Source organism: Halomonas sp. A11-A (assembly GCF_003182195.1).
Taxonomy (GTDB): domain Bacteria; phylum Pseudomonadota; class Gammaproteobacteria; order Pseudomonadales; family Halomonadaceae; genus Halomonas; species Halomonas alkalicola.
This window is the reverse complement of the sequence record NZ_QGTM01000007.1, coordinates 1-112,561: the sequence shown is the minus strand read 5'-3', so window position 1 is coordinate 112,561 and position 112,561 is coordinate 1. Positions and strand designations below refer to the sequence as shown.

At 68.6% G+C, this 112,561-nt stretch carries 105 protein-coding genes, 1 tRNA gene and 2 pseudogenes (1 of these 108 cut by a window edge); 32 read left to right on the top strand and 76 right to left on the bottom strand.

Features of this window, described 5'->3' with window-relative positions:
* The 8 genes and pseudogenes from DER72_RS07555 to rpe form a co-directional block, all read right to left on the bottom strand.
* Positions 1–774, bottom strand: the start of a protein-coding gene (locus DER72_RS07555) for a class I SAM-dependent DNA methyltransferase (RefSeq protein WP_110069386.1). The gene continues 2,007 nt to the left of window position 1, outside the view; the window shows 774 of its 2,781 coding nt (coding positions 1–774); its start codon is at positions 772–774; its stop codon lies beyond the left edge, outside the window.
* Between the two features lie 178 nt (positions 775–952).
* On the bottom strand, positions 953–1,762 hold the full coding sequence (gene trpC / locus DER72_RS07550) for an indole-3-glycerol phosphate synthase TrpC (RefSeq protein WP_110069385.1): 810 nt from the start codon (positions 1,760–1,762) through the stop codon (positions 953–955).
* Between the two features lie 61 nt (positions 1,763–1,823).
* A complete protein-coding gene (trpD, locus tag DER72_RS07545) occupies positions 1,824–2,849 on the bottom strand; it encodes an anthranilate phosphoribosyltransferase (protein WP_110069411.1) in 1,026 nt (341 codons plus the stop codon).
* 16 nt (positions 2,850–2,865) lie between these two features.
* Positions 2,866–3,474, bottom strand: a complete 609-nt coding sequence (locus DER72_RS07540; protein ID WP_110069384.1) for an aminodeoxychorismate/anthranilate synthase component II — start codon at positions 3,472–3,474, stop codon at positions 2,866–2,868.
* Positions 3,475–3,490: 16 nt separating this feature from the next.
* The gene (gene trpE, locus DER72_RS07535) at positions 3,491–4,987 is read right to left on the bottom strand and encodes an anthranilate synthase component I (RefSeq protein WP_110069410.1); all 1,497 of its coding nucleotides are present in this window, start codon (positions 4,985–4,987) and stop codon (positions 3,491–3,493) included.
* Between the two features lie 272 nt (positions 4,988–5,259).
* A complete protein-coding gene (gene gph / locus DER72_RS07530) occupies positions 5,260–6,135 on the bottom strand; it encodes a phosphoglycolate phosphatase (protein WP_249322350.1) in 876 nt (291 codons plus the stop codon).
* 72 nt (positions 6,136–6,207) lie between these two features.
* Positions 6,208–6,447: pseudogene (locus DER72_RS16385) on the bottom strand (GIY-YIG nuclease family protein); the annotation flags it as partial.
* Between the two features lie 4 nt (positions 6,448–6,451).
* Entirely contained in the window at positions 6,452–7,153 is a 702-nt protein-coding gene (gene rpe / locus DER72_RS07525; RefSeq protein WP_110069382.1) for a ribulose-phosphate 3-epimerase, read from the bottom strand.
* Positions 7,154–7,336: 183 nt separating this feature from the next.
* Here rpe and cysP point away from each other — a divergent pair, with 183 nt between their 5' ends.
* The 5 genes from cysP (at position 7,337) to DER72_RS07500 (ending at position 12,041) form a co-directional block, all read left to right on the top strand.
* Positions 7,337–8,347 carry a thiosulfate ABC transporter substrate-binding protein CysP gene (cysP, locus tag DER72_RS07520; RefSeq protein WP_110069381.1) on the top strand — a complete coding sequence of 337 codons (1,011 nt, stop codon included), beginning with the start codon at positions 7,337–7,339 and terminating at the stop codon, positions 8,345–8,347.
* Positions 8,348–8,379: 32 nt separating this feature from the next.
* Positions 8,380–9,243 carry a sulfate ABC transporter permease subunit CysT gene (gene cysT, locus DER72_RS07515; protein ID WP_110069380.1) on the top strand — a complete coding sequence of 288 codons (864 nt, stop codon included), beginning with the start codon at positions 8,380–8,382 and terminating at the stop codon, positions 9,241–9,243.
* Positions 9,243–10,070, top strand: a complete 828-nt coding sequence (gene cysW / locus DER72_RS07510) for a sulfate ABC transporter permease subunit CysW (RefSeq protein ID WP_110069379.1) — start codon at positions 9,243–9,245, stop codon at positions 10,068–10,070. Before cysT ends, cysW begins: the two co-directional genes overlap by 1 nt.
* A complete protein-coding gene (locus tag DER72_RS07505) occupies positions 10,067–11,176 on the top strand; it encodes a sulfate/molybdate ABC transporter ATP-binding protein (RefSeq protein ID WP_110069378.1) in 1,110 nt (369 codons plus the stop codon). Before cysW ends, DER72_RS07505 begins: the two co-directional genes overlap by 4 nt.
* A gap of 259 nt (positions 11,177–11,435) precedes the next feature.
* A complete protein-coding gene (locus tag DER72_RS07500; RefSeq protein ID WP_110069377.1) occupies positions 11,436–12,041 on the top strand; it encodes a YajG family lipoprotein in 606 nt (201 codons plus the stop codon).
* A 66-nt stretch (positions 12,042–12,107) separates the two neighbouring features.
* On the opposite strand, the gene DER72_RS07495 is transcribed toward DER72_RS07500, so the two are convergent.
* The 3 genes from DER72_RS07495 to DER72_RS07485 form a co-directional block, all read right to left on the bottom strand.
* Positions 12,108–12,746, bottom strand: a complete 639-nt coding sequence (locus DER72_RS07495; protein ID WP_110069376.1) for a thiopurine S-methyltransferase — start codon at positions 12,744–12,746, stop codon at positions 12,108–12,110.
* Positions 12,747–12,756: 10 nt separating this feature from the next.
* Positions 12,757–13,383, bottom strand: a complete 627-nt coding sequence (locus DER72_RS07490; RefSeq protein WP_110069375.1) for a TIGR04211 family SH3 domain-containing protein — start codon at positions 13,381–13,383, stop codon at positions 12,757–12,759.
* Between the two features lie 230 nt (positions 13,384–13,613).
* Positions 13,614–13,943 (bottom strand): DUF1820 family protein, encoded by a 330-nt coding sequence (locus DER72_RS07485; RefSeq protein WP_110069374.1) that lies wholly within the window; start codon positions 13,941–13,943, stop codon positions 13,614–13,616.
* A gap of 223 nt (positions 13,944–14,166) precedes the next feature.
* Here DER72_RS07485 and miaB point away from each other — a divergent pair, with 223 nt between their 5' ends.
* The 5 genes from miaB (at position 14,167) to lnt (ending at position 19,575) form a co-directional block, all read left to right on the top strand.
* Positions 14,167–15,510 carry a tRNA (N6-isopentenyl adenosine(37)-C2)-methylthiotransferase MiaB gene (gene miaB, locus DER72_RS07480; protein ID WP_110069373.1) on the top strand — a complete coding sequence of 448 codons (1,344 nt, stop codon included), beginning with the start codon at positions 14,167–14,169 and terminating at the stop codon, positions 15,508–15,510.
* A 79-nt stretch (positions 15,511–15,589) separates the two neighbouring features.
* Positions 15,590–16,675 carry a PhoH family protein gene (locus DER72_RS07475; RefSeq protein ID WP_110069372.1) on the top strand — a complete coding sequence of 362 codons (1,086 nt, stop codon included), beginning with the start codon at positions 15,590–15,592 and terminating at the stop codon, positions 16,673–16,675.
* On the top strand, positions 16,672–17,184 hold the full coding sequence (gene ybeY, locus DER72_RS07470) for an rRNA maturation RNase YbeY (protein WP_110069371.1): 513 nt from the start codon (positions 16,672–16,674) through the stop codon (positions 17,182–17,184). The genes DER72_RS07475 and ybeY overlap by 4 nt, the downstream gene beginning before the upstream one ends.
* A complete protein-coding gene (locus DER72_RS07465; RefSeq protein WP_110069370.1) occupies positions 17,181–18,050 on the top strand; it encodes an HlyC/CorC family transporter in 870 nt (289 codons plus the stop codon). Before ybeY ends, DER72_RS07465 begins: the two co-directional genes overlap by 4 nt.
* 52 nt (positions 18,051–18,102) lie before the next feature.
* Entirely contained in the window at positions 18,103–19,575 is a 1,473-nt protein-coding gene (gene lnt / locus DER72_RS07460) for an apolipoprotein N-acyltransferase (protein ID WP_110069369.1), read from the top strand.
* A 109-nt stretch (positions 19,576–19,684) separates the two neighbouring features.
* On the opposite strand, the gene phaC is transcribed toward lnt, so the two are convergent.
* From phaC to prmB, 5 genes are all read right to left on the bottom strand, one after another.
* Positions 19,685–21,523, bottom strand: coding sequence for a class I poly(R)-hydroxyalkanoic acid synthase (gene phaC, locus DER72_RS07455; protein ID WP_110069368.1), 1,839 nt, complete (start codon positions 21,521–21,523; stop codon positions 19,685–19,687).
* Between the two features lie 137 nt (positions 21,524–21,660).
* Positions 21,661–22,089: a phasin family protein gene (locus tag DER72_RS07450; protein WP_110069367.1), complete on the bottom strand. Its 429-nt coding sequence runs from the start codon at positions 22,087–22,089 to the stop codon at positions 21,661–21,663.
* A 119-nt stretch (positions 22,090–22,208) separates the two neighbouring features.
* Positions 22,209–22,649, bottom strand: coding sequence for a hypothetical protein (locus tag DER72_RS07445; protein ID WP_110069366.1), 441 nt, complete (start codon positions 22,647–22,649; stop codon positions 22,209–22,211).
* 67 nt (positions 22,650–22,716) lie between these two features.
* On the bottom strand, positions 22,717–23,802 hold the full coding sequence (gene aroC, locus DER72_RS07440; RefSeq protein ID WP_110069365.1) for a chorismate synthase: 1,086 nt from the start codon (positions 23,800–23,802) through the stop codon (positions 22,717–22,719).
* A gap of 28 nt (positions 23,803–23,830) precedes the next feature.
* Positions 23,831–24,778: a 50S ribosomal protein L3 N(5)-glutamine methyltransferase gene (gene prmB / locus DER72_RS07435; RefSeq protein WP_110069364.1), complete on the bottom strand. Its 948-nt coding sequence runs from the start codon at positions 24,776–24,778 to the stop codon at positions 23,831–23,833.
* Between the two features lie 126 nt (positions 24,779–24,904).
* Between prmB and DER72_RS07430 the strand changes: the two genes are divergently transcribed.
* Positions 24,905–25,477 (top strand): Smr/MutS family protein, encoded by a 573-nt coding sequence (locus tag DER72_RS07430; RefSeq protein WP_110069363.1) that lies wholly within the window; start codon positions 24,905–24,907, stop codon positions 25,475–25,477.
* Between the two features lies 1 nt (position 25,478).
* Here the strand turns inward: DER72_RS07430 and DER72_RS07425 are convergent, their stop codons facing one another.
* From DER72_RS07425 to DER72_RS07415, 3 genes are read right to left on the bottom strand one after another with little or no spacing between them, the layout of a single operon-like run.
* Positions 25,479–26,573: a patatin-like phospholipase family protein gene (locus tag DER72_RS07425; protein WP_110069362.1), complete on the bottom strand. Its 1,095-nt coding sequence runs from the start codon at positions 26,571–26,573 to the stop codon at positions 25,479–25,481.
* 31 nt (positions 26,574–26,604) lie between these two features.
* Positions 26,605–27,459 carry an alpha/beta fold hydrolase gene (locus tag DER72_RS07420; protein WP_110069361.1) on the bottom strand — a complete coding sequence of 285 codons (855 nt, stop codon included), beginning with the start codon at positions 27,457–27,459 and terminating at the stop codon, positions 26,605–26,607.
* On the bottom strand, positions 27,456–28,262 hold the full coding sequence (locus DER72_RS07415; protein WP_110069360.1) for an alpha/beta fold hydrolase: 807 nt from the start codon (positions 28,260–28,262) through the stop codon (positions 27,456–27,458). The genes DER72_RS07420 and DER72_RS07415 overlap by 4 nt, the downstream gene beginning before the upstream one ends.
* A 227-nt stretch (positions 28,263–28,489) precedes the next feature.
* On the opposite strand from DER72_RS07415, the gene DER72_RS07410 reads away from it, so the two are divergent.
* Positions 28,490–29,437, top strand: a complete 948-nt coding sequence (locus DER72_RS07410) for an AEC family transporter (RefSeq protein ID WP_110069359.1) — start codon at positions 28,490–28,492, stop codon at positions 29,435–29,437.
* On the opposite strand, the gene DER72_RS07405 is transcribed toward DER72_RS07410, so the two are convergent.
* The 7 genes from DER72_RS07405 to DER72_RS07375 all read right to left on the bottom strand — a co-directional run bounded on the left by DER72_RS07405 (position 29,434) and on the right by DER72_RS07375 (position 37,364).
* The gene (locus tag DER72_RS07405; RefSeq protein WP_110069358.1) at positions 29,434–29,910 is read right to left on the bottom strand and encodes a histidine phosphatase family protein; all 477 of its coding nucleotides are present in this window, start codon (positions 29,908–29,910) and stop codon (positions 29,434–29,436) included. The two genes, DER72_RS07410 and DER72_RS07405, sit on opposite strands and share 4 nt — an antisense overlap.
* Positions 29,903–30,970 carry an NAD(P)H-dependent glycerol-3-phosphate dehydrogenase gene (locus DER72_RS07400; protein ID WP_110069357.1) on the bottom strand — a complete coding sequence of 356 codons (1,068 nt, stop codon included), beginning with the start codon at positions 30,968–30,970 and terminating at the stop codon, positions 29,903–29,905. The genes DER72_RS07405 and DER72_RS07400 overlap by 8 nt, the downstream gene beginning before the upstream one ends.
* A gap of 133 nt (positions 30,971–31,103) precedes the next feature.
* On the bottom strand, positions 31,104–32,549 hold the full coding sequence (locus DER72_RS07395) for an NAD(P)(+) transhydrogenase (Re/Si-specific) subunit beta (protein ID WP_110069356.1): 1,446 nt from the start codon (positions 32,547–32,549) through the stop codon (positions 31,104–31,106).
* 16 nt (positions 32,550–32,565) lie between these two features.
* Positions 32,566–34,137 carry a Re/Si-specific NAD(P)(+) transhydrogenase subunit alpha gene (locus DER72_RS07390; protein ID WP_110069355.1) on the bottom strand — a complete coding sequence of 524 codons (1,572 nt, stop codon included), beginning with the start codon at positions 34,135–34,137 and terminating at the stop codon, positions 32,566–32,568.
* A gap of 245 nt (positions 34,138–34,382) precedes the next feature.
* Entirely contained in the window at positions 34,383–36,287 is a 1,905-nt protein-coding gene (htpG, locus tag DER72_RS07385; protein WP_110069354.1) for a molecular chaperone HtpG, read from the bottom strand.
* Positions 36,288–36,391: 104 nt separating this feature from the next.
* Positions 36,392–36,862 carry a PaaI family thioesterase gene (locus tag DER72_RS07380; RefSeq protein WP_110069353.1) on the bottom strand — a complete coding sequence of 157 codons (471 nt, stop codon included), beginning with the start codon at positions 36,860–36,862 and terminating at the stop codon, positions 36,392–36,394.
* Complete coding sequence (locus tag DER72_RS07375) at positions 36,855–37,364, bottom strand: PaaI family thioesterase (RefSeq protein ID WP_258306235.1); 510 nt, start codon at positions 37,362–37,364, stop codon at positions 36,855–36,857. The genes DER72_RS07380 and DER72_RS07375 overlap by 8 nt, the downstream gene beginning before the upstream one ends.
* A 198-nt stretch (positions 37,365–37,562) precedes the next feature.
* On the opposite strand from DER72_RS07375, the gene DER72_RS07370 reads away from it, so the two are divergent.
* Positions 37,563–39,548, top strand: a complete 1,986-nt coding sequence (locus tag DER72_RS07370) for a transglycosylase SLT domain-containing protein (RefSeq protein ID WP_110069351.1) — start codon at positions 37,563–37,565, stop codon at positions 39,546–39,548.
* Between the two features lie 154 nt (positions 39,549–39,702).
* On the opposite strand, the gene DER72_RS07365 is transcribed toward DER72_RS07370, so the two are convergent.
* Positions 39,703–40,347, bottom strand: coding sequence for a LysE family translocator (locus DER72_RS07365; protein ID WP_110069350.1), 645 nt, complete (start codon positions 40,345–40,347; stop codon positions 39,703–39,705).
* A gap of 279 nt (positions 40,348–40,626) precedes the next feature.
* Here DER72_RS07365 and DER72_RS07360 point away from each other — a divergent pair, with 279 nt between their 5' ends.
* A complete protein-coding gene (locus DER72_RS07360; protein WP_110069349.1) occupies positions 40,627–40,833 on the top strand; it encodes a cold-shock protein in 207 nt (68 codons plus the stop codon).
* Between the two features lie 99 nt (positions 40,834–40,932).
* Here the strand turns inward: DER72_RS07360 and DER72_RS07355 are convergent, their stop codons facing one another.
* The 3 genes from DER72_RS07355 to DER72_RS07345 all read right to left on the bottom strand — a co-directional run bounded on the left by DER72_RS07355 (position 40,933) and on the right by DER72_RS07345 (position 44,257).
* Complete coding sequence (locus DER72_RS07355; protein ID WP_110069348.1) at positions 40,933–41,643, bottom strand: hypothetical protein; 711 nt, start codon at positions 41,641–41,643, stop codon at positions 40,933–40,935.
* Between the two features lie 77 nt (positions 41,644–41,720).
* Positions 41,721–43,634 carry a M48 family metallopeptidase gene (locus tag DER72_RS07350; protein ID WP_110069347.1) on the bottom strand — a complete coding sequence of 638 codons (1,914 nt, stop codon included), beginning with the start codon at positions 43,632–43,634 and terminating at the stop codon, positions 41,721–41,723.
* A 26-nt stretch (positions 43,635–43,660) separates the two neighbouring features.
* Positions 43,661–44,257 (bottom strand): LemA family protein, encoded by a 597-nt coding sequence (locus tag DER72_RS07345; RefSeq protein ID WP_110069346.1) that lies wholly within the window; start codon positions 44,255–44,257, stop codon positions 43,661–43,663.
* A gap of 203 nt (positions 44,258–44,460) precedes the next feature.
* Here DER72_RS07345 and DER72_RS16585 point away from each other — a divergent pair, with 203 nt between their 5' ends.
* The 3 genes from DER72_RS16585 to DER72_RS07330 are packed head-to-tail and all read left to right on the top strand — an operon-like array spanning position 44,461 to position 46,727.
* Positions 44,461–45,957 (top strand): DUF1538 domain-containing protein, encoded by a 1,497-nt coding sequence (locus tag DER72_RS16585; protein ID WP_309064161.1) that lies wholly within the window; start codon positions 44,461–44,463, stop codon positions 45,955–45,957.
* On the top strand, positions 45,954–46,304 hold the full coding sequence (locus DER72_RS07335; protein ID WP_110069345.1) for a P-II family nitrogen regulator: 351 nt from the start codon (positions 45,954–45,956) through the stop codon (positions 46,302–46,304). The genes DER72_RS16585 and DER72_RS07335 overlap by 4 nt, the downstream gene beginning before the upstream one ends.
* A 36-nt stretch (positions 46,305–46,340) precedes the next feature.
* Complete coding sequence (locus tag DER72_RS07330) at positions 46,341–46,727, top strand: CBS domain-containing protein (protein WP_110069344.1); 387 nt, start codon at positions 46,341–46,343, stop codon at positions 46,725–46,727.
* A gap of 77 nt (positions 46,728–46,804) precedes the next feature.
* Here DER72_RS07330 and pepN read toward each other — a convergent pair whose 3' ends face one another.
* From pepN to DER72_RS07310, 4 genes are all read right to left on the bottom strand, one after another.
* Positions 46,805–49,450, bottom strand: a complete 2,646-nt coding sequence (pepN, locus tag DER72_RS07325) for an aminopeptidase N (protein ID WP_110069343.1) — start codon at positions 49,448–49,450, stop codon at positions 46,805–46,807.
* 138 nt (positions 49,451–49,588) lie between these two features.
* A complete protein-coding gene (locus DER72_RS07320; protein ID WP_110069342.1) occupies positions 49,589–49,966 on the bottom strand; it encodes a YbaN family protein in 378 nt (125 codons plus the stop codon).
* Positions 49,967–50,044: 78 nt separating this feature from the next.
* A complete protein-coding gene (locus tag DER72_RS07315) occupies positions 50,045–50,530 on the bottom strand; it encodes a YajQ family cyclic di-GMP-binding protein (RefSeq protein WP_110069341.1) in 486 nt (161 codons plus the stop codon).
* Positions 50,531–50,570: 40 nt separating this feature from the next.
* Entirely contained in the window at positions 50,571–51,071 is a 501-nt protein-coding gene (locus DER72_RS07310) for an N-acetyltransferase (RefSeq protein WP_110069340.1), read from the bottom strand.
* A gap of 165 nt (positions 51,072–51,236) precedes the next feature.
* Between DER72_RS07310 and DER72_RS07305 the strand changes: the two genes are divergently transcribed.
* Together DER72_RS07305 and cobO are read left to right on the top strand one after the other, a co-directional pair.
* Positions 51,237–52,733: a RimK family protein gene (locus DER72_RS07305; RefSeq protein ID WP_110069339.1), complete on the top strand. Its 1,497-nt coding sequence runs from the start codon at positions 51,237–51,239 to the stop codon at positions 52,731–52,733.
* A 64-nt stretch (positions 52,734–52,797) separates the two neighbouring features.
* Entirely contained in the window at positions 52,798–53,397 is a 600-nt protein-coding gene (cobO, locus tag DER72_RS07300; RefSeq protein ID WP_110069338.1) for a cob(I)yrinic acid a,c-diamide adenosyltransferase, read from the top strand.
* A 98-nt stretch (positions 53,398–53,495) separates the two neighbouring features.
* Here the strand turns inward: cobO and DER72_RS07295 are convergent, their stop codons facing one another.
* The 11 genes from DER72_RS07295 to DER72_RS07245 form a co-directional block, all read right to left on the bottom strand.
* Positions 53,496–54,791, bottom strand: coding sequence for an adenylosuccinate synthase (locus DER72_RS07295; RefSeq protein WP_110069337.1), 1,296 nt, complete (start codon positions 54,789–54,791; stop codon positions 53,496–53,498).
* A gap of 61 nt (positions 54,792–54,852) precedes the next feature.
* On the bottom strand, positions 54,853–56,028 hold the full coding sequence (locus DER72_RS07290; RefSeq protein ID WP_110069336.1) for an ATP phosphoribosyltransferase regulatory subunit: 1,176 nt from the start codon (positions 56,026–56,028) through the stop codon (positions 54,853–54,855).
* A 218-nt stretch (positions 56,029–56,246) separates the two neighbouring features.
* Positions 56,247–57,131, bottom strand: a complete 885-nt coding sequence (gene hflC, locus DER72_RS07285) for a protease modulator HflC (RefSeq protein ID WP_110069335.1) — start codon at positions 57,129–57,131, stop codon at positions 56,247–56,249.
* Positions 57,132–58,379 (bottom strand): FtsH protease activity modulator HflK, encoded by a 1,248-nt coding sequence (gene hflK / locus DER72_RS07280; RefSeq protein ID WP_110069334.1) that lies wholly within the window; start codon positions 58,377–58,379, stop codon positions 57,132–57,134. It lies immediately after the preceding gene.
* 138 nt (positions 58,380–58,517) lie between these two features.
* A complete protein-coding gene (gene hflX / locus DER72_RS07275) occupies positions 58,518–59,846 on the bottom strand; it encodes a ribosome rescue GTPase HflX (RefSeq protein ID WP_110069333.1) in 1,329 nt (442 codons plus the stop codon).
* 8 nt (positions 59,847–59,854) lie between these two features.
* Positions 59,855–60,103 (bottom strand): RNA chaperone Hfq, encoded by a 249-nt coding sequence (hfq, locus tag DER72_RS07270; protein WP_110069332.1) that lies wholly within the window; start codon positions 60,101–60,103, stop codon positions 59,855–59,857.
* A gap of 123 nt (positions 60,104–60,226) precedes the next feature.
* Complete coding sequence (gene miaA, locus DER72_RS07265) at positions 60,227–61,165, bottom strand: tRNA (adenosine(37)-N6)-dimethylallyltransferase MiaA (protein WP_110069331.1); 939 nt, start codon at positions 61,163–61,165, stop codon at positions 60,227–60,229.
* Positions 61,166–61,325: 160 nt separating this feature from the next.
* A complete protein-coding gene (gene mutL, locus DER72_RS07260; protein WP_110069330.1) occupies positions 61,326–63,296 on the bottom strand; it encodes a DNA mismatch repair endonuclease MutL in 1,971 nt (656 codons plus the stop codon).
* Positions 63,297–63,316: 20 nt separating this feature from the next.
* On the bottom strand, positions 63,317–64,762 hold the full coding sequence (locus DER72_RS07255; protein WP_110069329.1) for an N-acetylmuramoyl-L-alanine amidase: 1,446 nt from the start codon (positions 64,760–64,762) through the stop codon (positions 63,317–63,319).
* Complete coding sequence (gene tsaE, locus DER72_RS07250; RefSeq protein ID WP_110069328.1) at positions 64,759–65,277, bottom strand: tRNA (adenosine(37)-N6)-threonylcarbamoyltransferase complex ATPase subunit type 1 TsaE; 519 nt, start codon at positions 65,275–65,277, stop codon at positions 64,759–64,761. Before tsaE ends, DER72_RS07255 begins: the two co-directional genes overlap by 4 nt.
* Positions 65,258–66,775 (bottom strand): NAD(P)H-hydrate dehydratase, encoded by a 1,518-nt coding sequence (locus tag DER72_RS07245; RefSeq protein WP_110069327.1) that lies wholly within the window; start codon positions 66,773–66,775, stop codon positions 65,258–65,260. Before DER72_RS07245 ends, tsaE begins: the two co-directional genes overlap by 20 nt.
* Before the next feature lie 98 nt (positions 66,776–66,873).
* On the opposite strand from DER72_RS07245, the gene queG reads away from it, so the two are divergent.
* Positions 66,874–67,968 (top strand): tRNA epoxyqueuosine(34) reductase QueG, encoded by a 1,095-nt coding sequence (queG, locus tag DER72_RS07240; protein WP_110069326.1) that lies wholly within the window; start codon positions 66,874–66,876, stop codon positions 67,966–67,968.
* A 1-nt stretch (position 67,969) separates the two neighbouring features.
* On the opposite strand, the gene orn is transcribed toward queG, so the two are convergent.
* Positions 67,970–68,563, bottom strand: a complete 594-nt coding sequence (orn, locus tag DER72_RS07235; protein ID WP_110069325.1) for an oligoribonuclease — start codon at positions 68,561–68,563, stop codon at positions 67,970–67,972.
* Between the two features lie 114 nt (positions 68,564–68,677).
* On the opposite strand from orn, the gene rsgA reads away from it, so the two are divergent.
* The 3 genes from rsgA to asd are packed head-to-tail and all read left to right on the top strand — an operon-like array spanning position 68,678 to position 71,470.
* On the top strand, positions 68,678–69,715 hold the full coding sequence (gene rsgA / locus DER72_RS07230; protein ID WP_110069324.1) for a small ribosomal subunit biogenesis GTPase RsgA: 1,038 nt from the start codon (positions 68,678–68,680) through the stop codon (positions 69,713–69,715).
* 51 nt (positions 69,716–69,766) lie between these two features.
* Positions 69,767–70,597, top strand: a complete 831-nt coding sequence (locus tag DER72_RS07225; protein ID WP_110069323.1) for a sulfurtransferase — start codon at positions 69,767–69,769, stop codon at positions 70,595–70,597.
* A 27-nt stretch (positions 70,598–70,624) separates the two neighbouring features.
* Complete coding sequence (gene asd / locus DER72_RS07220) at positions 70,625–71,470, top strand: archaetidylserine decarboxylase (protein WP_375153267.1); 846 nt, start codon at positions 70,625–70,627, stop codon at positions 71,468–71,470.
* A gap of 147 nt (positions 71,471–71,617) precedes the next feature.
* Here the strand turns inward: asd and epmA are convergent, their stop codons facing one another.
* Positions 71,618–72,619 (bottom strand): EF-P lysine aminoacylase EpmA, encoded by a 1,002-nt coding sequence (epmA, locus tag DER72_RS07215; protein WP_110069321.1) that lies wholly within the window; start codon positions 72,617–72,619, stop codon positions 71,618–71,620.
* 63 nt (positions 72,620–72,682) lie between these two features.
* The gene (gene efp / locus DER72_RS07210; protein WP_110069320.1) at positions 72,683–73,249 is read right to left on the bottom strand and encodes an elongation factor P; all 567 of its coding nucleotides are present in this window, start codon (positions 73,247–73,249) and stop codon (positions 72,683–72,685) included.
* A 115-nt stretch (positions 73,250–73,364) separates the two neighbouring features.
* Between efp and epmB the strand changes: the two genes are divergently transcribed.
* Positions 73,365–74,399: an EF-P beta-lysylation protein EpmB gene (epmB, locus tag DER72_RS07205; RefSeq protein WP_110069319.1), complete on the top strand. Its 1,035-nt coding sequence runs from the start codon at positions 73,365–73,367 to the stop codon at positions 74,397–74,399.
* A gap of 142 nt (positions 74,400–74,541) precedes the next feature.
* Here epmB and leuA read toward each other — a convergent pair whose 3' ends face one another.
* The 7 genes from leuA to pgi all read right to left on the bottom strand — a co-directional run bounded on the left by leuA (position 74,542) and on the right by pgi (position 85,538).
* Positions 74,542–76,257, bottom strand: coding sequence for a 2-isopropylmalate synthase (gene leuA, locus DER72_RS07200; protein ID WP_110069318.1), 1,716 nt, complete (start codon positions 76,255–76,257; stop codon positions 74,542–74,544).
* Positions 76,258–76,589: 332 nt separating this feature from the next.
* Positions 76,590–77,420, bottom strand: a complete 831-nt coding sequence (locus DER72_RS07195) for an ion transporter (protein ID WP_110069317.1) — start codon at positions 77,418–77,420, stop codon at positions 76,590–76,592.
* A 5-nt stretch (positions 77,421–77,425) separates the two neighbouring features.
* Positions 77,426–78,646 carry a phosphoserine phosphatase SerB gene (serB, locus tag DER72_RS07190; RefSeq protein ID WP_110069316.1) on the bottom strand — a complete coding sequence of 407 codons (1,221 nt, stop codon included), beginning with the start codon at positions 78,644–78,646 and terminating at the stop codon, positions 77,426–77,428.
* Positions 78,647–78,794: 148 nt separating this feature from the next.
* On the bottom strand, positions 78,795–81,056 hold the full coding sequence (gene parC / locus DER72_RS07185) for a DNA topoisomerase IV subunit A (protein ID WP_110069315.1): 2,262 nt from the start codon (positions 81,054–81,056) through the stop codon (positions 78,795–78,797).
* 246 nt (positions 81,057–81,302) lie between these two features.
* Positions 81,303–83,183, bottom strand: coding sequence for a DNA topoisomerase IV subunit B (gene parE / locus DER72_RS07180; RefSeq protein ID WP_110069314.1), 1,881 nt, complete (start codon positions 83,181–83,183; stop codon positions 81,303–81,305).
* Complete coding sequence (locus DER72_RS07175; protein ID WP_110069313.1) at positions 83,180–83,827, bottom strand: YqiA/YcfP family alpha/beta fold hydrolase; 648 nt, start codon at positions 83,825–83,827, stop codon at positions 83,180–83,182. The genes parE and DER72_RS07175 overlap by 4 nt, the downstream gene beginning before the upstream one ends.
* Positions 83,828–83,855: 28 nt before the next feature.
* Positions 83,856–85,538, bottom strand: coding sequence for a glucose-6-phosphate isomerase (gene pgi / locus DER72_RS07170; RefSeq protein ID WP_110069312.1), 1,683 nt, complete (start codon positions 85,536–85,538; stop codon positions 83,856–83,858).
* Positions 85,539–85,623: 85 nt separating this feature from the next.
* On the opposite strand from pgi, the gene cmoA reads away from it, so the two are divergent.
* On the top strand, positions 85,624–86,367 hold the full coding sequence (gene cmoA / locus DER72_RS07165; RefSeq protein ID WP_110069311.1) for a carboxy-S-adenosyl-L-methionine synthase CmoA: 744 nt from the start codon (positions 85,624–85,626) through the stop codon (positions 86,365–86,367).
* A 1-nt stretch (position 86,368) separates the two neighbouring features.
* Positions 86,369–87,361 carry a tRNA 5-methoxyuridine(34)/uridine 5-oxyacetic acid(34) synthase CmoB gene (gene cmoB, locus DER72_RS07160; RefSeq protein ID WP_110069310.1) on the top strand — a complete coding sequence of 331 codons (993 nt, stop codon included), beginning with the start codon at positions 86,369–86,371 and terminating at the stop codon, positions 87,359–87,361.
* 7 nt (positions 87,362–87,368) lie between these two features.
* Here the strand turns inward: cmoB and DER72_RS07155 are convergent, their stop codons facing one another.
* The 4 genes and pseudogenes from DER72_RS07155 to DER72_RS07140 form a co-directional block, all read right to left on the bottom strand.
* Positions 87,369–87,695 (bottom strand): type II toxin-antitoxin system PemK/MazF family toxin, encoded by a 327-nt coding sequence (locus DER72_RS07155; protein ID WP_200825229.1) that lies wholly within the window; start codon positions 87,693–87,695, stop codon positions 87,369–87,371.
* Positions 87,683–87,922 carry an AbrB/MazE/SpoVT family DNA-binding domain-containing protein gene (locus DER72_RS07150; RefSeq protein ID WP_103968360.1) on the bottom strand — a complete coding sequence of 80 codons (240 nt, stop codon included), beginning with the start codon at positions 87,920–87,922 and terminating at the stop codon, positions 87,683–87,685. Before DER72_RS07150 ends, DER72_RS07155 begins: the two co-directional genes overlap by 13 nt.
* A 63-nt stretch (positions 87,923–87,985) precedes the next feature.
* A pseudogene (locus DER72_RS07145) lies at positions 87,986–88,291 on the bottom strand (zinc metallopeptidase); the annotation flags it as partial.
* Positions 88,292–88,355: 64 nt separating this feature from the next.
* Entirely contained in the window at positions 88,356–89,387 is a 1,032-nt protein-coding gene (locus DER72_RS07140) for an aldo/keto reductase (RefSeq protein WP_110069309.1), read from the bottom strand.
* 170 nt (positions 89,388–89,557) lie between these two features.
* Between DER72_RS07140 and DER72_RS07135 the strand changes: the two genes are divergently transcribed.
* Genes DER72_RS07135 through DER72_RS07125 form a run of 3 tightly spaced genes read left to right on the top strand, consistent with a single transcriptional unit; the run spans position 89,558 to position 90,978 of the window.
* A complete protein-coding gene (locus tag DER72_RS07135; protein ID WP_110069308.1) occupies positions 89,558–89,974 on the top strand; it encodes an organic hydroperoxide resistance protein in 417 nt (138 codons plus the stop codon).
* Positions 89,975–89,993: 19 nt separating this feature from the next.
* Positions 89,994–90,479: a glutathione peroxidase gene (locus DER72_RS07130; RefSeq protein ID WP_103968357.1), complete on the top strand. Its 486-nt coding sequence runs from the start codon at positions 89,994–89,996 to the stop codon at positions 90,477–90,479.
* 1 nt (position 90,480) lies between these two features.
* Positions 90,481–90,978: a MarR family winged helix-turn-helix transcriptional regulator gene (locus DER72_RS07125; protein ID WP_110069307.1), complete on the top strand. Its 498-nt coding sequence runs from the start codon at positions 90,481–90,483 to the stop codon at positions 90,976–90,978.
* 50 nt (positions 90,979–91,028) lie between these two features.
* On the opposite strand, the gene DER72_RS07120 is transcribed toward DER72_RS07125, so the two are convergent.
* The 15 genes from DER72_RS07120 to DER72_RS07050 form a co-directional block, all read right to left on the bottom strand.
* Entirely contained in the window at positions 91,029–92,120 is a 1,092-nt protein-coding gene (locus tag DER72_RS07120; RefSeq protein ID WP_110069306.1) for an alkene reductase, read from the bottom strand.
* Between the two features lie 152 nt (positions 92,121–92,272).
* Entirely contained in the window at positions 92,273–93,214 is a 942-nt protein-coding gene (locus tag DER72_RS07115; RefSeq protein WP_103968354.1) for a VacJ family lipoprotein, read from the bottom strand.
* On the bottom strand, positions 93,211–94,587 hold the full coding sequence (locus DER72_RS07110; protein ID WP_146064582.1) for a hypothetical protein: 1,377 nt from the start codon (positions 94,585–94,587) through the stop codon (positions 93,211–93,213). The genes DER72_RS07115 and DER72_RS07110 overlap by 4 nt, the downstream gene beginning before the upstream one ends.
* Positions 94,588–94,677: 90 nt before the next feature.
* Positions 94,678–95,799, bottom strand: coding sequence for an ABC transporter permease (locus tag DER72_RS07105; RefSeq protein WP_103968352.1), 1,122 nt, complete (start codon positions 95,797–95,799; stop codon positions 94,678–94,680).
* Between the two features lie 3 nt (positions 95,800–95,802).
* A complete protein-coding gene (rbbA, locus tag DER72_RS07100; protein ID WP_181395622.1) occupies positions 95,803–98,574 on the bottom strand; it encodes a ribosome-associated ATPase/putative transporter RbbA in 2,772 nt (923 codons plus the stop codon).
* Between the two features lie 17 nt (positions 98,575–98,591).
* Positions 98,592–99,671, bottom strand: coding sequence for an HlyD family secretion protein (locus DER72_RS07095; RefSeq protein WP_235014199.1), 1,080 nt, complete (start codon positions 99,669–99,671; stop codon positions 98,592–98,594).
* Positions 99,672–100,322: 651 nt separating this feature from the next.
* Positions 100,323–100,997: a zinc metallopeptidase gene (locus tag DER72_RS07090; RefSeq protein ID WP_103968349.1), complete on the bottom strand. Its 675-nt coding sequence runs from the start codon at positions 100,995–100,997 to the stop codon at positions 100,323–100,325.
* Positions 100,998–101,131: 134 nt separating this feature from the next.
* On the bottom strand, positions 101,132–101,614 hold the full coding sequence (locus tag DER72_RS07085; RefSeq protein WP_103968348.1) for a 20S proteasome subunit A/B: 483 nt from the start codon (positions 101,612–101,614) through the stop codon (positions 101,132–101,134).
* A gap of 183 nt (positions 101,615–101,797) precedes the next feature.
* Positions 101,798–102,880 carry an App1 family protein gene (locus DER72_RS07080; RefSeq protein WP_103968347.1) on the bottom strand — a complete coding sequence of 361 codons (1,083 nt, stop codon included), beginning with the start codon at positions 102,878–102,880 and terminating at the stop codon, positions 101,798–101,800.
* 149 nt (positions 102,881–103,029) lie between these two features.
* Positions 103,030–104,469, bottom strand: coding sequence for a sulfate adenylyltransferase subunit CysN (gene cysN / locus DER72_RS07075; protein WP_110069305.1), 1,440 nt, complete (start codon positions 104,467–104,469; stop codon positions 103,030–103,032).
* Between the two features lie 164 nt (positions 104,470–104,633).
* Entirely contained in the window at positions 104,634–105,605 is a 972-nt protein-coding gene (cysD, locus tag DER72_RS07070; protein ID WP_258306234.1) for a sulfate adenylyltransferase subunit CysD, read from the bottom strand.
* Positions 105,606–105,712: 107 nt separating this feature from the next.
* Positions 105,713–106,447, bottom strand: coding sequence for a phosphodiesterase (locus DER72_RS07065; protein WP_110069407.1), 735 nt, complete (start codon positions 106,445–106,447; stop codon positions 105,713–105,715).
* Positions 106,448–106,503: 56 nt separating this feature from the next.
* Entirely contained in the window at positions 106,504–106,950 is a 447-nt protein-coding gene (locus DER72_RS07060; protein ID WP_110069304.1) for a DUF1249 domain-containing protein, read from the bottom strand.
* Positions 106,951–106,979: 29 nt separating this feature from the next.
* Positions 106,980–107,621: an NUDIX domain-containing protein gene (locus DER72_RS07055; RefSeq protein WP_110069303.1), complete on the bottom strand. Its 642-nt coding sequence runs from the start codon at positions 107,619–107,621 to the stop codon at positions 106,980–106,982.
* Between the two features lie 80 nt (positions 107,622–107,701).
* Positions 107,702–108,349 (bottom strand): hypothetical protein, encoded by a 648-nt coding sequence (locus tag DER72_RS07050; protein WP_110069302.1) that lies wholly within the window; start codon positions 108,347–108,349, stop codon positions 107,702–107,704.
* A gap of 173 nt (positions 108,350–108,522) precedes the next feature.
* On the opposite strand from DER72_RS07050, the gene greB reads away from it, so the two are divergent.
* Positions 108,523–109,062 (top strand): transcription elongation factor GreB, encoded by a 540-nt coding sequence (gene greB / locus DER72_RS07045; RefSeq protein WP_110069301.1) that lies wholly within the window; start codon positions 108,523–108,525, stop codon positions 109,060–109,062.
* A 24-nt stretch (positions 109,063–109,086) separates the two neighbouring features.
* On the opposite strand, the gene DER72_RS07040 is transcribed toward greB, so the two are convergent.
* Together DER72_RS07040 and DER72_RS07035 are read right to left on the bottom strand one after the other, a co-directional pair.
* A complete protein-coding gene (locus tag DER72_RS07040) occupies positions 109,087–110,151 on the bottom strand; it encodes a methyltransferase (RefSeq protein WP_110069300.1) in 1,065 nt (354 codons plus the stop codon).
* Complete coding sequence (locus DER72_RS07035; protein WP_110069299.1) at positions 110,148–110,993, bottom strand: methyltransferase domain-containing protein; 846 nt, start codon at positions 110,991–110,993, stop codon at positions 110,148–110,150. Before DER72_RS07035 ends, DER72_RS07040 begins: the two co-directional genes overlap by 4 nt.
* A 175-nt stretch (positions 110,994–111,168) precedes the next feature.
* Here DER72_RS07035 and DER72_RS07030 point away from each other — a divergent pair.
* Together DER72_RS07030 and DER72_RS07025 are read left to right on the top strand one after the other, a co-directional pair.
* Positions 111,169–111,245: transfer RNA gene (locus DER72_RS07030), tRNA-Arg, on the top strand.
* A gap of 294 nt (positions 111,246–111,539) precedes the next feature.
* On the top strand, positions 111,540–112,220 hold the full coding sequence (locus DER72_RS07025) for a hypothetical protein (protein ID WP_110069298.1): 681 nt from the start codon (positions 111,540–111,542) through the stop codon (positions 112,218–112,220).
* The last annotated feature ends 341 nt before the right edge of the window (positions 112,221–112,561 follow it).

The following is a 112,561-nucleotide window of genomic DNA, read 5'->3' as shown; positions in this document are numbered from 1 at the left end:
GCCCTGCTCCTTGAACTTGGGGTTGGCCAGGGTGTTGCCCTGCACCACGTTGGCGGTGGGGAAGTCATGCAGGATCATGTTCATGCGCGCCAGACCGGCGGTGGTGACGTCCTTCTCCTGCCCTTCCAGGGTGATGTGTGTGCCTGCCTCGGCGGCGACCTTGAGCAGCAGCGAGCCCGAGCCACAGGTGGGGTCATAGGCCGTGGTGGCCGCCACCGCCGACTCCGGCGAGATGCCGATGACCTGCGCCATGATCCGGCTGACCTCGGAGGGCGTGTAGAACTGTCCCTTGCTCTTGCCACTCTCCTGAGCGAAGTGACGCATCAGGTATTCGTAGGCGTCGCCGAGGATATCGTCGTGCTCGGCGCGGTTCTTGGCGAAGTCGAGCTCCGGTTTCTGGAAGATGCTGATCAGGTTAGTGAGGCGATCCACCATCGCCTTGCCTTCGCCGAGCTTGTTGGGGTCGTTGAAGTCCGGGAAGTCGCTTCGCGCCAGGCGCTGGTTGGCATCGATCAGGGGCTGGATGATCTGGGTGTTGATCCTGTCGCCGATGTCGCTCTTGCCCTTGAGCTTGACCATGTCTGGGAAGCTCGCGCCCTCGGGGATGATCACCGGCGGCGCGAAGTCGTCGGAATGGGCGTACTTGTCCGAGATGTACTTGATGAACAGCATGAACAGGACATAGTCCTTGTACTGCGATGCGTCCATGCCGCCGCGCAGCTCGTCACAGCTGGCCCAGAGGGAGGAGTAGAGTTCGGATTTCTTGATCGCCATGATGAGTCGCTCTGTTTCCCCTCGGCAGGCGTGTCAGGCGAAAGCCTAGGCACCGAAAAGCCACCTGCCAAATAACTTGAGGGAGGCCGGAGGCCTCCCTTCGTCGTATCGTCATACCCCGGTCGAGTACCGGCTTATCCCTGCCAGCGCCGCCGACCGCTCGCAGGCGGCGTCGCTCTCAGAAGAACAGCCGGCGCAGCGCCTCGCCGGGATCGGCCTCGCGCATAAAGGCCTCGCCCACCAGGAAGGCGTTGACGTCGTGCTCGCGCATGCGGGCCACGTCGTCGCGGGTGTGGATGCCGGACTCGGTCACCACGGTCACCCCCTTCGGAATGCGCGGCAACAGCTCCAGGGTGGTATCCAGGGTAGTGTCGAAGGTGTGCAGATCGCGGTTGTTGATGCCCACCAGGGAGAGATCCAGCCTGAGCGCGCGCTCGAGTTCACGGGCGTCGTGCACCTCCACCAGCACGTCCATGCCGAGCTCGATGGCCTGGCGATTGAGGTCCGCCATCTGGGCGTCCTCCAAGGCGGCGACGATCAGGAGGATGCAGTCGGCGCCGATGGCCCGCGCCTCGCTCACCTGGTAGCCGTGGGTGATGAAGTCCTTGCGGATCACCGGAAGCTCACAGGCGTCACGGGCCTCGACCAGGTAGTCCTCGTGGCCCTGGAAGAAGTCGGCATCGGTAAGCACCGAGAGGCAGGCGGCTCCCCCCTTGGCGTAGCTCGCGGCGATCTCGGCGGGGTGGAAGTCCCCGCGGATCACCCCCTTGGAGGGAGAGGCCTTCTTGACCTCGGCGATCACCGCCGGGTCGCCGGCGGCGATCATGCGCTGCATGGCCGCCACGAAGCCGCGCGGTGCGCTCTGCTCGGCGGCCAGGCGCAGCAGCTCGGCCTCGGGGACGGCGCGGGAGCGCTCGGCCACCTCCTCGTCCTTGCGCGCCAGGATGCGGGTCAGGATGGTGGGGGTCGCCCCCGGGGATGCGCTCATGATGTGACTCCTTGTAGGCGGTGCGCTGAGACAGGGGGTGCACCGAGAGAACGTGGCGCGCTCACTGCAGGAAGACGCGGGTGAAATTGGCCAGCTCCCGGAGCTTCTCCAGGGGCAGTTTGGAGGCCTGGGCGTCCTGGGCCAGGGCCACGCCCTCCTTGAGGCTGTCGGCGATGCCCGAGGCGTAGAGCGCCGCGCCGGCGTTGAGGGCGACGATATCGGCTGCCGGGCCATCCCCCACCAGCGCCTGCTCCACCAGCCGCAGGCTGTCCTCCGCGGACTGCACCCGCAGCGGGTCCAGGGACTGACGCGGGATGCCGAGCTCCTCGGGGGTGATCACGTACTCGGTGATCTCGCCTTCCTTCAGCTCGGCCACCCGGGTTGGCGCAGCCAGGGAGATCTCATCCAGACCGTCTTCTGCATGCACCACCAGCACGTGGCGGCTGCCCAGGCGGCGCAGCACCTCGGCCATCAGCGGCACCAGCTCCGGGGAGTAGACACCCAGCACCTGGTTGGGGGCGCCGGCGGGGTTGGTCAGGGGGCCGAGGATATTGAACAGGGTGCGCACGCCCATCTCCCGGCGCGGCCCCACCGCATGGCGCATGGCCGGGTGGTGGTTGGGGGCGAACATGAAGCCCACGCCCACCTCGGCGATGCAGCGCGCCACCTGCTCGGCGTCGATGTCCAGGTGGATGCCGGCCACGGCGAAGAGGTCGGCGCTCCCCGACGAGGAGGAGACGCCGCGGTTGCCGTGCTTGGCCACGTGGCCGCCGGCGGCGGCCACCACGAAGCTGGCCGCGGTGGAGACGTTGAAGAGGTTGGCGCCGTCGCCGCCGGTGCCGACGATGTCCACCACGTTCTCGAGCGCGGCCGGCAGCCGCACCGGCTTCATCAGCTCGCGCATCACCTGGGCGGCGGCGCTGATCTCCTCGGCGGTCTCGCCCTTCATGGCCATGCCCATCAGGAAGGCGGCGATCTGAGCGTCGCCGGCCTCACCGGTCATGATCTGGCGCATCACCTCATGGGTCTCGTCGAAGGTGAGGTTGTCGCGGCGCATCAGGGCGCCGAGGGCATCTCGCATCTGCATCATGGCTCTCCTCGACTCAGGCACGGCCCAGCGGCGCTTGAGGACGACGTTGTAGGAAGTTGGCCAGCAGCTCATGGCCCTGGCGGGTGAGGATCGACTCGGGGTGGAACTGCACCCCTTCGACGTCGAGCTCGCGGTGGCGAAGCCCCATGATCAGCCCCGGGGTGACGTCATCGTCAGCGGTCCAGGCGGTGATCTCCAGGCAGTCGGGCAGCGAGGCGCGCTCCACCACCAGCGAGTGGTAGCGGGTCACCTCCAGGGGGTCATCGAGGCCTGCGAAGACCCCCAGGCCCGAGTGGCGAATGGCCGAGGTCTTGCCGTGCATCACCTGGGGGGCGCGCACCACCTGGCCGCCGTAGACCTGCCCGATGGCCTGGTGGCCCAGGCAGATGCCGAGGATCGGCAGCCGGCCGGCGAAGTGGCGGATGGCCGCCAGGGAGATGCCCGCCTCGTTGGGCGTGCAGGGCCCCGGCGAGATCACCAGATGGGTGGGGGCCATGGCCTCGATCTGCTCGAGGGTGATGGCGTCGTTGCGGTGGGTCGCCACCTCGGCGCCCAGCTCCCCCAGGTACTGCACCACGTTAAAGGTGAAGCTGTCGTAATTGTCGATCATGCAGACTTTCATGGGTCTCTCCGGCGCCTTATTCGAGGTTGTCCAGGCCGCGCTCGGCCATGGCCACGGCGCGGAACAGGGCGCGCCCCTTGTTGAGGGTCTCTTGCCACTCCATCTCGGGCACGGAGTCGGCGACGATGCCGGCACCCGCCTGGACATGCAGCTGGCCATCCTTGATCACCGCGGTGCGGATGGCGATGGCGGTGTCCATGTTGCCATGCCAAGAGAGATAGCCCACCGCCCCGGAGTAGATGCCGCGCTTGACCGGCTCCAGCTCGTCGATGATCTCCAGCGCCCGGATCTTGGGGGCGCCGGAGACGGTGCCCGCCGGGAAGGTGGCGCGCAGGGCGTCCATGGCGGTCAGCCCCGGTTTCAGCTTGCCGGTGACGTTGGAGACGATATGCATGACGTGGGAGTAGCGCTCCACCACCATCTCCTCGGTGACCTTCACCGAGCCGGTCTCGCTGATGCGCCCCACATCGTTGCGGCCGAGATCGATCAGCATCAGGTGCTCGGCGCGCTCCTTGGGATCGGCCAGCAGCTCCGCCTCCAGCGCCTGGTCCTCCTCCTCGCTGCGGCCGCGCTTGCGGGTCCCGGCGATGGGGCGCACCGTCACCTCGCCCTCCTCCAGGCGGGTCAGAATTTCCGGCGAGGAGCCGGCCACCTGATGATCGCCGAGGTCGAGGAAGAACATGTAGGGCGAGGGGTTGAGGCTGCGCAGTGCCCGGTAAAGGTCGAGCGGCGCGGCGCGGTAGGGAATCGACATGCGCTGGGAGGGCACGCACTGCATGACGTCACCGGCCAGCACGTACTCCTTGATGGTCTCCACCGCGGCCTTGAAGCCCGCCTCGGTGAAGCCGGAGGTGAAGTCGCCCTCCTCCACCGCGGCGCCGCCGGTGCCAGGGCTGATGGTGTTGAGGGTGGCACTGCGCAGGCGGATCTCCAGCTCTTCCAGGCGCTGCACCGCCCGGGGGTAGGCCTTTGGCTCGGCGGGGTCGGCATGGGTCCAGAGCGCCAGGCGCCCGGAGAGGTTGTCGAAGACCACCAGCTCGTCGCACACCATCAGCAGGATATCGGGCACGCCCAGCGGGTCGGGCTTGGCGGCGGCGGCCTCACTGCGAAGCCGCGGCTCGATATAGCGGATGGTGTCGTAGCCGAAGTAGCCCACCAGGCCACCGTCGAAGCGCGGCTGGTCGTCCAGGCGCGGCACCCTGAAGCGGGCCTGGAACTGCTCGATCCACGCCAGCGGGTCCTCCACCTCGGCCACACCCTGCTGCTCGCCGTCGACGATATGGCTCACCGTGAAGCCGCGCACCTCGATGCGCTCTCGGCTGGGCAGGCCGATGATGGAGTAGCGCCCCCACTTCTCGCCGCCCTGCACGGACTCCAGCAGGAAGGACCAGGGGGCATTGGCCAGCTTGAGGTAGGTGGAGAGCGGGGTGTCGAGATCGGCCAGCACCTCGCGGGTGACCGGAATACGGTTGTAGCCGGCGTCGGCCAGCTCGCGGAAGCGTTCGGGAGTCATCATGCCCGGGAATCCTCGGTGTAACGGGTTGGCGATGGGGCGCAGGGCGGCGCGACCTGAAGGTAGCCAGCGCCGCGGCTCAACATGGAAGGAGCGTCACCATCGCCAGCCGCCGCGGAGCGGCGAGCGGCGCAGGCGGGGCTCGGCGGCCGGGGCGCCACCGAAGGCAGGGCAGGTGTCCGACAGGGTGCGGCTGTTCATCGAGAGGCTTCCGCTTCTTATAGCAATAACATATTGATTAGGCCGCGCTTATAGCATTAGCCGAATTCACGTTAAACGAGTTCCACCAGCGATTCAACCACGCCATCCGGGCCGCTCTCGCGCACCGGCTCGCCGTGGTTGTAGCCGTAGGGCACCGCCAGGGTACGAAAGCCGGCGGCCTGACCGGCGGCGATATCGTGACGGGAGTCCCCCACCATCAGGCAGGCCCGAGGGGCCAGGCCGAAGTGGCTGGCCACGTGCAGCAGCGGCGCCGGATGAGGCTTCTTCTCGGGCAGGCTGTCGCCACCCAGGCAGAGGGCGAAGTGCTCGGCAAGCGCCAGCCCCTCCAGCAGCGGGGCAATAAAGGCATAGGGCTTGTTGGTCACCAGCGCCAGCGGCAGGCCGCGCTCACGCAGGGCATCCAGGCACTCGCGCACGCCGGGGTAGAGCCGAGTATGGGCGCCGGGGTCACGACCGTAGTGCGTAAGGAATGCCGCATGGGCGCGCTCCAGAAGGGGCTTGTCGACCTCAGCAGCAGTGGCAAGCGAGGCTTTCCCGGCGACTGATCTACGAGGGGGCGCTGTGAACCCCTCCCTGGGCGCTACCGATGCCCTGCTTCGCTCTCGCGTCCCGCTTCGCTCGCAGGTCCGGTGCTGGCCATCCATGGCCAGCCCGTTCGGAGCAGTGCTCCTCACCCCTGGCATAGGACCCCCTCTACGATCAGTCCCCGGCGCCTCGCTGGCAGACGTTGCGAACCGCAGCGCGCGCTCCATCAACACTAGCGAGCCGTTGCCGACCCAGTCGCGCACCCTCGCCTCGCCGGCGGCGGGCAGGCCGAGGTCTGCCAGGGCCGCGTCCACGGCCAGCGCCAGATCGGGCACCGAGTCGATCAGGGTGCCGTCCAGGTCGAAGGCCACCAGCTCGATGCCGTCGAGAATGGGGTGCATGCTTGCTCCTCTGCGTTGCTGATCGTCCTGCACTGGCTGGCGTGCCGCCAGCCAGGCGCGCTTGCGGGTCGCCGAGAGCCGCTTGATCTCGGCCTCGAGGCGCAGCGCCTCGCCGTGGCTGCCCACCGGCTCGCGGTGACGCAGGGTCAGGGGGCCGCGGCCGCGCAGTGCCTTGGCGCCGCGGCCGGCGGCATGCTCCGCCAGGCGCCGGTCGACGTCGGTGGTGATGCCGGTATAGAGCGCCCCGCCCGCCGTCTCCAGCAGGTAGAGGTGCCAGACCGGCGCCTCGGCGGCGGGGGGCTGCTCGCTCACGGCCTCAGCGCGCGCCGGCCAGCTGCTCTCGGAAGTCACGCAGCACGGAGTCGTAGCGGTGCGGGTCGGCCTCGTTTCTGGCCTTGAACACCGCCGAGCCCGCCACGAAGGTGTCGGCGCCGGCCCGGGCGATCTCGGCGATGTTCTCCACCTTCACCCCACCGTCGATCTCGAGGCGAATATCGCGGCCGGAGGCGTCGATGCGGCTCCGCGCCTCGCGCAACTTGTCCAGGGTGCCGGGGATGAAGGCCTGGCCGCCGAAGCCGGGGTTGACGCTCATCAGCAGCACCATGTCCACCTTGTCCATCACGTAGTCGAGATAGGAGAGCGGCGTGGCCGGATTGAACACCAGGCCCGCCTGGCAGCCGCCGTCGCGGATCAGCTGCAGCGAGCGGTCGATGTGGTCCGAGGCCTCGGGGTGGAAGGTGATGATGCTGGCGCCGGCGTCGATGAAGTCGCCGATCAGCCGATCCACCGGGCGCACCATCAGATGCACGTCGATGGGCGCGGTGACACCGTGCTTGCGGAGCGCCTCGCAGACCATGGGCCCGATGGTCAGGTTGGGCACATAGTGGTTGTCCATCACGTCGAAGTGGACGATATCCGCGCCGGAGGCCAGCACGTCATCCACCTCCTCACCCAGGCGGGCGAAATTGGCGGAGAGGATCGAGGGGGCGATCAGGAAGTCGCGGGGCGCATCGGTCATGACGGTGTCCAGGGGTCGCTTGCGAGAGGGCATATTCTACCAGAGGCTCAGGCGGCCCGGCAGCGCAGGGGCGATACGCTCCCCGCAGGGATATATTCTTTAATCGAATAAAAAAAACCATTGTAATTACTATTGTCGAGATTTACCCTTCCGGCAATCTCACCCAGTTCCGGAGTGCCTTCCATGACCCTGCGCCCCCTCTTTCAGCGCTCGCTGCTTGCCATCGCCCTCGGCGTAGGCCTCGCCGGCCCGGCCGCGGCGGCAGAGCGCGAGCTGCTCAACTCCTCCTACGACATCGCCCGCGAGCTCTTCTCGGCCATCAACCCCGACTTCGTGGCCCACTGGCAGGAGACCCAGGGCGAGACGGTGGCGGTCAGCCAGTCCCACGGCGGCTCCTCCGCCCAGGCCCGCGCCATCCTGCAGGGGCTGCGCGCCGACGTGGTGACCTACAACCAGGTCACCGACGTCCAGGCCCTGGCCGACGGCGGCCTGGTGGACGAGGCGTGGCAGGAGGCCCTGCCCAACAACGCCTCGCCCTACTACTCCACCACCGCCTTCCTGGTGCGCAAGGACAACCCCAAGGGCATCGAGAGCTGGGATGACCTGGTACGCGACGATGTCCGCATGGTCTTCCCCAATCCCAAGACCTCCGGCAACGGCCGCTACACCTACCTGGCCGCCTGGGGCTTCGCCGACCAGCACTTCGACGGCGACGAGGAACAGATCCACGACTTCATGCGCACCTTCCTGCGCAACGTGGCGGTGTTCGACACCGGCGGCCGCGGCGCCACCACCAGCTTCATCGAGCGGGGCCTTGGCGACGTGCTGATCAGCTTCGAGTCCGAGGTCAACAACATCCGCGGCGAGTACGGCGAGGATGACTATGAAGTGATCGTGCCGCCGGTGAGCATCCTGGCGGAGTTCCCGGTAGCGGTGGTCGCCCCCAACGCCGAGCGCAACGGCACCACCGACCTGGCCCAGGCCTACGTGGAGTACCTCTACGGCGAGGAGGCCCAGCGCACCCTGGCCGGCTTCAACTACCGCGTGCATCACGAGGCGGTGGTCGAGGAGTTCGCCGACCAGTTCCCGGAGACCGAGCTTCTGCGCGTCGAGGAGATCTTCGGCAGCTGGGATCAGGCCATGGAAGAGCACTTCGCCGGCGGCGCCCTGCTCGACCAGCTGCAGCGCCGCTGAGCCACCCGCGCCTTCGGAGACGAGCCACGCCCATGAGCACCCGCGCCCTTCCCTTCGCCATCGGCCGCGCCCCCAAGCGGGTGCTGCCGGGGTTCGGCCTGTCGCTGGGCGTGAGCCTGCTGTTCGTGTCGCTGGTGCTGCTGCTGCCGATGACCGGCCTGTTCGGCCAGCTGGCCGGACTGAGCCTCGCCGAGTACTGGGCGATCATCAGCGACGGCCGGGTGGTGGCCAGCTACACGGTCACCATCGGCGCCGCCTTCGTGGCGGCGCTGGTGAACGCCGCCTTCGGCCTGCTGCTGGCCTGGGTGCTGGTGCGCTACGAGTTTCCCGGCAAGCGCCTGCTCGACGCCCTGATGGACCTCCCCTTCGCCCTGCCCACGGCGGTGGCCGGCATCACCCTGGCCACCCTCTACTCGAGCAACGGCTGGATGGGCCGACTGCTCGAGCCGCTGGGGCTGCAGGTGGCCTACACCTGGGTGGGCATCGCGCTCGCCATGGCCTTCACCAGCATCCCCTTCGTGGTGCGTACCGTGCAGCCGGTGCTGGAGGACCTGCCCCATGAAGTGGACGAGGCGGCGCTGACCCTGGGCGCCAGTGACGCCACGGCGTTTCGGCGGGTGATCCTGCCTCACCTGTGGCCGGCACTGGTCACCGGCACGGGGCTGGCCTTCGTGCGCTCGCTGGGCGAGTTCGGCGCCATCATCTTCATCGCCGGCAACATGCCCTACGAGACCGAGATCACCGCGCTGATGATCTTCGTGCGCCTTCAGGAGTACGACTACGCCGGCGCCTCGGCCATCGCCTCGGTGGTGCTCTTCGTGTCGCTGGCGCTGCTGCTGGCCATCAACATCTGGCAGGGGCGCTTCATCAAGCGCCTGCATGGAGGACGCGGCTGATGCAACGGATCGGTGATGCCCCGGCGGTGCGCCGCACCCTGGTTGCCGCAGCCCTGCTGCTGGCCGCGCTCTTCCTGCTGCTGCCGCTGGTGGCGATCTTCGCCCAGGCCTTCGCCCAGGGCGTGGGCGTGTTCTGGGCCAACGTCAGCAACCACTACACCCTGCGCGCCATCGGCCTGACGCTGTTCATCACACTGCTGACCATTCCGGTCTGCCTGGTGTTCGGCGTGGCCCTGGCCTGGCTGGTGACCCGCTTCAGCTTCCCGGGGCGGCGCCTGCTGCAGACCCTGATCGATATCCCCTTCGCGGTCTCGCCGGTGGTGGCGGGCCTGGTCTACCTGCTGCTCTACGGGCGCAACGGCTGGCTGGGCGGCTGGCTCGACGGCCACGACATCCAGCTGATGTTCGCCTGGCCGGGCATCCTGATGGTGACCATCTTCGTCACCTGCCCCTTCGTGGCCCGGGAGCTGATCCCACTGATGCAGGCCCAGGGCTCTCGCGAGGAGGAGGCCGCCGTGACCCTCGGCGCGCCGGGCTGGACGATCTTTCGCCGGGTGACCCTGCCCAATATCCGCTGGGCGCTGCTCTACGGGGTGATCCTCACCAACGCCCGGGCGGTGGGCGAGTTCGGTGCCGTCTCGGTGGTCTCCGGGGCCATCCGCGGCCAGACAATGACCCTGCCGCTCCACCTGGAGCAGCTCTATCAGGACTACAACACGGTCGGCGCCTTCGCCAGCGCTTCGCTGCTGGCGCTGATCGCCCTGCTCACCTTGGCCGCCAAGGCCACGCTGGAATGGCGCGCCGCGCGCCAGGAGGCCCATCCATGAGCATTCGTCTGCACAACATCGGCAAGCACTTCGGCAGCGGGCGCCAGCGCACCCAGGCGCTGGAACCGGTGAACCTCGACATCCATGACGGCGAGCTGATCGGCCTGCTCGGCCCCTCGGGCTCGGGCAAGACCACCCTGCTGCGCATCATCGCCGGCCTCGAACACGCCGATCGGGACAGCGGCGCGCGCATCCTCTTCGGCGACCGCGACGTCACCCAGGTGCACGTGCGCGACCGGCGCATCGGTTTCGTCTTCCAGCACTACGCGCTGTTTCGCCACATGACAGTGTTCGACAACGTCGCCTTCGGCCTCACGGTGATGCCGCGCAAGCACCGCCCCACCGCCGGCGAGATCCGCGCCCGGGTTCACCGCCTGCTGGAGATGGTGCAACTCGAGCAGCTGGCCCATCGCTATCCGGCCCAGCTCTCCGGCGGCCAACAGCAGCGGGTCTCCCTGGCCCGGGCGCTGGCCCTGCGCCCCGACGTGCTGCTGCTCGACGAACCCTTCGGGGCACTGGACGCCAAGGTGCGTCAGGACCTGCGCCGCTGGCTGCGCCACCTCCATGACGAGCTGGGCTTCACCAGCATCTTCGTGACCCACGACCAGGAGGAGGCCCTGGAGCTCTCCGACCGGGTCGCGGTGATGAGCAACGGGCGCATCGAGCAGATCGACACCCCGGACGCCGTCTACAAGGCACCGGCCAACCGCTTCGTCTTCGAGTTCCTGGGCGATGTGAACCACCTGGAGGGCGAGGTGCGCGACGGGGTGCTCACCTGCGGCGAAGCGCGCCTCTCGGTGTCACTGCCCGACGGCCCCGAGGAGCTGCTGCTGCGTCCCCACGAGGTGCGTCTGGCGCCGTCACCGACGCCCGAAGCCCGACTGCCGGTCACGGTCACCGCCATCTCGCCGGTGGGGGCCGAGGTGCGCGTGGAGCTGGCCGCGGACTGGCTGGGCGAACCGTGGCTTGCCACCGTGCGTCACGCCGACTACGAGCGACTCGACCTGACCCGCGGTAAGCGGCTCTACGCCATTCCGAGTCGCTGGCATCGATTTCCCGACGCCAGGCCATCCCGGGCGCTGAGCCCCCTGGCCAGCGCCGCCTGAGCCTTCCGCACAGAACCTCCAGCCACTGGGCCTCGGGGTCGATGACGAAGGCCTCGAGCACCAGCAGCTCCTCGGCGCCGGGCAGGTGGTCACTGGCCATGGCGTCGCGATGGGTAACGTGCCGGGTCGCCTGCCTTGAGCGCCCTGACCGAAGTGTACCGTTGAGGCCTGTCCCCTGCCCGAGGAATTCCGGGGCCCGGAGCGAGGCAATATACTGGCGGCCCCAACACCTTCCCCCGTCGCCCCAGGGAGTTACCCCATGCCGCAGCGTCACCGTCTTCGTACCCGTCTGTTTCGCCTGTCTGCCGGCCTGCTGGCGGCTGGCCTGCTCAGCGCCTGCGCCAGCCCCCACTACCTGCAGCTCAACCCCCAGCGCAGCGCCGAGGTGCCGGTCACCGGCAGCGGCCAGGCGGTGACGGTGATCGCCGTGGACGGCCGCGACAGCGAAGTGATCGGCACCCGCACCGGCAGCGCCATGTCCACCGCCACCATCACCGTCAACGCCCACGAGCTGATCCCCCACCTGCAGCGCGAGGCCGAGCGCGCGGTGCGCGACATGGGCTTCAGCCCCACCACCGAGAGCGCCCCGAACCGCCCCAGCCTGACCCTGACCCTGGACCACCTGGGCTACGAGCGCGGCCAGAGCCGGCCGATGATCGACGAGGCGCGCCTGGAGGCGGTGTTCATCGCCGAGGCGCGCAACGGCGGCAACACCTACACCGGCACCTACACGTCGCGCCGCACCCAGAGCTACGTCGTGCGCCCGGATCGCGACACCAACACCCGGATGGTCAACGACCTGCTCTCCGATGGCCTGAACCGGGTCTTCCGCGACCCGGAGCTGGGCCGGTTGCTGGCGCGATAAGCGATCGGACACCCGAACGCAGCGAGGGCGCCCGACGGGCGCCCTCGCTGCATGTACCGCCCACGGCTACTCCAGCGGCCCGCGGCGCACCAGCGCCCAGGCGCTCTCGCGGAAGCCGCTGCCGGCCTCCGGCTCGCCCTGTGCCAGCAGGGTGAGCCGGAAATTGGGCGCGAACAGCTTGCGCACCTCATCGGGCGGCACGCTGAACGGTGGCCCCCCTTCATCGCCCGGCTCGCGCTCGAGGCTGATCAGCAGCCCGCGGCTGCCCGGCGGTACCAGCTGGGCCAGGTGAAAGGCATAGCGCTGGCGGGTGGCCGGCGGCAGCGCGATCAGCGAGGCACGGTCGTAGAAGGCACCGATCTCCGCCGCCTGCTCGATGTGAAAGTGGAAGAAGTCGCCCTGCCACAGCTCCACGTTAGCCTGACGGTAGATCTGGAACCCCGCTTGATGATAGCGGGTGACCACCCCCTGCCCCTCGGCCACGAACTGCTCGATCGCCTCCGGCGCCAGCTCGATGCCCAGCACCGGATGGTCATGGCCGGCCAGCCAGCGCATGTCCAGGCTCTTGCCGCATAGCGGCACCAGTACCTTGGTTCCCGGCCTGACCTCGAGGCCGGGCCAGTGGGCCACCAGCATGGGGTGGGGACGCTCGAGGTGGAACCCGATGCGCCCTTCACGCCAGCGGTCGATCCATTCGTTGGCCATGGCACCCTCCTCAGAACCAGCGGTCGCGCTTGCGCTTGCGACGCGGCAGGTGGGGGACGACCAGGCCGACCAGCAGGCCGGCCCCGGCCACGCCGCCACCGTACATGAAGTAGCGCATCAGCAGATCCTCCTCCTGGGTGTCCAGGCGCGCCTGCAGCTGGCGGATGGTCTGGCGGGACTGCTCCGTCTCGGCGTCCAGCGCCTCATTGCGCGCCTCGAGGTCGGCGATCCGCGCCTCGCGAGCCTCCAGGGCCTCGCGCTGGGCGGCGGTGCGGCTCTCCCACTCCTCGTTGATGCCGTCGAGCTCGGCGGAGAGCTCGGCCACCTGCTGCTCCAGCGCCGGCACGCGGACCTGGGCGCTGGGGGTCGCCTGCAGCTCGCTGGTGAGAATCCAGACGCTGTTGCCGTCGGCATTCTGCACCCGGGTGTAGTTGCCGCTGGTCTCGAGCTGCGTCACCGGCTCGCCGGCGGTGAGGGTGCCAACGATGCGATAGCCGTCGGTGGGACCGCTGCGCACGTAGGTGGTCAGGGAATCGCTGACCCAGTGGGTCGCGTCGTTCTGCTGGGCCTGCAGGGGCAGGGCCAGAAGCCCCAGGGTAAGGCCCAGGCTGAGTCGTGTGATGTCGTGTCGTGTCATGCCATTGTCCTGGCTAAAGCTTGCGGATTTCCACTCTGGCGCGACCTGTGTCCGACGCCGGCTTCCTGCCGACGCCGCGGCGATGAGACGTCCGGCCACTCGGGCCGTTTTCCGCAGGAGCTTTTCCACAGCTCCTGTGGAAAAGGTTCGGGACAACCGCTGGAAAGGGGTCGCCCGGCGGCGTGGCGCCTGCCCTGCGCCCATTCTGATCACTTCGTGACCAGCCGCCCTCAGCGCTTCGGGGCCGAGGGCGGCGAGAAGGGCCGTGGGAACTCGGCGACCCGCCCGTCGCTCTTCACCGCCCGAGGCGTCCCCTCCCGCTCCACCTCATCGATGCGCACGATGGCATTGAGCGGGAGATAGCTGCGGATGACCCCCTCAAAGGTGAGCCGAAGCTTGTCCGCGGAGGGGTCCACCACCAGCCGGGAGGCATCCTCGAAGACGAACTCCTCGACCTCGATGAAGCCCCACAGGTCACTCTGGAAGATCTCGCGCGCGTAGAGCTCCCACACTTCTCCCTGCTGGTGAAAAACCACCCGATAGATAGGCTTCGCCGCCATGGTGCTGAGTGTTCCTCGAACCGTGTTTCGACAAGAGGCGCAAGCGTAGCACACTCCCGCGGCCGACGGCCCATGCTGGCCCCATTGCCGGGCCATGCGTATAATACCGGGTTACTTTTTCGACCCGAGCGGCCAGGCCCGCCGCGGCCACACGTTCACGACACACTCCCCCTTCATCCACTGGTGACAGACGTCGGGCGCCTGGCGCCACGACCCAATTCTTATGGCGAAGAAACTCTTCATCAAGACGCACGGCTGCCAGATGAACGAGTACGACTCCGCGCGCATGGCGGATCTGCTCGGCGAATCCCACCGGCTCGAGCTCACCGACGACGAGCGCGAGGCCGACGTCATCCTGCTCAATACCTGCTCGATCCGCGAGAAGGCCCAGGAGAAGGTGTTCCACCAGCTGGGGCGCTGGAAGAAGCTCAAGGAGGCCAACCCCGATCTCGTGATCGGCGTCGGCGGCTGCGTGGCCAGCCAGGAGGGCGAGGCGCTGCGCAAGCGCGCGCCCCACGTCGACATGGTGTTCGGCCCCCAGACCCTGCACCGGGTGCCCGCGATGCTCGACGCCCGTCAGCAGGACCAGATCTCGGTGGTGGACGTCACCTTCCCCGAGATCGAGAAGTTCGACCACCTGCCCAAGCCGAGCTCCGATGGCGCCACCGCCTTCGTCTCGGTGATGGAGGGGTGCTCGAAGTACTGCACCTTCTGCGTGGTGCCCTATACCCGCGGCGAGGAGGTCTCGCGCCCCTTCGAGGCGGTGATGGACGAGGTGATCCACCTGGCCGACCAGGGCGTGCGCGAGATCAACCTGCTGGGCCAGAACGTCAACGCCTACCGCGGACTCAACCAACTGGGCGACGAGATCGACCTGGCCGAGCTGATCAGCTGCGTGGCGGCCGTCGAGGGGATCGACCGCATCCGCTTCACCACCTCCCACCCGGTGGAGTTCTCCGACAGCCTGATCGAGGCCTTCGGCGAGATCCCGGAGCTGGTCAGCCACCTGCACCTGCCGGTGCAGTCCGGCTCCGACCGGATACTGGCCGCCATGAAGCGCGGCCATACCGCGGCGGAGTACATCGAGAAGATGGAGCGCATCCGCGCGCTGCGCCCGGACATCAGCTTCTCGTCGGACTTCATCGTCGGCTTCCCCGGCGAGAGCGACGAGGACTTCGCGGCCACCATGGACCTGATCCATCGCATCGGCTTCGACCACTCCTTCAGCTTCGTCTACTCGGCGCGCCCCGGCACCCCGGCGGCCGCCCTCGAGGACGACACCCCGGAGGCCACCAAGAAGCAGCGCCTGGCGATCCTCCAGGAGCGCATCAACCAGCAGGCGATGCAGATCAGCCGGCGCATGGTGGGCACCACCCAGCGCATCCTGGTCACCGGCTTCGCGCCCCGCGACCCGGGCCAGCTCTCCGGGCGCACCGAGAACAACCGGGTGGTCAACTTCCGTGCCGCCAACCCCATGGAGCTGATCGGCTTCTTCGTCGACGTGGAGATCACCGAGGCGCTGCCCAACTCGCTGCGTGGCGAACTCGCCTCGCCCGAGATCTACTGACGCCCCGCCCCTTTATTGCCCCGGCATGCGCCGGGGCAGTAAGCTGCCCTAAATCCAACTTCCACGGGATCCGCCAGTCTTGAGCCAGCCATCCTCCCCGGCCAATCGCATCATCACCCTCAATCTCGAGCCCAATGACCCCCGCCGCCTGGCCAACCTGTGCGGCCAGCGCGACGAGCACCTCAAGCTGGTGGAGGCGCGCCTCGGCATCACCCTGCGCAACCGCGGCAACATCTTCCAGCTGGCGGGCCCAATCCACCGGGTCAAGGCCGCCGCCAACCTGCTCGAACACCTCTACCGCGAGACCGAGGCCAGCGACCTGGAGCCCGACACCGTGCATCTCTTCCTGCAGGAGTCCGGCCTCGAGGCGCTGGAGGAGGAGGAAGGTGGCGCGGCCGACGGCGAGGTGCTGCTGCGCACCCCGCGCACCCTGATCAAGCCGCGAGGCCTCAACCAGCAGGCCTACGTGCAGAGCATTCGCGCCCACGACATCAACTTCGGCATCGGGCCGGCCGGCACCGGCAAGACCTACCTGGCCGTGGCCGCCGCGGTGGAGGCGCTCAACCAGCAGGAGGTACGTCGCATCCTGCTGGTGCGCCCGGCGGTGGAGGCCGGCGAGAAGCTCGGCTTCCTGCCCGGCGATCTGGCCCAGAAGATCGATCCCTACCTGCGCCCCCTCTACGACGCCCTCTACGAGATGATCGGCTTCGAGCAGGTGGCCAAGCTGATCGAGCGCCAGGTGATCGAGATCGCGCCGCTGGCCTACATGCGCGGGCGCACCCTCAACAACGCCTTCATCATCCTCGACGAGAGCCAGAACACCACCCGCGAGCAGATGAAGATGTTCCTGACCCGCATCGGCTTCGGCTCCACCGCGGTGATCACCGGCGACGTGACCCAGGTCGACCTGCCCCGCGGCCAGACCTCGGGGCTGATCCAGGTGCTGGAGGTGCTCAAGGGCACGCCGGGGATCGGCACCACCCACTTCGCCGCCAAGGACGTGGTGCGCCACCCCCTGGTGCAGCGCATCATCGAGGCCTACGACCACTACGAGGCCGAGCAGGAGGTCGCCGAGCGCGCCCGCAAGCAGGCCCGGGAGCAGGAGCGCGAGGCGCTGCGTCTCGAGCGACAGGAGCGCCTCGACCGCGAGCGTGGCGAGCCATGAGCCTGCGGGTCGACCGCCAGCAGGCCGTCGCGGCCGAGGGGCTCCCCGGCCAGGCCGAGCTCGAGGCCTGGGTGGCGGCGGTGCTCGCTCGCCATGAGGTCGACGCCGACAGCGAGCTGACGTTGCGCCTGGTGGACGCCGAGGAGAGCCGCGCGCTCAACCGCGACTACCGCGGGAAGGATCGCCCCACCAACGTGCTCTCCTTCCCCTTCGAGTGCCCGCCGGGCGTGGCGCTGCCGCTGCTGGGCGACCTGGTGATCTGCCACCCGGTGGTGGCCGCCGAGGCCAGCGAGCAGGACAAGGCCCTGCGCGATCACTACGCTCATATGGTGGTGCATGGCACCCTCCATCTGCTCGGCTATGACCACCTCGAGGATGACGAGGCCGAAGCGATGGAGCAGCTCGAGCGCGAGATCCTCGCCGAGCTGGGCATCGACGACCCCTACCGAGACGCGGGCGGTAGCGCCCGCGACGACGCAGCGACCGAGGACGAGAGACCCGACCCATGAGCGAAGACCGAACGAGCGGCCAGGGCAGCCGATCCTGGCTGGAAAAGCTCTTCAGCGCGCTTTCCAGCGACAGCGACGAGCCCAGTTCCCGTGACGAGTTGCTCGCCTTCCTGCGCCAGGCCGCCAGCCGCCTGAAGCTCGAGCAGGACGCCATGATGATCATCGAGGGCGCCCTGAAGATCAGCGACCAGCAGGTGCGCGAGGTGCTGATCCCCCGCTCCCAGGTAACCGCCATCGGCCTCGACCAGCCCCTGGAGGAGTACCTGCCGATCATCCTCGAGGCCGGCCACTCCCGCTACCCGGTGATCGGCGAGAACCTCGACGAGGTCAAGGGCATCCTGCTGGCCAAGGACCTGCTCCCGCTGCTCCAGGGCGGCCAGCAGAATGGCCGCCCCTTCCGGCTCGAGGAGGTGGTGCGCACGGCGCTCTTCGTGCCGGAGTCCAAGCGCCTCAACAGCCTGCTCAAGGAGTTCCAGGACACCCACAACCACATGGCCATCGTGGTGGACGAGTACGGCGGCACCGCGGGCATCGTCACCATCGAGGATATCCTCGAGGAGATCGTCGGCGAGATCGAGGACGAGCACGACGCCGACGAGGAGGAGGATATCCGCGCACTGGGAGAGGGGCGCTACGCCATCCGCGCCCTGACCCCCATCGAGGACTTCAACGAGCGCTTCGCCACCCGCTTCTCCGACGAGGAGTTCGACACCCTCGGGGGGCTCGTGATGCAGCGCTTCGGCCACCTGCCCGGGCGCGGCGAGCACACCGAGATCGGCGGCTGGCGCTTCACCGTGCTCAACGCCGACAACCGCCGCATCCGCCTGCTGGAGGCGGAGCCCTGCAGCGGGCAGGACGACGCCTGAGGCCCCGCTGCCCGTCACCCCCTTGATTCAGCCCCCAACACGGACGGTCACCATGTCTGAGCTTCGCCTCTCTCCGCTTCTCGGCTGCCTGCTGGCACTGGCCGCCGGGGTCCTCACCACCCTCACCGCCTCGCCCTTCGAGCTGTGGTGGCTCGGCCCGGTCGCGGTGGGCCTGGTCTACCTGGGCATCCAGGCGCTCACCCCCGGCCAAGCCGCCCTGCGCGGCTGGTGCTATGGCCTCGGCCTGTTCGGCTCCGGCGCCTCCTGGGTCTATGTCTCGATCCACGACTACGGCTACACCGGCGTGCCCCTGGCGGTGTTTCTCACCGCGCTGTTCGTGGCCAGCATGGCGCTGTTCCTGGCGGTGACCCTGTGGCTCTACCGGCGCCTCACCGGGCCGCGGCTGGCCTTCCTGGCGTTTGCCGGCGCCTGGGTGCTGGGCGAGTGGCTCAGGACATGGCTCTTCACCGGCTTTCCCTGGCTGCTGCTGGGCTCCGCCCACGTGGACTCGCCGCTGGCCCCCTGGGCGCCCGTCGGCGGCGTCTACCTGCTGTCGCTGATCACCGCCCTCACCGGCACCCTGCTGGTGGAGTTCCTGGCGCGGCGCTGGTGGGCCGCGGCCCCGGTGGCCGCCCTGTGGCTCATCCCCCTGGCGCTGCCGACCCAGTGGACCCAGCCCGCCGGCGAGCCGCTGCGGGTCGCCCTGCTGCAGGGCAACCTGGACCAGCTGATCAAGTGGACACCGGAGGGCCAGCGCGAGGCGGCCAACATCTACGCCGAGCTGACCCGCACCCAGCCCGACGACCTCGACCTGATCGTCTGGCCTGAGGCGGCGCTGCCGATGTTCGAGGACCAGGCGCGGCCGATTCTCGAGCGGGTACAGTCCAACCTCTCCCCCGACACCGCCCTGCTCACCGGCATCCTGCAGCGCGACGCCGAAGGGCGCTACTTCAACAGCGTGATCGGCCTCGGCAACGCCGAGGGAGAGTACCGCAAGGAGCATCTGGTGCCCTTCGGCGAGTACCTCCCCCTGGAGAGCCTGCTGCGTGGCACCATCGCCTTCTTCGACCTGCCGATGCCCGCCATGACCCCTGGACCCTCGGGCCAGGCGCCGATGGTCGCCGCCGGCACCACCATCGGCAACGCCATCTGCTACGAGATCATCTATGCCGACCTGGTGGCCGAGCGCGCCCGGGACAGCGCCCTGCTGATGACGGTCTCCAACGACACCTGGTTCGGCGAGTCCATCGGCCCCCTGCAGCACCTGCAGATGGCGCGCCTGCGCGCGCTCGAGAACGGCCGCTACCTGGTGCGCGCCACCAGCAACGGGGTGACCGTGATCGTCGACCCGATGGGCCGCATCACCGCCCGCGCGCCCCAGTTCGAGATGACCAGCATCACCGGCGAGGTGCGCCCCATGGCGGGCCTCACCCCCTTCACCCGCACCGGCAGCTGGCCCACCTGGCTGCTGGCCGCGCTGCTGGTGCTGCCCAGCCTGAGGCTGCGCCGCCGTCCCACCCCGTAGGAGCCCCAGTCACCGGGCGATGCCTCCAACGAGAAGCGCCCAGCCGATGACTCGGCTGGGCGCTTCTTCGTTACCACTTATTTACCACTTATCGGCTAGGGCGTGACGCTCAGGATGTCGTCGCCGCCGGGACTTCGCCGAGCACCTCGGGGATGGTCATCTTGACGTAGCGGCCGGGGGCCGGCTCGAGGATATCGAGCTCGCCATCGCCCGGCTGACGGGCCGGCACCATCTTCTCGGCATCGGCGTAGCCGTTCTCGGTCATCCACGCCTGCCAGTGGGGCCACCAGGAGCCTTCATGCTGCTCGGCGCCGGCCAGCCACTCCTCGTGGGTCTCGGGCAAAGCATCGTTGGTCCAGTAGCCATACTTGTTCTTGTGGGGCGGATTGACCACCCCCGCAATATGGCCGGAGCCCCCCAGCACGAACTTGACCGGCCCCTTGGGCAGCAGCGCGCCGTAGTAGGTGCTGTTCCACTTGGCGATATGATCCTCCCGGGTGGAGAGGAAGTAGCTGGGGGTGGAGATCTTGCGCAGGTCGATCTTGACGCCGTCCAGCTCGATGCCCCCCGGCTGCACCAGGCGATTTTCCAGGTAGAAGTGGCGCAGGTACCAGCCATGGGTACCGGCCGGCAGGTTGGTGCCGTCGGTGTTCCAGTAGAGCAGGTCGAAGGGCGCCGGCACCTCCCCCTTCAGGTAGTTGCTGATGTAGAACGACCAGAACAGATCGTTCTCGCGCAGCAGGCTGAAGCTGAAGGCCATGACGCGACCGTCCAGGTAGCCATCCCGCGCCATCTTGGCCTCGATGCCCTGGAGCACCGGCTCGGAGAGGAAGACGCCAATCTCGCCCGGGTCACGGAAGTCCAGCAGGGTGGTCATGTAGGTGACCGACTTCACCTTGCGGCCGCGACGGGTGCTGGTCAGGTAGGCCACTGTGGAGGCGGCAAGGGTGCCGCCCACGCAGTAGCTCAGCAGGTTGACTGACTTCTCCCCGGTGGCCTGCTCGATCGCCTCCATGGAGGCGATGGGGCCTAGCTGCATGTAGTCGGCCCAGGTCAGGTCGCGCTGCTCGGGGCCCGGGTTGCGCCAGGAGATCAGGAACACCGTGTGGCCCTGCCCCACCAGCCACTTGACCAGGGAGTTGTCCTCGCGCAGGTCGAGGATGTAGTACTTGTTGATCCACGGCGGCACGATCAGCAGCGGCGTCTTGAACACCTTCTCGGTGGTCGGCGCGTACTGGATCAGCTGGATCAGCTCGTTCTCGTAGACCACCGAGCCGGGGGTCACGGCGATGTTCCTGCCGACCTCGAAGGCGCTGCGGTCGGTCATGGTGACGTTGAGCCCCTCGACGGAGTTGGCCAGGTCCTGGCGCAGCCGCGCCAGGCCGTCCACCAGGTTCTGGCCGCGGCTCTCTATGGTGCGGCGCATCACTTCGGGATTGGTGGTGACGAAGTTGGTGGGCGCCATGGCGTTGACCAGCTGGCGCGCATAGAAGCCCAGGCGCTGCTTCTGGTCGGCCGGCAGCTCTAGGCCGTCGATCAGCTCCTCGACCATGCGCGAGAAGAGCAGGTACTGCTGCATGAGCGCCAGATAATAGGGGTTGCTGGTCCAGGCCTCGTCAGTGAAGCGACGATCGCCCTTGGCCGGCGTCACCAGCGGCTCCACCGGCTCGCCGGCCATGGCGCGCAGGCCGTTCTGCCAGAGCTGGAACTGGTCCTGCATCAGCCGGGCCTGGGTCTGCCACAGCAGGGGAGGGTTGCTCATCAGCGACTCGGCCGCCGCCTGGAAGCTCTCCCGCATATCGCTGTAGACGGAGTCGGCGGCATCGCTGGGCACCATGCGCTCCAGCAGGTCGCCCATCAGGGCGCGATACTCCTCGCCGATCTGCTGGAGCTGGGCGTTCCACGCCTCCAGCTCGGCCTGTGTCGGTGCTTCAACCCCTGGCTGCATTGACCCCTCCTGACGCGCCGGCCACCGTCGCGGTGCCGGCTGCAAATAGCTCAATCCGCCACCCGTGATGGACGGGGGGCGGGTTGTTCAGCGGCGTGTCTGGGCGCGCCGCGAGTTGCCTGCCGGGCAACGGTGTCTCAGCTCTTGCTGGCACCACGGGTGGAGGCGGCCTTGGCCGGCTCGGCCTTCGCCTTCTCGCCGTCCGTGGTCTTAGTGGCCACCTGCTCGGCCAGCTTGGCCTGCTCAGCGAAGAGCTTCTCGAGCTCGGCTTTGAACGCCAGGCTCATCTCGGAGAGCGCCTTGGCATCCTCGAGCATCTGCTGGGAGAGCTGTTTCATCATCTCGGCCTGGCGGGCGCTGAAGGCCTGCATGGAGTCGGCGTCGCTGACCTCGCTGGCGTCACGCAGGCGCTCGGTGCCGAGCTGGCTGTAGCGCTTCATGGACTCCATCTGGTACTGGGTCAGCTTCTCCATGTTGTTCAGCATCAGGGAGTTGAGCTTGCGCATCGGCTCGAAGAACTGACGGGTCTGCTCGTTGAAGGCGTCGATCATCTTGTTGTCCTGCATGAGGTGGTCTCCCGGATCGGTGACGGATGGCGGGCGAGGCGCCCGGCATGTTGCACTGCACAAAGCCTAGTCTGCCACGCCCCAGGTTGCAAGACGATGAAAGGCGAAGGCGAGTGAGATCAGCTCTCGCGCTTGGCCCGCGAGCGGGCGCTGGCGGGTGTTTTCTTCGCCGCGCTTCCGGTGCCATCGGCCTTGTCTGCCGCGCGGGACGCAGAGGAGGCAGCGCCATCTGGCGGAGCGTCGCTGGCCGCCTCGGACTTGCTCTGGGCGGCACTCTGGCCGGCCTGCTTGAGCATATCGAGCATCATCTGCTGGTAGCTGCCGAAGTTGGAGAGCCCCTGAGATAGGCCCTGGGAGAGCCCCTGGGTCAGCCCCTGCCCCAGCCCCGACTGCTGCAGGAAGGGCTGCATCAGGCTCATGGGATCGTAACCCTCCACCCCGGACTCCATCTGCTTTCGGATCTGCTCCATCAGCTGCTGCTGGAAGACCGCCACGTCGGGCAGGCCCAGCGACTGGCGAAACTCCTCGGGGGTCAGGTCGAACTCGACATTGATCTTCATGGCATTGCCCTTGCGGTGGTGATGCCTGGCAGTGTAGCAGTCCGCACCCGGCCAGGCGGAGCCCCCCTCAACGCAGCACCGGGGTCGCCACCCGCACCTCGGCGTTCTGGGCGCGATGGCGCAGCAGGTGGTCCATCAGGGTCAGCGCCATCATCGCCTCGGCGATGGGGGTGGCGCGAATGCCGACGCAGGGGTCATGACGCCCCTTGGTGACCACCTCCACGGGGTTGCCGTGGACATCGATGCTGCGGCCGGGCGTGGTGATGCTGGAGGTCGGCTTGAGCGCCAGGTGGGCGACGATGGCCTGGCCGCTGGAGATGCCGCCGAGCACCCCGCCGGCGTGGTTGGAGAGAAAGCCCTCCGGGGTCATCTCGTCGCGGTGCTCGCTGCCCCGCTGGCTCACCGAGGCGAAGCCGTCGCCGATCTCCACCCCCTTTACCGCGTTGATGCTCATCAGGCCGTGGGCGAGTTCGGCGTCGAGGCGATCGAACACCGGCTCGCCGAGGCCCGGCGGCACCCCCTCGGCGACCAGGGTGATCCTGGCCCCCACCGAATCCTGGTCGCGGCGCAGCTGGTCCATGTAGGCCTCGAGCTCCGGCACGCGGTCGGGGTCGGGACAGAAGAAGGGATTGGCGTCCACCGCCTCCCACTGCTTGAAGTCGATGGCGATGGGGCCGAGCTGGCTCATGTAGCCGCGAACGGCAATGCCTCGACTGGCAAGGTACTTCTTGGCGATGGCCCCGGCGGCGACCCGCATGGCAGTCTCCCGGGCGCTGGAGCGCCCGCCGCCGCGGTAGTCGCGCAAGCCGTACTTGTGATGGTAGCTGTAGTCGGCGTGGGCCGGCCGGAACTGGTCCTTGATGTTGCCGTAGTCCTTGGAGCGCTGGTCGGTGTTCTCGATCAGCAGGCCGATCGCGGTGCCGGTGGTGACCCCCTCGAAGACCCCGGAGAGGATCTTCACCCGGTCGGGCTCGCGACGCTGGGTGGTGTGGCGCGAGGTGCCGGGGCGGCGGCGGTCCAGGTCGCGCTGCAGGTCCTCCTCGGTGAGCGGCAGCCCCGGCGGGCAGCCATCGACGATGGCGCCGAGCGCGGGTCCATGGCTCTCGCCGAAGGTGGTGACGGTGAACAGCTTGCCGAAGGTGTTGCCGGACATGGGCGCTCCTCCTCGAAGGGATCGGGAATCAGGCGAAGGACGCCGCATGGGCGTCGAGTTCATCGGCGGTCAGGGCGAAGACCCCCTGGCCGCCGCGCTCGAAGTCGAGCCACAGGAAGGGCACCTCGGGGAAGGCGGCCTCCAGGTGGTGGTCGGAGTTGCCAACCTCGACGATCAGCACGCCGCGCTCGGTGAGGTGCTCGCGGGCCTCGCGCAGGATGCGCCGCACGATCTCCAGGCCGTCGGCCCCGGCCCCCAGGGCCAGGGCCGGCTCGTGGCGGAACTCGGCGGGCATGGTGGCCAGGTCGCGCGCATCCACGTAGGGCGGGTTGGAGATGATCAGGTCGTAGCGGCCCGGCAGCGCCGCGAAGAGATCGGAGTGCACCGCACGCACCCGCTCGCCCACGTCATGGCGAGTGATGTTCTGGCGGGCCACCGCCAGGGCCTCCTCGCTGATGTCGCCGAGGTCTACCTCGCAGGTGGGCAGGTGCAGGGCGACGGCGATACCGATGCAGCCGGAGCCGGTGCAGAGATCCAGCACCCGGGCCGGCGGCTCGTCGGGGAACCAGGCGGCGAAGCCTTCCTCGATCAGTTCGGCGATGGGCGAGCGAGGGATCAGCACCCGCTCGTCCACGTCGAAGGGGTAACCGGCGAAGAAGGCTTCGCCCAGCAGGTAGGGCAGCGGGCGGCGCGTGGTGATGCGGCTGCGCACCAGGGCCACGATGCGCGCGCGCTCCATGGGCAGCAGGCGAGCGTCGAGCACCGCCGGGTCGACGCTCCAGGGCAGGTGCAGGGCGCCCAGGGTCAGCGCCACCGCCTCGTCCCAGGGGGAGTCGGTGCCGTGGCCGTAGAAGAGCCCGGCCAGGTGGAACTCGCTGGCCGCCCAGCGCAGGCAGTCGCGCAGGGTAATCAGGCCGTCGCGCAGCTCGGTGTCGGGAAGCGTCAGGGTCGAGGTGGAGTCGTTGCGGGCGGCCACGGGGCATCCTGTCGTTGTCGGGCGAATCGGGCAAGGAGGCCGATTGTAACCGCCGGGGCGGTTCACAGCCACGCCACGCTGGTTATACTGGGTCCCCTTCACTTTCCCGACTGGCCCCCCACCGCCATGAGCCGAGACCGCCACCGCCCGGACGACGACGAGATCAGCGCCTTCCGCCAGGCGCTACACGAGGCCGGGGTACGCCGCCTGCGCACCAACCGTGCCGACCCCGGCCGGGCGCGGCGCGAGGATCCCGCGGCGGCCGAGCGCCGCGCCGCCGCCCAGGCCGCGAGCGAGGCCGGCGGCAGCGGACGCACCTCCGACGGACGGGTCGAGGCCGTGCGCCCCTCGGAGTATCTGGAGTTCGCCCTGCCCGACCTGCCCTGGCGCACCCGCCAGCGGCTCAAGCGCGGCCAGCTGGCCTGGGAAGCGGGGCTCGACCTGCACGGCTACACCCTGGAGGAGGCCCGTGCCGAGCTCGAGGCGTTCCTGCGCGAGGCCAGCGCCGAGCGACGCCGCTGCGTGCTGGTGGTGCACGGCAAGGCCTGGGGAACCACCAGCGACTACCCGGTGATCAAGAGCCACGTGAACGCCTGGCTGCGCGAATGGCCAGCCGTGCTGGCCTTCTGCTCCGCCGTCGAGGCCGATGGCGGCACCGGCGCCGTCTACGTGCTGCTGCGCCGCCGCGGCGAGGCCTGACTCATTCGCGCCCGTCCGGCTTGGGCGCGCCCAGGGACTCCGGGGAGATGAGACCGGGCTGGACCGGGTCCACCACGATGCCGCGTCCCCCGAAGCCCGGATGGCGGTACCCCTCGTAGCGATCCAGCGCCTCCACCGCCAGGTGGCGCCCCAGCATGATCAGCGCCTCGGCGCGGTGGAACTCGTAGGCGCCGCACACCGTCTTGGGCACCTCGATCAGCACGTCCGGTGGATAGCCGGCCACCTTGTACTTGGCCAGCGCCGCCTGGGTGATATCGAAGGAGGCCAGCACCATGTCCAGCCGGCCCCACTGGCGGCGGCGCAGCCCCGCCACGCTCTGGTCGCTCTCCTCTCCATCGGCACTGCCGCCGCCCGCCCCCAGGCCATCGAGCCAGCGGCCGGCGGCGCTGCGCACCTCGTCGACCCAGCCGCCGAAGTCGATGCCGCCGGCATCCCGGGCCTCTTCGCGGGCCCTCTCCCTGGCCGCCTGGTCCGGCGGCAGCAGCTCTTCGAGGGTCACCGGGCGCGGGCTGTGGGCGGTGACGTTGACCGCCATCACGAAGTCGGCGTGGGCCGAGACGATAGGGATGATCGGCAGCGGATTGAGCAGGCCACCATCCACCAGCACCCGGTCGCCGCGGTGCACCGGCGTGATCACCCCGGGCACAGCAATGGAGGCGCGGATCGCCTCCAGCAGCGGCCCGCTCTGGAACCACACCTCGCGCTGGCGCGTCAGGTCGGTGGCCACGGTGGTGACGGGAATCGGCAGCTCCTCGATCCGCACGTCGCCGACCAGGGACTCCAGCTTCTCCATCACCTTGCTGGCGCGCATGGCTCCCATGGGGCTCCAGGTGACGTCCACCAGCTTGAGCACGTCGAAGTAGGAGAGCCGGCACACCCAGTCGCGGTAGCCCTTGAGCTGCCCGGCCGCATAGATGCCCCCCACCAGCGCTCCCATGGAGCAGCCGGAGATGGCCACCACCCGGTAACCCCGGGCCTCGAGCTCCTCGATCACGCCGATATGGGCATAGCCCCGGGCCCCACCGCTGCCCAGTACCAGGGCTACCCGCTTACCCTTGCGCTGCGAATTATTCATCTCTGGTGCTCCTCTGCAGGGGGCATGGCCGTCATGCGAGCCACGCCGCGATTGACTCGGCCACCACCCCCACGGCGGCGGGCTCCAGATGGAGATGGTGGCCGCCGGGCAGCACCCGGCGCACAAGCCCCGGCAGGGCCGAGCGCGCCGCCCGGGCGCGCTCGCTCTCGCCGAGGATCCCCGCCTCCCCTTCGACCAGCAGCGTCGGGCAGCGGATGGCGCCCAGGCAGGCCATCACCTGTTCCGGGCAGAGGCGCACCGGCGACGGCCGGACCAGGCGGCTGTCGGTGCGCAGCCCGACCCGCCCTCCCGGGAGCGCCATCAAATTTCTTTCCACCAGGGGAGCGGCGGTCTCGGCATCGATGGGCGTGGCGCCTCCCGCGACCCGCGCCGCCAACGCGGCCTTTCCATCAGGATAGTGCGGCGCGGGCGAGGGTGCGCGCCGGTGGGCCAGCAGGCCTCGACGCAGCTGGTCGGGGGCACGCTCGGCCTCGGTGGTCACCGCCCCCAGGCCATCGATCAGCACCAGGCGCGCGAGGCGCTCCGGCAGGGCCGCCGCGGTCAGGCAGGCCACGCCGGCCCCCATGGAGTGGGCCAGCAAGCTGAATCGCGAAAGGCCCAGTTCGTCGGCGGCGTCGAGCACATCGTGGCAGTAGTCCCACAGGGCGTAGTCGCCCGGCGAGTGGGTCGAGTGGCCGTGACCGGTGAAGTCCAGCGCCACCACCCGGATGCCGAGGCGCGCCACCAGCTCAGGTGCCAGCCGCGAGAAGCTGGCCGCGTTGTCGAGCCAGCCGTGCAGGGCCAGCCAGGTCGGCGCGTGTTCCTCGCCCCAGGCCAGGGCCGCCAAGCGGCCCTCGGCCAGCCGCAGCTCACAGGGAGCGGTCATGGCCGTGCCTCCAGCAGCGCATCCAGGGTCTCGAGCAGGGTCCGGCGGGCCTCCTCGGGGTGCTCCATGGGGAACATGTGAGCCCCCGGCACCAGGGTCACCGGCACCCCATGGCGCGCGAGGCGGCGCCGGCGGCGCGGCGTCAGCAGGTTGGAGTCCTCGCCGGCGAGCAGGGCGAAGGGCACCCGCAGGCGCCTCGGCAGGTCGCCGAGATGGTCCGGCAGGTGGCGGAAGACCTCCACCTCCACCTGAGGGTCATAGACCAGCACCGCCCGGCCATCGTCGAGCAGGCGGGTACCGCCCTCCACGTAGTCGTCGAGGGCCTCCGGGGTGAAGCGACGAAACAGTTCGCGACGACGCAGCACATGGCGCATGGTTTCGCGGTCGGGCCACAGGGTGCGTCGCCCGCGGCTATAGCGCGCCGGGGTCACCCGCTCCACGAAGCCCAGGCGCTTGGCGATCTTCATCGCCCAGGCATCCAGCCCCAGCATCAGCGGCGGGTCGAGCATCACCACGCAGCGGAAGCGCTCGGGAGCGGCCTCGGCCGCCATGGCCATCAGCACCCCGCCCATGGAGTGGCCCACGCCAATCACCGGCTGCTCGTGATGGGCCAGTTGCTCGAGCAGCTCATCGCGCAGCGCCAGCCAGTTGTGGCCCACCGGGAAGTCGGGATGGTGGCCGAGGCGGTCGAGGGGGTGCACATCGAAGCGCTCGGCCAGAGGGCCGAGGAAGCTGCGATAGCTCGAGCCGGGAAAGCCGTTGGCGTGGGCGAAGAGCAGGGTGTCGTGGGCAGGAAGCGGCATAACGAGGATGTCCCAACGTGGCGATAGCAGACTAACGGGTTTACCATCGGGCGGATAGGCGAAGCGCCTTGATCAAACACTTGTTCTAACTCATTTGGCGCCAATCCGCCAGGGAGCCCCCCGTGACCCGACCCCGTGATACCCGCCTGCGCAACCGCCTGTTCTTCGCCACTGTGCTCGCCGCCATCGTCGTCGGCCTCTGGCTGGCCCGCTAGGGCGCCACCAGCATGGAGCTCTCCGCCCTCTTCCTCCAGACCCTCGAGGTCACCCTACCGGTGTTCGCCATGGTCTTCATCGGCCTGGGCCTCAAGCGCGCCGGCTGGATCGATGCCGCCTTCGTCTCCACCGCCTCCCAACTGGTGTTCCGCGGCACCATGCCCGCCCTGATCTTCCTGAGCATCATCAAGGCCGACCTGGACGCGACCCTCAACCCGGCACTGCTGGGGTTCTTCGCCCTGGCCACCCTGGGCAGCTTCCTGTTCTGCTGGGGCTGGGCCCGGCTGCGGGTGCCCTATGCGGAGCGCGGGGTCTACATCCAGGGCGCCTTCCGCGGCAACTGCGGCATCGTGGGGCTGGCGCTGGCCGGCGGCATGTACGGCGACTACGGCCTCTCCGCCGGTGGCCTGCTGCTCGGGGTGGTGATCCTCACCTACAACGCCTTCTCGGTGGTGGCCCTGGCCACCTACCAGGAGGGCCAGAGCGCGGACTGGCGCAGCATCCTGTCGCACATCGCGCACAACCCGCTGATCCTGGCCGTGGTGGTGGCCATCCCGGTGGCCGCCCTGGAGCTGCACCTGCCGGGCTGGCTGATGACCTCCGGGGAGTACTTCGCCTCCCTGACCCTGCCGCTGGCGCTGATCTGCATCGGCGCCACCCTGTCGCTGGGCGCCATCCGCGAGTCGGGCCGCCTGGCCACCAGCGCCAGCCTGCTCAAGATGGTGACGGTGCCGGTACTGGCCACCGGCGCGGCTTGGCTTGCCGGCTTCGAGGGGCGCGAGCTGGGGGTGATGTTCCTCTTCTTCGCCAGCCCCACCGCGGCCGCGGCCTTTGTGATGGCCAAGGCGATGGGGGGCAATGCCGTGCTGAGCGCCAACATCATCGCCCTGACCACCCTGATGGCCAGCCTGACGATCACCGTCGGGGCCTTCGCGCTCAAGGTGGCGGGGGTGATCTAGCTCAGGTCAGAGGGCGTGGTGAAGCCCACCAGGCGGGCGCAGCCCGCGGCCCACACGCCGGCCTCGAGCTCGGCGACGGCCGCGGTGGGAAAGGCGAGCCCGCGGTCGGCGCGACCCTCCACCAGCAGCCCGGTGAGCGCGCCCACCAGCGGCATATGGCTCACCAGCAGCCGCGGCCGCCCCTCGGGCTGCTCAAGTAGCCAGTCGGCCACCGCCGCGGGGTCGTCGTCGGGAGTGATGATCGGCAGCGTCTCCACCGCTGCGCCCAGCGCCTCGCCGATGATGGCGGCGGTCTGCCAGGCGCGGACGTAGGGGCTCGCCAGCAGGTGCAGCCCGGCGAGGTCGGAGCGTCCCGCCAGCCAGGCAGCCAGTCGCTCGACTTCGCCTCGCCCCCAGTCGGTCAGCGCACGCTCGGCGTCGGGGTAGCCGGGCCCCGCCTCGCCGTGGCGCAGGATCAGCAGGCGTTCAGCCATGCCGGCCTCCGGTCTCCCGGTGGGCCTGCTGCACGTCCTCCCGGGAGAGAATGAACTCCACGTCACTGCTCTGCTCGCCGAGCATCAGCATGCGCGCCATCTCCTTGGCCGGCACTCCCTTGAAGAGCACCTGATAGAGCCCCTCGGCGAGCGGCATGTAGACCCTGTCCTGGCGCGCCTTGTCACGCACCAGCCGCACGGTGTTGACCCCCTCGGCCACCTGGCCCAGGGCCTCCACCGCCTCGTCCAGGGTCTTGCCCTCGCCGAGCGCGTAGCCGACGCGGTAGTTGCGTGACAGGGCCGAGGAGCAGGTGACGATCAGATCGCCGACCCCGGCCAGCCCCAGGAAGGTCATGGGGTTGGCGCCCCGATAGACGGCGAAGCGGCTCATCTCGGCCAGCGCCCGGGTCATCAGCATGCTGCGGGTATTCTCGCCCATGCCGAGTGCGGCGGCCATGCCGGCGGAGATGGCGTAGATGTTCTTCAGCGCCCCGCCCAGTTCGGCGCCATGGCGATCGTTGCTGGCATAGACCCGGAAGTAGTCGCAGCCGAGTGCCGTCTGCACCCGGGTGCGGGTCTCCGGGTCGTCGCTGGCGATCACCGTGGCTGTGAGCTGCTTCTGGGCGATCTCCGAGGCCAGGTTAGGCCCCGAGATCACCCCGATATGCGGAAAGCCGGTCTCCTCCTCGAGGATCTGGCTCATCAGCTTGAAGCCCTCCTCCTGGATGCCCTTGGTGGTGCTGACCAGGATCTGCTCGGCATGCAGGTGGGGGCGCGCCTGGCGCACCACCTCGCGGAACGCCTTGGAGGGGATCGCCACCAGCACCAGGCCGGCCCCGTCGAGCACCTCGGCCATGTCGGTGGAGGCGACTACCGCGGGGTTGATGGCATAGTCCGGCAGGTAGCGGCCATTGCGATGCTCGCGGTTGATCTGCTCGGCCAGCTCGGGGTCACGCAGCCACTGGCGCACCCTGGCGCCGTTGTCGGCGGCGATGCTGGCGAGTGCGGTGCCGAAGCTGCCGCCCCCCAGCACCGCCACGTTCATCTGTTCCTCTGCCATGGTCGGCCCCGCCTGTTGGATTGAAATCGGGTTGGTGGATGAAACGGGGATTGTAGCGAAAAAGGGGCCCGAATCGGCAGCCGATTCGGGCCCTGCAGGCGATCCTTGCGGCCGGCGTGGCCACGCATCGTCCCTAGTCGATCAGCGACAGCAACGAATCGATGCTCTCCCGGGCATCGCCGTAGAACATCCGAGTGTTCTCCTTGTAGAAGAGCGGGTTCTCGATGCCCGAGTAGCCGGTGCCCTGGCCACGCTTGCAGACGAACACCACCTTGGCCTTCCACACCTCCAGCACCGGCATGCCGGCGATGGGGCTGTTGGGGTCCTCCTGAGCCGCCGGGTTGACGATGTCGTTGGAGCCGATAACGATCGCCACGTCAGTCTTGGGGAAGTCGTCGTTGATCTCGTCCATCTCCATCACGATGTCGTAGGGCACCCGCGCCTCGGCCAGCAGCACGTTCATGTGCCCCGGCAGCCGCCCGGCCACCGGGTGGATGGCGAAGCGCACCTCCTTGCCCGCCGCACGCAGCTTGCGCGTAAGCTCGCTCACCGCGTTCTGGGCCTGGGCCACCGCCATGCCGTAGCCCGGCACGATGATCACGCTGTCGGCGTTGTTGAGGGTCGCCGCCACGCCGGCGGCGTCGATGGCCACCTGCTCGCCCTCGATCTCGGCGGCGGCGCCCACCTGGCCACCCCCGAACCCCCCCAGGATCACGCTGACGAAGTTGCGGTTCATCGCCTTGCACATGATGTAGGAGAGGATGGCACCCGAGGAGCCGACCAGGGCCCCGGTGACGATCAGCAGATCGTTGGAGAGGGTAAAGCCGATGGCCGCCGCCGCCCAGCCCGAGTAGCTGTTGAGCATCGACACCACCACCGGCATGTCGGCGCCGCCGATGCCCATGATGAGGTGCCAGCCGATGAAGAACGCGAACGCCGCCAGCGCCAGCAGGGTCCAGAAGCCGGTACCGTTGAGGTAGGCGATGGCCAGCACCAGGCAGACGGTCGCCGCCCCGGCATTGAGCAGGTGCCCACCGGGCAGCTGGCGCGCCTTGCCGTCGACCTTGCCGGCCAGCTTGCCGAAGGCGATCACCGAGCCGGTGAAGGTCACCGCCCCGATGAAGATGGCGAAGATCACCTCCAACTGGAGGAAGGTCAGCTCGTCCGGGGCCTTGGTGGCCACCAGGGCGGCGAAGGCGGAGAACTCCTGGTGCGTGGCATCGAGTGCCTGGGCGGCCAGCACCCGACGCCGCTCCAGGTCGGCGTTCCAGGCCACGAAGACCGCGGCCAGGCCGACGAAGCTGTGCAGCGCCGCCACCAGCTGGGGCATCTCGGTCATGGCGACCCGCTTGGCCACCACCCAGCCGATCGCCGCGCCGATGGCGATCAGGGGCAGCATCAGCCAGTGGGCCCCGATGCCGGGGCCCAGTGCGGTAAAGAGCACCGCCACCGCCATCCCGACGATGCCGTACCAGACCGCGCGCTTGGCCTTCTCCTGGTTGCTCAGCCCCCCCAGGGAGAGGATGAAGAGCACACTTGCCGCGATCGCCGCGGCAGACACGAATCCTTGACTCAGCATGGGTTGTCTCCGCGGTTCACGATTTCTGGAACATGGCCAGCATCCGGCGCGTGACCATGAAGCCGCCGACGATATTAATGGTGGCGATCATCACCGAGATCGCCGCCAGCAGCATGACGATCCCGCTGCCCGACCCGATCTGCAGGATGGCGCCAAGGATGATAATCCCGGAGATGGCGTTGGTGACCGCCATCAACGGCGTATGCAGCGAGTGGCTGACGTTCCAGATCACCTGGAAGCCGACGAAGCAGGCCAGCACGAAGACGATGAAGTGCTGCATGAAGGAGGCCGGGGCGATCTGGCCCAGCAGCAGCATCAGCGCGCCCCCCACGCCCAGCAGGGTCACCTGGCGGCGGGTCTGCTCACGGAAGGTGGCCAGCTCCGCGGCCCGCTTCTCCTCCGGCGTGGGCGCCTTCTCCCTGGGCTTGGGCTTCGCCGCGGCGATCGCCTTCACCTTGGGCGGCGGAGGCGGGAAGGTGATCTCGCCGGCGTGGGTCACCGTGGCGCCGCGGATCACGTCGTCCTCCATGTCATGAACGATCTGCCCGTCCTTCTCCGGAGTCAGGTCGGTGAGCATGTGGCGGATATTGGTGGCGTAGAGCAGCGAGGCCTGGGTCGCCATCCGCGAGGGGAAGTCGGTGTAGCCGATGACGATCACGCCGTTGTCGGTGACCACGCGCTCGTCGGGCCGCGTCAGGTCGCAGTTACCGCCCTTCTCGGCGGCCAGATCGATAATCACCGAGCCTGGCTTCATGGCCGCGACCATCTCCTCGAGCCACAGCTTGGGGGCCGGGCGGCCCGGGATCAGCGCCGTGGTGATGACGATGTCGATGTCGGGCGCCTGCTCGCGGAACAACGCCAGCTGCTTCTCGCGAAACTCCGGGCTCGAGGGCGCCGCATAGCCGCCGGTGGCCGAGCCATCCTGGCTCTCCTCGAAGTCGAGGAACAGGAACTCGGCGCCCATGGATTCGATCTGCTCGGCCACCTCAGGCCGCACGTCGAAGGCGCGCACCACGGCTCCCAGGCTGACCGCGGTACCGATGGCGGCAAGCCCTGCCACTCCGGCGCCGATCACCAGCACCCTGGCCGGCGGCACCTTGCCGGCGGCGGTCACCTGGCCGGTGAAGAAGCGTCCGAAGTTGTTGCCCGCCTCGATCACCGCGCGATAGCCGGCGATGTTGGCCATGGAGGAGAGGGCATCCATCTTCTGGGCCCGCGAGATGCGCGGCACCATGTCCATGGCCACCACGGTGGCACCCTGGGCACGGCACTTCTCCAGCAGTTCCTCGTTCTGGGCCGGCCAGAAGAAGCTGATCAGGGTCTGCCCCTGGCGCAGGCGCTTGACCTCCGCCTCCTCGGGCTCGCGCACCTTGATCACCACCTCGGCCTCGGCCCACAGCGCCTCGGCGCCGTCAACCACGGTAACGCCGGCGTCGCGATAGGCCTGGTCGTCGAAGCCGGCGGCCACGCCGGCACCGCTCTCGATCAGGCAGTCATGTCCAAGCTTCTGGATGAACTGCGCGCTGTCAGGGGTCAGCGCCACGCGCGCCTCGCCCTTGGCGAGCTCCCTGGGTGCACCAATCTTCACGTTGGATCTCCCGGTTGGTTATTGAATTCTTGCATAGGTCAGACCGGACATTCATACCGGACAATGCCGCATTGCACAACCGTCGAAAATGCGTCGAAGACGATGAAAAGGCAAGCATCCGGGGCAGAACGACCGCGCTCATCGTCTCGTCCACGGTGCGCCGCGGGAGGCAGGAAGGCAAGGGACAAAGGCGCGCAGGCCGCCCGAAGGCGGCCTGCGCAGGAGGGGAAGGTGACGCGATGGGGTCAGGCGCTCAGCAGGGCGTTGAGGCGCTTGACGTAGACGGCCGGGTCATCGAGGTGGCCACCCTCGGCGATGATCGCCTGGTCGAGCAGCACATGGGCCAGGTCGGTGAAGCCCTCGCCCTCGGTCTGCTCAAGGCGTACCACCAGGGGGTGCTCGGGGTTGAGCTCGAGGATCGGCTTAACCTCCGGCACCTTCTGGCCGGCGGCCTCCATGATGCGGCGCATCTGGAAGCCCATCTCGTGCTCGGGCAGCACCACGCAGGCGGGCGAGTCGGTGAGGCGATGGGTTACCTTGACTGCCTGAACCTGGTCGCCCAGCGCCTCCTTGACCCGCTTGACCAGGTCCTCCTTAGCCTTGGCGGTCTCCTCCTGGGCCTTCTTCTCCTCCTCGCCCTCGATCTCGCCGAGGTCGAGCTCGCCCTTGGCGACATCGACGAAGGCCTTGCCGTCGTACTCGTGGAGGTGGCTCATCAGCCACTCGTCGATACGATCGTGCAGCAGCAGCACCTCGATGCCCTTCTTGCGGAAGATCTCCAGGTGGGGGCTGGACTTCGCCGCATTGAAGCTGTCGGCGACGATGTAGTAGATCTTCTGCTGCCCCTCCGGCATGCGCGACACGTAGTCGGCCAGGGACTGGTCCTGGGTGGCGCTGTCGGTGTGGGTGGTGGAGAAGCGCAGCAGGCCGGCGATCTTCTCGCGGTTGGCGAAGTCCTCCGCCGGCCCTTCCTTGAGCACGCTGCCGAAGGTGTTCCAGAAGGTCTGGTAGGCCTCCTTGTCCTTGGCCAGCTTCTTGAGCATGTCCAGCGCGCGCTTGGTCAGCGCACTCTTGATCTTCTCTACCTTGGGGTCCTGCTGCAGCAGCTCGCGGGAGACGTTGAGCGACAGGTCGCGGGTATCCAGCACGCCCTTGATGAAGCGCAGGTAGAGCGGCAGGAACTGCTCGGCGTCGTCCATGATGAAGACGCGCTGCACGTAGAGCTTCACGCCGCGGGCGCCGTCGCGCTCATAGAGGTCGAAGGGCGCGCGGCCCGGCACGTAGAGCAGGCTAGTGTATTCGAGCTTGCCCTCGACCTTGTTGTGGCTCCAGGCGAGCGGGTCCGAGAAGTCATGGGCCACGTGCTTGTAGAAGGCCTTGTACTCGTCGTCGGAGATCTCGCCCTTGGGGCGCGACCAGAGCGCGGTGGCCTCGTTGACGGTCTCCCAGGTAACCGTCTCGCTGCCCTCGATCTCCTTGCCCTCCTCGTCGCGAGCCTTCTCGACCCTGGGCATGCGCACCGGCACCTCGATGTGGTCGGAGTACTTGCGCACCAGGCTCTGCAGGCGGAAATCGTCGGCGAACTCCTTCGCATCGGCCTTGAGGTGCAGCACGATCTCGGTGCCATGAGCCTCGCGCTCGACGTCGGCCACGGTGAACTCGCCCTCGCCCTTCGAGCGCCACTCGACCCCCTCGGCCGTGTCGCTGCCCGCCTTGCGGGTGCGCACCGAGACCTCGTCGGCGACGATGAAGCCGGAGTAGAAGCCGACGCCGAACTGGCCGATCAGCCGCGCATCCTTCTGCTGCTCGCCGGAGAGCTGCTTGAGGAACTCGGCGGTGCCGGAGCGGGCGATGGTACCGAGGTTCGCGATGACCTCCTCGCGGCTCATGCCGATGCCGTTGTCGCGCACGGTCACCGTGCTCGCCTCGGCGTCGTGCTCGATCTCGATGCGCAGCTCGCTGTCGCCTTCATAGAGGGCGTCGTTGTCCAGCGCCGCGTAGCGCAGCTTGTCGCAGGCATCGGCGGCGTTGGAGATCAGCTCGCGCAGGAAGATCTCCCGGTTGGAGTAGAGGGAGTGGATCATCAGGTGAAGCAGCTGCTTCACCTCGGTCTGGAAGCCAAGAGTTTCTTCGTGCGTGGCAGTGGTCATGTGTCCTGGACCTCGTCGACAGGTTCTGCGGCGAGCGGTGCCGCGGGGTGAATCACTGTCGCCGATATGGGGCCCCAGGCGCGCTTTTCAAGCCTTGTCGCGACTCATGTCTCGCCGCTGGCCGGCTCCCCCAGCACGAAGTGCAGCCGCGCCGTGGCCACCGGCAGCGCTTCGTCCTCCTGCCAGGCGCTGACCCGGACGTTGGCCAGGCGGCGCCCCTCACGCAGCAGCGAGCAACGCGCGAAGGTGGGCGCCACCCGGGCGGTGCGCAGGTAGTCGATGGAGAGGTCGACGATGCGCGGCAGGCGGGGCTCCCGGGCGGCCAGCAGCAGGTCGAGGGTCGCGGCGGTCTCCATGAAGGCGGCCACCACCCCGCCATGCAGCGCCGGCAGCAGCACGTTGCCGACGTTGCCGGCGCCGGGCTCGAGCCGGAAGCGCAGCCCCTCGCCGCCGGGATCCGGCTCGGCGCTCACCCCGATGCGGCGCGCATAGGGAATCAGCGCCAGCCAGGACGTCACATCGCCCTCGGTGCGGGTGCGCTCGAGCCAGGCCACGTCATCGAACCCTTCAGGCATCGCGACTCTCCTCGTCATGCACGTCGGCAAACAGCGCCTCGGCGAAGCCGGGCGGCGTATTGCGCGGCCCCAGCCGCACGAAGTTGCCGATGCCCCGGGCCACCGGTTTGCCCTCCTCCTGCCACAGGGTTCCCTCGGTGAAGACCACCGAGGCGGTGACCCCGACCACCCGCGCCTCGGCCTGGATCGCCAGGCCCGCCACCGCCGGGCGGAAGTGGTCCACCCGCAGGTCCAGGGTCGGACACACCTCCGGCGCCGGCAGGCCGCGCAGCACGGCACTACCGCAGGCGGTGTCCAGCAGCATGGTCAGCACGCCGCCATGGACCAGCCCGCGGGAGGCATCGCCCAGCAGGTCGTCGCACCAGGGCAGGCGCATGCGGACGGCCTCGGCGTCGGCCGCCAGCACCTCGAGGCCCAGCTCACGGGTATGGGGAATCACCCGCACGAAGCGGGTCAGGGCCCGAAGCCAGGCCTCGGGGGATCGGTCGGCACAGGGCGTCACACCGGGGCTCCTCTTGGTGGCGCAAGACATTCCAACAAGCGTTTGAAACGATCAGGCAAGACTACCCGCGGGGCCGGTCGGGCACAAGCCGCCGCCCGTCAACGCAGCCCCGCGTCGGTTACCCTTTTCCCCTACCCAGGCGGCCCGTAATGCGCCACGATAGGGGCAATCGGACGTCAACTCCCGGAGATCCTCGCCATGCGCCAACGCCCCCCCGCCCCGCAACACGGCACCCGGCGCAGCGGCATCCGGCGCCTCGGCACCCTGCTGAGCGCCCTGGCCCTGTCGCTGCCCTTCACGCTGCCGCTGGCCCAGGCCGACGACCGCGCCCTGCGCAACGCCCTGGAGGCGGCGCGCAACCAGCAGTGGGAGCGCATCGACCAGCGCGCCATTGCCGACCATCCGCTGGCCGGCTACGTGGAGTACCACCGCCTGCGCACACGCCTGCCCCAGGCCGAGCCGGGACAGGTCCTCGACTTCATCGAGCGCCACGCCGACTCGCCCCTGGGCGAGTGGCTGCGCGGCCAGGCCATCGCCCAGTACGGCTACGCCGGCCGCTACGGCAGCCTGCTGGCCGTGGCCGACGGCGAACCGGCCGGCACCGCCCGCCAGTGCTACTACTACTCTGCTCTGCTCGGCAGTGACCCCCAGGCCGCCGCCGAAGGCGGGCTTTCCCTGTGGATGGTGGGCCACTCCCAGCCGGACGCCTGCGACAACCTCTTCAGGGCCCTGCGCGACCGCGGCGTGATCGGCGAGCAGCAGATCTGGGAGCGCAAGATGCTGGCCTGGCAGGCCGGCGAGACGGGGCTGGCCAGCTTCCTGGGCCGCCAGCTCGGCAGCCGCTGGGAAGAGGCGCGCCAGGCCAAGGCGCGCCTCTCGGGTGACTTCGCCGCCGTGACCCGGGTGCCGACCTGCCTGGGCCCCGAGTGCCGCGGCTCCGGCCCGCTGTTCGCCGCCGCCATGCACGGCTTCACCCGCGCCGACACCGAGGCGGCCCTGGAGGCGTGGCGCAAGATCGCCCCCCACCTGCCCATCGAGCGCCAGCACCATGAGGCCATCGAGCGCGACCTGATCTTCTACACCCTGGTGCGCGACATCCGCCACAATCGCGGCTGGGTCGACGGCGCCCTGGCAGGGCGCAGCGACGCCGACCTGCTGGAGCTGCGCGTGCGCGCCGCCCTCTCCGACCGGGACTGGCGCGGCGTGCTCGACTGGCTGGCGCGCATGACGCCCGAGACCCGCGACGACAGCCGCTGGCACTACTGGGCGGCCCGCGCCCACGAGCGGCTCGGCGACGACGCCCAGGCCCGGGAGGCCTATGCCCTGGCCGCCGAGGGACGCAACTTCTTCGGCTTCGCCGCCGCCGACCGCCTGGGCCAGCCCTATGCCCTCAACCTGGAGCGCAACGGCTTCGACGACAGCTACCGGCAGCAGGTCTCCCGCTGGCCGGCCGTGCAGCGCACCGAGGCGCTGCTGCGCATCGACGAACCCGGCCTGGCCGCCAGCGAATGGTATGCGGCCGTGGAGCGTGCCGGCGAGCGCGAGGCCCGCGCCCTGGCCGACTACGCCGCCCGCCGTGGCTGGCATGCCAAGCTGGTGCAGACCACCATCACCGGACGCATGTGGGACGCCCTAGACTGGCGCTTCCCGGAGGCCTACCGCGAGCACTTCCTGCACTGGGGCCGCATGACGGGGGTCGACCCCTACCTGCTGATGGGCATCGCTCGGCGCGAGAGCGCCTACAACCCCGAGGCGGTCTCGCCGGCCGGGGCCCGTGGGCTGATGCAGGTGATGCCCGGCACCGCCACCCAGTTGGCTCGCCAACTCGGCATCAGCGACCCCGGCGCTTACGGGGTGCTCGACCCGGAGCTCAACATCCGCCTGGGCAGCACCTACATCCGCGACATGCTCAACCGCTACAGCGGCAACCGCCTGGCCGCCGCGGCCGCCTACAACGCCGGCCCCGGCCGGGTCGACCGCTGGCTGGCCGACGCCCCGGAGGAGTTCGACCTCTTCGTGGAGAGCATCCCCTTCCGCGAGACGCGCCTCTACGTGCAGGCGGTGCTCAGCTACCGGGCGATCTTCGAGAGCCTCGCCAACGGCGGCTCGAGCCAGGGCGTCTCCATGCTCAGCCCCACCGAGAAGACGGTGCGCTACGACCGCTCGCTGCTGGCCAGGAACTGAAGGTCACTTTACGCAGTAGGCGCCGGCGGCAAGTCGAAGAGGAGGTCCTACGCCAGGGATGGCGTCGGTAGCGTACAGGGATGTATTCACAGCGCCTCCTCGACGGTCCGGCGCCCCGGGACTTGCCGCCGGGTAAGCCTCGCGCAGTTTGAGCCTATGCCGGGGGGCGCTCCAGGGCCAGCTTGATGCCGAAGCCCACCAGCACCGCCCCGGTCACCCCGTTGAGGGCCCGGGAGAAGAGCCGGCTGCCCAGCAGGCGCCCGGCGCTGCCCACCATCACCGCCACGCCGATCTGCCACAGGTTGGCGATCACGAAGTGCACCCCGGCCAGGAACAGCGACTTGGCAAGCGCCGGGTCGCCGGGGGCGATGAACTGGGGCAGGAAGGCCATGTAGAAGACCACCGTCTTGGGGTTGAGCACGTTGGAGAGCAGCCCCTCGCGCAGCGGCCGCCACATCGGTACGGGCCGGCGCTCGCCGCTGACCCCCGCCACCGGCAGCCCCTGGCCGCGCCGCGCCGCCAGCAGGCCCTGCACGCCCAGCCAGACCAGATAGGCGGCCCCGGCCAGCTTGAGCAGCTGGAAGGCCCAGGCCGACTGCAGCAGGATCAGCGAGATCCCCAGCGCCGAGACCGCGGCATGCACGAAGAGCCCGCAGCAGATCGCCAGGCTGGTCAGCACGCCGTCACGCACCCCGCCCCGGGCGGTGTTGCGTATCACCAGCAGGGTATCGACCCCGGGGCTGATGGAGAGCAGGGTAATGGCCACCAGGAAGGGCCAGAACTGGGCGTCGATGAACATGGGCGCGGGGCCTTCCTTGGGTCGAGTGGCGGGCTTGCTGCCCGAGGGGATTCGATCTACAGTGGATTTGCGGCTGACGGACGGCGTGATGAACACCGGCCCGTCAGGGGGCCTCGGCACCGCTCCGCAGCGTAGGTCAGCAAGAAACAAGTCGTCGGCTGTCGTTCGATCACCTCGATCCACCCAGTGCGCACTTCTTTGCTTGCCCCGTCCACGCACCTCGGGACTCCGCTCCGGCGGGCCCGGTACGACCATTAAAGTATGTTAAGGAAATCGACAATGGCAACTGGCACTGTCAAGTGGTTCAACGACACCAAGGGCTACGGCTTCATCTCCCCGGACGACGGCGGTGATGACCTGTTCGCTCACTTCTCCGAGATTCAGGCTGAGGGCTTCAAGACCCTGCAGGACGGCCAGAAGGTCACCTTCGAGGTCACCCAGGGCAAGAAGGGCCTTCAGGCCTCCAACATCCGCCTCGCCGACTGATTCGGCAACGCGGCCGGCGGCGCCAAGGCGCCGCCGCTGTCACGAGAAGGTCCACTGCACGGTGGGCCTTTTTTGTGGCCGGCGCTCGGAGACGGCGGCTCAGTGCTCTTCCGACTCCGACTCCATGGGCTCGAACTCGTACTCCTCGACCTCCATCGGCTCGAATTCGGGAAGCGCCTGCTCCACCGCATCGAACTGCTCCTCGAGGCGGCGCTGGGCCTCCTCGAAGCGCCGCTCCTGCTCCTCGATGATGGCGTCGATATCGGAGCGGGACGGCCCGCCGGTATCCAGCGCCTCGCTATCCAGGCTCGAGTCGAAGTCCATTTCCGCATCGAAGCTCTCGTCGCCCTCCATGGGCTCGGGCACGGCGGCCTCCTCCTCGGCCTCCTCGAACTGCTCCTCGATGCGCCGCTGCGCCTCCTCGAAGCGCCGCTCGGTCTCCTCGAGCATGGCGTCGATCTCGTCCCGGGTGGTCTCCCCGGGCAGCACCGCGCCCTCGTCCAGGATGCTGGCCGGGGACTCGCCCAAGGTCTCGGCCTCGGGAATCTCCTCCGGCACTTCGTCGGGCGCCTCCTCGGCGGGCACCGCCTCCTCGGCCGCGTCATCCACCAGGCCGGCCTGCTCCTCCGGGGGAAGCTCGTCCTCGAGGGCCTCCGGCTCCTCGGCAGGCGCCGCGCTCTCTTCCCGGGCGGCGGGTTCGGCCGCGGGCTCCTCGGCGGCCGGCGGCGTCTCGTCGCCGTTGCCGCAGCCGGCCAGCCCCAGCGCCATCAGCGCCGCCAGCAGGGCGGGTTTCCAGTACTTGTTATGCATGTGCATGCTCCCGCACGTCTGAATTCAGGGTGGGACATTCCATCAGAGCCGCCGGCCCCCCGCAAGGTTGCCGTGGGCTACTCCTCTCGCAGCGGCAGCGGGCAGCCCAGGCTCCAGGCTACCGCCCGCAGCAGCTCGGCCTCCTCCGGGGCGATATGGCCATCCTCCTCCACGCAGCAGACCATGGCGGCCAGCAGCACCGGCCGCTCGGCCTGGACCAGGCGCGCGAGCCGCCCCATGGCCCAGTCCAGCTCCGCCGCGGTGGAGGGCTCGCGCACCGGATCCAGCGCTACGCCCAGGGCGCGCCCGGCCCTGGCAAGGGACGCCACCAGGTGATCCGCATCGCCCCGGCCGGCGCGGGCCAGGGTGGAGAGCAGCAGCGACAGCGGCCCCGCCAGGTCGCCCAGGTGGCGGTCTCGCCTGCCCCGGCGCTCCCCCTCCACGCCGGCCAGCACCAGCCGGTGCAGGGCCCACTGCAGGGCGCCCGGCGCCGTCTCGGCGGCCAGCAGCCCCACCAGGCACTGCCGAAAGCGGGCGAACTGGGCGGTGGAGAGCTGGCGCAGCACCGGCAGCGCCACCTCGATCAGCGGCAGGCGATCCCCGGCCGAGAACTCGGCGAGGGGCGCCTCGAGGGCGTCAAGCTCGCGCAGCACCTCCGGCAGCGCCTGGTTCGCCAGCACCCGGCGCTGGGCCTCGCGGCTGGCCGGGTCGACGCCCATCAGGATGCCGTAGACGAGCGCACGGGCCGCGAAGGGATCATGGGCGGCCACGACCAGGCGCTCGTCGAGCCCCGTCAGGCGGCGCCGGGCCAGGGCCAGCGCCTCGGGGTCGGGCTGGCCGACGCTGGCCACCACCGCACCGGCGATGGCGGCACCGGCCGCGGCGCCTCCCAGGCCGCCGCCGAGGCGGGCATCCCGGAGAGAGGCCGCCGCCGGCTCCTGTGCCGGCGGGGCCTTGGGTGCCGGTGCGAAGGGCTCGGGCAGAGACCCGTCCCAGCGCGGCAGCACGCGGCGGATGCGCGCCTCCAGCGGGGGGTGGGTGGCGGTCCAGCGGCTCAGGGCTCGCACGCCGCTGCCGAAGTAGAGGTGGCTGAACTCCGCCGCCTGGGGCGCCATCAGCCGCGACCCGAGCCGGTAGGCGGCCAGGGTCTGGAGGGCGCCCCCGATGCCCTCGGGGTTGCGGGTGTACTGGACGGCGCTGGCGTCGGCCAGGAACTCGCGCTGGCGGCTGACCGCCGCCTTGATCAGGTTGCCGCAGAGGGTCCCCGCATAGCCCACCAGCATCAGGGCCGCGCCGCCGGCCAGCAGCGCCACCTGGGCACCGCCACCGCGACGGGAGGAGCGGCCTCGCCCGCCGACGGCGGCGCCGCGCAGCAGCAGCCGGCCGATCAGGCCGATCACCAGGATGCCGTGGAGCAGCGCCACCAGGCGCAGGTTAAGGCGCATGTCGCCGTGGAGGATATGGCTGAACTCGTGGGCGACGACGCCCTGGAGCTGGTCGCGGTCGAGGTGCTCGATGGCCCCCCGGGTCACCCCGATGGCGGCATCCCGAGGCTCGTGGCCCGCGGCGAAGGCGTTGATGGCGTCATCGTCGAGCAGGTAGACCGCGGGCACCGCCATCCCGGAGGCGATGGCCATCTCCTCCACCACGTTGAGCAGCACCCGCTCGTGCTCGTCGCGGGTGTCATGGTTGAGCAGCCTTCCCCCCAGCGCCTCCGCCACCGCGGAGCCGCCGGCGCGCAGCTGCAGGTGGCGAATCAACGCACCGCCCACCACCACGGCCACCACCCCCAGGGCGACCAGGCCGAACAGCTCCGGCTCCAGGGCCCGCGCCAGGGGGTCCGGGCCGCCCAGCTGGCCATCGAACAGCACCACGGCCAGGGCCACCAGCACGCTGGCCGCCACGATCAGGCCGGCCACGGCAAGCAGCAGCAGGAGCACCAGGCGGCCTGTCAGGCGCCGGGCGCGATCCTGGGCACTGAAGAAGTCCATTCGCGCCTCCGTTCAGAAGCCGACCATCAGAAACTCACCTTCGGTGCCGCCTGGATCTCGGCGCTGTCCTCGAACTCCAGCAGCGCGGCATCCTGCTTGTGGCCGAAGGAGGCGGCCATCACCACCGGCGGGAAGCTCTGCTTGTAGGTGTTGTACTGCATCACGGCGTCGTTGAAGGCCTGGCGGGCGAAGGCGACGCGGTTCTCGGTGCTGGTCAGGGTCTCGCTGAGCTGGCGCATGTTCTCCGAGGCCTTGAGGTCCGGGTAGGCCTCCATCACCACGTTGAGCCGCCCCAGGGCCGAGCCCAGGGCTCCCTCGGCCCCGGCAAGCGCCGCCATGGCCCCGGGATCGCCGGGGTGGGCCGCGGCGTTCTGCAGCCCTGCCAGGGCGCCGTTGCGCGCCTCGGTCACCGCCTGCAGGGTCTCGCGCTCGTGGCTCATATAGGCTCGGGCGGTCTCCACCAGGTTGGGAATCAGGTCGTAGCGCCGCTTGAGCTGCACCTCGATCTGGGCGAAGGCGTTCTCGAAGCGGTTCTTCAGCGCCACCAGGCGGTTGTAGACCGAGACCGCATAGACCAGCAGCAGGCCGATCACCACCAGCGGCAGGATAAACGAAAGTGACATGGTCGACTCCTTGTCGGTACGGCTGGGAAGCCGGAAGGACTTGACTCAAGTCAAGCAACTTGGCGCCGGAAACGCCATGCCCTGGCCGGGGCCTGATGCTATCATCGGTGCTTCCGGCCCGGCAGGGGCAGCTTGAAGGCTAGCAGGACGCCGCGCCGGGGTCGCCATCGGGATGATCGACGAGACGATTCAGGGAGCCGAACTTGGCCGAGCAACTCAGGGACTTCGCCCACGCCTTTCTCCACGCCCTGCGCAACCTGATGCCGATCATCCTGGTGGTGGTGGCCTTCCAGGCCCTGCTGTTCCGGGAGTGGCCCGACGGCGGCCTGAGCATCGCCATCGGCCTGCTGATCGTGGCCGTCGGGGTGGCACTCTTCCTGCAGGGCCTCGAACTCAGCATCTTCCCGGTGGGCAAGCGCCTCGCCAACCAGTTCGCGAGACGCGGCTCCATGCCGCTGCTGATGGCCTTCGGCTTCGCCATCGGCTTCTCGGCGGTGGTGGCCGAACCCGCCCTGATCGCCGTGGCCGAGCAGGCCTACGAGATCAGCGAGGGGCGCATCGACGCCCTCACCCTGCGCCTGATCGTGGCCACCTCCGTGGGCCTGGTGATGGCCCTGGGCGTGCTGCGGGTGATCCTGGGCCACCCCATCCACTGGTACATGATCGCGGGCTACGTCACCGTGGTGATGGTGACCTTCTTCGCCCCCGAGGAGATCGTCGGGCTCGCCTACGACTCCGGCGGGGTCACCACCAATATCGTCACGGTGCCGCTGATCGCCGCCCTGGGCATCGGCCTGGCCTCCTCCATTCGCGGACGCAACCCCCTGATCGACGGCTTCGGCCTGGTGGCACTGGCCGTGATGGTGCCGATGATCAGCGTGCAGCTCTACGGGATCCTGGTCTACGCCGACCCGGGCGATATCGCCAACGGCGCCGCCCTGGTGGCCGCCGGCAGCGACGTGGAGAAGCCCTCCGGCCCCCTGGTGATGATCCTCGATCTGTTCGGCATGCTGCGCGACGTGCTGCCCATCATCCTGGTGATTCTCTTCTTCCAGTACGCCGTGCTGCGCCGCCCCCTGGCCAGCCCCGTCAAGGTGGGCGTGGGCTTCGCCCTGGTGATCATCGGCCTCTACGCCTTCGTGGTGGGCCTGAAGCTCGGGCTCTTCCCCATCGGCCAGCGCATGGCCGAACAGCTGATCACCTTCGATACCTGGCTGTGGGTCTATCTCTTCGCCTTCGCCATCGGCTTCGCCACCACCATGGCGGAGCCGGCGCTGATCGCCGTGGGTCAGCAGGCCGAGGAGGCCGCCGCCGGCAAGATCCAGGGCAACGCCATCCGCCTGCTGGTCGCCGTGGGCGTCGCCATCGGCATCACCATCGGCGTGCACCGCATCATCAGCGGTGACTCCATCCACTACTACATCATCGGCGGCTACCTGCTGGTGATTGTGCTGACCGCCCTGGCACCCCGCTATATCGTGGCGCTGGCCTTCGACCTGGGCGGCGTGACCACCTCGGAGGTGACGGTGCCCCTGGTCACGGCGCTGGGCATCGGCCTGGCCAGCCAGATCGAGGGGCGCAACGTGCTGATCGACGGCTTCGGCCTGATCGCCTTCGCCTCCATCTTCCCTATCGTGACCGTGATGAGCTATGCCATCCTGATGGAACGGGTGGCCCAATGGAGAGAGAGGCAACCATGAAGTTTTCCCTGCTGGTGGCCATCGTGCCCGAGGAGCTTGAGCAGGAGTGCATCGATGCCGCCACCGAGGCCGGCGCCGTGGGCATGACCCTGATGTCCGGCCGCGGCATCGGCGGCGAGCGCAAGAAGACCTTCTTCGGGCTGACCTTCGAGGGCAGCCAGAGCGTCATGCTGCTGACCCTGGAGAAGGGGCTGTCGCTCAAGGTGCTCAAGGCGATCCGCCGGGTCGTCAACCCCACGGGAGAGGACTCCAAGGGGCTGGTGATGACCCTGCCCATCGAACACCTGGGCGGTATCGACATGGCGCAGGTCAAGCGCTTCGAAGAGCGCATCCGCCACGAGATCTGAGCGCGCCTCACATCCCTCACCCAATGGAGAGAGACAATGCTGGTCAAGGACATCATGATGCGCGACGTGGTGACGGTGTCACCCTTCGCCACCCTGCGCGACGCCCTGGCGCTGATGAAGAAGCACAACCTCAAGTGCCTGGTGGTGGAGCAGCAGGACCCCCATGACGCCTGGGGCCTGATCACCTACACCAATATCCTCAAGACCATCGTCGCCGAGAACGGCGATATCGATCTGATCAACGTCTACGACGTCTGCGCCAAGCCGGCCATCGGCGTCGGCGAGTCCCTGGACGTGCGCCACGTGGCGCGGCTGATGACCGACAGCATCGTCAAGCGCGTGCTGGTGCTGGAGGACAACCGCCTGCTCGGCCTGGTGACCATGGACGACATCGTGGGCACCGTCATGGACCTGATCGAGTAGCGCCGAACCGCAGGCCGTCACGCAAGCGCCGCCCCAAGGGGCGGCGCTTTGGTTGATACCTGCAAGTTACTTTCGGATCACGCGAGGGCCTTCTCGACGACCTCATAGACATTCGGCGAGAGCTTCTCGGCGCGGATGCGCTCGAGCTCGGCCTTCATCAGCGCCTGGCGCTGCTCGTCGAAGCGCGCCCAGCGGGTCAGCGGGGTGATCAGGCGCGCGGCGATCTCCGGGTTGAGGCGGTTGAGCTCGATCACCACGTCGGCCAGCAGCCGGTAGCCCGCGCCGTCGAGGCGGTGGAAGTTGACCCGGTTCTGGCCGGCGAAGGTGCCGACCAGCGCCCGCACCTTGTTGGGGTTCTTCAGCGAGAAGGCCGGGTGGGCCATCAGGAACTTGACGCGGTCGAGCACGTCGGGCTGCGGCCGGGTCACCTGGATGCTGAACCACTGGTCCATCACCAGGGTATCGTGGGCCCACTTCTCGCCGAAGGCCTTCAGGGCCGGCTCGCTGAACTCGTCGCGGCTGCTGTGGGTCAGCAGGGTCAGGGCGTGGCGCACATCGGTCATGTTGTGGTCCGCCGCGAACTGCGCCCGAGCGAGCTCGATCCCCTCCTCGTCCTCGATGGCCATCAGGTAGGAGAGCGCGACGTTCTTCAGGCTGCGCCGGGCGATCTGCTCAGGCGTCGGCGCATAGGGCTCGCCCCCCGAGTGCTCGAGGTGGTTCTCGCGGTAGACCCGCAGGAAGTCGTCGCGCAGCGCCAGGGCCAGCCCCTGCTTGACGAAGGTGCGCGCCGCGTGGATGGCATCCACGTCCACCAGCGGCTGCTGCTCGGCGATGTAGGCCTCAGAGGGCAGCGTCAGCATCTCGGCCAGCACGGCCTTGTCGTCGGTCTCGGCGGCGAGCAGGCTGCGGAAGGCATCCACCACCCGGGTGTCCATCACCTTCTCCACGCCGTTGCGATGGGCAGCGATCAGGTCGTCCAGCGCCAGCAGGGCGAGGCGCTGGCCGGCGTCCCAGCGGTTGAAGCCGTCGGAGTCGTTGGCCAGCAGGAAGGCGAGGTCCTCGCGGCCGTAGGGGAAGCGCAGCTTCACCGGGGCCGAGAAGCCGCGCAGAAGCGACGGCACCGGGGCCTCGGCCACGTCGGTGAAGAGGAACTCCTGCTCCGCCTCGCGCAGGTGGATCACCGCATCGGTGCCCAGCGTCTCGCCGTCGAGGGTCAGCGGCAGGTCGCGCCCGCTCTTGGTGCCGACGAGGCCCAGGCGCACGGGGATATGCAGGGGGAGCTTGTCCGGCTGCCCCGGGGTGGCGGGGGTGCGCTGGGCCAGGCGCAGGCGGTACTCGCCGCGGGCGTAGTCATACTCGCCGAAGGCGTCGATCTCCGGCGTGCCGGCCTGGTCATACCAGCGCATGAACTGGGTCAGGTCGAGCCCCGAGGCCTCGGCCATGCAGGCCACGAAGTCCTCGATGGTCACCGCCTGGCCGTCGAAGCGTTCGAAGTAGAGGTCGCTGCCGCGGCGGAAGGCCGCCTCCCCCACCAGGTTGGCCAGCATGCGTACCACCTCGGCCCCCTTCTCGTAGATGGTCAGGGTGTAGAAGTTGCCGATCTCGATGTAGTGGTCCGGGCGCACCGGGTGGGCGGTGGGGCCGGCATCCTCGGCGAACTGGGCGGTGCGGAAGAAGGAGACGTCCTCGATGCGCTTGACCGGGGCCGAGTTGATGTCGGCGGAGAAGCACTGGTCGCGGAAGACGGTGAAGCCCTCCTTGAGGGAGAGCTGGAACCAGTCGCGGCAGGTCACCCGGTTGCCCGACCAGTTGTGGAAGTACTCGTGGGCCACGATGCTCTCGACCCGCTGGAAGGCGGCGTCGGTGGCGGTGTGGGGGTGGGTCAGCACCGCCGCCGAGTTGAAGATGTTGAGCCCCTTGTTCTCCATGGCACCCATGTTGAAGTCGTTCACCGCCACGATCATGAAGAGGTCGAGGTCATACTCGCGGCCATAGGCCTCCTCGTCCCATGCCATGGCGCGCTTGAGCGAGGCCATGGCGTGGTCGGTCTTGCCGAGGTTCTCCTCCTCGACCCAGATCTGCAGGGTCACCTCGCGTCCGCTCAGGGTGGTGAAGGTGTCCTCGACCTTCTTCAGGTCGCCGGCCACCAGCGCGAAGAGATAGCTCGGCTTGGGGTGCGGGTCCTCCCAGGTGGCGAAGTGGCGGCCATTCGGCAGCTGGCCGCGCTCCACCGGGTTGCCGTTGGAGAGCAGCACCGGCTCGCGCTCGGCGTCGCCGATCAGCGTGGTGGTGAAGGTCGCCATGACGTCGGGGCGGTCGGGATAGAAGGTGATGCGCCGGAAGCCTTCGGCCTCGCACTGGGTGCAGTACATGCCGTTGGACTGGTAGAGCCCCTCCAGGGCGGTATTGGCCTCCGGGGCGATCTCCACCTCGGTGTCGAGGTGGAAGCGCTCCGGTACCCGATGGACGGTCAGTCCGCTCTCGCTCAGCGCATACTCATCCGCGTCGAGCGGCTCGCCATCCAGGGCGATGGCCTTGAGGGCCAGCCCCTCGCCGTGCAGCTGCAGCGGATCACCGGCCTCGCCCTCGGGATGGCGCTCCAGATGCAGGCGCGCCTTGACCCGGGTAGCGGCGGGGTCGAGGTCGAAGGTCAGCTCGGTGCGGGTCACGCGGTAGGCCGGGGGGCGGTAGTCGCTGAGATGGGTCGCCTGGGGATCGGACATTCGGGAAGCTCCTGTCGGAAATGGCTCCCATTGTACGGCGCCCGCCCCTTCTATCTCAAAGGCCTCTCAAAGACCCCTCAGAGACCCCTCAGAGACCCGCTCGAGGCGCCCCCGCCCGACAGGCCGAGGCGGCCCCCGCTAGCGGCCGAGTGCCGGCTCGGGGCGGGTGATGATCCACAGGCCGAGCAGGGAGAGCCCGCCGATCAGCGCCAGCTTGAGCCACAGCAGGCTGACGGTGAGTGCCAGCACCAGCATGGAGAAGGCGAGCATGCCGGCGGCCAGGCACTTGGCATGGCGGGGAATCGCCCGCTCCCCTTCCCAGGCCACCACGGTGGGGCCGAAGCGCGGGTGCGCGCGGATCCACAGGGCGAAGCGGGGCGAACCCCTCGAGGCGGCCCACACCGCCAGCAGCATGAAGCAGGTGGTGGGCATCAGCGGCACGAAGACGCCGATCACGCCCAGGCCGAAGCTGACCCAGGCGATGGCGATATAGACCAGACGTGCAAGCGTCGACATCCTGCGCTCCCTTGGCGACCTGACTTCATTGAAGACCAACCGGGAGCGTCTGGCCAATCGCCATGGGCTATGGGGCCCTTAGTCGCGGAAGTTGTCGAACTGCAGCGGCAGGTCGGGGCCACCCTCGCCGCGCAGCAGCGCCATCACCGCCTGCAGGTCGTCGCGCTTCTTGCCGGTGACGCGCACCTTCTCACCCTGGATCTGCGCCTGGACCTTGAGCTTGGACTCCTTGATGCGCTTGACGATCTCCTTGGCCTCCTTCTGGTCGAGGCCCTGCTTGAGGGTCACCTCCTGGCGGGCCCGCACCCCGGAGAGCACCGGCTCCTGGACGTCCATGCAGCGGGCGTCGATGCCGCGGCCGATCAGCTTTCCGCGCAGCACGTCGAGCATCTGCTTGAGCTGGAAATCCACCTCGGCCTCCAGCGAGACCGTCTCGCCGTTGAGTTCGAAGCTGGCGGTGACGCCCTTGAAGTCGAAACGGGTCTGGACCTCACGATTGGCCTGGTCCACGGCGTTGCTGGCCTCATGGCCGTCGAATTCGGAGACGATATCGAAGGAGGGCATGGCGGCTCCTGACTGTGGTTGGGAAGACGCCAGGATTCTATCAGCCCGCGCCGCTCTCCGCGCCTGCCGGCAGCGCCTCGAGTGCCTTGACCATCTGCCAGCCGGCACAGCCGTCCTCGTAGTACTCCGGCAGCCAGCGCTCCAGGCGAAAGCCCATGCGCCGATAGAGCCCCAGCGCTACCCGGTTGTCGGCACGCACCTCGAGCCCCAGCAGCGCACTGCCCCGTGCCCTGGCCTCGCCCTCCAGGCACTCGAGCAGCTGACGGCCGAGTCCAGTGCCGCGGGCCTCGGGATGCACGCAGAAGGAGTAGAGCCGCGCCCGGCGGCTGCCGTGGCGAAACAGCAGAATGCCGTAGCCCAGCAGGCGCGCCGGCGAGAGGTCCTCGGCCTCGCGCTCGACCACCCAGGTCGCGGCGTGGGCGCGGTTGAGCAGGTGCCAGAGCTGGCGGCGGCTGAAGCGGTCGCCGGTAAAGGCGCTCTGCTCCAGGCGATGGAGGGCGTCCAGATCCTGGGGCGTGGCCGGACGCAGTCGGGTGGTCATGGGGAGCTCCTGTGTCGATGGCGGTGATTCTGCGCAGCCCGGCCACGGCTGTCAGCGGCCAGCAACATGAAATCTTTTCACTGTGCCGGCCGATTGTCCGCCGCCGCCCCCTGCCGCATGCTGGGCGCGTTGTCTCCCCCTCTCCCTCTGTCCGGAAAGCGCCCCATGTGTCCCTTGCGAATCGTCGTCGACCGCCTCGACGACTGGCAGCCCTACTACCCCTCCGAGGACCTGATCACCGCCGCCGACTTCCTGGCCCAGGATCGCCGCCACCGGGCGAGCGAGGAGCAGGACCGCACCACCCACGTGCTCAACCTGTGCGGCGAGCTCGATTACCTCGACAGCGGCTACTATGTCTCGCTGCTGGCCCAGGCCCGCGGTCAGCGGGTGCTGCCCACGGTGGAGACCCTCAACGAGCTGTCGCGCAAGGCGCTGATCGACCTGCAGCTGGACACCCTGGCACCGCTGCTCGGCGAGCTGGCCCGTGATGGCGCCCTGCCCGGCGATGCCCTGACCCTGCGGGTGCTGTTCGGCGAGTGCCGCGAGCCGGCGCTGGCGCGGCTCGCCCGCAAGCTGTTCGAGCGCCTGCCCTGCCCGCTGCTCGAGGCCAAACTGGTGCGCCGCCACGACCTCTGGCGGCTGGCACGCCTGCGCCCGCTGCGCCTGCGCGACCTGGCTGCGGACGAGCAGGACCTCTTCGCCAGCGCCCTGAACCGCCACTCGCGCCAGGTCTGGCGCACCCCCAAGGCGCGCCGCCGCTACCGCTTCGACCTGGCCATCCTGGTCGACCCGAAGGAGGCACTGCCGCCCAGCAACCGCAGTGCCCTCAAGGCCTTCATCCGCGCCGGGCGCAAGCAGGGTATCGACGTGTCGCTGATCACCCGCCGCGACGCCGGGCGGCTGGCCGAGTTCGACGGCCTGTTCATCCGCGAGACCACGGCGCTGGACCACCACACCTATCGCATGGCGCGGCGCGCCGAGCACGAGGGGCTGGTGGTGATCGACTCGCCCCGGGACATCCTGCGCTGCACCAACAAGGTCTACCTGCACACCCTGCTGCGGGCCCGCGGCGTGCCGGCGCCGGAGGGGGTGCTGCTGCAGCGCGGCGATCGCCGCCCCCTGGCCGAGCGGCTCGGGCGTCTCGCCTTTCCGCTGGTGCTCAAGGTGCCGGACGGTGCCTTCTCCCGCGGCGTGGTCAAGGTGACCGACCAGGCCCAGCTCGAGCGCGAGGCCGCCCGCCTGTTCCGGGACTCCGCCCTGCTGCTGCTCCAGGAGTGGCTGCCCACCGAGTACGACTGGCGCATCGGCGTGCTGGACGGCCAGGTGCTGTTTGCCAGCCGCTACTACATGGCCCGCGGCCACTGGCAGATCTACGACCACTCCGGCGCCCGGGTGAAGAGCGGCGGCTTCACCACCCATGACCCCGCCGAGGCGCCGCCGGCGGTGATCAAGGCGGCGCTCAAGGCGTGCCGGCTGATCGGCAATGGCTTCTACGGCGTCGACCTCAAGCAGGCCGGCGAGCGGGTGGTGGTGATCGAGGTCAACGACAACCCCAACGTGGATGCCGGCATCGAGGATGCGGTACTCGGCCGCACTCTCTATGAGCGCATCATGGGGGTGTTCCTGGCCCGCATGGAGGCGCGGGTGCGCCAGGGTGGCTGACGCGACCGGGCGGTTGGCGTAAGCTAGCCACCTTGGACAAACCCTGTACAGATACGGAGCCCCGATGAACGATCGCGACACCCGCCACCAGCAGGCGATGCAGAAACTCAAGGCCCACGTCGACGGCAAGGTCGCCGCCGCCACCGAGCAGCGCGGCCTGCTGCTGGTCTTCACCGGCAACGGCAAGGGCAAGACCACCGCCGCCTGGGGCACCGTGACCCGGGCCCTCGGCTACGGCTACCGGGTGGGGGTGGTGCAGTTCATCAAGGGCATGTGGGAGTGCGGCGAGCGCGAGCGGCTGGCCGAGGACCCCAACCTGGAGGTGGCCATCATGGCCACCGGCTTCACCTGGGACACCCAGAACCGCGAGGCCGACACCGCCGCCTGCCGGAAGGTGTGGGTGGAGGCCGAGCGCATGCTGGCCGACCCCGGGGTCTATCTGGTGGTGCTCGACGAGCTCACCTACATGCTCAAGTTCGGCTACCTGGATATCGAGACGGTGAAGCGCGCCATCGAGAACCGCCCGCCGGAGCAGACGGTGATCATCACCGGGCGCAACGCCCACCGCGAGCTCACCGCCATGGCCGACACCGTGACCGAGATGCAGGAGGTACGCCACGCCTTCAACGCGGGGGTACAGGCACGCCGCGGCATCGACTACTGACGCTGAAACGCGCCTGAATGTCGGAAGGCCCCGCTGTAGCGGGGCCTTCCGTTGGCTGCCTGCCCTCCGGCCACAGGGTGGCCGGAGAGCGGCGACGCTCAGCCCTCGAAGGGGTTGCGCAGCACGATGGTCTCGTTGCGGTCGGGACCGGTGGAGATGATGTCGATGCTGACGCCGACCTTCTCCTCCAGGTAGCGGATATAGGCCTGGGCGTTGGCCGGCAGTTCCTCGACGCGCTGGGCGCCCAGGGTCGACTCGCTCCAGCCCGGCAGGTCCTCGTAGAGCGGCTCGATGGCCTCATAGCCCTCGGAGTCCACCGGGGTGTCGAGCACATCGCCATCCTTGCTGCGATAGCCCACGCAGACGCGGATGTTCTCGAGGCCGTCGAGCACGTCGAGCTTGGTCAGGCAGATGCCCGAGACCGAGTTGATCTGCACCGCATGGCGCAGGGCCACGGCGTCGAACCAGCCGCAGCGGCGCGGGCGGCCGGTGGTGGCGCCGAACTCGTGGCCACGCTCGGCCAGGTGACGGCCGTGGTCATCGAACAGCTCGGTGGGGAACGGGCCGGAGCCGACCCGGGTGGTGTAGGCCTTGGTGATGCCCAGCACGTAGTCCAGGTAGAGCGGGCCGACGCCGGAACCGGTGGCGGTACCGCCGGCGGTGGTGTTGGAGCTGGTCACGAAGGGGTAGGTGCCGTGGTCGATGTCCAGCAGCGAGCCCTGGGCGCCCTCGAAGAGGATGTTTTCGCCCGCCTTGCGGTAGTCGTGGACCAGGCCCACGGTGTCACACACCATGGGGCGCAGCTCCTCGGCCATCTCCATGGCGCTGTCCAGCACCTGCTGGAAGTCCACCGGCTGCTCGCCGTGGTAGTTGACCAGCACGAAGTTGTGGTAGTCGAGCACCTCGCCGAGCTTGGAGGCGAAGCGCTCGCGGTGCAGCATGTCGCCCAGGCGCAGGCCGCGGCGGGCCACCTTGTCCTCGTAGGCCGGGCCGATGCCGCGCCCGGTGGTGCCGATCTTGGCCACGCCGCGGGCCTTCTCACGGGCCTGGTCGAGGCGCACGTGGTAGGGCAGGATCAGCGGACAGGCCGGCGACAGACGCAGGCGCTCACGCACCGGCACGCCCTTGGCCTCCAGCTCGCGGATCTCCTTGATCAGCGCGTCAGGCGAGAGCACCACGCCGTTGCCGATCACGCAGGTCTTGTCCTTGCGCAGGATGCCGGAGGGAATCAGGTGCAGGACGGTCTTCTCGCCGTCGATCACCAGGGTGTGGCCGGCGTTGTGACCGCCCTGGAAGCGCACCACGGCGGCGGCGGATTCGGTGAGCAGGTCGACGACCTTGCCCTTGCCCTCGTCACCCCACTGGGTGCCCAGTACGACTACGTTCTTGCCCATTGCTCTCTCGTCTCTCGTTGCCGCGCGGCGGCAGGCCGTCGCGCCCAAGGTTTAACCCAGTCTACAGTGCCACGGCCTGCCAGTGGCCATCGATCAACACCAGCTCACGGTCGCAGCGATGCTCGGCCGGTCCGGTGCGCTGCCCCGGCAGGGCCTGGACCACCCGCTCGCCCTGCCCGCGCAGGGCCACCACGGTCTCGTGCAGGCCCTCGCCCTCGGCCGGCGCCCAGATGCCGTCGCACGGCGGCTCCGAGGGGCTGAGCCCCGCCAGCAGCTTGAGGTCCATGGAGAAGCCGGTGGCCGGCCGGGCGCGCCCGAAGGCGCGTCCGGTGTCGTCATAGCGGCCGCCCTTGGCCAGCGCCTGGCCGTAGCCGGGCACATAGGCGGCGAACATCATGCCGGTATGGTAGGCGTAGCCGCGCAGCTCGCCCAGGTCGAAGTAGGGCGCCACCTCCGGGTGGCTGGCCAGCACGCCCTGATGCAGGGCGCGCAGCTGCTCCAGCGCCGCGCCCACGGCGGCGGGCGCCTCGGCGAAGGCCTCGCGGGCCTCCTCGAGCACCTCGGCACCGCCGTGCAGGCGGCCCAGCGCCAGGAACATCTCGGCCAGGGCCGGATCCTCGACGCTCTCGGCGACCCGCTCGGCGATCTCGCCGGGGCTCTTCAGCTCCAGGGCCTCGAACAGGGCTCGCTCGGCGTCGCCCGCCAGGCCCGCCGCCTCCACCAGGCTGCGGTAGATGCCGATATGGCCCAGCGCCAGGTGAATCTCGCCGGCGCCGGCGGCGGTAAGGCTGGCCAGCGCCAGGTGGAGGATCTCCAGGTCCGCCTCGATGCCGGCGTGGCCGAACAGCTCCACCCCCACCTGCACCGGGCTGCGGCCGCCCTGGTGCTGGTCGGCGGTGGCCCGCAGCACGTTGGTGCAGTAGCAGAGGCGCACCGGCCCCTGGCGCTTCAGGGAGTGGGCGTCCATGCGCGCCACCTGGGGGGTGACGTCGGCACTGATGCCCATCATGCGTCCGGTGAGCTGGTCGGTGAGCTTGAAGGTCTGCAGGGCCAGGTCGGAGCCGGTGCCGGTGAGCAGGGAGTCGAGAAACTCCGCGGTGGGCGGCATCACCTGGTCGTAGCCCCAGCGGTGGTAGAGGTCGAGCAGCGCGCGGCGCAGCTCCTCCATCCGGCTTGCCTGAGGCGGCAGCACCTCGTCCATGCCGTCGGGCAGCAGCCAGCGGTCAGCGATGGTCATGTGAATCATCCTGCAAGGCAGTGAAAATGGCCGTGAAACCGTATGTCAGGCGCTCGAGCCGAGGCCTCGGCGAGCGTCTCACCTAAGACCTAAGACAGGGCCTACGCGGACAAGGCCTGCGCGGTCTTGCGACAGGCGGCCACAAAAAAACCGGGCCACGCCCGGTTACAGGAGTCTACCACGTTTGCGCCGGGGATGAACCCCGGCGCGTCTCGCTGTCACTCCACGCCGGAGGGCATGGCGCTCTTCAGGTAGCGGAAGAAGTCGCTGGAGGGATCCAGCACCAGCATATTGCCGTCACCCTGGAAGCTCTCGCGGTAGGCGTTCAGGCTGCGCCAGAAGACGAAGAACTCCTGGTCCTGGGAGTAGGACTCCGCGAAGATCGCCGCGGCCTCGGCATCACCCTCACCGCGCAGGGTCTCGGCCCGCTCGGTGGCCTGGGCCAGCAGCACCTGGCGACGACGGTCGGCGTTGGCGCGGATGCGCTCGGACTCTTCCTGACCCTGGGCGCGCCACTCGCGGGCCTCCCGCTCACGCTCGGAGCGCATGCGCTCGAAGACCGCGGCGGAGACATCGTCGGGCAGGTCGATGCGCTTGACGCGCACGTCGACGATAGCGACACCCAGCTCCTCGCGCAGCAGGGCATCGAGGTCCTGGGTCGGGCCGATCATCAGGTCGTCGCGGCGCTCGGCGATGATCTGCTGGAGGTCCAGGCGACCGAACTCGTTACGCAGGCTCTCGTCGACCCGCGGCTGGATCAGGCGCACGGCCATCATCTCGTCGCCGGCGGTGGCCTCGTAGTAGCGGGTCGGATTGACCACCTGCCACTTGACGTAGGAGTCGACGATCACCGCCTTCTGCTCCAGGGTCAGGTAGCGGCTGGTGTCGGTGTCCAGGGTCAGCACCCGGGTGTCGAACTTGCGCACCGTCTGGGTGATCGGCACCTTGAAGTGCAGGCCCGGCTGGATGTTCTCCTCGATGACCTCACCGAAGCGCAGCTTGACGGCACGTTCGGTCTCGTCGACCACGTAGAGGCTGTTGCTGGCCAGCCAGGCCACGGCGGCCAGGCCGCCGACGATGAGCAGGGAACGATTGTTGATCATTTAGCGGCCCTCCCTGCGGATTCCACTGTTGCTGCTGGAGCTCGTCCCGGTCTGGCCGGAGCGCAGGCGCTCAAGCACCCGCGGATCGAGCTCGCCTTCCTCGCCCAGGCGCTCACCGGAGGACGCACCTGCCGAACCACCGCCGTTGCCCATCTGGTCGAGGGGCAGGTACATCAGCGGGCTGTCGTCGGCGACATCCACCAGCACCTTGGACGTGCTGCCGAACACCTCGGCGATGGCGTCCAGGTAGAGACGCTCGCGCATGATCTCCGGCGACTGCTGGTACTGGGAGAGCAGCGCGTTGAAGCGGTTGGCCTGACCACGCGCCTCGGCCACCACCGATTCACGGTAACCCTGGCCCTGCTCGACCAGGCGCTGTGCCTGACCCTGGGCCTCGGGGATGATGGCGTTGGCGTAGGCCATGCCCTGGTTGATGGTCCGCTGGCGGTCCTCGCGAGCCCGGATGACATCATCGAAGGCGTCGATGACCGGGGCCGGGGCCGAGGTGGACTCGATGTTGATGGTCTGCAGGCGGATGCCGGTGCCGTAGCTGTCCAGGTAGGACTGCAGGCGGCTGGACACGGAGCTGCCGAGGATCTCACGACCCGAGGTCAGGATCTCGATCATGTCGGTGCCGCCGACCACGTGACGCAGAGCGGAATCCAGCGCATTCTCGATGGAGAGCTGGGGGTTGCGCACGTTGAGCACGAAGTCGCGGGGGTTGGCCACCTGATACTGGGCCGAGATCTCGACCTCGACGATGTTCTCGTCGCGGGTCAGCATCGACTGGGTCTGGGTCAGCGAGCGCACGCGGGTCACGTTGACCATGCGCACGTCGTCGATCAGCGGCGGGTTCCAGTGCAGGCCGGGGCTGACCACTTCCTGGAACTTGCCGAAGCGCAGCACCACACCCCGCTCGGACTGGTCCACCAGGTAGAAGCCGGTGGCCGCCCAGATCGCCAGCGCCACCACGATCAGCAGGCCCGGCAGCGCGAAGGTGTTGCGCGGCTTGCCGCCACCTCCCTTGCCGCCCTTGCTGCCGCCGCCCTTGCCGCCACGGCCGCCGAGCATGCCGTTGAGCTTGTCCTGAAACTTCTTCAGGGCCTCATCGAGGTCGGGTGGGCCCTGGTTGCCGCCGCGGTTGCCACCGCCGCCACCATTGCCACCGCCTCCGTTGCCGCCGCGTCGGCCACCACCACTCCAGGGGTCGTGCTGGTTGCCACCGCCACCAGGCTCATTCCAGGCCATAGGTCTTCTCCACTATGCGTTTCTGCCCCGACCGGCAAGCCGGCCGGGGCCTCGGTTGCGATCCTGTCGGCGCCCCGCCATCCGGGACGGTGGCGCCCGTCGTCCATGTCGTCGTTGTTATCAGCCAGCCGCCCGTTGCTAGCCCGCCCCCTGCTCTTCCCAGGCCTCGCGGTCGCGCAGGGCCTCGGGGAGATACTCATCGGCGTGCTCGCCGAGTCGCGACATCAGCTGCAGGAAGTCGCGCCGCGGCAGGCGCACCTGCAGCCGGGTATCGCCCTGCTCGTCGAAGGCCTCTTCACGCACTGCCCCCAGTTCGTGAAGGGCCGCACGCAGGCGGCCCTGGGCCGGCCCCAGGCTGAGGGAGAAGTCGAGGACGTCGTCCGCCAGCCGCTCGGCCAGGGCCTGGGCCAGCAGGTCCAGCCCCCTGCCCTCCTGCGCCGAGAGCCACACCACCTCGGGGCGCCCCTCGCCGTCGCGCTCGATGCGCGGCGCACTGTCGAGCAGGTCGATCTTGTTCATCACCTTGAGCACCGGCACCTCGAGGGCGCCGATCTCGTCGAGCACCAGCTCGACCTGCTGGACGTTGAGCTCGCGGTCCGGGTCGGCGGCGTCGATCACGTGCACCAGCAGGGTCGCCTCGGCGGCCTCCTGCAGGGTGGCACGAAACGCCTCCACCAGCTTGTGGGGCAGATGGCGGATGAAGCCGACGGTGTCGGCCAGCACCACCGGGCCCACGTCCTCGACCTCCAGGCGCCGCAGCGTCGGGTCGAGGGTAGCGAAGAGCTGGTCGGCCGCATAGACCTCGGAGGAGGTCAGGGCGTTGAAGAGCGTTGACTTGCCCGCGTTGGTGTAGCCCACCAGGGAGACGCTGGGAATCTCGGCCCGGGCCCGGGAGCGACGGTTCTGCTCGCGCTGGCCGCGCACCTTGTCGAGGCGCTTGTGGATCGACTTGATGCGGGCGCGCAGCAGGCGGCGGTCGGTCTCCAGCTGGGTCTCGCCGGGACCGCGCAGTCCGATACCGCCCTTCTGGCGCTCCAGGTGGGTCCAGCCGCGTACCAGGCGGGTCGACATGTATTCCAACTGGGCGAGCTCCACCTGCAGCTTGCCCTCGTGGGTACGCGCCCGCTGGGCGAATATATCGAGGATCAGGCCGGTGCGGTCGAGCACCCGGCACTTGAGCTCACGCTCGAGATTGCGCTCCTGGGAGGGGCTCAGGGCGTGGTTGAAGATCACCAGCTCGGCACCGTGCACCGTCTTGGCCTCGCGGAGCTCCTCCAGCTTGCCGGAGCCCACGAAGGTACGCGGATCCGGCCGCTGACGGCTGCCGGTCAGCAGGGTGGCCGGCACGGCGCCGGCGGAGCGGACGAGCTCGAGGAACTCGCCTGCATCCTCGCGCTTCTGTTCGTCCTGGAAGTCCACATGGACGAGGACGGCCGTTTCACCGGCGTCGGGGCGTTCAAAAAACAATCACTACCTCACTGACTGTCCTGCGGCGCGGCAGGGTCCTGGGCCGGCAGACGCACGTTGCGTGACGGCACCACGGTGGAGATGGCGTGCTTGTAGACCATCTGGCTCACGGTGTTGCGCAGCAGGATGACGAACTGGTCGAAAGATTCGATCTGGCCCTGCAGCTTGATGCCGTTGACCAGGAAAATCGATACCGGGATGCGCTCCTTGCGCAGGATGTTCAGGTACGGATCTTGAAGGGACTGCCCTTTGGACATGTTGCTCTCCCTGAAATTGTCTCTGGGGTTGATGTTATTTCGTGGCGTACTGCTGTTGCCTCACTGGCATCGCCGACGCCGCGAGGGGCCCGGCTACCCGGCTCGTGAAAGGCGTATCATACGCTAAGTGCCGAAATCGCGCACGAGTTTCAGCACTTCGCCCAGGGGGTCAGGCCCCAGGCTGTCGACCCAGGCAAGCCCCTCCCAGCTGCGCATCCAGGTCAGCTGGCGCTTGGCCAGCTGGCGGGTCGCGACGATACCGCGATGGCGCAGGGTCTCGCGATCATACTCGCCGTCGAGATAGGCCCAGACCTGGCGATAGCCGACGCTCTTCATCGATGGCAGCTCCGGGTGCAGATCGCCGCGCGCCTTGAGTGCCGCCACCTCCTCGATGAAGCCGCCCGACAGCATGGCCGCAAAACGGTGGGCGATGCGCTCGTGCAGCACGGCGCGATCCGCCGGGGCGAGCCCTATCGACAGCGTGCGCCAGGGAAAGGTTTCAGGCCGCTGCTCGGCCCACAGCTCGCTCAGCGGCCGGCCGCTGAGCCGATACACCTCCAGCGCCCGCATCAGCCGCTGGGGATCGTTGGGGTGGATGCGGGCCGCCGAGGCCGGATCGACCCGGGCGAGCGCCTGGTGCAGGGCGGCAAGGCCATGTGCCGCAGCCTCGGCCTCAAGCTCGGCGCGCACCGCCGGATCCGAGGAGGGCAGGTTGGCCACCCCGTGCAGCAGCTGCTTCAGGTACATCATGGTGCCGCCGACCAGCAGCGGCACCCGGCCTGACGCCGTGATCTCGGCCATCTCGCGCAGGGCATCCTCGCGGAAATCCGCCGCCGAGTAGGGTTCGGCGGGGTCGAGGATGTCGATCAGCCGATGGGGCGCCCGGGCGAGCTCCTCCGCGGAGGGCTTGGCGCTGCCGATATCCATACCGCGGTAGACCATGGCGGAGTCGACGCTGATCAGCTCGCAGCCGAGCCGCTCGTGGAGCGCGATGGCGAGGTCGGTCTTGCCGGCGGCGGTGGGCCCCACCAGCAGGATGGCGGGAGGACGGGTATCTGACATCGGGCCTCTCAAGCTGGGCGAAGAGAAGCTGATCCGGCGTCAGGCCGTCGAGGAGGCGCTGTGAACCCATCCCTGGGCGCTACCGATGCCATCCCTGGCATAGGACCTCCTCTTCGGCCTGCCCCCGGCGCTTCTCGCCACGCGGGTGGAAAACGTTTACCTACTGCCCCCTCATGAAGAGGCGGTCCAGGTCCTTCATGCTCATCTCGGTCCAGGTGGGGCGGCCGTGGTTGCACTGGCCGCTGCGCTCGGTGCGCTCCATGTCGCGCAGCAGGGCGTTCATCTCGGCCAGGCTCAACTGGCGATTGGCACGCACGCTGCCGTGGCAGGCCATGGTCGCCAGCAGCTCGTTGACGTGGGCCTCGATACGGTCCGAGCGGCCGTAGCGCTCGAGGTCCCCCAGCATCTCGCGGATCAGGGGCTCCACGTCGGCGTCGATCAGCAGCGCCGGCAGCTGGCGCACCAGCAGGGTCTCGGGGCCGGCCACGTCGAGCTCGACACCGAAGCGGGCAAAGGCCTCGCGCTCCGCCTCGGCGGTGGCCACCTCGGCCGGGCTGGCGGCCAGCGACACCGGCACCAGCAGCGGCTGGGCATCGAGACGCCCACCGTGCACCTGGGTCTTCATGCGCTCGTAGACGATGCGCTCGTGGGCGGCGTGCATGTCCACCAGGATCAGGCCGCGCTCGCTCTGGGCGAGGATATAGACGCCATGCAGCTGGGCGATGGCGTAGCCCAGCGGGGGCGCCCGGGTGTCGTCGGCCTCCGGCAGCACCGGGCGGTGGGCCTCCTGCAGGGTCCGGCGCTCGGCCAGGGCCACCTCGGCGGCCGCACCCCCGACCCCGGCGCCCGGAGCGGCGGGCTGCGGCGTCAGCAGCATCTCCTCGTGACCGGGATGCAGCGCCCGATAGCCCTCCATGAAGGCGCGGACGCGATCGGGCGTCACCCGCTCGCCCTCCTCCCGGCCCGGCAGCGCCATAGGCTGCTGCTGCCAGCGCCCGGCGCTCTCGCGCACCTGCCCTGCCTCAGCGGTGCGCGGCGTCTCATCCGCAGCGACAGGTTCCCGGGCCTCTTCCAGGTCATGGCCGGCCCCCGGCTGGCCGGCCCCCGGCTGGCCGGCCCGCGCCTCCCCCAGGGCGCGATGCAGGCTGGAGAAGAGGAAGTCGTGGACCAGGCGGCCGTCGCGGAAGCGCACCTCGTGCTTGGTGGGGTGGACGTTGACGTCCACCACCGACGGCTCCACCTCCAGATAGAGCACGAAGACCGGATGGCGCCCGCTGAACAGCACGTCGCGGTAGGCCTGGCGCACGGCATGGGCCACCAGGCGGTCGCGCACCACCCGGCCGTTGACGAAGAAGTACTGCTGGTCGGCCTGGGCCCGGGAGTGGGTCGGCAGGCCCACCCAGCCCCACAGGCGCAGCCCCGAGGCCGCAAGGTCCAGGTGCAGGGCGTTCTCCAGGAAGGCACGGCCGAGCAGCGAGGCGATGCGCCGCTCGCGGGAGGCCTGGTCCTCGCCGGGACGCAGCTGGTGGAGGGTCTTCTGGTTGTGGCGCAGCGTCCAGCCGATGTCGTAGCGGGAGAGCGCCTGGCGGCGGAAGGCCTCCTCGACGTGGCCGAACTCGGTCTTCTCGGTGCGCAGGAACTTGCGCCGCGCCGGGGTATTGAAGAAGAGGTCGCGCACGGTCACCGAGGTGCCGCGGGCGTGGGGGGCCGGGCTGACCCGCGGCTCCATGTTGCGCCCCTCGGCCACCACCCGCCAGCCGGCGGTGGGGTCCTCATCGGCGTTGGAGACCAGCTCCAGGCGCGATACCGAGCTGATCGAGGCCAGCGCCTCGCCGCGAAAGCCGAGGCTCGCCACGCCCTCGAGCTCCTCCAGGGAGACGATCTTGCTGGTGGCGTGGCGCGACAGCGCCAGCGGCAGGTCGGCCTCGCCGATGCCGCTGCCGTCGTCGCGCACGCGAATCAGGCGCGTGCCGCCGGCCTCGAGCTCGACCTCGATGCGGCGGCTGCCGGCATCGATGGCGTTCTCGACCAGCTCCTTGACCACCGAGGCGGGGCGTTCCACCACCTCGCCGGCGGCGATCTGGTTGGCCAGCCTCGGGTCGAGGACCCGGATGGGGCGCGGTTCGCTCATATCACTGCCTGCCCTTCGTTTCAGGAGCGCGGGATGCGCAGTACCTGTCCCACACGGATCACGTCGCCATTGAGCTCGTTGGCCTGCTTGAGCCGATCCGTGGAGACGTTGTGCCGGGCGGCGATCTGCGAGAGCGTATCGCCGGGTTGGATGCGGTACTCGTTGCCGCCGGTGGTGCGGTTGTTGTCGCGCTGCCAGGCCAGCAGGCTGGCCGGCGGCGGGTTGCGCCGGAAGTGATCCTGCAGGCCCGCGAAGATTGCCCGGGCCAGGCCCTGCTGATGGTTCGGATCGCGCAGCCGGCGCTCCTCGTCCGGGTTGGAGATGAAGCCGGTCTCGATCAGTAGCGACGGGATATCCGGCGACTTCAGCACCATGAAGCCGGCCTGCTCCACCCGGTTGCGATGCAGGCGGTTGACCCGGCCCAGCTGGTCGAGCACCTGGCCGCCGATGGAGAGCGAGTCGTTGAGGGTGGCGGTCATGGTCAGGTCGAGCAGCACGCCGCGCAGCACCTCGTCCTTGTCCTTGAGGGAGAGGTTGCCGTCGACGCCGCCGATCAGGTCGGCGCGGTTCTCGCTGGCCGCCAGCCACTGGGCGGTCTCCGAGGTGGCGCCACGCTGGGAGAGTGCATAGACCGAGCTGCCCTGGGGACGGGGGCTGGTGAAGGCGTCGGCGTGGATGGAGACGAAGAAGTCGGCCTTCTGGTCCCGGGCGATCTGGGTGCGCTGGCGCAGGCCGATGTAGTAGTCACCGTCGCGGATCATCACCGCCCGGAACCCCTCCGCCTCGTCCACCAGCCGCTGCAGGCGCCGCGAGATCTGCATCACCACGTCCTTCTCACGGGTGCCGCCGGGGCCGATGGCCCCGGGATCCTCGCCGCCGTGGCCGGGGTCGATGGCGATGATGATATCGCGCCGGGGATGGGGCTGGGCCTGCTGCAGGGCCACCGCCGGCTCCGGGCTCACCTGGGCCGGGGCACCGCTCGATTCGGCGCGGGCGCGGTTGGTGGCGATCTCCTGCTCGCGGATCATCGCCTCGATGGGGTCGATGGGGTCCTGCACGGCGCTCTCGCCGGGGTACTCGAGATCCACCACCAGGCGGTGGCCATACTGGTCATTGGGCGCCAGGGTGAAGTGGCGGGGCTCCACGTCGCGCTCGAGCTCCAGCACCACGCGCAGGCCGTTGCCGTCGCGCGTACCGCTGCGAATGCGGCTGATGGCGCTGCCGGCGAGGTCGATGCCGGCCAGGTCGGCGGCCATGCGGCTGTCGTCGAGGTCGATCACCAGGCGCCGCGGGTTGTCGAGCGCGAAGATATTGGCCTGGGTCGGCGAGGCGAGGTCGAACACCAGGCGGGCATGGTCCGGCGCCGCCCACAGGCGCACGTTCTCCACCTCGGCGGCCTTGAGGCCTGCCAGGGGAAGCCACAGCAGGGTAGCGGCCAGCAGGCCGCGAAGTAGCCACTTGCTCATGGTGCGGTGTCGCCTCCCCTGGCGTCATCGGGTTCCTTGCGGAGGCTGGCGGCCAGCTCCGGCATGGCCGCCAGCCTGGCCAGCAGCTGCTCGCCCCGCGCGGTGAAGGCCTCGAGCCGAGCCTCCCGGCCCACCTCGGCCAGCGACAGGGCGATGCGCAGATCGGGCTCGGGCAGCCAGCCCTCGCCGCGCCCGGGCCACTCCACGAGGCACAGGACATCCTCGCCCAAGAGGTCGCGCCCCCCAATGAACTCCAGCTCCTCGGGGTCACCCAGCCGATAGAGGTCGAAATGGTGGACCCGCACCCCGTCCAGCTCATAGGGCTCCACCAGGGTATAGGTGGGGCTCTTCACGGCGCCACGGTGGCCATAGGCCCGCAGCACGCCGCGGGCCAGGGTGGTCTTGCCGGCGCCCAGCTCCCCCTCGAGATAGACCAGGCCACGCCCCTCCAGGGCCCGCCCCAGGCACTCGCCCAGGCTCACCTGGCGCGCTTCATCATCGAGTCGCAGCAGCATCGTCACCGCCCATCGTCGGGTTGACCAGAATTCGCGCATAGGATGCCAGATCACCGGCCAGCAGACCACGCTCCCCGGCCTTCGCCGCGGCGAGATCCGCGGCCCGGGCATGCACCAGCACACCCAGGCGGGCCGCGGCCTCCAGCGGCACCCCCTGGGCCAGCAGCGCGCCGAGCATGCCGGAGAGCGCATCGCCCATCCCGCCGCTGGCCATGCCGGGGTTGCCGAAGGGGCAGACGGCAAGCCCCGCGGGCCCCGCCACCAGGGTACCGGCCCCCTTGAGCACCACCACGCCGCCGAAGCGCTCGCGCAGCGCCAGGGCCGCGGCGGGGCGGTCTGCCTCCACCTCGGCAGCCGTGCCGCCGAGCAGGCGGGCCGCCTCGCCGGGGTGAGGGGTGAGGATCCAATCGTCGCGGGTGTGCCCTGAAAAGCGCGCCGCCAGCAGGTTGAGGCCATCGGCATCCACCACCAGCGGCCGGCCGGACGCCAGCGCCGCCTGCAGCACGCCCTGGCCCCAGCTGCCCTGCCCCAGGCCCGGGCCCACCACCAGCGCGTCGGCCTGGCGAGGCAGCTCGCCGAGATCGCCGGCCCCGCGCACCCCGTGGGCCATCACCTCGGGGCTGCGAACCAGGCTTGCCGTAACGTGCTCGGGCGCGGTGGCCAGGCTCACCTTGCCGGCCCCCAGCCGGGCGCTCGCCTCGGCGGCGAGCAGCGCCGCCCCGCCGAAGCCCGGCGCGCCGCCCAGGATCAGCACATGGCCGCAGTCGCCCTTGTGGGCGGTCCGCCGCCGCGGCGGCAGCCAGGCCCGGATCAGCGCTTCCTCCAGCCGCCATGCCGCCGGCACCAGGTCCTCCTCGGCCCCGGCATCCACGCCCAGCGCGCGAAAATGGTGTTCGCCGACGTGATCCGCCGCCGCCCCGGTGTGGAGCCCCAGCTTGTCGCCGATGAAGGTGACCGTCGCGGTGGCACGCACCGCCTCCCCCAGCACCGCGCCGGTGTCGGCATGCAGCCCGGAAGGGATATCGACGGCGTACACCGGCCGGCCCGAGGCATTGATGGCGGCGATGGCTTCCCGGAAGGCGCCGCGCACCTCCCCGGTGAGCCCGGTGCCGAGCAGCGCATCCACCACCAGCTCCCCCTCCAGCGCCATGCCGGCGCGCCACGGCTCGGCGCCCACGCCGGCCGCCGTGGCCATGTCGGCGGCCAGCCGGGCGTCGCCTGTGAGCTCATCGACGCCCTTGAGCAGGATACGCTGCACGGCCAGGCCCTCGGCGGCGGCCAGGGCCGCGAGCACATGGCCATCGCCGCCGTTGTTGCCGGCACCGCACAGCACCGTGAGCCGACGCACGCCGGGCCAGCGCTCGCGCAGCAGCTGCCAGGCGGCGGCCGAGGCCCGCTGCATCAGGGCGAAGCCGGCGATACCGCCGGCGATGGTGCGCCGGTCGAGCTCGCGCACCTGTTCGGCGCGGTAGAGGGGGAGCAGGGTCTCGTCAGACATCCGGTGTCTCCTGGCGGGGGGTTGCTTTACCATCAGTGTGTCGTTTCCCGGCCCCGGCGCCAATCGCCAGGCCTCACTTGCCCGGTATTTTCGCGATCATGAGCCACTCCCCCCGCCCCGCCGACCTCACCGCCCTGGCCGAGCGCATCAAGGCCTGGGGCCGCGAGCTCGGCTTTCAGCAGCTCGGCATCACCGACGTGGACCTGGCCGAGGACGAGGAGCGCCTGGCGCGGTGGCTGGATGCCGGCTTCCACGGCGAGATGGGCTTCATGGCCAAGCACGGCACCAAGCGCACCCGTCCCGCGGAGCTGGAGCCGGGGACGGTCCGGGTGATCAGCGTGCGGCTGGACTACCTGCCCGCCGAGGTGGAAACGGCCAAGGTGCTGGGCCAGCCCGAGCGCGCCTATGTGTCGCGCTACGCCACCGGCCGCGACTACCACAAGCTGATGCGCAAGCGCCTGGCGACCCTGGCCCAGCGGATCGAGGCCGAGGTGGGCCCCATCGGCTACCGTGCCTTCGTGGACTCCGCCCCGGTGATGGAGCGGGCGCTGGCGCGCAAGGCGGGGCTCGGCTGGTTCGGCAAGAACGCCATGCTGCTCAACCCGAAGGCCGGCTCGCTCTTCTTCCTGGGGGAGCTCTACACCGACCTGCCGCTGCCGGTGGACCCGCCCTTCGAGGACGAGCACTGCGGCAGCTGCAGCGCCTGCCGCACCGCCTGCCCCACCGGTGCCATCGTCGCTGACCGGGTGGTGGACGCCCGGGCCTGCATCTCCTACCTCACCATCGAGCTCCACGGCGCTATCCCCGAGCACTACCGGAAAGCCATGGGCAACCGGGTGTTCGGCTGCGACGACTGCCAACTGGTCTGCCCCTTCACCCGCTTCACGCGAACGACTCGGGAGCCGGACTTCGCGCCCCGCCACGACCTGGACCGCGCCAGCCTGCTGGCACTCTTCGCCTGGGGGGAGGAGGAGTTCCTGGAGAAGACCGCCGGCAGCCCGCTGCGCCGCATCGGCTACGAGCGCTGGCTGCGCAACCTCGCCGTGGGGCTGGGCAACGCGCCCTGGAGCGAGGCGGTGGAGGCCGCCCTCGGGGCGCGGCTGCCCTACCCCTCCGACCTGGTGCGCGAGCACGTGCGCTGGGCGCTGGCCCGCCAGCGCGAGAAGCGCCGGGCGCTGATCGCCAGCGGCTGACCTACTCCTCCTCATCGCTCCACTGGCCCGGCAGGCGCAGGAAGGTCTCGCGGTAGTGGGCAAGCTCGGCGATGGACTCCTTGATGTCATCCATGGCCAGGTGAACGTTGCGCTTCTGGAAGCCCGCCATGGCGCCGGGGTTCCAGCGCCTGGCCAGTTCCTTGAGGGTCGAGACGTCCAGGTTGCGGTAGTGGAAGAAGGCCAGCAGCTCGGGCATCTCCCGCTCCATGAAGCGACGGTCCTGATGCACGCTGTTGCCGCACATGGGCGAGGTACCGGGCGCCACGTGCTCGCGCAGGAACTCGAGAGTACGGCGCTCGGCTTCGGCGGTGTCGACGGTGCTCGCCTTGACCCGCGCGGTCAGCCCCGACTCGCCGTGGGTCCTGGTGCACCACTCGTCCATGGCCTCTAGCAGGTCGCTGGGCTGGCTGACGGCGATCACCGGGCCCTCGGCCACGACGTTGAGCTCGGCATCGGTGACCAGGGTCGCCACCTCGATGATCCGCTCCTTCTCCGGGTCGAGCCCGGTCATCTCCAGGTCGATCCATACCAAGCGGTTCTGGCGCGGATCCTTGGGTTCGCTGCGCTGGCTCATCGCTATTCCTTGGGTGAGGTCCTTGGGTGAGTTCCTTGCATGGCACCGCGGCTCGCGACAGCGGGCGCCCAGGGTGAGTACAATGATCGACATTGTAACGAGCTTCGGCCCCCCATGAGCAAACGCAAGTTGAACCGCCAGCAGCGCTGGCGCATCGAGAAGATCCAGGCCGAACGGGCCGCCCGGGCCGCCCGGCTCGACGAGAAGGACAGCGAGAAGCTGGCCGCCGGCGAGTACGGTCCCGAGCAGCCCGGCCGGGTCGTGGCCCATTTCGGGCGCACCCTGGACGTGCGCCCAGAGGGGGGTAGCGAGCCGGTGCGCTGCCACCTGCGCGCCAACCTGGAGGGCCTGGTCACCGGTGACCGGGTGATCTGGCGCGGCCGTCAGGACACCGAGGGCGCCATCGTGGAGGGCGTAGTGGTGGCCCGCGGCGAGCGGGACAGCGTGCTGGAACGCCCCGACGCCCGCGGCCAGCTCAAGCCAGTGGCCGCCAACATCGACCAGATCCTGATCGTCTTCGCCGTGGAGCCCGAGCCCCACCCCAACCTGATCGACCGCTACCTGGTGGCCGCCGAGGCCACCGGCATCGCCCCGGTGCTGGTGCTCAACAAGATCGACCTGCTGCCCGAGGGCGGCGGCGAGCTGATGGCGCTGCTGCATCGCTACGAGGCGCTGGGCTACCCGGTGGTGGCCAGCACCACCGAGCGCGAGGACGGCCTCGACGCCCTGCACGACCGGCTGTCCGGGCGCACCTCGGTGTTCGTGGGCCAGAGCGGCGTGGGCAAGTCGTCTCTGATCGACCGCCTGCTGCCCGACGAGGAACTGCGCATCGGCGCGCTGTCCAAGGACAGTCGCAAGGGCACCCATACCACCACCACGGCGCGCCTCTACACGCTGCCGAGCGCCGTGGAGGCAGAGCTGATCGACTCGCCCGGGATCCGCGAGTTCGGCCTCGGCCACCTCGACGAGCAGCAGGTCGCCGAGGGCTTCATCGAGTTCCGCGACCTGCTGGGGCACTGCCGCTTCCGCGACTGCCGCCACCGCCAGGAGCCCGGATGCGCGCTGCTCGCGGCGCTGGAGCGGGGCGACATTCATCCCGAGCGCTTCGCCAGCTACCGACGCATCCTCGACACGCTCGAATCGGGTTTCTAGACCCCGGGTTTGTAGAACGGGTTTGTAGAACAAGGAAATAGGAGAGCCGCCATGAGTTCCGAAGCCAACCTGCTGCCGCTGATCATCGAGCCCGAGCGGCTCGCCGAGCACCTGGACGAGCCGTCGCTGCTGATCATCGACGTGCCGCTCAAGGCCGAGAGCTACGCCGAGGGCCATGTGCCCGGCGCCATCTTCCTCGACAAGGCGCGCCTGATGCGCGGCTCGGGCGAGGTCCCCTGCCTGGAACCCACCGTTGCGCAGCTCTCCGCACTGTTCAGCGAACTGGGCCTGACCCGCGACACCCACGTGGTGGCCTACGACGACGAGGGCGGCGGCTGGGCCGGCAGGCTGCTGTGGACCCTGGAGCTGATCGGCCACACCCGCTACTCCTACCTCAACGGCGGCATCCATGCCTGGCGCCAGGATAGCCTCCCGGTGGAGACCGCGCCCCATGCCCCCACCCCCAGCGCCTACGAGGCGGAGATCCTCCACCCCGAGGTGGTCATCGACCGCGTCGAACTCGTCGAGCGCCTCGGCGAGAAGGGCTTCGCCATCTGGGACGCCCGTTCGCCCGAGGAGTACCGCGGCGAGAAGGGCGATAACCGGCAGCTGGGCCATATCCCCGGCGCGGTGAACATGGAGTGGACCCGCGCCATGGACCCGGAACGCGGCCTGCGCATCCGCGACTACGCCGAGCTCGTCACCGAGCTGGAGGCGCTGGGCCTGACCCCGGACATGGAGGTCGCCACCCATTGCCAGAGCCACCACAGAAGCGGCTTCACCTGGCTGGTGGGCCGTGCGCTGGGCTTCGAGAAGATCCGCGGCTACGCCGGCTCCTGGAAGGAGTGGGGCAACCGCGACGACACCCCGATCGAGAAATAACCCTCAACGCTTGCCACAGGAATGCCCTTGTCACTCTCCCGGCTCTTTGCCCTGATCCAGTACCCGCTGCCCCACCACTTGCTCTCGCGACTGGTGGGGCGCCTCGCCGACTGCCGCACCCCCTGGCTGAAGAACGCCCTGGTGCGGCGCTTCATCCGCCAGTTCAAGGTCGACATGAGCGAGGCGGCCAACCCCGACCCGACGGCTTATGCCACCTTCAACGACTTCTTCACCCGGGAGCTGAAGGCCGACGCTCGCCCCCTCGGCGAGGGGGTACTGAGCCCCGCCGACGGCAGGCTCTCCCAGTTCGGCCCGCTCACGGCCGGCCAGCTGCTCCAGGCCAAGGGCCACCGCTTCTCGGCCATGGACCTGCTGGGCGGCGACGGCGAGGCCGCGCGCCGCTATCTGGGCGGCAGCTTCGCCACCGTCTACCTCTCCCCCAGCGACTACCACCGGGTGCACATGCCCGTGGCCGGCACCCTGACCGAGATGGTCTACGTGCCGGGGCGGCTCTTCTCGGTCAATGCCGCCACCACCGAGCACGTGCCCAACCTCTTCGCCCGCAACGAGCGGCTGGTGTGCCACTTCGACACCGAACACGGGCCCATGGCGCTGGTGCTGGTGGGAGCGATGATCGTCGCTGCCATCGAGACGGTATGGGCCGGGCAGATCACCCCACTGCCCCGCGGCGGCGTGCAGCGCATCCGCTTCGATACCCCGGTGCACCTGGAACGCGGCGCGGAGATGGGCCGCTTCAAGCTCGGCTCCACGGTAGTAATGGCGCTCAGTGAGCCGGTGGCCTTCGCCGACGGCCTCGAGCCCGGCGCCAAGGTGCAGATGGGGCAATCGCTGGGGGCGTTCCCCTCCTCATAGCGAGGGGCGCCGGGGACAGGCCGAAGAGGGGGTCCTACGCCAGGGAGGGCGTCGGTAGCGTACAGGGAGGTATTCACAGCGCCCCCTCGTAGGGCTGTCGACGGATCAGCCCCGAGCGGTGCAGATCCACGCCGCCTGGGAATCTTGCTAGCAGCGCGGCGTGGCGAAGGCCATTACCTCCGCCACGCTGTCACGGCCCAGCGCCAGCTGAATCAGCCGGTCGATACCCAGGGCCACCCCGCTCCCCTCAGGCATGCCATGGGCAAGCGCCGCCACCAGGCGCCGGTCGATGTCCACCTCCGGCAGCCCCGCCGCCCGCCGTGCGGCGTTGTCCTCATCGAAGCGCGCCGCCTGCTCGGCGGCGTCGGTCAGCTCGTCGTAGCCGTTGGCGAGCTCCAGCCCCTCGAGGTAGAGCTCGAAGCGCGAGGCCACCCACTCCCCGTCCTCCGGATCGCGGTGGCGTCGGGCCAGCGCCGCCTGGCTGGCCGGGTAGTCCACCACCACCTCGATGCCCTCGCGGCCCAGCCCCGGCTCGATCACGAGACTCATCAGCAGGTCGAGGCAGTCGTCGCGGGGGGCGTTGTCCATGGCCAGTCCGCCCTTGTCGGCGGCCAGCCGGCGCAGCTCGGCCAGGGGGGCGGTGAAGGGGTCGATGGCAAGCGCCTCGCGAAACAGTGTCCGGTAGCGGCGACGGCGCAGCGGCACTGCATCGCCCCCCGCCTCACTCGCCGGCCCCCGACCCAGCACTCGGCTCACAAGTGCGGCCGTCTCCTCGATCAGCTCGTCGAGGGTAAGGCCAGGGCGGTACCACTCCAGCATGGTGAACTCAAGGTTGTGGCGCCGCCCCACCTCACCGTCGCGAAAGCAGCGCGCCAGCTGGAAGATCGGCCCGGCGCCCGCTGCCAGCAGCCGCTTCATGGCGAACTCCGGCGAGGTCTGCAGCCACAGCCGCTCGCGCCCCGCCGGCGTGGTCGCCCGGGCCGAGAGCGAGGCCAGGTGCAGGTCGGTGCTGCCGCCGTGGCCCAGTACCGGCGTCTCCACCTCCAGCACGTCGCGCTCGGCGAAGAAGGCCCTCACCTCAGCCAGCAGCCGCGCCCGCTCGCGCAGGGTCGCCATGGTGGCAGTGGGCTGCCAATCGATCTCTTGCATGGTCGTCACCATCGAAAACGCCGAGCCCAACAGGACTCGGCGTTGAAACAGCTAGGCACCCGGTCAGGCGCGTGACACATATTCGCCGGAGCGCGTATCGACTTTAAGCACTTCGCCCTGGTTGATAAAGAGCGGCACGCGGACCACGGCACCGGAGGAGAGGGTCGCCGGCTTGGAGCCACCCTGGGCGGTGTCGCCCTTGAGGCCAGGATCGGTCTCGACCACCTCGAGCTCGATGAAGTTCGGCGGGGTCACGCTGATGGCGTTGTCGTTCCACAGGGTCACGGTGTAGACCACCTGCTCCTTAAGCCACTTGATGGTGTCGCCCAGGGCCTTCTTCTCCACCGCGTACTGCTCGAAGGAGCCGTCGGTCTTCATGAAGTGCCACATCTCACCGTCGGTGTAGAGGTACTCCATGTCGAGGTCCATGACGTCGGCGCCCTCGAGGGATTCGCCGGACTTGAAGGTGCGCTCCCAGACGCGACCGGTGATCAGGTTGCGCAGCTTGACGCGGTTGAACGCCTGCCCCTTGCCCGGCTTCACGAACTCGTTCTCGACGATCGCACAGGGATCGCCATCCAGCATCACCTTCAGACCGCCCTTGAATTCGTTGGTAGAATAGTTCGCCATCTTCTCTCACCCATGTTCGAGCGCGCCCCCGGAACCCGGCGGCGCGCTGGGAAACGACTTTTGACGAGGCGACGCTTCCAGGAGCCCGCCTCGCCCGCATTGACTGGTGTGCCGCATGATAACCCGAAGCCCCGCCCTTTTGCAGCGTCACGACGAGGCCGAGCCGCTGGCACCACCGCCCGCCTGGCAGGCGCAGTTGGCGGGCGCCATTCGCGACCCGCGTGAGCTATGCCGGCGCCTTGGCCTGGATGATTCGTGGCTGCCCGGCGCCGAGGCGGGCCATATCCTCTTCGAGGTGCGCGTGCCCGAGGCCTTCCTGTCGCGCATGCGCCCGGGCGACCCGCACGACCCCCTGCTGCGCCAGGTGCTGCCGCTGGGCGAGGAGACCCTGCCAGCACCCGGCTTCGTGGCCGACCCCCTCGAGGAGGCGGCCCACACCCCGGCCCGCGGGCTGATCCACAAGTACGCCGGCCGGGTGCTCCTGATCGCGAGCCCCGCCTGCGCGGTCAACTGCCGCTACTGCTTTCGCCGCCACTTCCCCTACGGCGACAACGCGCCCTCTCGCGCCCAGTGGGAGACCAGCCTCGACCATCTGAGACACAACCCCACGATCATCGAGGCGATCCTCTCCGGCGGTGACCCCCTGGCGGCCAGCGACCGCCAGCTCGCCTGGCTGGTCGAGCGCCTGGACGCCATTCCCCACCTCAGGCGACTACGCATTCACACCCGCCTGCCGGTGGTGATTCCCGACCGCGTCGACGCCGCCCTGCTCGACTGGCTCGGCAAGACCCGCATGCAGAAGGTGATCGTGCTGCATATCAACCACGCCCAGGAGATCGACGACGCCGTGATCGACGCCTGCGCCCGGCTCAAGACGGCAGGGGCCACCCTGCTCAACCAGAGCGTGCTGCTGCGCGGGGTCAACGACTCGGTGGACGCCCTGGCCGAGCTCTCCGAGCGGCTCTTCGAGGCCGGCGTGCTGCCCTACTACCTCCATGTGCTCGACCCGGTAGCCGGCGCGGCCCACTTCGATGTGCCAGACGACCAGGCCCGCGAACTGGTCGCGGGCCTGAGGGAGGTGCTGCCGGGGTTCCTGGTGCCAAGGCTGGTCAGGGAGATCCCCGGCGAAGGAAGCAAGACGCCGCTATAGTTACAAGGAGTAAGCACCAAGACCAGCGGTGCCGGGGACAGGCCGAAGCGGGGGTCCTATGCCAGGGATGGCATCGGTAGCGCCCAGGGACGGGTTCACAGCGCCCCCGCATAGGCCTGTCGCCGGATCAGCCGCGACGCTGCTACTTGGCCACCTCCAGCGACTCGGCGGTCACGTTGGCCGCCGGGGCCTGGGTGGAGACGTGGCGGTTGATGGCGCTCATCACCGCCTTCATGGAGGCGCTGGTGATGCTCTCGTCGGTGCCGACGCCGAACACCGCCTTGCCGTCGATGCGCACCTCCACGTAGGCGATCGCCTCGGCGTCGGCGCCCTGGCCGCGGGAGTGCTCGTGGTAGTCGATGATCTCCACGTCATGCCCGGCGGCGGCCAGCGCCTTGATGAATGCCGCCAACGGGCCGTTGCCCTCGCCCTTGATGTTGCGCCGCTCGCCGTGCTCCTCGATGGTCGCCTCCAGGACCACCTTCGGGCTGTCCGGCTCGGAGGAGAGGCGATGGCTGACCAGGCCGAAGGGCGTGGTCTGGGCCAGGTACTCGTCGGCAAACGCCTGGTAGATCATCTGGGAGGTGATCTCCTTGCCCGTGCGGTCGGCCACCTCCTGCACCACCTGACTGAACTCGATGGAGAGGCGACGCGGCAGCTCGATGCCGTGCTCCTGCTCGAGCAGGTAGGAGACCCCGCCCTTGCCGGACTGGCTGTTGACGCGAATCACCGCCTCGTAGCTGCGGCCCACGTCCAGCGGGTCGATGGGCAGGTAGGGCACCTCCCAGACGGCGTCGGGATTGGCGCGGCGCTCCGCCATGCCCTTCTTGATGGCGTCCTGGTGGGAGCCGGAGAAGGCGGTGAAGACCAGGTCGCCCACATAGGGGTGGCGCGGATGCACCGGCAGCTGGTTGCAGTACTCCACCTCGCGCATGATCGGCGTGATGTTGGAGAAGTCGAGGCCCGGGTGCACGCCCTGGGTGTACATGTTCATGGCAAGCGTCACGATATCGACGTTGCCGGTGCGCTCGCCGTTGCCGAACAGGGTGCCCTCGACGCGGTCGGCGCCCGCCATCAGGGTCAGCTCGGCGGCGGCCACGCCGGTGCCGCGGTCGTTGTGGGGGTGCACGCTGACGATCAGGGCATCGCGGTTCTTCACGTGGCGGCAGAACCACTCCACCTGGTCGGCGTAGTTGTTGGGCGACGCCGCCTCCACGGTGGCCGGCAGGTTGACGATCATCGGCTTCTCGGCGGTGGCGCCATAGGCCTCCATCACCGCCTCGACCACCTCCTTGGCGAAGTCCATCTCGCTGGTGGTGAAGAGCTCCGGCGAGTACTGGAAGGTCCAGTTCGTCTCCGGCGCCTCCGCCATGCGCTGGCGAATGCGGGTGGTGGCGTCCACGGCGATGCCGATGCACTCCTCTTTTGTCACGTTGAATACCACGCGGCGGAAGACCGGGTCGGTGGCGTTGTAGACGTGGACGATGGCGTTCTTCGCCCCCTTGAGGGACTCGAAGGTGCGGTCGATCAGATGGTCGCGGGCCTGGGTCAGCACCTGGATGGTGACGTCGTCGGGAATCCGGTTGCCCTCGATCAGCGAGCGCACGAAGTCGAAGTCGGTCTGGGAGGCCGAGGGGAAGCCCACCTCGATCTCCTTGAAGCCGATCTTGACCAACATGTCGAAGAAGCGCTGCTTGCGCTCCTGATCCATGGGGTCGATCAGCGACTGGTTACCGTCGCGCAGGTCGACGCTGGCCCAGATCGGCGGCTGCTCGATGCGCCGGCTGGGCCACTGGCGATCCGGCAAGTCCACGGCGACGAAGGGGCGATACTTGGTGGCGGGGTTGTCGAGCATCATGGTGGCGTTCTCCCTGGGCGACGGTGCGGCTGAATCAGTGGACGGTGCGGAAACGATAACGCCCCGACGGGCACAGGCCAGTCGGGGCGTCGGGGCTCGCTTCGTACATGATCGCACAGACGGCAGCCACTTGGCTGACGCAGGCGACACGATGGTTATGGATAGCAGGGTTCATGGGGGTGGCAGACATGGTACAACCTCGTTTTGACCGGACTCCAGACGATGCACGGGAGGCATCGCCGCTCGCTGTTCAGGCGCGGGCTAGTAGTCGTAGGTCGAGGTCGTACGCCGTCATGTTCATGCCCCTAGAGAATCAAGGTTGAGCCCCCTTGTCAACTCCGACGCTCCAGCAGCGCCTCCATCCGCGACAGCTGGTCGCGCAGTTCGCGCACGTCGTCGCGCAGGCCGTGAAACTCCGCGGCCTCCCCCTCCCCGGTCTCCAGCTCGATGGCCAGGCTCTCCTTCTGCATCACGTCGAGCACGATACCGATCATCATGTTGAGGAAGACGAAGGCGTTGAGAAAGATGAAGGTCAAAAAGTAGATCCAGGCGTAGGGGTAGTGCTCCATGGTCGGGTAGAGCACCGCCGTGGCCCAGCTCTCGAAGGTGGCCACCTGGAAGAGCGTCAGCATCGCCAGGGAAATATTCCCCCACAGCTGCTCGTCAACGCTGGCGAACAGGAAGCTGCCGATGGCGCCGTAGATGTAGAAGATGATGAACATCAGCAGCGCCACGTAGCCCATGCGCGGGATCGACTTGAACAGAGCGGCGATCAGCAGGCGCAGCTCGGGGATCATCGAGACCAGACGCAGCACCCGGAAGATGCGCAGCAGGCGCGCCAGCAGCACCATCTCCGAGTCGTCCATGGGAATCAGGCTGGCGGTGACGATGATGAAGTCGAAGATGTTCCAGCCCTTCCTGAAGAAGTCCCGCAGGCGCCGCTCCGCCGCCATGCGGATCAGGATCTCCACCAGGAAGAAGACCGTGACGGCGACATCGAGCCACAGCATCACCTCCTGGAAGCGGCTGACCTCCTCCTCGTAGGTCTTGGCGCCGATCAGAAGCGCCGAGACCACGATGATGGCGATCACCGTGAGCTCGAAGGCCTTGTTGGTGCGCAGCCGCTCTAAGCGGTCGCGCCAGGTATCGAAGGGGGCGCTCACGTCCGTTACTCCTCCAGATCCACCTGGCGATAGCCGATCAGGTAGAGCACCGCATCGAGGCCCAGGGTCGAGATCGAGTGGTTGGCCTGGGCGCGCACCAGGGGCTTGGCCCGGAAGGCGATGCCAAGACCTGCTGCCGCCAGCATCTTGAGGTCGTTGGCGCCATCGCCCACGGCGATGGTCTGCTCCAGGGCCAGCCCCTCGCGTTCGGCGATCTCGCGCAGCAGCGCCGCCTTGCGATCGGCGTCGAGGATCGGCTCGCGCACCTCGCCGGTGACCTTGCCGTTCTCGATCAGAAGCTCGTTGGCGTGGACCTCGTCGAAGCCGAGCTTCTGCTGCAGGTGGCGGGCGAAGTAGGTGAAGCCCCCGGAGAGGATCGCCGTGCGATAGCCCAGGCGCTTGAGCTGGGCCATCAGCCGCTCCACGCCGTCCATCAGCGGCAGCGTCTCGGCGATCTCGGCCAGCACCGACTCGTCGAGGCCCTTGAGCTTGGCCATGCGCTCGCGGAAGCTCTGCTGGAAGTCGAGCTCGCCGCGCATGGCGCGCTCGGTCACCTCGGCCACCTCGTCATAGACGCCGTGGCGGCGCGCCAGCTCGTCGATCACCTCGGCCTGGATCAGGGTGGAGTCCATGTCGAAGCAGACCAGGCGGCGATGCCGGCGCCAGATGGAGTCCTCCTGGATGGCGATGTCGACGCCGTGCATGGCGCCGAGCGCCAGCGCCTTCTCGCGCAGGGCGTCGAGGTCGACCTCCTCGCCGCGCAGCCAGCACTCCACGCAGGCCCCCTGGATGGCATCGCGCTCGCCGGGCACGCCGCCGTCCAGGGGCTCGCGGCCAGAGAGGCGGTGGATCAGCTCCACGGTGAGGCCGTGCTCGGCGGTGAGCGCCCCTACCTCCGCCAGGATGCCGGCGGGCAGGTGGGGCGCCAGCAGGGTCAGGATCAGCCGCGGCTGGCTGGCCTGCACGCTCCAGCGCTGGTACTCCTCGGCGCTGACCTGGATCGCCTGGACGTCGAGGCCCAGCTCGTCTCCCGCCGCCGCCAGCGCCCCTTCAAGATCGGCCTCATGCTCGAGGCCCACCAACGCCTCGAGGGAGAGCATGCCGAAGGTCACGCTCTGGTTGATGTCCAAAAGGCGCGCGCCGCTTGCGGCCAGCGCCTTGCCCAGCCCGGCCAGTTGGCCCGGCCGCGCCGCGCCGGTGGCGCGGATCAGTACTCGTCGTGTCATGGTTGCCTCAGGAGCTCTCTCATATCCGCGGCTGACCCGGTGACAGGCCTTGGAGGAGGCGCTGTGAACCCTTCCCTGGGCGCTACCGACGCCATCCCTGGCGTAGGACCTCCTCGACGGCCTGTCCCCGGCGCCGCGAACCATCTTGTCAGTTGTCGCCGTTCAACGCTTCCAGCCTGTCGACCTTCTGCAGGCCGCGGGGCAGCTTGCTGCCGCGCCGGCCGCGTTCGCCGCGATAATACGCGAGATCGTCGGGCTTTAGGGTGAGGTGACGCTTACCGGCATGCACCACCAGGCTGGCGCCGGCCGCCAGCACCACCAGATCGCGAACGAACTCCTCACGCCGCGCCGCCCGGGCCCCGGGGATGTCGATCATCTTGTTGCCCTTGCCCTTGGCCATCTCGGGCAGCTGCTCGAGGGGGAAGAGCAGCAGGCGCCCCTCGTTGGAGACCGCGGCAACCAGCGCCCCCTCCCCTTCCGGCACCGCCACCGGTGGCAGGACGTTGCACCCCTTGGGCACCGTCAGCACCGCCTTGCCCGACTTGTTCTTGCTGACCAGCGCCTCCAGGGGCGCCACGAAGCCGTAGCCGCCGTCGGAGGCGAGCAGGTAGCGGGTGGCCGGCGGCGCCAGCATCACGCCGGCCATATGGGCGCCGGCCACCACGTTGACGCGGCTGGTGACGGGCTCGCCCTGGCCGCGGGCGCTTGGCAGGTTGTGGGCGGCCAGGGTATAGGCACGGCCGGTGTCGTCGAGCAGCACCAGCGGCTGGTTGGTCTTGCCCCGGGCGGCCAGGGCAAAGCGGTCGCCGGCCTTGTAGGAGAGCCCCGCCGGGTCGATCTCGTGGCCGCGGGCCGCGCGGATCCAGCCCTTCTCGGAGAGCACCACGGTGATGGGATCGGCGCCCACCAGCTCCACCTCGGAGAGAGCGCGGGCCTCCTCGCGCTCGACGATGGGCGAGCGGCGCTCGTCGCCATGGGCCTTGGCGGCGGCGCGCAGTTCCGCCTCGATCAGGTCGGTGAGCGCCGCCTCGTTGCCAAGCAGCTCCTTGAGGCGGGCGCGCTCCGCCTCGAGCTCCTCCTGCTCGCCGCGGATCTTCATCTCCTCGAGCTTGGCGAGGTGGCGCAGGCGCAGCTCAAGGATCGCCTCGGCCTGGCGCTCGGAGAGCCCGAAGGCGGCTATCAGGGCCGGCTTGGGCTCATCCTCCTCACGGATGATGCGGATCACCTCGTCGATGTTGAGGTAGGCGATCAAGAGGCCTTCGAGCAGGTGCAGGCGATCCTCCACCTTGCCCAGGCGGTGCTCCAGGCGACGGCGCACGGTGGAGCGCCGGAAGCGCAGCCACTCGCCGAGCAGGTCGGGCAGCGGCATCACCCGCGGCCGGCCGTCCAGGCCGATCACGTTCATGTTGACGCGAATGTTCTTCTCGAGGTCGGTGGTGGCGAAGAGGTGCGCCATCAGCGCCTCGATGGCGACGCGGTTGGAACGCGGCTCGATCACCAGCCGGGTGGGCTCCTCGTGGGTCGACTCGTCGCGCAGGTCGGCCACCATGGGCAGCTTCTTGGCCTGCATCTGGGCGGCGATCTGCTCGAGCACCTTGGCCCCACTGACCTGGTAGGGCAGCGCGGTGATCACCACATTACCCTCCTCGCGCACGTAGCGGGCGCGCAGCTTCACCGAGCCACGCCCGCTCTCGTAGAGCTTCCTGAGGTCCGAGCGCGGGGTGATGATCTCCGCCGCGGTGGGGAAGTCGGGGGCCGGCAGGTGGGCGAGCAGGTCCGCCGTGGTGGCCTCGGGGTGGCGCAGCAGGTGGCAGGTCGCCTCGACCACCTCGTTCACGTTGTGGGGCGGGATGTCGGTCGCCATGCCCACGGCAATGCCGGTGCCGCCGTTGAGCAGCACGTGGGGCAGGCGCGCCGGCAGCACCACCGGTTCGTTCATGGTGCCGTCGAAGTTGGGGGTCCAGTCCACGGTGCCCTGGCCCAGCTCGGCCAGCAGCACCTCGGCGAACGTCGAGAGCCGCGCCTCGGTGTAGCGCATGGCGGCAAACGACTTGGGATCGTCGGGGCTGCCCCAGTTGCCCTGGCCATCCACCAGCGGGTAGCGGTAGCTGAAGGGCTGGGCCATCAGCACCATCGCCTCGTAGCAGGCGCTATCGCCGTGGGGGTGGAACTTGCCGAGCACGTCGCCGACGGTGCGCGCCGACTTCTTGTACTTGGCGTTGGCGGTGAGCGAAAGCTCGCGCATGGCGTAGACGATGCGCCGCTGCACCGGCTTCATGCCGTCGCCGATATGGGGCAGCGCCCGGTCGAGGATGACGTACATCGAGTAGTCGAGGTACGCCTTCTCGGTGTATTCGCGCAGCGAGAGGCGCTCGACGTCGCCCTCCGCCACCTGGATATCCATGGTCATAGCACGGTGGCCTTGTTCACACTTGTGGAATCGTCGAGGGATCATCCCTCTGCACACTCATCGGCACCAGTGGCTCCGAGTCGCGGCTGATCCGGCGACAGGCCTTCGGGGAGGCGCTGTGAACCCATCCCTGGGCGCTACCGATGCCATCCCTGGCATAGGACCTCCCCTCCGACCTGTCCCCGGCGCCGCTCGCCCTTGGCGCTTGGCGCTTGGCGCTTGGCGCTTGGCGCTTGGCGCTTGGCACTACACCTCGATATCCGCGAGGTTGCCATAATCTTCGAGCCAGCTCTTGCGGTCGGCGGCGCGTTTCTTGGCCAGCAGCATGTCCATCATCTCCATGGTGCCGTCGCCCACTTCCCGGGTGAGCTGCACCAGCCGGCGGGTCTCCACCGCCATGGTAGTCTCGCGCAGCTGCAGCGGGCTCATCTCGCCCAGTCCCTTGAAGCGCTGCACGTTCACGGTGCCGCGCTTGCCCTCGAGCTTGCGCAGGATCGCCGCCTTCTCGCTCTCGTCCAGGGCGTAGAAGACCTCCTTGCCGAGATCGATGCGGTAGAGGGGCGGCATCGCCACATAGACGTGGCCGGCATCCACCAGCGCCGGGAAGTGGCGCACGAAGAGCGCGCACAGCAGGGTGGCGATATGCAGGCCGTCGGAGTCGGCGTCGGCGAGGATGCAGATCTTGTGGTAGCGCAGCTGACTGAGGTCGTCGCTGCCCGGGTCCATGCCCACCGCCACGGCGATGTCGTGAACCTCCTGGGAGCCGTAGATGTCGTGGCTGTCGACCTCCCAGGTATTGAGTATCTTGCCGCGCAGCGGCAGGATCGCCTGGGTCTCGCGGTTGCGCGCCTGCTTGGCGCTGCCGCCGGCCGAGTCGCCCTCGACCAGGAAGAGCTCGCTCTGGGCCGGGTCCTGACCGGAGCAGTCGGCCAGCTTGCCGGGCAGCGCGGGGCCGGCGGTGACCTTCTTGCGCGCCACCTTCTTGGCGCTCTTCTGGCGCCGCTGGGCAGCGCTGATCACCAGCTCGGCCAGGGCCTCGGCCTGATCGACGTGGTGATTCAGCCACAGCGAGAAGGCGTCCTTCACCACGCTGGAGACGAATGCCGCCACCGTGCGCGAGGAGAGGCGCTCCTTGGTCTGGCCGGCGAACTGCGGGTCGAGCATCTTCACCGACAGCACGTAGGCGACGCGCTCCCACAGGTCCTCGGCGGTAAGCTTGACCCCCCGCGGCAACAGGTTGCGGTATTCGCAGAACTCGCGCAGCGCCTCGAGCAGGCCGGCGCGCAGGCCGTTGACGTGGGTGCCGCCCTGGGGCGTGGGGATCAGGTTGACGTAGCTCTCCAGCAGCGGCTCGCCCCCCTCGGGGAGCCACTGGATCGCCCAGTCCACCGCCTGCTCGTCGTCGGCGAAGTGGCCGACGAAGGGCGACTGGGGCAGCACCTCATAGCCATCGGTGGCCTGGGCCAGGTAGTCGCGCAGGCCATCCTCGTACTGCCACTCGCTCTGGGTGCCGTCCGCCTCCATCAGGGTGACCTTCAGCCCCGGGCAGAGCACCGCCTTGGCCCGCAGCAGGTGCTTGAGCCGCCCCACCGCCAGGCGCGGGCTGTCGAAGTAGCTCGCCTCGGGCCAGAAGCGCAGCACCGTGCCGGTGTTGCGCTTGCCGACGCTGCCGATCACCGAGAGGTGCGAGGCGGGCTCGCCGTGCTCGAAGGCGATGGCGTGGCGGCCGCCGTCGCGCAGCACCTCCACCTCGAGGCGCCGCGAGAGGGCATTGACCACCGAGACGCCGACGCCGTGCAGGCCGCCGGAGAACTTGTAGCTGGCGTTGGAGAACTTGCCGCCGGCGTGGAGCCGGGTGAGGATCAGCTCCACCCCGGAGACGCCATGCTCCGGGTGGATGTCGATGGGCATGCCGCGACCGTCGTCGGCCACCTCGATGCCGCCATCCTCGAAGAGCCGCACGGTGATCGTCGAGGCGTGGCCCGCCAGCGCCTCGTCGACGCTGTTGTCGACCACCTCCTGGACGAGGTGATTGGGGCGACTGGTGTCGGTGTACATGCCCGGGCGCTTGCGCACCGGCTCCAGGCCGGAAAGCACCTCGATCGAGCTGGCACTGTATTGCGTCATGGGTCGTCCGGTTCCTTGTGTGATCGTGGCTGCCAAGCGGGCGACAGGGCGTGGCCGCCGTGGGCCAGCAGCGCCGGCAGATGCCGGGCCAGCACCGCGAAGCCGTGGTCGGCCCCCGGGTGCAGCAGGGTTCGCGCATCGCGATAGAGGGCGAAGGCGTCCGCCGGGTCGAGCACCTCGTCGGCGGTGCCCAGCAGCAGCAGGTAGCGCTCCGGAGCCGTGATCCGCTCCGGCGTCAGCGCGGCCAGCTCCGCCAGGTGCACCTCCCCTACGGTGAAGCGCTCACCGCTGTAGTCGTTGACGAAGACCTCGTCGACCCAGTCGGCCACCAGCCGGGCCGGCGCCACCGCCGGATTGATCAGCGCGGCGCGCAGGCCGTGGCGCTCGGCCAGGCAGGTGGCCAGGAAGCCCCCCATGGAGCTGCCCGCCACCAGCGGCGCGGGGCCGAGCTCGGCGAGCCGGGCCTCGGCCAGCGCCAGTGCCTCGACGGGCCGATGCGGCAACTGTGGCGTCACGCAGGGCAGGCCCAGGTGGGCGCACGCCTCGCGCACCCACACCGCCTTGGGCGAACCAGTGCCGCTGTTGAAGCCGTGCAGGTAGAGCACCCCGCTGGCCGGCGCCGGCTGGCAGGGGTCGCTCAGCATAGCGCAACTGCTGTACGAACAGCCAGTATCACGTGGCGACCTTGCCGTTGCTGTCGGCCGCCCAGGCCGCCTCGATCAGCGCGCGCGTGGAGGCATCCATCGCCTCGGCCCCCTGGCGCTCCTCGAGGATGCGCTGGGTCTCGCCGGCGATCTGCTTGCCCAGCTCCACCCCCCACTGGTCGAAGGGGTTGATGCCCCAGATCGTCGCCTGGACGTAGACCTTGTGCTCGTAGAGGGCGATCAGGGCGCCCAGGGTGGCCGGGGTCAGCTCGTCGAGCAGCAGCGTCGTGGAGGGCTGGTTGCCGCGATAGCGCTTGTGCCCGGGGCGCTCTCCCGGCTCGTCGATGGCATCGTCGCCCAGCGCCAGCAGCCGCGACTGGGCGAAGCAGTTGGCCAGGGTCAGGCGGTGCTGGCCCTTGAGGTGCCGGCGGGTGGCGTCGTCGGTCACCTCGTCGTAGCGCCGCAGCGGCGCGATGAAGTCGCACTCCACCGCCTGGGTGCCCTGGTGCAGCAGCTGGTAGAAGGCGTGCTGGGCGTTGGGCCCGAGCTGGCCCCACAGCACCGGGCAGGTGGAGTAGTCCACCTCGCGCCCCTCGGCGGTCACCGACTTGCCGTTGGACTCCATCTCGAGCTGCTCGAGGTAGGCGGCGAAGTACTCCAGGCGTCCGTCGTAGGGCAGGATGGAGTGGGCGCGGATATCCAGGAAGTTGACGTTCCAGATCCCCGCCAGGGCCAGCAGCACCGGCAGGTTGTCGGAAGGTGCCGCGGTGCGGAAGTGCTCGTCCAGGGCGTGGGCCCCGGCCAGCAGCTCGCGGAAGCGCGGCATGCCCACCACCAGGGCGATGGGCAGGCCGATGCCGCCCCACAGCGAGTAGCGCCCGCCGACCCACTCCCAGAACTCGAGCTGGTGCGCGGGGGCGATGCCCCACTCGGCCATCTTCTCGGGACTCGCCGAGACGCCGATGAAGTGCTGGCGCATCACCAGCTCGGCGTCGACGCCCTCCTCCCCTTCCAGGCGGGACATCAGCCAGTCCCGGGCGGTGCGGGCATTGGAGAGGGTATCGATGGTGGTGAAGGACTTCGAGGAGAGCACGAAGAGGGTGGTCTCGGGGTCGAGGCGCGCCAGGCAGTCGGCGAGCTGGGAGCCGTCCATGGTGGAGGCGAAATGCACCCCCACCCGGTGCACGTCGCGCAGCCGGTAGTCGGAGAGCGCGTGGGTCACCATCAGCGGGCCCAGGTCCGAGCCACCGACGCCGAGGTTGACCACGTCGCGGATGGCCCTGCCGGTGGCGCCACGCCACTGGCCGGTATGGAAGCGCTCCACCATGGTCTCCATGCGGTCGAGGGTGCGGTGCACCCCGGGCACCAGGTCCTCGCCCTCCACCACCAGCGAGGCGTCCTGTGGCAGGCGCAGAGCGGTGTGCAGGGCCGGGCGGTCCTCGCTGAGGTTGACCCGCTCGCCCCCCAGCAGCCGCTGGATCGCCCCGGGGACATCCGCCTGCTCGGCCAGGGCCAGCAGGCGTGTCAGGGTCTCCGCGGACCAGCGCTGCTTGGAGAGGTCCAGGGTGAGGCCGGCGGCACTGCGGGTGAAGCGCAGGTGGCGGCTCGGCTCGGCCTCGAACAGGTCACGCAGGTGGCGCTCTCGCATCGTCCCGGCGTGGCTCGCCAGGTCGCGCCAGGCGCTGCGCTGATCGATCGGCTGGGTGGGCATGATTTCCTCCTTGACGTCCTGTCGTGCAGACGGGGCGGCCGAGGCGTAGAATGTCGGCCTTTCCCGCATGATTCCGGCTTGGCCCATGAGTGACGCATCTTACCGTGACGCGATCTTTTCGACACCCCTGGACCGGGTCGCGCGCTTCTCCTTCGATGAACGGGTGGTCGCCTGTTTTCCGGACATGATCCGCCGCTCGGTGCCGGGCTACGGACAGATCCTGGGGATGCTGGGGCTGATCGCCCGCCGCCACCTGCGCCATGGCGCCCGGGTCTATGACCTGGGCTGCTCGCTGGGCGCCGGCGGCCTGGCCCTGGCCGGTCAGCTCGCCCCGGAGGCCTTCCGCTACACGGGCGTGGACCTCTCCCCGGCCATGGTCGCCCGCGCCCGGGAGACCCTGGCCGCCGAGTGCCCCGACCACGCCATAGAGGTGATCGAGGGCGATATCCGTGCCCTCGACTATTGCCCCTCGGGTCTGGTGATCCTCAACTTCACCCTGCAGTTTCTGCCCCCCGAGGATCGCGAAGCCCTGCTCGCTCGACTCTATGCCGCGCTGGAACCGGGCGGAGTGCTAGTACTCTCGGAAAAGGTGGTCGATCCCGACGAACGCGACAACGCCTGGCGGGTGGAGCGCTACCACGACTTCAAGCGCGCCAACGGCTACAGCGAGCTGGAGATCAGCCAGAAGCGTACGGCGCTGGAGAACGTGCTGGTGCCGGACACTCTGGAAGCCCACCATGCGCGCCTGGCGCGGGCCGGCTTCCCGCGCTCGCTGACCTGGTTCCAGTACCTCAACTTCGCCTCGCTGATCGCGTTCAAGGAGGCCTGAGGTGGCGATCCCTGCCGAACACCGCCCGCTCTATCGCGCCTTCATCGATCAGGGGCTGGACTCCTGGCTCGCCCGCCTGCCGGAACAGCTGGCCCGCGGCCTCGACCGCAAGCGCTACGGCGATCTGCCGGCCTGGGAGAAGGCGGTGGCCAAGCTGCCCGACCTGCCCGAGGCTCGCGACGTCCGGTTGGACGTCGATACCGTAACGGTGGATTGCCCCCTCGACGACAGCCGGCGGCGCCAGTGCGAGAACCTGCTGCGCAAGCTCGCGCCGTGGCGCAAGGGCCCCTACCGGCTCGCCGACATTCACATCGACACCGAGTGGCGCTCCGACTGGAAGTGGCAGCGAGTCTCCCCCCACCTGGCTCCGCTGACCGGCAGGCGGGTGCTCGACGTGGGCGGCGGCAGCGGCTACCACGCCTGGCGCATGGCCGGCGCCGGTGCCGCCTTCGTGCTGGTGATCGACCCCTCGCCGCGCTTCTATTACCAGTTCCAGGCGCTGCGTCACTTCGTGGGCGACGCCGACGGCCATCGCACCCACTTCCTGCCGGTGGGCATCGAGGAGGTCCCCGAGGGGCTCGCCTTCTTCGATACGGTCTTCTCCATGGGGGTGCTCTACCACCGCCCCTCCCCGCTGGAGCACCTGCTGCAGCTCAAGGACGCTCTGCGCCCCGGCGGCGAGCTGGTGCTGGAGACCCTGGTGGTGGAAGGCGACGCCACCACGGTGCTGCTACCCGGCGAGCGCTACGCCGCCATGCCCAATGTCTACTTCCTGCCGTCGTCCCTGGCGCTGTGCCAGTGGCTCGAGCGCTGCGGCTTCGTCAACGTGCGGGTGGTGGACGAAGCATTCACCTCCCTGGAGGAGCAGCGCTCTACCGAGTGGATGACCTTCCAGTCGCTGGCCGACTTCCTCGATGCGCACAATCCGAACAAGACCCGCGAGGGCTACCCCGCCCCGCGCCGCGCGGTGGTGATGGCCAACCGGCCCAGATGAGGATTCACTATCGGAACATCTCCAGCAGGGTGGCATGCCAGATGGATGGCGGGATCTCTCCCATCTTACCCAGGACTCGACGCTTGTCGATGCAGCGCAGCTGATCGAGCAGTATCCGTGCCGGCTTGCCCTGAAAGCGCAGAGCGGGTCGGCAGCCAAGTGGCTGCCCCATGCTGGTGACCGGTGCCACGATGATTCTGGGCAGCGCGGCATTCATGTCGTCGGGCGAGATGACCAGCGCGGGGCGGGTCTTGCGGACCTCGGTGCCTATCGTCGGATCGAGGTTGACCCAGTAGACCTCGCCACGGCGGATATCGCGACCTACCACTGCCACTCATCCTCATCCACCTCGGCTTCGACCTGATCCTCCCAGGCCGCCTCGTCGCGACTGGCATCATAACCATTGAACCAGTGACGGCGCGGCTGCTTGACGGGCTCGACCACCAGCCGCTGCCCCTCCAGGTGAATCTCGACCTCATCACTGATCCCCAGCTCAGCCAGCATGGCCGCCGGAATCAGCACGCCTTTCGAATTGCCGATCTTCCTGAGATGTGTGCGCATTTCACGCCTCCAGCCTCGCCGCAGTAGTAATAACTTAGTTATTACTCCCAGCCTGCCAGGATGTCAACGCCGCAGGATCACCAGCCAGCGCCCCAGGTTGAGGATGCTGGCCAGCGACGCCGCCACATAGGTGAAGGCACAGGCGGTAAGCACGAACAGGAAGGGGGCGGCCATCATCAGTACCGCGCCGAGTTTCTCGGCCTGCCGGGCCACTGCCACCAGGCGGGTTCGGGCCAGCAAGGGCGCATACCCTTGATGATGCTGGATGGCGTGGCCCACCTCGTGGGCCGCCATCGTCACTGCGGTAAGCGAGCGTCCGCCGTAGGCCTCCGGCGAGAGCCGCACCCGGCGCGCCTCGGGGTCGTAGTGAACTACTCCCCTTGTAATGAACTACTCTCCTTGTGTAGCGCTCTGCCCGAGGATCCGGACATGATCAAAGCATCATGTTGGGATCGTCCCTATCGAGACGGGTGAAATCCAGCATCCACTTGGGATACATGCGCGGCGGCTCGCTGACCGCATCCAGCCCGGCCACTTCCTCGGGCGTTAGCGACCACGCCACGGTATTGAGGTTGTCCTTGAGCTGCTCCGGCCTGGTGGCGCCAATCAGCACCGAGCTCACCGCCGGCTTGCGCAGCAGGTAGTTGAGTGACACCTGGGCAGGGCTTACGTCGCGCTCAGTCGCGATTCGCTGCACTTCGTCCAAAATGGCGTAGGCGCGGTCCTCGTCGAGCTGGAGGAAGTTCTGTTCTTCCCGGCTACGGCGGCCTTCGTGGGCCTTCGGGTTGTCGCGCGGGTACTTGCCGGTCAGGAAGCCCCCGGCCAGCGGCGACCAAGGCGTCAGCCCCAGGCCCTGGTCCTCGCACAGCGGCACCAGTTCATATTCCACGTCGCGGGCAACGAGTGAGTAGTGGGCCTGCAGCGAGATGAACTTCTCCAGGTGCTTGCGCTCGGAGATCGACAGCGCCTTCATGAGCTGCCAGGCGAAGTAGTTGGAGCAGCCCAGATAGCGCACTTTGCCCTGTCGCACCAGGTCATCGAGCGCCGAGAGGGTTTCCTCCAGCGGCGTCATGAAATCGAAGCTGTGCACGATGTAGAGATCGATGTAGTCGGTGGCCAGACGCTTCAGACTGTTCTCGCAGCTCTGGATGATGTGGTGTCGGCTCAGACCCACGTCGTTGATGTTGGCACTCATGCGGCCACGCACCTTGGTGGCCAACACCACCTGATCACGCTTGCCCTTCAGGGTCTTGCCGAGAATCTCCTCCGAGAGGCCGTGGGAATAGACATCCGCCGTATCAAAGAAATTGATGCCGCCGTCGATGGCGATATCGACCAGGCGCTGCGCCGCCGCCTGATCCAGGCCACCGACCACTTCCCAGTAGCCCTTGGCACCAAACGACATCGTGCCGAAGCACAATTCCGATACCAACAGTCCAGATTGACCCAATTGACGATACTGCATGACCACTCTCCTTTTTATCAAAAGACTCGTGTTCAGCCCCGTTGCCAATCGACACCGACGGACAACGACTCAACCGCTTGAGCATCATGAAACGCCACAGGCGTCTTGTACGACTATATCGCGTGCGATATGATTGTGCAATACACCATATCAGGAGAGGAGCACACGCAATGAACATCCTCTATGAAGCCCATGCCTCGGCCACCGGCGGCCGCAGCGGCCACGTGACCACCGACGATGGCGCGCTGGACCTGCAACTGAGTCTGCCCAAGAGCCTTGGGGGCAGTGGCGGCACGGGCACCAACCCCGAGCAGCTGTTCGCCGCCGGCTATGCCGCCTGCTTCGAGAACGCGCTGATCCACGTCGCCCGGCAGCAGAAGATCACCCTGGAGGGAACCCGCGTCGACGCCACGGTGGGCATCGGGCCCAATGACCAGGGCGGTTTCGCGCTGGCGGTCAAGCTGGCGGTGACCGTGCCCGGACTGCCGCGGGAACAGGCCCAGGCGCTGGTGGACCAGGCGCATGCCGTCTGTCCGTATTCCAATGCCGTACGCGGTAACGTCGACGTCGCGCTGGAGCTGCGCTGAGCCTTCCCCGGAGAATGCCATGAGCGAATTTCATCATTTTCAGGCCCGCTCTCTGCGCGGCGAGCCGGTTCAGCTTTCCCGGTACGTCGGGCAGGTAGCGCTGGTCGTCAACACCGCCAGCAAATGCGGCTTTACGCCCCAGTACGCGGGCCTGGAGTCCCTGTATCGCAAATACGCCGATGAGGGCTTCGTGGTGCTGGGCTTTCCCTGCAACCAGTTCGGCAATCAGGAGCCCGGCGACACCGATACCATCGAAGGCAGTTGCCTTGTCAACTACGGCGTGAGCTTCCCGATGTTCGAGAAGGTCGAGGTCAAGGGGCCCAACGCGCATCCGCTGTTCAAGTGGTTGAGCATGCAGCTCCCTGGCCTCGTCGGTCGCCAGATCAAGTGGAATTTCACCAAGTTCCTGATCGGCCGGGACGGTCAGCCGCTGCGCCGCTTCGCCCCGACCACGCCTCCGGACAAGAACGATCAGCACCTTGCCAAGGCTCTCGGAGCGGCCTGAGATGGAGAGACGGTCACCATCAGCACCTCCCGGCGATGCCCTGCCCGAGGATCCGCTGCGCCTCGATCTTCAGTTGTGCTTTCGCCTGTACGCCGCCTCGCGTCTGATCACGCGGCTCTATCAGCCCATGCTGGAGCCGCACGGGCTGACCTACCCGCAGTACATCGTGCTGATGATCCTGTGGGAAGAGGCGCCCTGCCCGGTGTCGCATATCGGCGAGCGCGCCCTGCTCAATACCAACACCCTGACCCCGCTGCTCAAGCGGCTCGAACAGCAGGGCCTGGTGCAGCGTCAGCGCCGTCAAGATGATGAACGCATCGTCGAGATTCACCTGACCGAGGCCGGCCATGCGCTGCGCTCGCAGTGCGCCTGCGTGCCTACTGAACTGGCTGCCAAGGCGCATTTTCCCCCCAAAAAGATCGAGGCCCTTGCAGCACTGCTGGATGAGTTGCTGGCCGGGTTGCGTGATCCATCGCTGGCTGAGCTGACGGCCGAATGACTGATCACCCGGAGGTCGACCGAGGTGACCTCCGGGTGGATCGAGAGTGGCTATGCCGAATAGGCTGGATAGTCCGTATAGCCTTTGGCGCCGGGCGTATAAAAACTCTCCATGTCCGGTGCGTTGAGCGGCAGGTTCTCGCGCCAGCGCCGCGGCAGATCCGGATTGGCCAGAAAGGCGCGCCCCACCGCAATCAGCTCCGCCTTGCCGGCATCGAGATCCGCCTGGGCGCGCCGGGGGTCGTAGCCGCCGGAGAGGATGACCGGCCCCCCGAAAGCCTCGCGCATGGCGTCCTTGATACGCTCCGGCACCTCCGGCGCACCCATGGCCGAGTGATCCACGATGTGCAGGTAGGCGAGCCCGAGCGTGCCGAGTTGCCCGGCGAGATAGGTGTAGTCGGCGTCCATCTCGGGATAAGGCGGCATGTCGTTGAACACGCCGTGGGGCGAGAGGCGGATGCCGACCCTTGAGGCGCCGATGGCCTCGGCCGCGGCCCTGGCGACCTCCAGCACGAAGCGGGCGCGGTTCTCGATGGGTCCGCCATAGGCATCCGTGCGCCGGTTGGAGGTGGGGCGAATGAACTGCTCCAGCAGATAGCCATTGGCCGCGTGCAACTCGATCCCATCGAAACCTGCCGCCATCGCGTTCTTCGCTGCCTGAACGAACTCCTCGCGGGTATCGGCAATCTCATCGGGGCGCATCTCATGGGGCACAGGATGCGGTTGCGGGCCGGCGTTGTCGGTGTGGATTTCGCCGGCGGCGGCGATTGCCGAAGGCGCCATCAGCCGCGCACCCTCCGGCAGGTTGTTCGGATGGCCGATGCGTCCGGTATGCATGAGCTGGGCGAAGATTTTCCCGCCCTTTGCATGCACCGCGTCGGTGATGGCCTTCCAGCCCTGTACCTGTGCGTCGGAGAACAGTCCGGGGATGCGCGGATACCCCAGGCCGTTGGGTGAAGGGCTGGTGCCCTCGGTGACGATCAGGCCGGCCGAAGCGCGCTGGGCGTAGTAGTCCGCCATCAGGGCGTTGGGGAGGTTGCCGATGGCGCGGTTGCGCGTCATCGGCGCCATCACGATGCGGTTCTGCAACTGATGGCCCGCAACCGTTGCCGGTGAGAATAAATCCCGCTCGTTACGACTCATGTTTTTCTTCTCCTTTGACGATGATGTTGATTTTGGATCACCCGAATCGAAAGGGAATTAAGCTCGAGTCTTTTTGCACAGCTCGGAACACTAACGGCCATGGGCACCCAAACCGCGGGTCAGCCGTGTCTCCGATCCGGTGCCGGCTCTGATCAGCGCTGCGTGATGCCAGCCTCGCGAGCCGGGTCGTCGGACCCGTCATGCTTGCTGGCGGGCAGGTCAGTCTCGGTTCCGGCGCGGGGCTCGGCCTCCGTCGGTGCCGGCGCCCGCATCGCCCCGGTCTCGATCGCGCGCTTGCGCGTGTACAGGAACCGCACGAGCTCGTATTCGAACGGCGACCCGCTCTCGTAATAGCGGAACGAAATCCGCGAACGGGCGTCGATGGCTAATACCGTGCCCAGCACCAGCGCCGAGTCGCCGCTGTACAGATCGGCGACGTTCACCGAACGGTCGATGCCCAGATCGACGCCGGCGCCCAGGCCGTCGCGCAGTGTCGATGGCCCCAGTATCGGCAGCACCAGGTAGGGCCCCTGACCGACGCCCCACCGGCCCAGCGTGTCACCGAAGCTGGTCGGGTGCGGCGACAGCCCGAAGCGGTCGGCCACGTCGAACAGCCCGGCGATCCCGAGCGTGGAGTTGATCAGGAAGCGTCCAGCGGTACGCACGCTTTGGCCGGGGCGCGCCTGCAGCAGGTGGTTGGCGGTGTTGCCGATCTCGCCGAGGTTGCTGAAAAAGTTGCCGATGCCGGTGCGCACCTCGCGGGGGACGACGCGGCGATAACCGGCCGCGACGGGCAGGTGGATCGCCTCGTCGAAGCGGGCATTGAAGCGGTAGACGCCGCGGTTGAACCGGTGCCACGGGTCCCAGGTGTCGAGTGTCGCGCCGAGGTCGGCTGGTGGCGCTGCGGCGGCATCCTCGGGGTCGCCGGAGCCGTCCGGGGACGGAACCTCGCTCGCCCCGGCGGCCACGGGGCCGGGATCAGCTGGCGGCGGGGCGGGCGCGGTACTGCCGGGCATCGATGCCGGCGTCGCGCAACCGGCCAGCAGCCCGATCAGCACCAGGACCGCTGCTCGGTACCCCTGCGTCCCGCTCATGGCTGCCCCTCCTCAGGCGGCCATCGGCCCGCGAGCATCGCCAGCATGTCCTCGATCTGGCGGCGCTCGCCGAGGTTGCCGAGGTGGCCTCCGCTGTCGTAGACGACGATGCGTTCGCCAAGGGTTTCCTCGAGCCAGGCGAGCTCGTCGGCGCCGAGGATCAGGTCGTCGGCGTTGTGCTGCACGTAGTAGTCGGGCCCGTCGCGCAAGGCGTCAGCGATGAGTGTGAGGCTGTTGTCGCGGATCAGCCGTTCGCGCGTCCAGTGCGGGCGGGCATCGAGGTAGAAGGGCGCGAACACGCGCTCGAAGTACTCGCGAAAGGACATCGTGCGAAGCTCGCGCAGGTATCCGTCGAGGCTGTCGCGGACGCGCGGCGGGCGCGCGGGGTCGACGACCACGCCGCTGCGCGCGAACAGGTCGCCGGCAAAGAACAGGTCGATCAGCGCGAGCCGGAACGAGAGCGCGATAGCCGCCGCGAACTCGTCGTCACTGGTCAGCAGCCGTGAGGCGGCGGCGAACAGGAACGATTCGTCAATCGCGACCGTGTCGGACTGCCGGTAGAGCGCAGACAGGTCAGCATACAGTCGCTGGTAGAAGCGCTCGATCGCGTCATCGTTGGCGCCGATGGCACGCTCGAACAGCCGGTCGAGGCGCTCGACCGATGCGAACAGGCTGACCGGCGGGTTGATCATCACCACCCGGTGCACATCCAGCGGCGCCAGCCCGTCGTCCTGGGCCTTGATCACCGCCGCGTGACTACCGCCCAGGCTGTAACCCACCGCGTGCAGCCCCGTGATCTCGGTACCGCGCGGCAAGTGCTGCAGCGACTGGTGGATCGCGCGACGCAGATCGAGGGCATCCTGCGTAAGATCGCCGCCGACCCCGGTGTCCGACGCCGCGACGAGGAAACGCGGCGAGGTCGGAGACGGTACCGTCAGCACGTGGTAGCCGGCCGCGTACAGCGCCCGACGCAGCAGCCGCTGACTGGCGGTGTTCGCGCCGCCGCCGGTGCCGGCGATCACGACGACCAGCTCGGCCGGCTCGGGCTGCAGTGACGCCCACACGCGCAATTTGCGATTGAACCAGTAGAGATCTGGCGTGGGTCGAGCGCCATCGACGCGGAAAGCGATCTCGCGTGCCGGGACGCGCTCGGGCAGCTCGGCGAGCGCGTCGTCGTCGGGTCCGAACACCGTCGCGCGCAGCCCCGCGGAGGTGATCAGCCCCTCGGAGACGCCGCCGGCCGGATAGGAGTCGGGCACGACAGGTGTGTCGGCGGCGCCGGCGGTCGCCGTCGCGGTCGAGAGCAGCAGGCCGACGAGGAGCCCACGCCACGCAACTGTCTGGGTGGCCCGGGGTTTCTTGGTCGGCAACACGGCTGCTCCATCACTCATGCGACAAAATGGCCCTCAACCGTCACGGCAAAGTGATTCAAATGCCAGCATACACCGCTTCTCCTAGCATGTTCAGGCCATGGCGCCGATGGTACGGCGGAAACGCAGGAGCGCGAGGCCGAACAGCGCCGACCCGATGGCGGCGATGGCGAGGAACTGCGGCCAGACGACCGCCAAACCGGCACCCCGGTAGAGGATCGCCTGGGCCAGCATCACGAAGTGGGTGTTGGGCGCGGCCAGCATCACGAACTGGACGAACTCCGGCATGCTCTCGCGCGGCGTGGAGCCGCCCGATAGCATCTGCAGCGGCAGCAGCACCAGCATGAGCAGCAGGGCGAACTGGGGCATGGAGCGGGCGACGGTGCCGAGAAAGATGCCCATGGAGGTGGTGGCGAACAGATGCAGCGCCGCCCCGGCCAGGAACAGCGACAGTGAGCCTTCGATCGGCACCGCAAGCAAGCCCTGCACCACCACGGTCAGGGCGACCGCTGTGGCGGCCAGCACGACCAGCCCCATCGCCCAGACCTTGCTCGTCATGATCTCGAAGGGGGTGACCGGCATGACCAACAGGTGTTCCACGGTGCCGTGCTCGCGTTCGCGGATCAGTGCCGCGCCGGTGAGCACGATGGAGAGCATGGTCACGTTGCTGATGACCTCCATGATGGCCCCGAACCAGGATTGATCGAGTTCGGGATTGAAACGCGCGCGCAGCGCCAGTTCGACCGGCAACTCCGCCACGTCGCCATAGCGCTGTGCGAAGGCGCGCACCTCGTCGCCGACGATGGCCTGGACATAGCCGCTGCCGGTGAAGGCCTGGCTCATGCGCGTGGCGTCGACGTTGAGCTGGATGGTCGGGCGCCGCCCGGCCAGCAGGTCGCGCTGGAAATTGGGCGGGATGTCCAGGGCGAAGGTCGCCAGCCCGGCGTCCAGGCGCGCGTCCATCTCGGCCTGATCGATCAGCTCGGGGGGCATGAAATAGGGTGGATAAAAGGCGCTGACGATGCGCCACGACAGCGGCGACTGATCCTCGTTGACGATGGCGATCGGCGCCTTGTTGAGGGTTTCCGGCATGGCCGTGGCGGCGGTGTAGATGCCGACCGTGAAGGCATAGGTGATCAGCACCAGCATGATCGGGTCGCGGACGAGGCTGCGCAGTTCCTTGATGCCCAGGTGCAGGATATTGGTCAGGCGCATGTGTTAGCGCTCCTGCTTCTTCAACAGCATGGCGGCCAGCCCGAGCAGGATCGGCGCGGCCAGTGCCAGCGGCACGAAGGCAGCCCGGAGGTCGGCAAAGCCCAGCGCCTTCGAGAAGGTGCCGCGGGCGATGGTGACGAAATGCGTGGTCGGGTAGAGCTCGCCGATCACCCGCCCCGCGCCCTCCAGCGACGACACCGGGTCGATCAACCCGGAGTAGTTGACCGCCGGCAGGATGCTCAGCAGGGCGGTGCCGAAGAGCGCCGCGATCTGGCTGCGCGTGAAGGTCGATATCAACAGGCCGACAGCCGTGGCGGCGCCGACATAGAGCAGCGCACCCGCCGCGAGCGTCGCGAAGCTGCCTTTCAAAGGCACGCCGAAGACGGTGACCGCCAGCAGCGTAAGCAACAGGAAGCTCAGGAAGGACAGCACCAGATAGGGAAACTGCTTGCCGAGTAGGAACTCCAGCCGCGTGGTGGGCGTGACGTAGAAGTTGGTGATCGAGCCGAGCTCCTTCTCCCGCACCACGCTGAGCGCCGCGAGCATGGCCGGGATCATCATTAGCAGCAGCGGGATCACAGCCGGCACCATGGCCACCAGGCTTTTCACGTCCGGGTTGTAGCGGAACCGGGTTTCGATGTCGACGAGGCCTGCCAACGCATCGCCGTAGCCGGCCTCGCGCGCCCTAGTGGCCAGCCAGTGGGCATGCATCCCTTGTACATAGCCCTGCACGGTCTCGGCGCGGGCGGGCATCGCGCCGTCGATCCAGGCACCGATCTCGACGGGCCGGCCGCGGGCGAGGTCACGGGCGAACCCGGACGGAATCTCGATGGCCAGGCTCAGCTCGCCGGAGCGCATGCGACGGTCGAGGTCGACGTAGTCGGCGATCGGATCCCGCTCGATGAAATACCGGGATCCGGCCAGATTGAGCGTGTAATCGCGGCTGACCGTGGTCTGGTCACGATCCAGTACCGCGAAGGTCAGATCTTCCACATCCAGGCTGATGCCGTAGCCCATCACGAACATCAAAATGGCGCTGCCAACCAGCGCCAGGGTCAGGCGGATCGGATCGCGGCGCAGCTCAAGGCCTTCATGCAGGGCGTAGCTCGCCATACGCCGCGGGTCGAACCAGCGCCGCCAGCCCTGCGGCTCGGCGTGGCGGGTCGGCGCCGTGCCCGACAGCGATGCGTCAGCCTCCGCTTCCGCCTCCGGCGGCGCATCGCGGCGCGCTTGCGCCGCGGCCTGTTCCAGGTAATGGATAAAAACTTCTTCGAGATTCTCCGCGCCCCGCTGTTCAACCAGTGATGACGGTGCCTCGGTGACCAGCACCCGGCCGGCATGCATCAGCGAGATGCGGTCGCAACGCTCGGCCTCGTTCATGAAGTGGGTGGAGATGAAGATGGTCACCCCGTCCTGGCGCGACAGCTCGACCAGCAGGCGCCAGAAGGCGTCGCGCGCCACCGGATCTACCCCCGATGTGGGCTCATCGAGGATCAGCATCTCGGGCTTGTGGATCATGGCCACCGCCAGCGACAGGCGCTGGCGCAGCCCCATGGGCAGTTGGTCCGGCAGGCTACCCTGCACCGCGCCCAGATCGAAGCGGGTTGCCATCTCCTCGACGCGCCGCGGGATCTCCGCGGCGGGTACCTGGAACAGCCGTGCGTGCAGTTCGAGGTTCTGCCGCACCGTCAGCTCGGTGTAGAGCGAGAAAAACTGCGACATGTAGCCGACCCGGCGGCGGGTGGCCAGATCGTGCGGGTCCACTTCCTGCCCGAACAGCCAGGCTCGGCCTTCGGTCGGCGGCAGCAGGCCGGTGAGCATCTTCATGGTGGTGGTCTTGCCGCAACCGTTGGAGCCCAGAAAGCCGAAGATCTCGCCGCGAGGAATACGCAGATTCACGCGGTCCACCGCGGTAAAATCGCCGAAACGCATGGTCAGATCTTCGGCCTCGATGGCGATGTCGCCGTCGCCCCCGGGGCGAGGCGGGATCTCCACCGCCCGGTAATCGCGGCGCTTTTCCTCCGGCAACAGGCGGATGAAGGCGGCTTCCAGCGAGGTTTCGCCGGTGTGCTCGAGCAGGCGCTGCGGGCTGCCGGTGGCCAGCACCCGCCCACCGTCCATCGCCGCCAGCCAGTCGAAGCGCGCCGCCTCTTCCATGTAGGCAGTCGCCACCACCACGCTCATGCCGGGCTGATTTGCCCGGATCGCGTCGATCAGTTCCCAGAACTGCCGCCGCGAGAGCGGATCCACGCCGGTGGTGGGCTCATCCAGGATCAGCAGCTCGGGATCGTGGATCAGCGCGCAACACAGGCCGAGCTTCTGCTTCATGCCGCCCGAGAGCTTGCCGGCAGGACGCTGCAGAAACGGGAACAGACCAGTGGCACGGGTCAGCGCCTCGACGCGCCGTTGACGCTCGGCCCTGTCATGGCCGAACAGTCGTGCGAAAAAATCGAGATTTTCCCGCACCGACAGGGTGGGGTAGAGATTGCGACCCAGCCCTTGCGGCATGTAGGCGATGCGCGGGCAGGTTCGGCGGCGATGGCCGGCATCGGCCATGTCGCCGCCGAGCACCTCGACCCGGCCGGTCTGAATGGCGCGCGCGCCGGCAATGAGCGCCAGCAGGCTGGACTTGCCCACCCCGTCCGGGCCGATCAGCCCGGCCATGCAACCGGCCGGGACATCGAGGCTAACCGCATCGAGCGCCTGGACTTTGCCATAGCGCACGCCTACCTCGCTCAATCGCGCCACCGGCGGGGCTGCCGGCCCGTTTTCCATCACACGCCAATCCATGTTCATTGCGGCAGCCGGGCCTGCAATTCAGGGGGCCAGTCGATCTGCGGATCGAGTCGCACATAGGCCATGCCCGGCAGGCCGGTCTTGACCTGATGCAAATGCTGTTTAAGCAACTCAGGGTCGATGCGCACCTTGATACGGAACATCAGTTTCTGGCGCTCCTCCGCCGTTTCCACGGTTCTGGGTGTGAACTGGGCGACATCGGCAACGAAGGAGACCTGGGCCGGGATCACGTATTGCGGGACGGCGTCGAGCACGAGCCGCGCTTCTGCGCCGAGCGCGACGCGACCGGCCTGTTCCGTCGGCAGGAAAAAGGTCATGTAGACATCGCTCAGATCGACCATGTTCAGCACCACGCCGCCCGCCGGCAGCACCTCGCCGGGCTGAGCAACCAGGTACTGCACGCGCCCGTCACGGGGCGCCTTGAGCTCACTATCGGCGATATCGGCGGCGATGCGCTCGATGGTGGCGCTGACCGCGGCGACCTCGGTCTCGGCGGAGATCACCTGGGCGCGCGCGGTACCCAGTGCGGCTTCCGCCCCCGCCCGCTGCGCCCGAGCGGCGGCCACTGCGGCGCGGGCGCCTTCCAGGCGGGCGCGGTCATCATCGAGCGTTTGCTGGGAAATGGCATCACGGGCAGCCAGGTTTTCAGTACGCACGAAGCGCGCCTGGGCGCCGCGACGCTCTGCCTCGCGCTGAGCGATGAAGGCTGTCGCCGCTTCCAGCTCCGCTTCGCGCTGGGCGACCAGACTATGCGCGGTCTGCACCCCGATGCGGGCGCGCGCCAACCCGGCCTCGGCCTCGCGCAACTGCGCCTGAAGGATCTCGATGTCCATGCGCGCCAGCACCTGACCGGTGCTCACGAAGTCGCCCTCCTGGATCAGGATGTCCGCCACTCGCCCCGGCGCCTTGGTGGCGATGTCAATCTCGGTGGCCTCGATACGGCCATTGCCGCTGGTGATTCGCCCCTCAAGTGCCTCATCATTGAAATACCGCCAAAGGAACAGAACGAATACCGCTCCCAGGCCAAGTATCAATGCGCCCGTGCCCCATTTTTTCAACGTTGCGTTCAATGACATCATCCTCCATGCCATATCTCAGTGATCAGCAAGCACCTTTTTGAATTGCATTGCGATGCCCACTACCTGGCTGGTCGCCATTCAGCTCATTGTCGCCAGGAGCCTGTCGGATTGGGGAGCATGAATCGTAGCACCAATGCCATCACGCTGGTTTTCGCGCCGGGTAATCGGCCAAGCGACTGGAAGGACGCTGTCGACTCTCCCTGCGTCGATTCTACCTTCGTCATGCGGGGCCAGGCGAGGTATCTTCTCTCCACCCGCACCTCGATCCTGCGGCTATCTCCACCAGGCGAGCTTCACGGCGGGCAATCTCGGCGGGGATATCCATGCCGTCGCTCGCCTCGTCCCTGTCCGCTGACTCGGCCCGCTCGGTCAGCGCTTTCACTTACGCCCTAAACTGCGCCTCCCGCTTCTTGGCGTGTTGGCGTGTTGGCGTGTTGGCGTGTTGGCGTGGCCATACGGCAGAGCCTCATGCCTGCTGGCGTTGGCCATGAACCTGGTGCCGTCCAGGACGATGGTACCGAGCTTGAGCAGCTTCATCACGCGGAGTCGGTCTGGTCATCTACGGGGATGAAGAGACTCACGGCGACGTTCCCGTTGTGGCGGCATGTCGGGAGCATCTCACGTCGTTACCGACAACACGGCGGACTGCTAGCGCCTGAGGATGACCAGCCAGCGCCCCAGGTTCAACACACTCGCCAAAGAGGCGGCCACGTAGGTGAAGGCGCAGGCGGTGAGCACGTGGCGGGCGCCGGGCATGTCGTAGGGCGGTACGTACTCGCGCAACAGCGGCAGAGCGCGATTGAAGCTGGCGTCGAACTCCACCGGCAGGGTCACCAGGTGCACCAGCGCCGCGGCGCCGAAGCTGATCACCGCCGCCGCAATGACGATGGCGAGCCCGCCGGGCAGGCGGGTCAGGATGAACAGGAAGGGTGCGGCCATCATCAGCAGCGCACCGAGCTTCTCGGCCCGCTGCGCCACGCCCACCATGCGCGCCCGAGCGATCAGCGGCGCATAGCCCTCATGATGCTGAATGGCATGCCCCACCTCATGGGCGGCCACGGTCACCGCGGTGAGCGAGCGGCCTTCAAAGTGCTCTCGGGAGAGCCGTACCCGGCGCGCCTCCGGGTCGTAGTGGTCGCCCTGCTCGGTCATCTCCACCTCGACCCCCTCGATGCCCAGGCGCCGCAGCAGATGGTCGGCCAGCTCGGCCCCGGTGCCGGGATAGTCGTCGCGGCCGCGGGCGTGGCGCGCCAGCACCCACTTGGCCCAGACGTTGGGCAGCACGAAGATGGCCAGCAGGAAGGCGATCAGCAGCACGATCATGGCGTATCGGGTCTCGCTTCAGCGTCTTGAATTTGGACCAAGCCTACCCGTTTCGGGTTCATGCGTCGCCTGTCCCGGCCCCCAAACGCCGCCGCCCCGGCCAAGGGCCGGGGCGGCGTATGCGACACGGCGCTTCAGACCGAGGCGGAGGCCGCCTCGACGTCGCGCAGCAGGGCGTCGAAGGGCACCGAGGCCTTGACCCTGGGTGTGACCGACTGCACCTCGCCGCCGCTGTCGTGATCGCGACCGATAGCGTACTGCACCGCCTCGACGGCGCTCTTGCCGTGGTCGATGGCGGCCAGCGCCCACTTCCAGCCGGTACCGTAGGCGACGGGGCCGTTGACGGGAATGCGCACCAGCTTGTTGAACATCTCGAAGACACCGTCGGGGCCGGCGATGATCATCTCGACCCGGCTGACGTTCGGCTTGTCGTTACGCGGTGCCCCGGCCTGCAGCCACTCCAGCACTTCCCACCACTCCTGCTGCTCGCCAGCGAAGGCAACCCACTCGCCGTTGTCGAGCTGGAACAGCTTCTGCGCATGGTTGTAAGTCGAGCCGTTGACACTGATCAGCGAATCCGTCGCAAGCGTCGTTCCATCCCATACGATTGTGGTCATGCTGGATACCTCGGGGTGATGAAGGGCGCGGACCTCAACGAAAATTTAAACGAGGCCCCTGCGTCAGGCGCAGGGTAGGAGCGAAATACGCAAGAAATCGACACACAGAATAACGAATTTGTAACCCACCAAAGCGATGGAGTAGCGCCCGGGGGCAGCGCCAGATCAGCCCATGAGTGCGACCTAAAGCTGCGACGTCCGGCGCACCCGCTCCAGGCCTTCCTCTCCGATCAACCCCTGAGCGCAGGCATGCTCGGCCATTGCGACGCTATCCTCGGCCAGCACCAGCTCGCAGCCGGTATGGCTGATCTCTTCGCGCAGCGCCTGGATGGCCCTCTCTCGGTCAGGCTTACGCTCGACCCGGCGAATGTACACCGCCCGGATTCGCTCAGGGAATTCATGCACGATGCGCGCATAGACCTCCGGGTCGTGCTGCCCGCTGTCGCCGATCAGCACGCAGGGCAGCTCATCGCGCATCTCCAGCATGTGCTGGATAAGATCGTACTTGTGGTCTTCCGCGCGACGCGGCCAGGGCTTGCGCCATGAAATGCCCCACTCGCGCAGGAACAGGATCGGCCCCACGGGAATACGGTTGAGCTGGAAGAACTCCTCGAGCATCTCGTAAATGCTCCAGGGGCCGCGAGAGACATAGAGAATCGGCCTTTTGGCCTTGCCGCTACGGCCCACGTGCAGCGCCTGATAGAACGCCGCCACGCCGGGAAACGCCATGCGCTGATGGGCCTGCTTGACGAATAGGCGATGCAGCATGCGCAGCTTGTTGGCCACGCCGGTGTACATCACCGTGTCGTCGATGTCGCTGATCACCAGCAGGTCGGCTTCGGCCGGCGGAATGTATACCTCGGTGAAGGAGTGCACCGGCTCCACGCCGGGCAATACCACGTGCAGCTCCGCATGGTGCCAGGCGCTGTCCGGCGGCAGGGGATGCTCGATCGGCAGGAGTACGTCGAAGTAGCCGTCACGGTCGGTGGTCACCGTGGTGACGTTCTCACCCAAAGTGACCTCGACGGTGACCTGCGGCAGCCCGCGGCGAAAGACCCGCCGAATCACATCGGCCAGATCGCGCAGCACGCCGTAGCGAGGTATCACCTCGCCCAATGCGGCCTGACGAAACACGCGGCCCATCAGCAGCACCTCGTGCCGGGAGCCGTAGCCGCGATAGGGGTGCACCACGTAACCGCCCTGTCCGTGATCGCGCCGCATGGGGCGGGCGGCAATGCGCAGCAGACGCCGGAGAAGGCCGCTCATGGGCTCCCCCCAAGCAACGACAGCCGATCCTGGCAATACGCCATCGTTTCCTCCCTGAAACTCGACAGGGTCCGGCTTACGCCGGACCCTGTCTATAGTGTGGAGGATCTTATCGCAGAATCAACCGCCTAGGCTTCGCTTGTACTGACCTACTTTAGCAGGTCGCGTACGTCCTTCGCCTCCCAGTGCGGGAAATGGCGGCGCACCAGCGCATTGAGCTCGAGCTCGAAGGCGGCCCAATCCACCTGATGACCGCTGCCCCCCGCCGCCTCGGCAGTATTTCGCACCATGCCGGCGCCGACGGTAATGTTGGAGAGGCGGTCGATGACGATGAAGCTGCCGGTACCCGGGCTCTGGTCGTAGGTATCGAGCGGCACCTCGGCGGTCAGCTCGACCCGGCAGCGAGCGATGGCATTGAGCTCGAGCCGGTCGGCCGGATGTCGCTCCAGAGTGTTGACATCCCTCTGGTGGTGAATCGTCTCCACACGCCCTGCCACTGAGCGACCGGCCAGACGAATGTCGTACTGCCGGCCCGGCGTCAGCGGCTGCTCGTGCATCCAGACGATGTCGGCATCGAAGGCGTTGGTCAGCGTGACCTCGGCGTCCTCGGCCACGATCCAGTCGCCGCGGGAGATGTCGATCTCGTCCTCCAGGGTGACGGTCACCGCCTGACCCGGCCACGCCGCTTCCAGATCGCCATCGAAGGTCACCACACGCTCGACCCGACTGGTCTTGCCCGAAGGCAGCGCCTTGATCGCTTGGCCCGGGCGCAGCACACCGGCTTCCAGAGTACCGGCATAGCCGCGGAAGTCGAGGTTGGGGCGGTTGACGTACTGTACCGGGAAACGCAGATCGGTGAGGTTGCGGTCGCGACTGACCTCGACGCTTTCCAGCAGCTCCAGCAGCGCCGGGCCCTGTTCGCCTGCGACTTGGTACCAGGGCGTACGGTCGCTGCGGTTGACCACGTTGTCGCCCTCCAGCGCCGACATCGGCACGAAGCGCAGATCCTTGACCGAGAGCTGCTCGGCGAAGCGCCGGTAGTCGGCAACGATCTCGTCGAAGCGCGCCTGGGAGAAGCCCACCAGATCCATCTTGTTCACCGCGATGACCAGGTGCTTGATGCCCAGCAGGTCGGCGATGAAGCTGTGGCGCCGGGTCTGGGTCTGCACCCCGTAGCGAGCGTCGATCAGAATGATCGCCAGGTTGGCGGTGGAGGCGCCGGTGGCCATGTTGCGGGTGTACTGCTCGTGCCCCGGGGTGTCGGCGATGATGAACTTGCGCTTGTCGGTGGAGAAGAAGCGGTAGGCCACGTCGATGGTGATGCCCTGCTCCCGCTCGGACTGCAGGCCATCCACCAGCAGGGCGAGGTCGACCTCCTCGCCGGTGGTACCCACCGTCTTCGAGTCACGGGTGATCGCGGCGAGCTGATCGTCGAAGATCATCTTGGAGTCGTGCAGCAGCCGGCCGATCAGGGTCGACTTGCCGTCGTCGACGCTGCCGCAGGTGATGAAGCGCAGCAGGTCCTTGTTCTCGTGCTCGTGCAGGTACTGCTCGATATTGTCCGCTATAAGCGTTGACTGATGGGCCATGTCGATACCCCGGAAAACGGTAAACAGGCGCTGAGAGAAACGTCAGCGAGCGATGGCCAGACAAGGCGAACAGCGGCGAAAGAGCGGAGTTTACGGTAGTAAATGAGCATCTTGAGCCGTTGTTCAACGCCGTATGGCCGAGCGCAGCGAGGTTTCGCCAGCGGCTAGAAGTAGCCCTCGCGCTTTTTCTTCTCCATGGAGCCGGCCTGGTCATGGTCGATGGCCCGGCCGCTGCGCTCACTGGTGCGGGTCAGCAGCATCTCCTGGATGATCTCGGGCAGGGTGGCGGCGGAGGACTCCACCGCGCCGGTCAGCGGGTAGCAGCCCAGGGTGCGGAAGCGCACCGAACGCTCCTCGGGCACCTCGCCCTCGGCCAGCGGCAGGCGCTCGTCGTCGACCATGATGAGCATGCCGTCTCGCTCCACCACCGGGCGCGGGGCGCTGAAGTAGAGGGGCACAATGGGAATGGATTCCAGGTAGATGTACTGCCAGATATCCAGTTCGGTCCAGTTGGAGAGCGGGAAGGCGCGGATCGACTCGCCCTTGTTGACCCGGGCGTTGTAGAGGTTCCAGAGCTCCGGGCGCTGGTTCTTGGGGTCCCAGCGGTGGAAGCGGTCGCGGAAGGAGAAAACGCGCTCCTTGGCGCGGCTCGCCTCCTCATCCCGGCGCGCCCCGCCGAAGGCGGCATCGAAGCCGTACTTGTCCAGGGCCTGCTTGAGGGCCTGGGTCTTCATCACGTCGGTGTAGCCGCTGGAGCCGTGGTCGAAGGGGTTGATGCCGGCGGCACGCCCCTCCTCGTTGGTGTGCACCAGCAGCTCCATGCCCGCCTCGGCGGCCATGCGGTCGCGGAAGGCGATCATCTCGCGGAACTTCCAGGTGGTGTCCACGTGAAGCAGCGGGAAGGGCGGCGGGCCGGGATAGAAGGCCTTGCGCGCCAGGTGCAGCATCACCGAGGAGTCCTTGCCGATGGAGTAGAGCATCACCGGGTTGCGGAATTCGGCCGCCACCTCGCGCAGGATGTGGATCGACTCGGCCTCAAGCTGCTGCAGGTGGGTCAGCCGCTGGGGCGACAGCGCCGGGGGGGCGCTGCTCGCCTGGGCAGGCGACGCTTGGGTCGCGGCGTGAAGAGTGGTCATGGCCCGGCTACCTCGCATGACGGTGGGCATGGAAATCATGCCCTCGAGGGTAACGCCGGACCGTTATTACTCAAAAGAATTAATAGCGATCTTTTTATAGCCAATAATCAAAGATCGACCCGTTCTACCCAGGTCACGAACTCCTCCTCGCCCAGGTCCACCACCCGATAGCCGGGGCGCGAGGCCTCGTCGATGGCGAAGGTCTCGGCACCGGCCAGAAACTGGTCGGTGGTGGAGGGGCAGCCGAAGACCGCCACCTCGCCATCTTCCAGGCGCTGGTGGCTGGCGAAGGCCTGATGGATATGGCCACAGAGGATGGCGCGCACCTGGCGGTAGGCGGAGAGGGTCTGCCAGAAGGCCTCGCGATCCTTGAGGCCCAGGGCATCGATCCATGCCGACCCCACCGGCAGCGGCGGATGGTGCATGGCCAGCAGGGTCGGCCGGTCGTCCTCCTCCAGTCGCGCGGCCAGCTCGGCCAGGCGCTCCGGGCCCAGCTCACCATGAGCCTGGCCGCTGACCCGGGTGTCCAGCATCAGGATGCGCCAGGCACCGATATCGAGCTCGTCGAGCAGCTCGCGGGTCTCGGCCATCAGCGCCGGGTCATCATGGTTGCCGGCCAGCCAGAACCAGGGGGCGGCGAGCCGGCCCAGGATACGCGCGGCCAGCTGGTAGGAGGCGGCGGTCTCATCGTTGCTGATATCGCCGGTCACCAGCACCACATCGGGGCGCTCGCGGTTGACCGCAGCCACCACGGCCTCCAGCTGGCGCAGCGGGAAGCCCGCCCGGGCGCGGGCGGCGGGGTCGGCGTGCAGGTGGCAGTCGCTGATCTGGACCAGTCGCATCATCGAAGGGGCTCTCGTTGGGCGCCGGTGAGCGCAGCGGGTTCAGGGAAGTGGCGTCAGGAGAATTCGGGCAGGTCGCGCGAGTGGCCATGGGCCAGCCCATGCTCCAGCCACTCGCCGAGAAAGCGGTTGAGCTGCAGCTTCTCGTCGGGCTGATGCATGCGCGAGTTGGGGTAGCGGTAGCGGCCATCGAAGTGGCGCTGGCGCTGGAAGTCGGTGACCTCCGCCATGCGCACGTCGTGGTAGAGGTGAACGCGCATGCGCGGGGCCTCGATCAGCGAATCGAGCACGCCGCGCTGGGTGACCCTCACGATGCTGGTGTAGGGGGCACGCTCCAGCAGCGTGAGGCTGAGCACGCCCAGCCAGCGGCCGTCGCTGGCCAGCTCGATCTCGCGGGTCTCGCCGACCTCGAGATCCCCCAGCAGGCGCACCAGGCGCAGGAAGTTGATGCTGCACTCCCCCTGCAGGCTCCTGAGATCGGTCACATAGGCACTTCGCCGCACAGCATCTCTCCGCACACTCGCTCCCTAGTCTATCGTCTCGCTCGCAGTGAGGCCCGCTCGACGGCCAGCCACTGCAGGGCGATCAGGCACATGGCATTGTCGAGTCGCCCGGCCTGCAGGAGTTCCCAGGCCCTGGCAAACGGTAGCACATGCACGCGGATATCCTCGTGCTCCTCGTCGAGGCCATGCACGCCGCCCAGCCCCTCGCTGTCGACCAGGCCGCAGAAGAGGGTGACCCGCTCGTCGCAGGCGCCGGGGCTCGGGTAGTAGGTATGCAATGGAATCAGCTCGCCCACCCGGGCGCCCGCCTCCTCCACGGCCTCGCGCCGGGCCACCTCGGCGGGCGACTCGCCCTCCTCCACCAGACCCGCCACCACCTCGAGCTTCCAGGGCGAGACGGGATCCTCCAGGGCGCCGGCGCGGAACTGCTCCACCAGCACCACGGCGTCGCGCTCCACGTCGTAGAGCAGCACACCCACGGCGTCGTGGCGGCGATGCACCTCGCGGGTCATGGTCCCGCTCCAGCCCCCCTCGAAGAGCCGATGGCGCAGCTGCAGTGCCTCCAGGCGAAAGAAGCCCTGATGCAGGCAGCGGCGCTCCAGCAGCTCCACGTCGGCGCGGGTGAAGGGCGCCGCCGCGGCCAGGTCCGGGGCCCGTTGGACGTCACTCATGGCGCTCTCCGCATGCACAAAGTGGCCATTATCGTGACCGGGGGCACCGATGCCAAGCCGCCCCCGCCCCTCGCGACGACTCAGAGCCGCTCCAGCAGCGCCCGGGCCTCCTCGCGCAGCGCCTCGTCGGAGGCAGCGCGATCGGGGCGGGCTTCGCCTGCCAGGGCGCGGCGGGCATGCTCCCGGGCCTCCTCGGTGCGCCCCTCGTCCTCCAGGAAGGCGGCGTAGTAGAAGTTGACGTCGATGCCGTCGGGGCGAATGGAGAGCGCGCGCTGGAACATCCGCTCGGCGGTCTCGCTGTTGCCGAAGCCCACCGGGCGGCCCGGGGCGCGGTCGTAGAGCGCCCCCAGGGTGACGTAGGCCGAGCCCGCGGCACCGTCGGGGTCGAGCTCGACGGCGCGCTCCAGGGCATCCCGGGCGCTACGCGCGCTGGAGAGCGCTCCCAGGCCGCTGCGCTCACGTGCCCAGGAGGCCTCGATGATGCCCTGCCACACCAGCGGCATGGCCTCGTCCGGGTGGTCGGCCACCAGGCGCTCGGCCTGGCCGGCCAGCGACCTCAGGCCGCTGCCGCGCTGGCCCTGGGCCTGTTCGGTGATCAGCCGCTCCCAGTGGCTCTTCATGCCCTCCACCCGGGCCTCCCAGGCGTGGGCTGCGGCCAGCGGCAGGGCGGCGAGGCCCAGGCTCAGACTCAGGCCCATGGCGGTATTCAGCAGGCGACGTCGAAACATGGCGAAACTCCTTTGCGGGGTGTTGTGGTTGTTGGGGTCGCCCCGGCAATGTAACGAACGTTTGAATGATTCGCCAGCCGGCGTGGCTCCGTTTCCCCCCTTGCCCTCCCCCCCTTGGCCACCCCGGGCGCATGGCGTATGGTCGCGCCAGACGCAAGCGTGCGAGGAAGAGCATGAAAGGCCGCAACATGACCCGCTGGCGCGACCCCGCCAAGGACCCGCGCCAGGAACCCAAGAGCCACCTGATCACCGCCGAGGGCGCCGAGCGGCTGCGCGGCATCCTCGACCACCTCTCCCGGGTCAAGCGCCCGGCGCTCTCCGCCAAGGTGGGCGAGGCCGCTGCCCTTGGCGACCGCTCGGAGAACGCCGACTACACCTACAACAAGAAGGAGCTCAACCGGGTGATCGCCCGGATCCGCTACCTGACCAAGCGGCTCGACGAGCTGCAGGTGGTGGATCGCCTGCCGGCGGATACCGGCAAGGTCTATTTCGGCGCCTTCGTGACCCTGGAGGACGAGGAAGGCGAGGAGATGGCGATCCGCATCGTCGGCCACGACGAGATCGACCCGGCCAAGCGCTGGATCAGCGTCGACTCGCCCTTGGCCAAGGCCCTGCTCGGCAAGCCCCTAGACGAGGAGGTGACAGTGGCCGCCCCCGGCGGGGAGACCACCTACGTGATCACCGAGATCGCCTATCGCGATCCGGAGAAGTGAGCGCGCGCCTGATCAGCGCCTGGCTCAGGTCGACAGGATCGCCCGGTAGACCCGGAAGCGGCGGTCGTCGGCGAGGAGCTCGAAGCCGCCGAAGGCGCGTTCGAGCAGGTCCGGGTAGGGCAGGAAGGCGTTGGCCACGAGAAGCAGCTGGCCGCCCGGTTTCAGGTGCGCCGGCGCCTCCTCGATCAGCCTCGCCGCAGGGCCGTAGTCGATGGCGCGCTCCTGGTGGAAGGGCGGGTTGCTGACGATGGCATCGAAGGTGCGCCCCCCCAGCGCCGAGTAGACATCGCTTTCCAGCGTCTCGCCAACCAGACCATTGGTTGCCAGGCTGCGCCGGGTCGCCTCCACCGCGAAGGCGTTGACGTCCACCGCCGTGACCGCCGCCCCGCGGCGGGCCAGCCAGGCTGCCAGGATGCCGTCGCCGCAGCCCATGTCCAAAACATCGCCCGGCCCATCGCCCACCGGCAGCACGGCAGGCAGCGTCGCCAGCAGCAGGCGGGTACCGTCGTCCAGCTTGCCGTGGCCGAAGACCCCGGGGTGGCTGGCCAGGAGCAGGCGCTCGGCGTCCGGCTCGACCTCGAAGGCGCTCCAGGCGGCATCCGGGTCGATCACCACCCGGCCGAGGCGAGTCTCGAACAGCGAGCAGCGTCGGGCGCTGTCGCGCTTGCGGCAGCCGAGCCCCAGCGCGGCCAGCACCTTGAGCACCCGCTTGATACCGCCCTGATTCTCACCCACCAGCTGCAGCGGTGTACCCTCGGGCAGAGTGGCGCAGAGCCACAGCAGCCACCACTCCCCCAGGGCATGGCTCTTGGGCCAGAACAGCACCGCGCCCTGCACCTCCCTCTGCCCCTCCCCCTGCGGCGCTTCCTCGGCGCTGCCCGGCAGAGAATCAAAGGGAGAGTACGCAGGACGCCCGGCGGCCTGCCACGCCTGGCGCACCGCAAGATCGGCGCTGATCGCCAGGCCCTGTCCTCCTTCCAGCCAGGGGTCCCGAGGCGGGGCCACCCACCACCAGCCGCGGTAGTCCGCTTCCTGGCGGGCCAGCAGCTGGCAGGTGGGGGTCAGGGCTTTGGGGGTATCGGCATTCATGTCCCGGGCTCCTCAGCGGGCGGGGTGGGGGAAACGGGGCGCACCAGGGTGTAGAGCAGATAGCGCCCCAGGCGCCAGTGGGGATCGACCCGGCAATAGCGACGCTCCAGCGCCAGCAGCGCCTCACGGTCGGCGTCGTTCTGCGGCGGATGGCGGAGGTAGTCGTTGAAGATGCGGATGCCGGCCACGCCGCGGATCTCAAGCCCGCACTCAGCGCTCCAGGCCTCGACCTGGGCGTGGGTGAGCGGCGAGATCGGCGTCAGGCGCAGGCGCTCGCCCTTGCCCTCCAGGCGGTCGGCCAGGGCCTTCTCCAGGTTGCCCTTCACCACGTTGGAGAAGCGCAGGGCGTCGCGGTTGAAGACCATCAGCGAGAGCTGCCCACCCGGTGCCAGCAGGCCCGCCAGGGTCGCCAGGGCGGCGCGCGGGTCGGCCAGCCACTCCAGCACCGCGTGGCAGGCGATCAGCGACCAGGGGCCAGGGGCCACCTCGGGCAGCACCTGCAGCGGCGCCTGAATGAGCGTCACCGGCTGGCCAGACAGGGATTCCCGGGCCCGGGCCAGCATCTCGGCGGCAGGCTCGGCCAGGGTCACGGCGTGGCCGCGCTCGGCGAACCAGCCGGCCAACTGCCCCAGGCCACCGCCCACGTCGAGCACCGGCTGGTCGTGAAGCGCCAGCATCTCCGGTAGCAGCTGGTCGAGCAGCGCCAGGCGTAGCTCGCCCCGCACGCCGCCGTAGAGGCTCGCGGCGAACTTCTCGGCCAGGCCATCGAAGTGGCGGTCGCCCTGGGCGGAGAGCGGCGAGACGGCGAGGCCAGGTGGCCTGGTGTGAGGACGCTGGGACATGCAGAGGGCTCCGGCGGTGTCGCCGGGCATTCTACCCGAACTTAGCCGCCTGGCGGTCGCGGCAGGGGGCGGGCAACGAACGACCGAGGCCAACGCTGCGGCAAGGTAACACAGCACGATTGCCCCCGGCGCGGTTTCACTCGCCGCCGACTTTCCCTATAATGCGCAGCGCTCGGCCCCCTTAGCTCAGCTGGATAGAGCGTCCCCCTCCTAAGGGGAAGGTCTCAGGTTCGAATCCTGAAGGGGGCGCCAGCCTGATCAACGGCTCGCGCTGATAGCGCCAGTACCGGCTCAGTCAAGAGCTTCCCCGCCCCAATACGTCCCAGCCAATAGACATGCTAAGCAAGCGAGCACCTGCGCTGCCTGCTCTGGTGGTCCCATGCATGACCCTGGCTTGACGCCTTGGTCGCGAATCGCCGCGACACCCCCTTGCCGTCGATATCCGGCTGCAGGATTAAAGTTGCGATTGAAGACGCCGATAACTGCTAATCAAGCATTGATGGTCGTTCGACTCCCCTCCCTGCACCAGACGTTGGAACCCAGCGGATGCCCTATACCGAAGCCAAGGAACATGCGCCAGGCCAGCTGCACGGGATCTTCATCGATCCCTACGGCGCCTTCGACAACACCACCACGGAGCGCCTGCTGCACCTGAGGGTCGCCATGGAGGTGCTGATCGGCCGCCCGCTTACCGAAGGAACGCTGATCCTTCGCGTGATTCACGGCTGGGAGAACGGCGGCTGTGACGCGGCGGAGCTGCGCCACAGCGACTACCCCATCGCTTCCCTGGAGGAGCTGCACGACATCGAAACGCGCTACCGGCTCGCCCTGGAGCAGCTGACCCCCTGGCCCGGCACGGCGGGAGAGCTGCTGGCCGCCCCCCTTGCCGAGGCCATTCGGGGGGCCGAAGCGGAGGGGCTATCGCTCGATCAGGAGACTCGCCAGACGCCGTCGCGCTGGCCGGCCTTCCGCCATGGTCTGTGGCTCTACACGCTGTTCAAGGTGTACCACCGCCTGGCCTACGGCGAGGATGACCCCTACCGCACAAGCCGTGTCCGCCTGCCGGAAGGCGAGCGGGAGGTGCACGAGTTTCACCTCGAAGAGGGCGAGTTCGCGGTGATGGCCCCGGTGGATGGCGCTCCCGGCGAGCACCTGCTGGTGCTCCACCCCAGCCAGCTGGCGCCGGTGCTCACCCTCCTCAAGGACACCCTGGCGGCGGTAAAGTAGCCAGGCAGGCCAACCTTCATGGCGGCGGCCCCTGCTCAGGCAGCTCGAGATCGCAGGCCGCAGTGTCCCGCCACGCGTGCACAATGATTCATGTTTCCCCCTGCTCGGCCCTCAGTGCCGTGTGTCTTTCGTTATAGTGATATTTTGACGTCCTCCCCTCCCTCAGCTGCTTAGGCAGCTGCCGCCAACGGCGAAAAGGAAGGGGATTCCTACGGCGCTCAGGCACGGCATTGAGCCATCCCTGAATCGCTTCGGTGGGTTCCTGCTGCTGGCGGCCTTACTGCACCACTCACTTCACAGGCTAGCCGGGCGTGCCCCGCCCTTAATACATTGATGGCGCC

Bases quoted from the DNA above. Each gene is read 5' to 3' on its own strand.
- rpe (WP_110069382.1), bottom strand. From the start codon at position 7,153: ATGACCGATGCGCCCCGCGACTTCCTGATCGCCCCCTCGATCCTCTCC.
- DER72_RS07290 (WP_110069336.1), bottom strand. From the start codon at position 56,028: ATGACCATCGCTGACCGCTGGCTGCTGCCCGACGGCATGGACGAGGTG.
- cmoA (WP_110069311.1), top strand. From the start codon at position 85,624: ATGAGTGACGCATCTTACCGTGACGCGATCTTTTCGACACCCCTGGAC.
- queG (WP_110069326.1), top strand. From the start codon at position 66,874: ATGAGCCACTCCCCCCGCCCCGCCGACCTCACCGCCCTGGCCGAGCGC.
- trpE (WP_110069410.1), bottom strand. From the start codon at position 4,987: ATGACTCCCGAACGCTTCCGCGAGCTGGCCGACGCCGGCTACAACCGT.
- DER72_RS07080 (WP_103968347.1), bottom strand. From the start codon at position 102,880: ATGAGCGGCCTTCTCCGGCGTCTGCTGCGCATTGCCGCCCGCCCCATG.
- DER72_RS07255 (WP_110069329.1), bottom strand. From the start codon at position 64,762: ATGAGCAAGTGGCTACTTCGCGGCCTGCTGGCCGCTACCCTGCTGTGG.
- cysT (WP_110069380.1), top strand. From the start codon at position 8,380: ATGAGCACCCGCGCCCTTCCCTTCGCCATCGGCCGCGCCCCCAAGCGG.
- DER72_RS07130 (WP_103968357.1), top strand. From the start codon at position 89,994: ATGAGCGAATTTCATCATTTTCAGGCCCGCTCTCTGCGCGGCGAGCCG.
- DER72_RS07315 (WP_110069341.1), bottom strand. From the start codon at position 50,530: ATGCCCTCCTTCGATATCGTCTCCGAATTCGACGGCCATGAGGCCAGC.
- DER72_RS07415 (WP_110069360.1), bottom strand. From the start codon at position 28,262: ATGCCGCTTCCTGCCCACGACACCCTGCTCTTCGCCCACGCCAACGGC.
- DER72_RS07540 (WP_110069384.1), bottom strand. From the start codon at position 3,474: ATGAAAGTCTGCATGATCGACAATTACGACAGCTTCACCTTTAACGTG.
- DER72_RS07105 (WP_103968352.1), bottom strand. From the start codon at position 95,799: ATGCGCCTGACCAATATCCTGCACCTGGGCATCAAGGAACTGCGCAGC.
- DER72_RS07345 (WP_110069346.1), bottom strand. From the start codon at position 44,257: ATGTCACTTTCGTTTATCCTGCCGCTGGTGGTGATCGGCCTGCTGCTG.
- DER72_RS07500 (WP_110069377.1), top strand. From the start codon at position 11,436: ATGCCGCAGCGTCACCGTCTTCGTACCCGTCTGTTTCGCCTGTCTGCC.
- DER72_RS07085 (WP_103968348.1), bottom strand. From the start codon at position 101,614: ATGACCACAATCGTATGGGATGGAACGACGCTTGCGACGGATTCGCTG.
- DER72_RS07175 (WP_110069313.1), bottom strand. From the start codon at position 83,827: ATGCTGAGCGACCCCTGCCAGCCGGCGCCGGCCAGCGGGGTGCTCTAC.
- DER72_RS07425 (WP_110069362.1), bottom strand. From the start codon at position 26,573: ATGAATAATTCGCAGCGCAAGGGTAAGCGGGTAGCCCTGGTACTGGGC.
- leuA (WP_110069318.1), bottom strand. From the start codon at position 76,257: ATGATGCTCGACAACCCCGCCACCAAGTATCGCCCCTTCGTCGCCGTG.
- DER72_RS07355 (WP_110069348.1), bottom strand. From the start codon at position 41,643: ATGCATAACAAGTACTGGAAACCCGCCCTGCTGGCGGCGCTGATGGCG.
- cysW (WP_110069379.1), top strand. From the start codon at position 9,243: ATGCAACGGATCGGTGATGCCCCGGCGGTGCGCCGCACCCTGGTTGCC.
- parC (WP_110069315.1), bottom strand. From the start codon at position 81,056: ATGACCATGGATATCCAGGTGGCGGAGGGCGACGTCGAGCGCCTCTCG.
- DER72_RS07395 (WP_110069356.1), bottom strand. From the start codon at position 32,549: ATGCTGAGTCAAGGATTCGTGTCTGCCGCGGCGATCGCGGCAAGTGTG.
- DER72_RS07445 (WP_110069366.1), bottom strand. From the start codon at position 22,649: ATGAAGATCAATGTCGAGTTCGACCTGACCCCCGAGGAGTTTCGCCAG.
- DER72_RS07410 (WP_110069359.1), top strand. From the start codon at position 28,490: ATGGAGCTCTCCGCCCTCTTCCTCCAGACCCTCGAGGTCACCCTACCG.
- miaA (WP_110069331.1), bottom strand. From the start codon at position 61,165: ATGTCAGATACCCGTCCTCCCGCCATCCTGCTGGTGGGGCCCACCGCC.
- DER72_RS07360 (WP_110069349.1), top strand. From the start codon at position 40,627: ATGGCAACTGGCACTGTCAAGTGGTTCAACGACACCAAGGGCTACGGC.
- cobO (WP_110069338.1), top strand. From the start codon at position 52,798: ATGAACGATCGCGACACCCGCCACCAGCAGGCGATGCAGAAACTCAAG.
- lnt (WP_110069369.1), top strand. From the start codon at position 18,103: ATGTCTGAGCTTCGCCTCTCTCCGCTTCTCGGCTGCCTGCTGGCACTG.
- pepN (WP_110069343.1), bottom strand. From the start codon at position 49,450: ATGTCCGATCCCCAGGCGACCCATCTCAGCGACTACCGCCCCCCGGCC.
- serB (WP_110069316.1), bottom strand. From the start codon at position 78,646: ATGACACGACGAGTACTGATCCGCGCCACCGGCGCGGCGCGGCCGGGC.
- epmB (WP_110069319.1), top strand. From the start codon at position 73,365: ATGATAACCCGAAGCCCCGCCCTTTTGCAGCGTCACGACGAGGCCGAG.
- hflK (WP_110069334.1), bottom strand. From the start codon at position 58,379: ATGGCCTGGAATGAGCCTGGTGGCGGTGGCAACCAGCACGACCCCTGG.
- DER72_RS07505 (WP_110069378.1), top strand. From the start codon at position 10,067: ATGAGCATTCGTCTGCACAACATCGGCAAGCACTTCGGCAGCGGGCGC.
- trpC (WP_110069385.1), bottom strand. From the start codon at position 1,762: ATGAGCGCATCCCCGGGGGCGACCCCCACCATCCTGACCCGCATCCTG.
- orn (WP_110069325.1), bottom strand. From the start codon at position 68,563: ATGAGCCAGCGCAGCGAACCCAAGGATCCGCGCCAGAACCGCTTGGTA.
- DER72_RS07350 (WP_110069347.1), bottom strand. From the start codon at position 43,634: ATGGACTTCTTCAGTGCCCAGGATCGCGCCCGGCGCCTGACAGGCCGC.
- DER72_RS07065 (WP_110069407.1), bottom strand. From the start codon at position 106,447: ATGCGACTGGTCCAGATCAGCGACTGCCACCTGCACGCCGACCCCGCC.
- DER72_RS07040 (WP_110069300.1), bottom strand. From the start codon at position 110,151: ATGAATGCCGATACCCCCAAAGCCCTGACCCCCACCTGCCAGCTGCTG.
- DER72_RS07430 (WP_110069363.1), top strand. From the start codon at position 24,905: ATGAGCCGAGACCGCCACCGCCCGGACGACGACGAGATCAGCGCCTTC.
- DER72_RS07050 (WP_110069302.1), bottom strand. From the start codon at position 108,349: ATGTTTCGACGTCGCCTGCTGAATACCGCCATGGGCCTGAGTCTGAGC.
- aroC (WP_110069365.1), bottom strand. From the start codon at position 23,802: ATGTCCGGCAACACCTTCGGCAAGCTGTTCACCGTCACCACCTTCGGC.
- DER72_RS07365 (WP_110069350.1), bottom strand. From the start codon at position 40,347: ATGTTCATCGACGCCCAGTTCTGGCCCTTCCTGGTGGCCATTACCCTG.
- DER72_RS07125 (WP_110069307.1), top strand. From the start codon at position 90,481: ATGGAGAGACGGTCACCATCAGCACCTCCCGGCGATGCCCTGCCCGAG.
- DER72_RS07495 (WP_110069376.1), bottom strand. From the start codon at position 12,746: ATGGCCAACGAATGGATCGACCGCTGGCGTGAAGGGCGCATCGGGTTC.
- DER72_RS07335 (WP_110069345.1), top strand. From the start codon at position 45,954: ATGAAGTTTTCCCTGCTGGTGGCCATCGTGCCCGAGGAGCTTGAGCAG.
- DER72_RS07490 (WP_110069375.1), bottom strand. From the start codon at position 13,383: ATGACACGACACGACATCACACGACTCAGCCTGGGCCTTACCCTGGGG.
- DER72_RS07320 (WP_110069342.1), bottom strand. From the start codon at position 49,966: ATGTCGACGCTTGCACGTCTGGTCTATATCGCCATCGCCTGGGTCAGC.
- tsaE (WP_110069328.1), bottom strand. From the start codon at position 65,277: ATGCTGCTGCGACTCGATGATGAAGCGCGCCAGGTGAGCCTGGGCGAG.
- mutL (WP_110069330.1), bottom strand. From the start codon at position 63,296: ATGAGCGAACCGCGCCCCATCCGGGTCCTCGACCCGAGGCTGGCCAAC.
- DER72_RS07485 (WP_110069374.1), bottom strand. From the start codon at position 13,943: ATGGCGGCGAAGCCTATCTATCGGGTGGTTTTTCACCAGCAGGGAGAA.
- cysN (WP_110069305.1), bottom strand. From the start codon at position 104,469: ATGGCCCATCAGTCAACGCTTATAGCGGACAATATCGAGCAGTACCTG.
- DER72_RS07120 (WP_110069306.1), bottom strand. From the start codon at position 92,120: ATGAGTCGTAACGAGCGGGATTTATTCTCACCGGCAACGGTTGCGGGC.
- efp (WP_110069320.1), bottom strand. From the start codon at position 73,249: ATGGCGAACTATTCTACCAACGAATTCAAGGGCGGTCTGAAGGTGATG.
- hflC (WP_110069335.1), bottom strand. From the start codon at position 57,131: ATGATCAACAATCGTTCCCTGCTCATCGTCGGCGGCCTGGCCGCCGTG.
- rbbA (WP_181395622.1), bottom strand. From the start codon at position 98,574: ATGGAAAACGGGCCGGCAGCCCCGCCGGTGGCGCGATTGAGCGAGGTA.
- htpG (WP_110069354.1), bottom strand. From the start codon at position 36,287: ATGACCACTGCCACGCACGAAGAAACTCTTGGCTTCCAGACCGAGGTG.
- DER72_RS07140 (WP_110069309.1), bottom strand. From the start codon at position 89,387: ATGCAGTATCGTCAATTGGGTCAATCTGGACTGTTGGTATCGGAATTG.
- DER72_RS07245 (WP_110069327.1), bottom strand. From the start codon at position 66,775: ATGTCTGACGAGACCCTGCTCCCCCTCTACCGCGCCGAACAGGTGCGC.
- DER72_RS07295 (WP_110069337.1), bottom strand. From the start codon at position 54,791: ATGGGCAAGAACGTAGTCGTACTGGGCACCCAGTGGGGTGACGAGGGC.
- cysD (WP_258306234.1), bottom strand. From the start codon at position 105,605: ATGACCACTCTTCACGCCGCGACCCAAGCGTCGCCTGCCCAGGCGAGC.
- DER72_RS07405 (WP_110069358.1), bottom strand. From the start codon at position 29,910: ATGGCTGAACGCCTGCTGATCCTGCGCCACGGCGAGGCGGGGCCCGGC.
- DER72_RS07420 (WP_110069361.1), bottom strand. From the start codon at position 27,459: ATGACCGCTCCCTGTGAGCTGCGGCTGGCCGAGGGCCGCTTGGCGGCC.
- pgi (WP_110069312.1), bottom strand. From the start codon at position 85,538: ATGCCCACCCAGCCGATCGATCAGCGCAGCGCCTGGCGCGACCTGGCG.
- DER72_RS07135 (WP_110069308.1), top strand. From the start codon at position 89,558: ATGAACATCCTCTATGAAGCCCATGCCTCGGCCACCGGCGGCCGCAGC.
- epmA (WP_110069321.1), bottom strand. From the start codon at position 72,619: ATGCAAGAGATCGATTGGCAGCCCACTGCCACCATGGCGACCCTGCGC.
- DER72_RS07370 (WP_110069351.1), top strand. From the start codon at position 37,563: ATGCGCCAACGCCCCCCCGCCCCGCAACACGGCACCCGGCGCAGCGGC.
- DER72_RS07450 (WP_110069367.1), bottom strand. From the start codon at position 22,089: ATGCAGGACAACAAGATGATCGACGCCTTCAACGAGCAGACCCGTCAG.
- cysP (WP_110069381.1), top strand. From the start codon at position 7,337: ATGACCCTGCGCCCCCTCTTTCAGCGCTCGCTGCTTGCCATCGCCCTC.
- hfq (WP_110069332.1), bottom strand. From the start codon at position 60,103: ATGTCCAAAGGGCAGTCCCTTCAAGATCCGTACCTGAACATCCTGCGC.
- DER72_RS07090 (WP_103968349.1), bottom strand. From the start codon at position 100,997: ATGATCGTGCTGCTGATCGCCTTCCTGCTGGCCATCTTCGTGCTGCCC.
- trpD (WP_110069411.1), bottom strand. From the start codon at position 2,849: ATGCAGATGCGAGATGCCCTCGGCGCCCTGATGCGCCGCGACAACCTC.
- DER72_RS07025 (WP_110069298.1), top strand. From the start codon at position 111,540: ATGCCCTATACCGAAGCCAAGGAACATGCGCCAGGCCAGCTGCACGGG.
- DER72_RS07055 (WP_110069303.1), bottom strand. From the start codon at position 107,621: ATGAGTGACGTCCAACGGGCCCCGGACCTGGCCGCGGCGGCGCCCTTC.
- DER72_RS07330 (WP_110069344.1), top strand. From the start codon at position 46,341: ATGCTGGTCAAGGACATCATGATGCGCGACGTGGTGACGGTGTCACCC.
- rsgA (WP_110069324.1), top strand. From the start codon at position 68,678: ATGAGCAAACGCAAGTTGAACCGCCAGCAGCGCTGGCGCATCGAGAAG.
- greB (WP_110069301.1), top strand. From the start codon at position 108,523: ATGAAAGGCCGCAACATGACCCGCTGGCGCGACCCCGCCAAGGACCCG.
- DER72_RS07400 (WP_110069357.1), bottom strand. From the start codon at position 30,970: ATGGCAGAGGAACAGATGAACGTGGCGGTGCTGGGGGGCGGCAGCTTC.
- parE (WP_110069314.1), bottom strand. From the start codon at position 83,183: ATGACGCAATACAGTGCCAGCTCGATCGAGGTGCTTTCCGGCCTGGAG.
- DER72_RS07225 (WP_110069323.1), top strand. From the start codon at position 69,767: ATGAGTTCCGAAGCCAACCTGCTGCCGCTGATCATCGAGCCCGAGCGG.
- DER72_RS07380 (WP_110069353.1), bottom strand. From the start codon at position 36,862: ATGCCTGAAGGGTTCGATGACGTGGCCTGGCTCGAGCGCACCCGCACC.
- gph (WP_249322350.1), bottom strand. From the start codon at position 6,135: ATGCACCCCATTCTCGACGGCATCGAGCTGGTGGCCTTCGACCTGGAC.
- DER72_RS07305 (WP_110069339.1), top strand. From the start codon at position 51,237: ATGTGTCCCTTGCGAATCGTCGTCGACCGCCTCGACGACTGGCAGCCC.
- ybeY (WP_110069371.1), top strand. From the start codon at position 16,672: ATGAGCCTGCGGGTCGACCGCCAGCAGGCCGTCGCGGCCGAGGGGCTC.
- DER72_RS07310 (WP_110069340.1), bottom strand. From the start codon at position 51,071: ATGACCACCCGACTGCGTCCGGCCACGCCCCAGGATCTGGACGCCCTC.
- DER72_RS07150 (WP_103968360.1), bottom strand. From the start codon at position 87,922: ATGCGCACACATCTCAGGAAGATCGGCAATTCGAAAGGCGTGCTGATT.
- DER72_RS07095 (WP_235014199.1), bottom strand. From the start codon at position 99,671: ATGTCATTGAACGCAACGTTGAAAAAATGGGGCACGGGCGCATTGATA.
- miaB (WP_110069373.1), top strand. From the start codon at position 14,167: ATGGCGAAGAAACTCTTCATCAAGACGCACGGCTGCCAGATGAACGAG.
- DER72_RS07115 (WP_103968354.1), bottom strand. From the start codon at position 93,214: ATGAGCGGGACGCAGGGGTACCGAGCAGCGGTCCTGGTGCTGATCGGG.
- DER72_RS07465 (WP_110069370.1), top strand. From the start codon at position 17,181: ATGAGCGAAGACCGAACGAGCGGCCAGGGCAGCCGATCCTGGCTGGAA.
- phaC (WP_110069368.1), bottom strand. From the start codon at position 21,523: ATGCAGCCAGGGGTTGAAGCACCGACACAGGCCGAGCTGGAGGCGTGG.
- DER72_RS07035 (WP_110069299.1), bottom strand. From the start codon at position 110,993: ATGTCCCAGCGTCCTCACACCAGGCCACCTGGCCTCGCCGTCTCGCCG.